Below are 115,343 nucleotides of genomic sequence, written 5' to 3'. Positions count from 1 at the left end.
GTGATATTTTGAGTATGAAATCTCATAAAACCACGCAGATGGGTTAGTAGTAATTAGTTTCTGAATATCAATTCAGAATAGTCTTGGAGGTATCTTTGTGATTGGGTGGCACAAGACCAAAAGCGAGTCCTAGATTTTTCTAGTGACTCGCTTTTTTATGAGAGTAATTATTAGAAAATAAAATAATAGTACTTGTTACTATAGTTGCCAGCTGACCGTAAAGATACTCCCGGATGGCTGGTTGTCGGTAATTTTAATGTTGGCCTGATTCAATGTGACTAACTGTTGAACGATTGCTAAGCCTAGGCCACTGCCTTCGATTGCTTGTGACCGAGATTGGTCAACGCGGTAAAAACGCTGAAAGACAGCCTGTTTTTGGTCGTCTGGAATTCCCTCACCATGGTCGGCTACAGCTAGTTCGACTGCTTGATCAGTCTGGTGCAAACTCAAGGTAATCGGTTGATCATGTGGCGAGTATTTATGGGCATTATCGAGTAAGACCACAACGATTTGTTGTAACATTTCCGCATTACCTTGAACGTGGATGTTCGGATCAATTGCGAGCGTCAATGGTTGATCAATTGATGGCTGGTAATGTTCAGCCAGTGACAACATTAATAGTGATAGGTCTTGGTCAGTTAAGACTAGCTTAGCGCGATCAGCTCGTGAAAGGTGAAGTAGGTTCTCAATCAGATGTTGCATTCTTAGTGATTCTTCATCAATAAACTGTAATGATTCTGGAATCACTTCGGGGTGGGCGTCACCCCGCCGCTTGATTAGACTGAGATTACCGCGAATCGCAGCAATCGGGGTTCGCAGTTCGTGCGAAGCATCAGAAATAAATTGACGCTCATGCTGCAATCGTTGATTTTGCGTGACCAACAGTTCATTAAAGGCCCGACCGAGGTCGTTGATCTCGCGGGGGCTAGCAGGCACGTCTAAGGTGGGCTGGTCGCTATCCGGATTGTTCGATGTGTACTTGGTTGCGTGTAACAGTTTAATGGTTGGGTCACTCAGTCGCAGTGCTAAACGATGGGCCCACCAAGTCCCCAATGCCAGGGCGGCACAAGTGACAGCCAGCATGAGCAGAATCAAAATAAGCAGACTGTTGAACAATCGCCTTAAGCTGACCCATAGTTGGTAAGTGTTATGCCCATCTTTTTCACTATAAGATAAGAAGAAACCAAATCCGCGAACGTAGACTAACGGCCCTACTAGCTTAGTCTGTTGCTTGGTGAAAAACGATTTGGACGATGGGGTAGTGATGATCGTCCGCTTCGTTTTAGTGGCGGTCGTCAAGGTTGCTTTCTTGGTGGTTACCCGGATAAATGCCGGTTGTTTCGTATTGCGTGTCGTCGTATTGTTCCATTGAATAAAACTGGGGACGTCTTTGATATTCGCCTGGTTAAGACTGCTCATCAAGTCACGGGCTTCCCTAGTCGTATTGATCGTTTGCTGAGTGCCGACCATCAGAAGGGTGATCAAGCTAACCAACAACGTAATTGTCAGCATTAGTCGGCGGATGGCCTTATTGATCAGCTGTTCATAGGTCGGAGTGGTGTTATTTTTGGGCATCAGACATCGGCTCCCTTAGTTTATACCCGACGCCGCGCACCGTTTGAATGAGTGGGGAGGCGCCGGTTGTCGTGATTTTATTACGTAAATAACCGACATAAACGTCAACGACATTTTGCTGACCGAGAAAGTCGGCGCCCCAGACTTGGTCAAGCAAGTCATCACGGGTAAAGACTTCGTCGGGATGAGCGAGGAAGAATTGCAGCAAATCATATTCACGGTGAGTTAAGGTAACTTCTTCCTGCCCGTTAGTAACGCGGTGAGCTTTAGTATCTAGCTGGACATCATCCAGTTGGTAGACTTGATTGGGTTCAACTTGATTTTCAATGCGTCGTTGGATAACCCGGATTCGGGCCAATAATTCTTCGATTTCAAATGGTTTGGTGATATAGTCGTCGGCACCATTATCTAACCCGGCGACTTTATCACCGACATAATCTCTAGCGGTCATAATAATGACTGGTACTTGATCGTGTTTGCGAATGCGGCGAAGAACTTCCATACCATCAAGTTTTGGCAACATCCAGTCTAGCAGGATGAGGAGCAACTCGTTTTGATGCGCTTGGTAGGTTTCCATAGCTGCCAAACCGTCAGCCGCTACCAAAACGTTGAAATCCTCAAATTGTAGTTCTTTAGTCAAGTAACCAGATAGGCTACCTTCATCCTCAACAATTAAAATCGTTTTTTTCAATGTTATGCTCCTCTCAATAACCCTGGTTTATGTCTAATTATAGCGAATAATTATGACGCTTTTCCGATATTTTGACTTATTTTTATGGATTTGTGTGAACTAAATGAAAGCGTCACCGGACTTATGCTAAAATTGGACTATGAAAATGGAAGGTAAGTGAGTGACATGGGACTTTTTCGTGACGCCATGCAGGCACTGTATCACAGTGGTCATTATGGTTACAACATCAATGTAAAGAAGTCGGCTCCCGCCGTTGATCCGAAGGAAGTACCAGCGATTGCGGCGTTAGGACGTATTAATCGAACGCCCAACTTTAAGACGTGGTCCGTTGATTCGCCATATAAAACGGCCGAATTTACGGCTAAATTAACTGACGCAGTAGCAACTTGTGATTTGGAAATGCAGGATCTTGAGATCAAACCGCAGATCGATGGTCGGTGGGGCGATCAATAAGCGGAATTTGTTCCCATAAATTCTAATGGTCATATTAATTTAATGATAGACCAATTAATCAATAGTGACGGGGTGAGTCAATGTTTTCGTACGATCAGGTCCAGCAGTTAAACCGCTTGGAAATTGAAATTTATAAGTATATTGTGGGTCATCCCGCTGAAGTAAGTACTATGACGATTCGACAATTGGCCGACCATAGTCACGTCTCAGCAACGACTATTTTGCGTTTTCTAAAGCACATGGGCTATGATGGCTACGCAGAATTTAAGTTCACATTAAAAGAACAGTTACGGCAAGATGCCACACAACCGTTAGCTCAGACAGTTGTACCGATGCGGACGTTTTTTGACCGCATGAACTTACCCGATATCACGGCTAAACTTCATCGGGTCGCAGAACTGGTTCATCAAGCTCGAATGGTCGTACTGATTGGGTCAGGGACGAGTGCTGGCCTGGCCGCGTATGGCAGCCATTTATTCGCTAACTTTGGTTTATATAGCTTGATGATTAGTGATACGAGTCAGCCCCATCCGGTTCAGCAACAGGATTTATCGGATACCGTCTTTTTCGCACTTTCAGTATCTGGAGAGTCTGAAGATATTATTGAACAAAGCGTTTATTATCGGCAGAGTGGCGCGAAGGTGGTCGCTATTACCGCTAGCAGTCATTCGACGTTAGCTGGGATTGCGGACGTGGTGTTAACTTACGATACCCCGGAAGTTCAAGCAATCAGTGGTGGTAGCACCTTGTCCCAGTTGCCCGTCGTTTATTATCTGGAACAATTAGCTATGATTATTCAGCCATTAACGTAAAGGTAATTCAAACCAATCTTTGGAACATGTTCTAAAAATAGAACAAATTCCGATGGATGGAACAACACCCATTTTAGAGTGAAAGGGTATACATTTTGAGAATGACAGGTATAATGAATTTTGTAGGAAGCGTATTCATGGGTACAAATGTCAGATGACAGGACTACTTTGTAACGGACGAACTCAATTTTATGTAAACGGTTAACTATTGATTGACCGTTAGCTTACTTAAATTATTCTGATTGTTTGAGAATGTTCGTTAAATGAATATGCACAACAAATTATTTTAGGGGGTCACGACATGAGCGAAAACAATAACAAGTCGAGCTTTGTTAATGACCGACTTGTCCCTTTCTTTGGCAAGATTGCTGGTTCTCGTCACTTAATTGCCTTACGTGATGGGATGACATTGGCAGTGCCAATGATTATTATCGGGTCGGTCTTCATGATCATTGCGCAATTCCCTATCAAGGGTTATCAGACCTTTATGGCCAATACCTTTGGTTCGAATTGGGCAACGATCGTCCAATATCCAACTAACGCCTCGTTCCATATCATGGGCTTGATTGCGGTTATTGGGATTTCTTATAACTTGGCAAAGAGTTATAAAGTCGATCCAATCTCTGCCTCAATTGTTTCGTTAGGCGCTTGGTTCTTAACGATTCCATTAAACACCGATAAGGCAGGAGCACTGTGGGTACCATTAACCCAACTTGATTCGGCGGGGTTATTCACGGCGCTACTGATTGGGTTGTTTATTACTGATTTTTACGTTTTCATGGTGCATCGCAATTGGACGATTAAGATGCCTGATAGCGTGCCACCGGCAGTTAGCAACTCGTTTGCAGCCTTAGTACCCGGTTTCGTCATCTTATTCTTGATGTGGTTACTGCGGTTGGCTGTTGAAGCATCACCAATGCAGAGTATTCCTAACGTGATTTCATTCGTCTTAGCTAAACCATTAGGCTTGTTGAGTAACACGTTACCAGGGGCCTTGGTTGCTGAATTCGTTGTATGTATTCTTTGGATTTTCGGGATTCACGGTGCCAACGTGGTTTCTGGGGTCATGCAACCAATCTGGTTAGCTGCGATGTCTCAAAATGCGGAAGCGCTTAAGGCTGGTAAGGCTTTACCAAACGTTGTGACACAACAATTCTTCGACAACTTTGTCCACATGGGTGGTTCCGGTGCGACCTTGGGACTGGCTTTCATGATTGCCTTTGTTGCCAAGAGTGCCGAATTCAAGACATTAGGTAAGCTGGTTATCGGACCCGCATTGTTCAATATCAATGAACCAATTGTCTTCGGGTTGCCAATCGTTATGAACTATCGGATTGCCGTTCCGTTTATCTTGGCACCGTTAGTTAATGTTACGACGACTTACATTGCAATGTCGACGGGCTTAGTTGCAAAGACGGTTGGGGTCATGGTTCCTTGGACGACGCCGCCAATTATCTCTGGTTACTTAGCAACGATGCACATCTCAGGTGCGGTATTACAAATTGTTAATATTGTGCTTGATGGTGCCATCTACTACTTCTTCTTCAAGGCCTTAGATCGTGATAAGGTTAAGGAAGAAAAGACCTTTGCTGCTAAAGAAGCTGCTGGCGAAACGGTCGAAGCTTAAGTTAAATCATTAATGTAGTAATCGTATAAATACCACCATTAGCGACTTGCTGAAAGTCTGTTGATGGTGGTGTTTTAATGTCGATTTTTGAGAAGCGCGTGCAGATTAAAGCGAACCGAGTGACTTGGAATTGTCACCGGGTTCGCCTTTTATTAACGGGTATGAAATTGTGGGTGCAACATTCGGGGGTGACCATGGTCAGTACCCTTGTACTGCAATAGCCAATAAGCGTTTTGCGGCAAAGCGCTACGGGCAATGACGTGTGCAACGGTGTAGCGAATCGTGTCGGCATTAGCGTCAGTCCATAAACGCCAAGTTGGTAACTTAGCTGCTTGAACCGGTTCCCAATCGCCCAATTCTTGTTCACTAGTAGTTAGTGCGGTGAGTAAATCAGGCCGTTCGGAACCAGTCAGTTCGATGTAGTAGCAATACGCTTGCGGATGCAGGGTGTTGGGCTGGCTCATGATGAGATTGCTCCTTTGGATGGTTTTAACGAGTTATCGTTGACTTAAATAACCTTATCATCAATCATAGTACAACCGTTTGACTAAATTGACTAGCTTTTTCGCTTACTGTTATTAAAATGTAATATTCAAACTTGCAATTAAAAATAATTGAGTGTTGCGCCTTGACCTGGAACGCGTTTCAGCACGTATATTAAGTGGTGAAAATAACGAGGGGGTGCAGCACGAATGGAAACGGGAATTTTAAAACAGATTGATTTAACAACGACAACGGAACGGTATTTCTTCGTGCAAGTACAACGACTGGCCGACTATGTCTGGATTCGCTCAGTTCAAAACTTTAAGCCTTTAGAATTAACGGTTCGGGTGAGTGATTTACAGGTGAACAAGCACCAGGCCGTTGCTGACCGGGGGAATATCAAATATGAGTTTAACGACGATACCGGGGGACTGGTGACGCAACTTGCTGGCTGGGTGCACTAAGACGGTGACAGACAAGCAGTAACTGTGATACTTTAGGCAATCAACAACCAATAATACTAATGGCAGCAATCAATTTTAACTAGGTTAGGACTAAATCAGGCGCGCCACTGAAGGCTATACTGCTTCAGTGGCACGCCTGATTATCATTAAAAGATCACTTGGTATTATCACTGTAAGTGATTTTATCTAAACCTTGGGTATCATAATTGAGATTGGTTTTGCCGTCATACACGGTATTCTTGGCATTTAGCTTGGTTTCCATGTTGGTAAGGGTCTCAGTACTGAGCCCCAGTTGGGTCCGAAGGCGGTCCGACGTTTGTTGCAAGGCCTTTGTACTTAAAATCTGATAGGAACTCGTATTGATCCAAGCGGGTGAGCCAATGACTTGAGTCGACTGGATGTGTTTCATATTGGCACGATCATGCGTCGCTAACCCAACAAGGTCGTTAAAGCTAAGGTCAGTTTGTAAATTACCCTTCAGTGAAGTGAGTAATTGATTGTAGCGACTATAGGTCTTAGTCTCGGCGAGTTTGGCGAGAACCGCCCGCATGACTTGTTGTTGCCGTAATTGACGGCCGTAGTCGCCCCGGGGGTCCTGATAACGCATCCGTGTATAAGATAGCGCCTGTTTACCATTGAGATGGTGTTTGCCCTTGGTTACTGTGATGTGGTCGAATGAAACGTTGAGTGGACTAGTGATCGTCACGCCTCCAACGGCATCCACGATTTGTTTGAGACCGCCCATATTGATAGTTGCATAGTAATCGATAGGCACGTTGAATAGCTTGCTAACACTAGCCTTGGCCATCTTGGAGCCACCAATACTGTAAGCGGCGTTGAGTTTTTGAACATTTGTGTCCTGATCACCGACCATTTCTGCTAATGAATCGCGTGGAATGCTGGTAATGAGCGTTTTCTTGGTCTGCGGATTGATCGTAACGACCATAATGGTGTCAGAATTTCCCTTATCAATACGACCGTCTGCCCCGGTGTCAACACCTAGTAGTAAGATGCTGAGTGGCTTAGTCGTATCGATTTTAGTACTGCTGTTTCCCGTATAGATCGTCGATTGGTAGCGCGCCTGTGCCTGGCGAATAATTAAGCCAATCGCTACGAATGCGATAACGATAATGATGCCGACCGCAATTAACACTGGCCGTAATTTTGAAGATGCTGAATGCCGCATGTTCAAATCCTCCCTTAATTAAAGGCGTTAAGATGGTTCCCGGATAACGTCTTTGTCTTGAAATCACTGTTTCTAGCATACCCGGTCAGTACGATCCCGGAAAATACTTATTTTGAGTGTACTTAATTTAAAAAATAGATACCACCTAAAAGAATTAGATTGGAAACTGAGCAAATTAGGAGCGGTCACTTACGGACAGTATTACGGCAGAAAACGGATTCTTGGCTTATACTGACAGTGAACTTAAATATATGAAGTGAGGTTTGGTAATTTGACAGTCTTTCGCGCATTTTCTAACCAAGAAGTTTTAGATTATTTAGCAACGCAAGTCACTGACGGGCAGGTCTTCACTGACGAGGAGACGCTGAAAAAATACTCTTTCAGTCCGCGGTTGACCGATGACGATAGTGGCCTTGCCTTAGCCTATGTTGAAGCACATACGACCAAGGACATTCAAGGAACGTTGAAAACGGCCCGTAAATACCACATCGCAGTGATTCCCCAAGACCAAACAACGAGCACTGTTATCGGTGCGGACGGGTTAACGGACAGTCTGATTCTTTCAACCGCCAAGATGAACCGAATCATCGAAATTAGCAAGGCTGATTCCATCGCCGTGGTTGAACCCGGCGTCGTTAACGGTGATCTGGATAAAGAAGCACGCAAGCAGGGTATGTTCTACGCGCCGGACCCTGGTTCTAAGCCCATCTCTGGGATTGGCGGTAATGTGGCGACAAACGCTGGCGGGATGAGTACGGTCAAGTATGGGGCTACTAAGGACAATGTCTTAGGCGTTAAGGTCGTTTTAGCCGATGGTCGCGAAGTTAAGTTAGGCGGTCGGACGCTAAAGCAGGCCTTTGGTTATGATTTAACGCAATTGATGATTGGCTCGGAAGGCACGTTAGGAATCATTACCGAAGTAATCGTTAAACTGTTGCCGATTCCGCTAGGGACCCCCGTGATGGGCGTCGCCTTTTTCGATAATATGACGGCCTTGGCTAAAGCAGTCACGGCGATTCGAATCTCCGGTGTTTATCCAACGATGCTAGAGGCATTGGATGGCAATACGGTTGCGGCACTCGATCGATACGAGAAGACGCACTATGCTAAGAATAGTGCGGCGATGTTGATTTTTAAGCTTGATAATGGTGGTCAGGATAGCATGGCAGTCGTTAAGAAGATACTGGCCGAACAGCAAGCCAACGATGTTAAGATTACGACCGAGCCTAAGGAACAGGCAGCGCTAGAACAATTACGGCGCGATATGCTGCCGGCAGTTTTTGCTGGTCAGAATCATATTATGGAAGATATGGCCGTGCCATTATCGCAATTAGCCCCATTAATGGACTATATTCAAGAACTATCCAAGCGGTTAGACGTCGAAATCTATACGGCTGGACATGCTGGCGATGGTAATGTGCACCCGACCTTAGTGTGGCCAACGTCGGTAACCGAAGTGCCTGAAAAAATCATTATTGCGCTACAAGAAATGTTTAAGAAGACGCTGGCACTTGGTGGGACGATTTCGGGTGAACACGCAGTCGGAATGTTGAAAAATCAATGGAACAATGCCGAATTAGGCGAAGATGTTGATATGTTGCAACATCAGATCAAAGCACTCTTTGACCCGATGAATATTTTGAACCCGAAACGTAAAATCAATTAACCCAACGATTACAAAGCGCTTAAGTTTTGATAGCAGTTGTTGGTCAGATATTGCGTAACTTGGTCATCGTGTCTTATTATTGAGATAGTCCCAAAAATGAGTTGTTGGTTAATGAGTCACTAAGAATGTGCAGTGTGGATTAACCGATGCGAAGGAGGCCCCAAGTGATACCTAAGAGTGCACGAATCCGAATTGAATTTGATGCCGAAGTACTCCGCAACGAGATTTTTGATGTGCATGATTTCGCCAGTTTTCAAAGCTTCTGGCAGCGATTTGAGAATTTCTTGGCCGATCGCATGGTCGTTGGTCACCTGAACGTGTTAGAGGGCCGCGGCCTGATTCCTAGTGATTTTGCAGATGTTGACGGACACTTAGCTTACCAAGTTGGTGAAGATGCGCACCAAATTGCGTATGACCAAATTGCGCGTGAGTGGACCATCACGATCCGTTAAGGTAGATTGAGAGAGAATAGAGTCTTATATTGGAGCGATATTGATTGAGCACAACAAATTCCCAAGCAAGTGCAGATAATGATCAGCTTTTGCCAGCACCCCCGGAACTTTTGCAAGCTGTTGATCAGTTGAAAGCTTATTCGTTACGTTATGAAGTTGCGATGAAGCTCGTTTTAGATAAGTTAGATTATATTAGTCGAGAGTATGAGCTTCGTTACGGCTACGCGTTAATTGATAGCAAGCAGTCCCGGATCAAGTCGCCTGAGAGCATTGTTGGTAAGATGCAACGTAAGCATTTACCGTTAACGTTAAATGCGGTGTTTAATAATTTGCATGATATTGCGGGTATCCGGTTGATTGTTCGTTTCCTAAGCGATGTCAAGACAGTCGAGAATTTATTGGCGACTCAGGCTGACATTAAAGTATTACGAGTGAAGGATTATATTCATCATCCTAAAGCTAATGGCTATCAGAGTTTGCATTTAATCCTCGGGGTGCCGGTCTACACTGTTGATGGGCCGAGCATCATTGAGGTCGAACTACAAGTACGGACGATTGCCATGAACTTTTGGGCGTCGTTGGAGCATGAATTAAATTATAAGAAGAACGTTCCGCATCAGGACGCATTGCGAGCGTCATTGACTAAGAAGGCGCAGTTAATTACGGAGCTGGATCAGGAAATGGACGATATCAAGCAACGGATGTATGAACCTAAGACGCCCCCAAAAGAAGTCTAAAAAATGCCCGATTATTAGCAGGTAATTGCTAATAATCGGGCATTTTGGGGTTTTCTTGACGCGAATCAAGTCCATCCATGCACATGACTGGTATCTTATATAGAAGAAAGTAATTAAGAAGTTAGATTGCTTTTGCAATTAAAGGGTTCATGTTACTTTTAATATGCAAGATAATTTCCAAGGCATATTGATAATAATTAATTTAATGGGAATAGCTAGATTAATTAAACTAACAATCGAATAGTGGGGTTAAATTCAGTGTTCAGCCAAATCTTTGACTGGTTTTCCTCGGTACCACCAGTCGTTGATAAAACTGGCCAGTTCTTCCGGTGATTCATGTAGTCCTGTTTTTAACCAATAACGGACAACACCAACGATACCATTGAGATAATACTCAAACATGTACTCTTTTTCGCGATTGCCAATACCAGTGATCTCAGCTTGGTTATGTGCTAAGATCTCACGCTTAGTTGTTGCGATAAAGCTCATCAGAAAATCCTGGTCGGTTGTTAAGATGAAGGAAGTAACGGCGTGGCGTTTCTTAACCACCTCAAAAATTCCCGTCAGAATGGCTTGTAAAGAGTCGGGATTAAGATGTTTATCAATAACAGCTAGCAGTTCTTCCGTGGCATCTTGTTCCATCTTCTGCATGCAATCTTTGACGTCTTCATAATGGGCGTAAAAGGTGCCCCGGTTGATATCTGCGGCCTTGCAGACAGCAGTGACCGTAATCTCATCTAGTGACTGATGTTGGAGTAAGTTGATTAGACTATCTTGAATTAGGCGTTCGGTCATTTGCGAACGACGGTTGTTTTTAGTACCTACCACTGAAGTTCACCTCATTATTTGAACAATATACTATTGTTTGTTTATTTAATGACGATTTTATGAAAATTGTTGGTTGAAATTACACCGGTTTTCATTTAACATGTTGTTATTATTTAAACACATTGTTGATTAAATGTCACGATGTCGTTTTAAGAATCTGAATTAGGGAAGGGATATAACGTGAAAGGGAGCCGTAGACGTTTTACAATCCAAGCGATTGTTTGGCTAGTTGTGATGGTAGCGGCCATCATCTTCCTGCCAAATATCAGCAGTCTGGTACGTGATAAGGGCCAGACCAAGTTGCCAAGTAGTGCCAAGAGTCAAGTCGCACAAGTCATTCAGAATCATTGGGGGCGTAATCAAAATAATACGCGCCAAGTGGTGGTGGTCTTCAATAATGGTGATTCACCGTTAACGAGTGACCAGAAGCAAGCAATCGATGGGACGATTCAACGCTTCAAAGTGCAGAAATCAAAATATCACGTGAAATCAATGACGGCTGCCAGTGATAATGCTGCTGCCAAAAAGCAATTGATTTCAAAAGACAAATCCACCCAATTACTACAATTAATGGTTGGTAAGAACCAGACCGTCGCGAACATGACCAAGAATATTACGGCCGGTGCTAAAACGGCTGGGGTTAAGACGTACGTGACGGGGAGTGACATCTTAAATGATGACTTCACTCAGGAAACGGAAGCAGGGATTCAGAAGACTGAAATTATTACCGTTATTTTCATTTTCATCGTGTTAACGTTAGTCTTCCGCTCGCCGATTACGCCGTTAGTTTCACTGTTGTCAGTTGGGGTGTCGTTCATTATCTCGCTGAGCGTTGTGATGAACCTCGTTAATAAATTTAACTTTCCATTGTCGAACTTTACCCAAGTCTTTATGGTCGTGGTCTTGTTCGGGATTGGGACCGACTACAATATTCTACTGTTCGATCAATTCAAAGAAGAACTCAGTCATGGCGATAGTCCGGTCGCCGCGACTGGGCGCGCGTTAAAGATTGCCGGACGAACGATTCTATACAGTGGATCGTCACTATTGATTGGGTTTAGTGCCCTCGGGTTAGCGAACTTCTCAATTTACAAGTCAGCGGTTGGGGTTGCCATTGCGGTTGCTATCCTATTGCTCGTCTTGTTAACGTTGAACCCATTCTTCATGGCGTTATTAGGACCACGGTTATTCTGGCCAACGAAGAAGTTTGCTGGTGGTAGTACGAGCAAGATGTGGCACGGCATTGCAGCGTCATCAGTTCGTTACCCAATCATCGCCCTGGTCGTTGTTTTAGGGGTTTCATTGCCATTTATCTTAACGTATAACAATGAGTTGAACTATGATACGTTGGCTGAATTAAACGACACGATTCCAGCGAAGAAGGGCTTCCAAGTTGTTCAGGATCACTTCTCCAAAGGGACGGCTGAACCGTCAACGTTATATATCAAGACGGATCATGCCTTAAACAATGAAAAAGATCTAAAAGTCATCGACAGCTTAACGAAACAGTTACAAAAAGTTAAGGGTGTTAAAACCGTGGCGTCTGTCACCCAACCCGGTGGCTCACAAATCGATCAATTATACGTTGGCAACCAATTAGGCACCGTCACTAGTGGAATGAAGTCTGCTAGCAAAGGGCTAACTAAGATTGGTAGCGGGTTAGATAGTGCCAATAGTAAATTGAAGAGTGCCGATATGGATGGTAGCGCGAAGTCGGCTAAGAAGTTAGCTGATGGGGCGGATGAAGTTTCATCAGGACTCAATACTTTAAATGGTAAGACTGGAACCCTTTCAAGTGGGGCTAGTCAGTTGGCAAGTGGTTCGAGCTCGTTAGCGAGTGGATTAGTTACTTATACTAATGGTGTCTACACGGTCAATAATGGTTTGAACCAGTTGAACAGTAAGACTGGAACGTTGGCTAGTGGAGTTAATCAGTTGACTACAGGTGCCAATAGTCTGTTTAGTGGGACGAGTACTTTGAGTTCTGGGTTAGATACCCTGAATGGGTATAAAACAAAGATCTCTAGTGGAACTGGAACTTTAACTTCTGGAGTTTCACAACTGCAAACTGGTGCATCTGCGTTAACAGCCGGTCTTCAAAAAATGCAGACCAGTGTTAACTCTAGTGTCTCAGATGCGACAAGTACTGCTAATACACAAAAATTAAATGATTTACAAAAAGGTTTAGAGCAATTAAATGAGGCAATGAAACCGTTGCTGTCTACTAGCTCGACTTCGCTACCAGATATTAGTGGAATGACAACAACTGCTTCGACTCTGGCGGACAACAGTAATGCTGTTCAAAACGATGCAGCTAATTTAAAAACAGCTCTGGGTGAATTGCAAAATTCTGCATCTGGAGTAAGCTCCGTTAGCTTAAGTGATAGTGATATTCAAACAATAGTTGATGCAGTCAATAAGAACGGTGGGACGGCATTAACAACACAGCAAACTGCTGCATTAACTGCTGCGTTAACTGCTGCCGGCAAACAAATTAGTCAAAAGGTTGAGAGCGCAAGTTCTTCGATGTCGTCAAGTATTAGCTCAACCCAGACAAGCGCACAGCAGTTGCAAACAGATCTAGCAGCAATGAGTAAGACAGGTGAAACCTTAACTAAGGAGTTGGATACACTCTCGACATTGAGTAGTGAATTGAAGCAGCTATCTAACTTGCAACAATTAGCTAAAAAATCAACGGAGGCTAATAATGGTTCTTTGGAAGTTATCTCAAAGCTGCAATCTGCGATTAGTGGGATGCAACAGATTCAATCTGGCTTAAACGGTACCAATGGATTGGTAGATGGCTCTCAACAAATTACTACTGGCTTGAACCAGCTTCAAAGTGGGGCAAGTTCCTTAGCATCACAATTAAATACGTATACCGATGGCGTCTCAACAGCTGCGACTGGTGCAACTAAAGTCAATAGCGGTGCATCACAAGTGTCAACTGGTTTGACAAGCTTACAAGGGCAAATTCCAACGCTAACGAGTGCCATCAGTGCGCTTGATTCTGGGACTAACCAATTAGCTGCCAACTCTTCAACGTTAAATAGTGGTGCTTCACAATTAGCCAGTGGGACTGCAAGTTTGAACTCGCAAGTACCAACCTTGGTAAGTGGTGTAAGTAAGCTTAACAGTGGTGCCTCGCAAGTGGCCTCTGGTAACGAACAAATGTACACCAGTATCCAGAGCTTAGTGGGTCAGATGAAGACGCTCCAAGATGGTTTGAAGACCGCCAGTGACGGGACTAAGACAATCAACAAGGGTGTTGGCTCAGCTAACAGTTACTTGACTGGTTTGAAGAATTCTGCAGCTTCTAAGACGTATTACGTGCCAAAGAGCACTTTGAAGGGTAAGACTTACAAGTCTGCTTTGAAGGCTTATATGTCTGGTAACAACCACGCAACGAAGTTAACAATCGTCTTGAATGAAAATCCAAGTTCGAAGTCAGCGATGGATAAAGTAACGGCAATTCAAAAGCAAGCGACGAATAGCTTGAAGGGAACTGCGTTAGATGGTGCCACCATTGCGATTGGTGGTCAAACGTCTGAAACGAACGATACCCAAGCAATTGCTTCTAGTGACTTCGTTCGGACCGCTGCAATTATGTTGGTCGGAATCCTGATTGCCTTGATGGTTATCACGCGTTCTGTCTTACAACCGTTCTACATCTTAGGGACTTTGTTATTGGCTTACATTATGTCCTTGAGTATTACACGGATCTTGAGCAACTGGTTCTTGGGTCAAAGCATGTTAACTTGGAACACACCGTTCTTCGGGTTCATCATGTTGATTGCGCTTGGGGTCGACTACAGTATCTTCTTGATGATGAAGTATCGTGAATTTGATAATTCGGCTGCGACACCAAGTACTCGAATTGTCAGAGCTTCCGCCGTCATTGGGGCCGTGGTCTTATCCGCTGCCTTGATCTTGAGTGGGACGTTCGCCGCCTTGATGCCATCCGGTGTCTTGACGTTGATTCAAGTGGCGATGGTTGTGATTATCGGGTTGATTATCCTGGTATTCGCCATCCCAACGATTATTCCAAGTTTGATTCGCTTAACTTATCCGTTGACGGATCGTATGGAAGACGAAACCACTGCTGAAAAGCAGACGAAACGAAATCGTCAATAAAATAAGTCAGTTATGCGATAATAAGTGTAACCAACTGGCGCCGTCTAACGATTCAAGTTGGACGGCGCTTTTTTAAGGGGCTGCACTTAGATTTTAAAACCAGTGTTAGTTTTAGTCTGGGAGTATGCGGCGAGTATGAGATAGCCGGGTTGAATAGCAGCAATAAGGAGATGGTTTTAATGCAACGATGTGCATGGGCGGATTCATCACCAGCAATGCAAGCGTATCATGACAACGAATGGGGGCGGCCGCAACATAATCAGCAACGACTTTTTGAACTGTTGTGCTTGGAGACTTATCAAGCAGGACTGAGCTGGCAGACCGTCCTGAATAAGCGGGCGGCTTTTAATGAAGATTTTGCGGATTACGATGTTGACCAGGTGGCCGCTATGACGACCGCCGATGTTGAGCGACTACTAACCGATGCTCGAATTATTCGGCATCGCCAGAAGTTAATGGCAACGATCAACAATGCTCGTGTGATCCGAGATTGGCCGGCCGGGGAAGATTTTGCCACTTGGTTATGGGCGTTTGTTGATAACCAGCCTATACGCCAGGCGTGGACGTCAATCGATGAGGTTCCGGCAACAAACGACTTGGCGCAACAAGTGTCTAAAGAGATGAAACGCCGCGGCTTCAAGTTTGTCGGGCCGACAACCATTTATTCTTATCTTCAAGCGACTGGTCTCATTAATGATCATGTGGCGGACTGCCCATTTGCTCCAGAAAATTTACCGGCCTAACGCGCTTAATTCCCGGCGCGGTGAGTAAGTGAGCCGTCAATTTAAAACCAGCGCGATGACAACTGTCAGGCGCTGGTTTTTATTAAAATCAATATGTTTTGGTATAAGTGCGATTGCTTAAATTTTATGTATAAATAAATACTTATTATAACCATAAAAATCATTGACATGATGTCGCTTAATTTGCTAAGATACGGCGTAAGAATAGCTGCGGAAGGCAAGTGATGGGAGCGACGTTAGGTGAAAGAAGTAAGGTTTTGGGGACTCTTGTTAGGACTGTTTGTCTGTTTAGGGGCAGTGATACCGTTAGTTAGTAAGGCTGACGTACTTGATACGGCACCCGCTGGACTGAATCTGGAAGGCTTATTTGAACCGGGAAAGTTTGACCGTAATTCGGCCACAATGCAGACTGTTTCAAAGAATGGCCATTCGCAGCATGTTATCGAATTAACAAATGACGATAATCAAGTTGGGGCAATGTGGTCGACCCCTGTTAATCGCTTTAACATGCGGATCGATAACCAAGTCTCAATGTGGGTGAACTTTGGGGACAAAGCCGTGAGTGAAGGACTGGCCGTTGTTTTACAGAATGATCCCCGCAAAATGAGTGCGATTAGTCGGTATGGAAAGAAAAGCATTATTGGTGAGAACTTGGGTGTTTATGGGACGGATACCTATACACGGCGAACGGCGCCGGCCACGATTGCTAAGACGGCGATTCAAAAAAGTTGGGCGTTGGAGCTGGATACCAAAGTGAATGACGGTGGTTTTTGGGGGTTGTATCCCCGGGGGAATTCTTTCGATGAAAAGCCTAAAAAAATGCATATGGCCGCGAGCTACCCTGCAAGTCCGGATACTTATACGCAACGGGGTGGTTTAACGTCCTCTTATCGTTTTGAACAGAACCATGGGAGTATCGCTGATAAATTACCACTCGCGGACGGTAACTGGCACCATCTTGTATTGAAGTGGGTCGCCAGTAAACAAATCATGAGCTATACCCTGGATCAGGGACCAACACGAATGACCACAATTGATACGACAGTTTTTGGAAAGGATATCCGGAATGTTACTTGGGGATTAACTAGTACGGCGACAACCGCTAATGCCAGAACACTAGTCGTCTTTGACCGGTTGCCACAACCGATTGAAATCGAGTCAGATTTAAACGTAACCAATCTGACTCAAGAGCGAACTGTCCATGAAGGAGACTGGGTTCATGGTGGGGATGAGTTGGAATATGAGTACGTTCTGAGTTATCTCAATGGTGACAATGAATGGCAACAGGTTAAGGCCAGCCTACCATTACCCGAACAAGTTCACTTTAGTCACGCGAAGATCCGCTATGCGGATGGTACCGAGGAAGAGATCAATTTACCAGCGGACGATAACGAATCGTCGGTGGCCCGCTTACAACACGATTTGCAGCGGACACTATCAATGAAAAATCCGCACGCTTATATTACGCTGATTGGTGAGGCTGCCAAGGTCGATCGGGATACTTTTGTTGATGATGACATGAGTTACTTTGAGGGTCACGAGATGAAGACCGCAACGGCCACACCGCACTTCACCATTACGACCAATAAGACCGTTAACCTGACGATTGAACCGTTGACACAAGTGAAGAAAGGCGAGCCCGTCATCATTAAGGGCCAAATTAGGCTAAATGATGGGTTAGACTTTGACAATGATGGCATGCGTATCGAGTACCGGGTCAATGGTGAAGCGGGAGAAGACTATCAGTTGAGCATGGACGATCCGGTTGGATATGTCGAATTTGAAGTGGATGCCGAAGAACTACAAATCGGTGAAAATCAGATTACGTTACGGGCTCATAGCAAAGATAACGCCTACTCAGAACCAGTGACAGTAACGGTCACGGTCATTGGTGGGGAGTTACAGCTGAAAAAAGTCAGTACTGAAAGTGTGTTTGCACCAATCAAGTTGACGGGAACGGCTCAAGTCAGTCGGCCCGAGGGACTTGAAGTAGTTGTCAATGATGATACGGGCTCGAAAGCCGCTTGGCGCTTAGAGGCGACCGCGACCCCTCTCGTGACTAATCAGGGCCGCACACTAGCGGGAAACTTGTATTATCAGGATGGGGCCAAGCTGACAATGTTGGGAAAGGATGCCGTGGAAATCGCGCGCCAAAAGACGGCCCCGGGGATCGACTATGACGTGACCGCCCACTGGTCATCGCAACAAGGTTTGGTGCTCAAAACAACGCCCGCCGCTGTTCCTGGAAGTTATCAGGGTACGATCACGTGGCACTTAAGTACCGTACCGGAAGCGTGAGTTTACGATTGTGTAAGTAACTCATTTAATCAATAAGTTCAGTAGTCGCGACAAGAATTAATTGTTAATTCTTGTCGCGACTATTTGGCGTTCAGCGAAAGTGCTGACTAACGCATTTAAACGGGCCTCCGATACGGTGCAATGCTAGTAGTAGCAAGCACAACCAGCCTTTCAGGGGCTTAGCTAGCAAATTGAAAAATCTTCGGTTTCAGACCCATAAATAAACCCAGCAAGTTCACAAATTAGTCAGATTTCCCGTGTAGGTTAAAAGCAGTGCAAAGCAATTGTCATACCAATACTTTATCTGAAGGAGGGTTTAAGCGTGAATTTTTTTAAACGCGCATGGCTCAATCTAACGGCAAAAAAAGGCCGTTCAATTCTATTAGTGCTTGTTACATCAGCAATCATGCTGTTTGTATTGGCCGGGTTATTGATTAGGAATGCTGCCGATACGGCAACTAGTAATGCCAAGAAAAGTGTCGGGGCGACCGTCACTTTATCTGCTAACCGGGAGGCGGCTTTTAAGAAGATGCGCAGCGCCACGTCGACGAGTAAAAGTAATCGGCCTAAGTTGACGACATCACCCGTTAAACTGAGTGATGCGAAGAAAATCGCCAAGCTTAGCAACGTTTCAAGTTACAATGCGACCGTCTCAACTTCCGCTAATGCGAAGGGCTTTGATACGATTTCAACATCAGGTAGTAGTACCGGTGGTGGGATGAAAGGTATGGGTGGCTCAAGTAGCAGTGGTACTGGTGATATCTCGATTACTGGGGTCACTAATACGAACAGCGTCTCAACCTTTGAAAGTAGCTCAAGTAAAATTACGAAGGGCCGCGGTATTACAGCTAGTGATGAAGGCACTAACAACGTTGTCATCGAAAGTGAATTGGCTAAGGAAGATAGCCTGAGCGTCGGTGATACGATTAAGTTAAAAGCAACGACCGGTGATAAGAAGACTTACACGATGAAGATCGTTGGGATCTATAAAGCGTCATCTAGTGCAAGTACGCAACAAGGTCCTGGTAGTACCGATGTCAGCAACAGTGTTTACACGTCATACACGTTCGCTAACACGGTCAAGGGTTCTAAGTACAAGAACACAGCTGATTCTGTGACTTTTGCAATCTCAGACCCCGCTAAAGTTAGCAGCGTCAAAACGTCTGGTAAACAGTTGATCAATACATCGAAGTATTCGTTGTCAACGGATGATAGCAGTTACCAAACGGTTAAGAGTTCGATGAATAACGTTAAATCATTTGCGGATAAGATTGTCTGGCTCGTTGCGATTGCTGGAACGATTATCTTAGCTTTAATCGTTATCTTGATGATTCGTGAACGCCGCTATGAAATTGGTGTCTTGTTATCATTAGGTGAGAGCCGTTGGAAGATTGTCGCTCAATTCTTTGCTGAAATGGTGATGGTCTTGATCGTCTCAGTTGTCTTAGCCGGATTCGGTGGTAAGTTTGTTGGTAATAAGCTGGGTGACCAGTTAGTTTCACAACAAACGACGACTGCAACGACTACGACGAGTTCAACTAGTCAGCAGGGTCAGCCTGGTGGCGGTGGCGGCGCCCCTAGTGGTAACACTGGTGGTAGCAAGCCAAGCGGCAATATGCCTAGTGGTGGCGGTCAGACTGGTAATGCCAGTGCCACGACCGACACGAACTTAGATATTAATGTCACGGTAATGGATTTAGTTGAACTCGGCGGCTTTGGCTTAGCCATCATGTTCCTGTCGATTATGCTGGCTTCTGGTGGCATACTACGACTACAGCCGAAGAAAGTTTTAATTGATTAGGAGGGGCGGCAATGTTAAAAGTAAATGATCTTGGTTACTGGTATGACCGCCAAGAAAATAGTCTATTTGAGAATGTAAACCTTGAATTTAAGTCGGGGACTTCGTATGCCATTGTTGGTCAAAGTGGTTCCGGTAAGACGACCTTCCTCTCACTGCTGGCGGGTCTAGATAAACCGCGGGCTGGGCAAATTGAACTCAATGGTGAACCAATCAATAAGATTGGTCTGACGAACTATCGGAAGTCCAAAGTGGCAATCGTTTTTCAATCATATAATTTGTTGACGTATATGTCACCATTGAATAATCTGATGACTGCCATGGCAATTACGAACTCGGAACACCGTGGTGACAAGGATTATGCGATGAAGATGTTACGACGGTTAGGTATTACAGATGATCAGATGAAGAAGAATGTTCAACGCTTATCTGGTGGTCAGCAGCAACGGGTGGCGATTGCACGGACCATGGTGTGCGATGCTAAACTAGTGGTTGCGGATGAACCAACCGGTAATTTGGATGAAGAAAATACGAAATATGTGATTGACCAATTTCAAAAAATTGCGCATGAACAAAAGAAGTGCGTCATTATTGTCACGCATGAACCGGATGTTGCGGACGTTTGTGACCACTCCTACCGATTAGAAAAGCACAAATTTGTGGCGGAAACCTAGGGTGATCTTACGATTGAATCAGACGTGAGTTGACGCGTACAATCGCATTTTTGTCAAGATAAGTCACTAAAAATGAGTTCTCAGAATGATTTGATTCTGGGGACTCATTTTTTGATTACTGTGAATTGCTAACGAGACAACAATCGTTTTTGAGGGCGAACTTGCCAGCGAACGATAAAGGCGATGATGATAAACAAGACGAGATAGAGCACCGAGATGCCAATCGCGTAAGCAACCGGAATACTCAACTTGGCCGCGGTGTGGGTATGCGTGGCCAAACTAACGACGACGGATACGTCCGATAAGGCGTGCAAGAAAATCGGCCAGACTAAGTTATTGGTTCGTAGATAAAGGCCGCAAAAAATCAGGCCACCCGCTGCAGCATAAAAGACTTGTGGGATGACATAGCTGAGGGTCAGCTGGCTGCTGTTAATGAGTAGGTGGGTAAGACCAAATAGTAAACTGTTGATACAAATGGCTAGCATGAGTCGGTGAGGGAAGCATTGTCGTAGTAGTGGCAGGAGCATGCCCCGATAGATATATTCCTCAGTGATCCCGATAACTAGGGCGTAGCCAATATAGAGAATTAACGTTGGGGTCCAAGCAAGATGACATAGCTTGATGAAGTTGCTCGTCATTGGTAGTAATAAAATAATAATTCCCGGGATGAGCTGCAAGCATTGTCGTACGAGTGATTGCGATTGCCACCACTGAATCGATATTTTAAACCAAAAATGATTTAATAGCAGGAAAATAAGTAATACAAGCAAGTCTTGGACCAGCCCACTGTATAAAGTTGGTACTGGTAGCCAGGCAATTAATTTAAAAAGAATTGGTACTAAAATGAAAATACTAATAGCGGCTCCCCAGCCGCGTTTGGTTGATGACATCGAAATCCCCTCCAGAAGTTAATGCTAACTTTAGTATAGGTCACATTGAAGGTGTTGGTTATATTAATTACGGATCGATTAGTTGCCGGTGGTCATTACGACAGCCACTGGTGATTTTGGCGTAGAATCGGCAGAATTAATAGGATAATGACCGCGATTTCGATGATTTGAAAACTAGTCGTCGTTATACCGGGCAGATTGATTGGAGGTGCCATCATGCTAAAGAAGTCATTGACGGCGTGAATCAACAATGGCCATAGTAGCGATGTAGTCTGCGCCGTGATTAGACATAAAAGTAGCCCTAGTACGAAGGTAAAGCCCAATTGCAATAAGGTTAAACCAAGTGTTTGGTGACCGAGATTGATCAGATGGGTCAAACTGAAGAGGATGCTAGTGAAGATGGCGGCTTTCACCACACCCAATGTTGACTGGCAGGCCTGAAATAGCATTCCGCGAAAAAATGTCTCTTCGAAGAGGCTGATCAATATGGCAACGAATAACAGGGTCAGGGTGTTTGTTAGTTGTTGGGCGGTTGCTAACGTATATAGGCCAATTAGTGCGGCCACGATTAAGGTTGGAATGACGGGCCGGATTTGCCGACGCCAAGTTGCCGATACCCCGAATTTTAAGGTTTGCCGTAGCCAGTCACGATTTAATATGAGTGCAATTGCTAAAAAGAACAGCTCTTCGACCCCAGTTGTTAATGAGGATGGGAGTTGGGTTAAGCGTGGTAGCTGGAAAATCAGGCCAATCAACAACATACTGCCTAACATGCCACCCCATAGTGTGATGACTAATTTGGTTTCGTGGCGCATCTCCTCAGATCCTTCCTCGTATTCTCGCTACTAAGCATACGCCTTTTAAATGAATCTGAGCATAAAAAAACAGCGTAACGACAATTAATGTCATTACGCTGTTCGTTAGTAATCAGTTATTTTATAAAGCCCAAGCAGCCATGCCTTGTGCGTTGTATAAGCTAACGGCAGCGTTAACTTGGTCTTCAACAGAGCCACTGCTGATGTGCATGTTTTGGAATAAACCATAGGCACCAGAAGTACTGTTCTTGACCGTTGAGTTCCAGTTTGATTCACGCGTGATGATCGTGTTCCAAGTTGAAGCTGAAACGCCAGTCCGTGATTGCATTTGGCTTAATACGTAGCTCTTTAAGTTACTACCAGTGTAGCTTGAAGTCGTTGAGGTTGTTGAAGCTGTTGATGATGCAGCTGAGCTAGTAGCACTTGATGAAGCTTGACTAGTGGTTGCAGCAGAACTTGAAGCTTGGCTAGCAGCTGATTGCGTTGAGCTTGCTGAAGAAGCAGCACTCGTTGCAACACTTGAAGTAGCTTGGCTAGCAGCCGAAGAAGTAGCAGCAGAACTAGTAGCTTGGCTAGCAACTGATTGTGAAGAAGCACTAGTAGCACTGGCACTCGTTGCAGTTGAAGCAGCTGAAGAAGTAGCTTGGCTAGTTGCTGATTGTGGTGCAGCACTTGTAGCAGCAGAAGTCGTGGTTGTTGTAGTAGTACCATTGACTTCAAGCTTATCACCAATGAAGATTAAGTTAACATTAGCTAACTTGTTTGCCTTTTCAATGGCTGAAACTGAAGTGTTGTGAGCTTGGGCAATTGCTGAAACAGTATCGCCGGCCTTAACAGTATAAGTATCAGCGTTGGCAACCGTTGTTGAGATAGCGAATAAAGCTAATGCAGCAGTTGATGATAATACAAGGTTTTTGATCTTCATAATAATTAATACACTCTCCTATAATTTGCGTGTGTTCGATTATTTACATATATTTTCTATTGGTCGAGCAGTTGATGTCTCAACCAATCAACAGTGACTAGTATAACTAGTGAGTGTTGCAGTGCAATAATCAGAACATTACGTTTTTAGGGGGTGCTTGTAATATAAGGCCGTTTTTGTAATGAATTGTAATATTTGAGCCGGATTTCATGTAAAATAGCGCTACCAATCCCGGTTAACTAGCTAGAAAATCAATAACGACAATGATTAAGCGGGAAAACTAATGATGAAAATTAGCCGCTTTATCCGATAAAAGTGATCACTTTTGGTCGATTTATGAAAAGTCAACGAGGATTATCGATAATTTTAAGTACTTAACTAGTGAATTTTGACGGGTTAATTTGTCGGGAAGTCTGATTACAGTGACACTTAACTAGTCATTTTATTGCTTGGAGACGTGGCACTGACTAATTATTTTTCGGTAAAGCAGATAATTGATAGAAGTTGCGCATCGTGTAGTCACTTGTGGTCGGTTAACGAAGGCGTCGATTAATTAAGTATTATTATAGTAGGTTTATGCCAAAAGTAGCCCATGACGATCGCTACTAAAACGTTACTAGGTTAGTATTACGCCATAGCTGAATGGTATGTGGTTGTCGTTGTGGACTAGTCGTCAAACTGTCGGGGGTTCGGGACTGTACTTAGTCAGGAAATTAGTTGGATTTTCTCCGTTAAGGTTGGTGAATTGTTAAATAAAAACATGTGGTATTTTGGTTGGGAGAGTGGGTCGTCATTGGGGGGGACAACTAGCAGGTCTGGATCGTGTCCGTATTAAAGCGGTTGCCAGAATAAGCATATCGCATATCTAAATAACGGGTTGTCAGCATGCTCTAAGGCCCATTATAAAGTCACTTAGCAACTGAGTAACTTTATAATGGGTATTGGTGGGGGACACACGTGCTTCAGCACGGATTTAATAGTAGAAAAAAAGATTGCGAATCAGAAATGATCCGCAATCTTTGCATTTGTTTATTAATTTAGAGTGGCTTTTTAGTACCAGCCATTAGCAAGCCAGTGACTCTTGGCGTTGCTCCATGAACCATAACGTGAAGCAACATAACTGTTAGCAACACGTTCTTGGTTGGCAGCGGAGTAGTCACCGTTTAAGTATGAAGCACTTAATTGGTACTTACCGATGTATTGACCGTTACGAGCAGAATATGAACCACCAGATTCTTTACCAGCAATCCAAGCCTTAGCAGCACTATCAGAACCATTGTTGCTATAGTTTGAGGTTGAACTAGACGTTTGAGTCGTCTGAGCAGCAGGTTTGCTAGTTTGTGTTTGACTTGATTGGGTCTGGCTAGCTTGGCTCGGTTGAGCTTGAGTTTGACTAGTCTGAGCTGATGATTGTGTCGTGGTCGTTTGTTGAGTCGTCTGTGTTGAAGTTGAAGTCGTGGTAGTGCTATCACCATTTACTTCAAGTTGTTGACCAACTAAGATCAAGTTAACGTCTTTTAAGTGGTTAGCTTGTTGGATTGCATCAATCGTCGTGTTATGATCAGCAGCAATGGCAGAAACCGTGTCACCGGCTTTAACAGTTACCGTAGCAGCTTGAGCGGTAGCACCAATGGCAAAGAGACTAGCAGTAGCGGCAGCAGTTGATAATAAAGCATTCTTAATCTTCATTTGTAATGTACACTCCTATTTTTTAGTCCGAATTTGGCTTGGCCCCGCGAATCTTCCAAGCACTCAATGGTACCTAGTATAACTGGCGATTGTGACAGGGAAATAGCAGGAGTTTTACGAATTACCCTAATTCTTGTAATAAACGGCGTGTTTTGTAATCTTTTGTAATATAACGCGCGGCGCAATTGTTTCTGAGCGGGTCAATCAAGGCTGTTTACAAATGAAGACGGTGTCTGTTGGTTAACATAACCAAATGTTGTGATTAAAGTTCGAAGCGTGATATCACTGGGACTGGCAACCGCTGATGTCGTGACTAAGCTTAGTTAAGCCAATTTACGAGTTCTTTTAGTGGAAATGTAAGCGTTTGTTTGAATGTCAGCCAACTTACTTTTGGTAACTCGAAATTAGTCGGCCTTTAATTGGACCAGCCAGTTGTCGGTTTGTTTATTGTTAATGAGCGATTGGGGTGCCGCTTGTAGGTCTTTGTTAAGCTTCTGAACGGTGCCACTAAAGGGTGTTGACACCAGATGCGCCCCTTGATCGTCCGTAATCGTGACGAGCGGATCACCTGCCACGAGGTGCTGGCCCTTAGTTGGTAAATCGAGTTGATGAACGACACCCAGATTGTGTTGTCCTTGGTCACTTAACCCCAGTAGAAGCCGGTCATGTGATTTGGTCTTCAGCCAAACGTCGCCGTATAACATCGGAGCATGCTGTTCTTCGTAATCATGACGATAGAAATGGATCATTTGTTTCCAAGCAGATTCTTGTTTTGCCATCATTTCTCCTCAATTCAGTGCTAGTAGTCGGTGCATCAATTGAAAGTGGTGCATGATTGCTAATTTCTTAATTATTCCTAACCCTGGGAATTTATCGCCCTCAGCGTAGGCTAATAGGGTGGCAAGCGCGGGGGTGCGATTGAGTCCCGTCAGGTGTGCGGGTGCCCAGTCGGTGAGCTTTGTTAATGCTTCAAAAAACTTTTGCTTTTGACCACGCATATTGGCATTGCTGTCCGAAACAAAATGATGGATGCGCAGGTCACCGTTAACCGTAACATAAATAAGATGTAATGCAATTGCGCGTGATGGCATACCGTGGTCAAAATAGGGTCGGCCCATGAGTGAGTAATCGCCAAAACCATCAAAGCCAACCGGTGTTTGGTGCCAGTTAGCGGGGGCAAAATAGGCGTCAGTTATTTCTTGATAGTCCGCAACGTGCGCTGGGGTTGCCACGGGATCAGTCAATAAGACCGCGTGTTGTGGTAATAGTTGGTGCAAACGCGCTTCATCAGGGATTAGGACATGACCAGCATGCTGTAAAGTGGTCGTATGCTGATAGGCCTTAAGCAACGGATAGTTAGGCGCGATGAGCAAGCTTGTTTGACCAGGACTGGTTGTCAGAAAGTCGCGACTAAAATCGGCCGCAAGAATTGCGCCCGGCCAGTAAAATGGGTAGGGACGCAGATCCGGAAGTGGATGGAGCTTAACGGTATTAAGACCATAGACACTCACTTGGGGATTCGCAATAATGCTAAATGGTTGTTGGGCTTCAATAAAAGTCGTGACTGTTTGTTGTAATTCTTTGGAGTCACGGACTGGTTCAATTACTGGGATGATGTGTGGGCCAAGTTGGTGTTGCTCGCACAATGTTTTTAAGGCTAACAAATCATACATCCGTCCACGTAGATAGGGGTAGTAAGTGCTCATAACTGGTCACGCAAATCTGGTGCCGTTAGCGCCTGATATTTTAGTTTGAGTGCCTGATATTCGGCATTGCGGGCATCTAATTCTGTTTGTAGCGCAGTCACCGCGTCATTCTGGGTGTCATCGATGAAGCGATCGTACAAGTTTTGTTCAGGATCATAAACGTCGTAGCCGGTGCGGGCCCGTTTGCGTAATTCTTTGAAGAGTTGGTCATCAGAGTAGAGCTGTAGTCCTTTCTTCACACGCTTGGCTTTATCGACCTCACGAAAGAGCGACGTGATGAAGTGACTGATAAGGGGCGTTTGCTCGACTTGTAAGTCTTGGCGTTGGGCTTTCTTAGCGACAGTTAGGAAACCAGGCGTTCGCAACGGTTGGGGTGCGAGCTCTAGGGCCCGCTGATCAAAAGCACGGTAGATCAATACACCAATATGGTCTGGAATTTCCGATTGAACTTCTAGGTAAAGTTGTTGCGGCAAGACAAAGTAATTGTAATGACCGATAAATGAAAGTTTGGCCTTTGAATGAAAATCTGCTTTGGTGACTTTCAATTCGTAGCAACGCCATTCAATCTGACCATCGGGGAGTTGTTGATAGCTTAATGTATCAACGATCCCTTTATCAGCGGGCATCGCAACTTCTTCAACCACGTAGGCGCCCTGTTCTAGACAGTACTGATAGAGAGTACTTTCAAGTTGTTTAGTTAATTTAGTCTTCATTAATGAGTCACCTCCATTTGGTGCCAAAAGTTGGCAATCGTTGCTTCGAGCTGCGGGACTGATTGGATCGTCTGATAGTACTGCCAATGTGCTGGAAATAAATCTGTGTAGCGCCGACTAGCGAAGCGTTGGTCTAACAAGAGAACGATTCCGGTGTCCTTGGCACTGCGGATCAGGCGTCCAGCAGCTTGTAAGACGTTGTTCATGCCTGGCAGTTGGTAAGCGTAGGCGAATCCTAAGCCGTTTTGATGGTCGTAGTAGTCACGAATCAAGTTCGTTTCAGGGTTGATACCCGGCAGACCGACACTGACGATAGCGACTCCAATCAAACGGTCGCCACGTAAGTCAATGCCTTCGGAGAAGATACCACCCAGTACGCAGAAACCGAGTAAGGTTTGCGAGGGTGCTGACTGAAACTGGTTCAAAAAGGTCTGCCGGGCAGTTGCATCCATCGTCGAGGCTTGGGCGGTAGTTGCCACATCAGGGTAGGCGGCTTCAAAGGCAGTTTTGATCTGCAGCAGATAGCCATACGACGGAAAGAACACGAGGTAGTTGCCATGTTTAGCCGTCAACATGGCGTGCAAGCTGGCAATAATCCGGGGCACGTTATGTTCGCGTTCGTGATACGTTGTCTGGACGTACTGGGTGACGAGAATGGCCTGATGTTTTGGTGGAAATGGTGATGGAAGCTGGTAGGCCAAACTGTTGGCTTCACCGCCAAGCACCCGCTGGTAGTAAGCCATCGGGGTCAGCGTCGCAGAGAATAGGACAGCACCACTGCCGAGCTCTAATGACCGATTAAGAAAGTCACTGGGATCTAGGCAGAGTTCCTTGATCGTTAAGTGATGACCGTCAAGGACGAAGCGCGTCTGGTAGCTGCCATCATATAGGTCGCCAATTTTAACAAAGGTCAGACAGGCGAAGAAATAGTCACGGACGGCGTCGAGCAGTGGCCCCGGCTTTTGTTGCGCCAACCAGTCAGTCACAAATTCATTAAATGTTCTGAGGGTGCGTAATAATTTGTCCGGGGGATCAGGTAGCACCTGTTCCGTTACTTGGTCATCAATCAAGGTTTTACGGATGCGCGTAAAACTACGCCGGACTTTCTTGAGTTCGCGTTGTAAGTCGTCACTTGGCTGACTTTTATCGGGCTTGGCTAATTTTAGCAACGCACTGATTGGCTGGTCACTAACGGCTGCAGAGTACATATCACGGGAGCGACTAACAAGGTTGTGGACTTCATCGATAAGGAAAAAGTTGTCGTCATCACGTTCGCTAAAGAATCGTTGTAAATAGACTAATGGGTCAAAAAGATAGTTGTAGTCACAAATAATCACATCACAGAAGAGCGACGTGTCGAGTGAAAATTCAAACGGATCGACAGTATGCTTGCGAGCATACTGTTCAATCACGGAACGGGTAATCTGGTCTTCATGGGTCAACAGATCCTTGAGTGCTGGTTTAAGTCGGTCGTAGTAGCCAATCATATAAGGATTATCTTCCGGAAGTACATCTTGTTCCTCGGGAAACCGAATCTGATCCTTGGCAGTTAGCGTAATGCTTTTCAGTTTGAGTCCGTCATGACTCATTAGCGTGACCGCTTCTTCAGCAACGTGGCGCGTACTTTGCTTAGCGGTCAGGTAAAAGAGGCGCTCAATCACGTCTTCGCCCATTGCTTTGATGGCCGGAAATAGCGTTGAGATCGTTTTCCCCGTCCCAGTTGGTGCTTCGACAAAGAGGCGTTTTTGCAACCGAATTGTCTTATAAACAGCGCCAGCCAATTCATGTTGGCCCGGCCGAAAAGCTGGAAACGGAAATGGCAAGTCTTCAATAGAAGCGTTTCGTTGTCGTCGTAAATCGGCTCGTAATGTCAACCAGTATTCATATTCTGTAATTAAGTCGTGGAAGAATGCGTCTAGTTCACCCCGGTGAAGGATTTGCTGGGTCTTCGTGATTTTTTCATTGATGACTTGAAAGTAAGTCAGCTGCAACGTGACCTGCTCAAGATCGGGATGTTCTTGCAGTAACAGGTAACCGTAGACTTTGATCTGCCCCCAGTAAAGTGTCAACGTGTTGGTACTTAAGTCCTCGAAGACTTGATCGGATGTTTTGATTTCTTCAATCAACGCCCCATCATCATTTAACTGAATCCCGTCTGCCCGACCCGCGATAATGTAATCAGTATCGTTCATCGTCACAATTTTTTTCAGGTAAACTTCGCTATCATAGTCTTCACCACGACTACTCTGGAGCTGACGATGAATCTTAGCACCGTTCAATGCAGTGTTCTGGCTATTCTTTACTTCATTTAAATCGCCTTGTCGCAAGACGAATTCTACCAATTGTCGAATTCCAATCTTAGTTGCCATCGGAGAATCCCTTCTGAATTTAGTCGCTTCCTATTATAAAACATCTGTTCGTGTTTGTCTGCTGTTGATTGATGATGCCGGGCGGGGCTCTGTGATGTGGCCTTAAATGATGGTTAAGCTGCGGCAGACCAATATTTAAGACGCGGGCTTCGGCGGCTTGAATCTGGGCTCGTCGTGTTCCAGCAATTGGCGAAAATGCCTGGGAGTCAATGTAGGACGAACTAGCCAGACGGGTGCATGCTATTCCGAATTTTTTCCAGCGAATCTTAGCTGGTCACTTTTGCCTTTGAAAAACTGATACGGGTTAACAATCTGGATTGAAAGCTAAATAAAAAAGCATCGCGATAAGGGCGCCGATGCCTGTTGCGATGTTTAGATTGACGATTTTGATTTAGAAGAAAATGAATCAGACTAGGAAGTTAATCGTACCAATGGCTGTGGTGTTGGCGAATGCTCTTGCGGAGACTAAAACCGTAGCTGATGATGCCGGCTGTGATAATGGTCGCTAAAATCGCAAGCAACCATGAACCGGACGTGCTAAAGTAGGTGGCGTAACCAAGGCTGAGACTGACTAATGTGATGACGGGAATTAGAATTCTCACAGGGGCTGGATGTAAGAAGACGACACCGGCTAGCCACAGAGCCGCTGCTGTGACCATGGCGTCGACACTGATTGGTGAACCAAAGCTAATACCAAGAGTGATGATAGCAAGAATTGTTCCCACGGTCAGGAGGAGGACAGCAAAGCCGTTGCTGACGGACCAAGTAAACGTTTTTTTCATCATGATCGCCTCGCTTTCTATTAACTATATTATAGGCTAATTTCGCCTTATGAAAGAAATAATATGCCGACAATTAAGTTTGCAATGTTATGAAAATTGAAAGTTTGTGAACAAATCCTTGAAAGCGTATCCACTATTAGTTAAACTGGCATTAGGCACACTTGATGATGGATGGAGGAAAAATAGTCATGGCAAAAATTTTAGCAATTAACGCCGGCAGTTCAACTTTAAAATGGAAGCTTTTCAGTGTTCCCGAAGAAACGGTAATCGCATCGGGAATGGTTGATCGGCTGGGATTGCCAGATTCCGTTTTCACAATTAAGAAGGCGGATGGTAGTAAATATTCTGAAACTAAGGACCAAATTGATGCAAAAGAAGCCGCTGCAATGGTCTTAACACGGCTGAAGAGCGATAATATTGTGACTCATCTTAGTGAAATCACTGGGGTTGGTCATCGGGTTGTTGCGGGTGGCGAAGATTTCAAAGACTCTGTCGTTATTACCTCGCAAACCTTGAAAAAAATCAAAGATTTATCTGAGTATGCGCCGCTACATAATCCAACGCAGGCTTATTATATTGAAGTATTCCGTGATTTATTACCAAAAGCGACTCAAGTAGCCGTGTTTGACACTTCGCTGTATGCGGATATGCCTAAAGTTAATTACCTATATAGTATTCCTTACGATTATTATGAGAAATTTGGCGCGCGGAAGTATGGGGCACATGGCACAAGTCATCGTTACGTTGCTAATCGGACGGCCCAACTATTGGGGAAACCATTGGATTCGCTTAAATTAGTGACATTACATTTAGGGTCGGGTGCTTCGATCACGGCTTTTGATCATGGTAAAGCCGTCGACACTTCAATGGGCTTTACGCCGCTAGCTGGGATTACCATGAGTACCCGTTCCGGTGATATTGATGCCTCAATTATTCCATTCTTGATGCGCCATTTAGGGATCTCTGATGTGGAAGACTTTGTTGACATTCTGAATCATAAGTCAGGGTTACTTGGTATTTCAGGTTTGTCACCTGATATGCGTGATCTTGATAAGACGCAAGATACCCGTGAACGGTCAAAATTAGCAATTGATATTTTTGTTAACCGGGTTGTGAAGTATGTCGGCAGCTATATTGCTGAAATGAACGGGATTGATGCCCTTGTCTTCACGGCTGGTGTGGGTGAAAACTCATGGATGATCCGCGAACGTGTCACTAAAGCCTTAGGATACTTTGGCGTGACAGTGGATGATGAAAAGAATCATATGCACGGTAAGGAACAAATTATTAGCAAAGATGACGAACCGGTAACGGTCATGGTTGTCCCAACTAATGAAGAGCTGATGATTGTGCGTGACGTTGAACGGTTATCTAAAGCTGAATAAATGAGTCAATTAAAAACGCGTGATTCGGATTGTGGTCCGAGTCACGCGTTTTGAGTTTTGGATTCTAATCAGCATAGCGCTAAGTCAGCTCTTGTCCCCGCATATGTGCCGATGTGATGTGCTCAGCTATTGGCGTTGTCGCGCAGGTTTAGTCATTTTGATGTGGGGCGTGTGGTTGAATAGAAAAGGGGTACCGCTCGAAGTGAAGCCGAAATGCTGGTAAAATCCTTGTACTGGCACTTGGGCTTCAATTTGAATTGGCAAATCAGCATAGTGTTCCTGTACGACCTGTTCGATATGGGCCATTAAATCAGCGCCCAAGTGTTGTCCGCGTTGGTTTTTGTCCACCACGACCCGGCCGAAGGAGAGATGGTCATCTTCTGTAAAGATTCGTGCGTATGCAATAATATTTTGATTGACGGTTTTAAAGACATGATAAGCTTTTAAATCAGTATCGTCGACTTCCTGATAGATGCGTTGTTGTTCAACAACAAACGTTTTGACGCGCAATTCATAAATAGCGTATAATTCAGTTGTTGTTAGTTCTGAGAATGTTTTAATCGACCACATGGTGATGCCTCCTTAGCATAGTGCTAAGTTTATCATCAAATGATTGCATATGCAATAATAAAAAGGAGCTTCTATGATACCAACATTAAGATTGATGGGCACGCTGTCGCGAATCGTCACGAACGAGGGTAATCAACGTTTTGCGAAATACGGCCTCAATAACAATCAGTTTATTTATTTAATTCGAATTTGTGAGCAGCCTGGCCTATTTTTTAGTCAATTGGCTGACCAAATGAAGATGGATCGAACCACGAATTATCGCGCCGTTCAGAACTTAATAAAAAAAGGTTACGTGATTAAGCAGACACATCCAGAGAATAAAAAGGTCCGGTGTTTGTACCCAACGAGCGCTGGGCAAGCGTTGTACCCGGAATTGCATGCTTATGAGCAGTGGTGTGCAGACTTGGTTGGTGAGCAGTTAACGCCGGGCCAACAACAAGTTTTGTTTGAAAGTCTGTCGTTAGTCACGGCTAATGTCACCCAGCATATTGAGTAAGTTTAATCACTAAACTAGATTAATTGTGAACAATTAAAATGGCGTGGCGTTTTAGCTGAATTTTAGGCGTGAAGAGTGTACCATGTAGTTATCAAGTTATAACTGGATTAATGTGATCAACGCAGGTTAGCACAATTGCTGGACAGGCGGCATTAGTCAACAGGGATAATGAAAGGGGTTAATAAATCATGGCAACAACTTTGGTGTTAGGTGGGGGTTACGCAGGGATGCGAGCCGTCAAGTTTTTACAGAAGAGTCTACCAACTGAGGATGAAATCATTCTTGTTGATCAGACACCGACGCATACGGAGAAGACTAATTTACACGAAGTCGCAGCGGGGACGATCGCACCTGATCGAATTACTTATCAGATTCCAGATATTATCGGTAAGCGGGTCCAGTTCGTTCAAGCAACGGTCAAGAGCGTTGATATTGAACAAAAACAAGTGACCTTTGAAGATCATCCTGAAATGACCTATGACTACTTAGTATTAGCATTGGGCTTCCAGTCAGAAACATTTGGGGTAGCTGGCGCCGATGAAAATGCCTTGCCAATGGATGATTTGGCAACTTCACAGGCTGTTTATGAACATTTGGAAGAACGGTTTAAAGCCTACCGTACCAGTAAGGACAAAAATGATTTGAAGATTGCGGTCTGTGGTGCTGGGTTCACTGGAATCGAATTATTAGGTGAACTGACCCAGACGTTACCAAGATTGCAGGCGAAGTATCAAACACCTGCTGCTAAGTTAGTTTGTTTGGAACGGATGCCATCAATTTTACCGATGTTTACGCAGGAATTGCGGGACTACGCTTTGAAGTTTATGGAAAAGAATAATGTCGAAATGCGGTTAGGTGCCGTTATTGAGGCCATCAAACCGGGTGCTGTGGTTTACAGTGACGCGGACAAGAACGAACATGAATTTACGGCTAACACGATTATTTGGACGGTTGGTGTCAGTGGTTCACACGTTATTGCTGATTCCGGTTTTGATCAGCGCCGTAACCGGGTCGTAGTTAAGCCCGACTTATCGCTGGAAGGGCATCCCGAAGTATTCATTGTTGGGGATGTCGCTGCAGTGATGGATCCCGAAAGCAATCGGCCATATCCAACCACAGCTCAAATTGCACTGGCAGCTGGCGAACAGGCTGCCAAGAATATTGGCGCTTTGCGTCATAACCAAGCAACGGCGACGTTCCACTATGAATCTAGTGGGACCGTGGCCTCATTGAGCGATCGTGACGGTATTGGTGAAATCTTCAGTAGTAACAAACCGGTTCATGGCTACGCGGCATCAGCATTGAAGAAAATTATTACTGACCGCTCACTTTTGGAAAGTGCGCATTTAGGAACGGTCTTCAGTAAAGGGCGTTTTGACTTATATCATTAATCATTAAATTAATTCCAGTAGTATGATAAATAGCCACCACAGAAATCGAATTTCTGTGGTGGCTATTTTGGACTAGTTCACTGTCGAATGGCTCAGCTGGTTGCTAATTCGGGCAATTAAGTAACCAGCTGTTGGGACTAACGATACTTTACGGGCACCCCTTACAATTAAGGCATGATAAGGGGGCGGTCAAAATGACGACTAAATCAATACGAACACCAATTCAACCGTGGTTTACCCTAGTGGTAGCGGGCAGCTTACTGATAACCTTGTTTTCTAATGCACTTTGGTGGTTGGCTAGCAGTGCGTTTTGCGCGCTACTCGTTTTAAACTTACAATTTATCGTCTTTCCCACCACCGCGGATTGTTATTGGCTAAATCGGCTCAGTTTAGGATTAGTGCTAGCGCTAGTAGTGATAGCGAATATTAAATTTTTACTCATTAGTGGTCTGACATGGCGGTAAGCGCCTAGACATTAAAGGACCTGACTTGAAGCACTCTGTTTGGGTCTATAATCTTTAGTGTTGATGGATAAAATTCATCAACACTATTTTTGTGTCGTATAAAGTACGATTTATCTATCAAAATTAGAAACTATAATGGCTGTTGTTGTTAATTCAAGCAAAAGTGCAATGTGTTTCCCACGGGAAACACATTGTGATATAGTTATTACAAGTGAAAATTCGATTGTGAGTTGGTTTTGAATGTCCCAAGAGGAAGACGTCAAAGCGATTGTTGCTTTGATAAAGTTGAAAAGAAATAATTGGCAAATTAGTCATCGTGCAAAGAATTATTCAGCAGCAGTAACGTTAGGTATGGATTTAGATGGAATTTTAGATAATATATATCAAAAAATTACATGGCGCGATTATGTTAATGGTCCAATGGCAGATAATCACCACCCCAGAATCCCAGGAGATGTGTGGCTCTTTGGACTAGACATCGAAAATATTGAATGTTATCTAAAATTTCAAATTAAAGGCGGCAATATAATATTTTGGATTTCAACTCATCCAGCTGAATACTCGTTGGAATATCCTTTTAAATAATAGACTATTTTTACTTTACGTTCTTGGAGGTACTCATTATGACCAAAAAAACTTTTTACAATGAAGAATTAAATACCACTGAAGAATATTCGGAGGTGTGGAAATACGAACTCATGCGAGTCAAAGACATATCTGACTTGATAGTCCATAATCATTACTGGAAAGATTCTCGAGGAGAACTTTGGTTGGATTTTGATGACCCCAATGAGAATTTTAGAAAGGCCTTTAATGCTTATAGAAATCGAAAAGGATTCATGCAACCAAATGAAATAAAAAAGTTACGAGAAAATTTGCACTTAAGTCAGCGCGTCTTTTCTGAACGATTAGGTATTAGCTATGCAAAAGTATCACAGATAGAGAACAATAAACGAGTTCAAACGCTTTCACAAGAAGTCTCTTTTAGAAAAGCACAACAAGATTACGAAAAACAGGGATTCTTGACTTCTTATGATTCAGATACGAGTGATAGTGCCGAATTAACTAAGGTTTTAACTGAAACAGAATATGTAGATACGGCCAAATATTTCTATAAAACTAATGATTCTTCAGAAACCACAATCTTTAAAGTTCAAGAATTTGTTGGAGGTGTTGCATAATGGCAGTTTTAGAATTTAAAAGCTATACAGTTAATGAGTTGAGTTATAGAAAAAACGATTTATATAAGGAAACTAACCAGAATATTAGTATAAATCCCAAAATTGAAATTAAAAATACGCCAAAGCAAGACAAAATTATTGTAACAGTTGATGTGCATATCGGATCGCTGGCGGAGAAGAAAAATCCATTTATAGTTACGGCGAGCGTCAGTGGCGAATTTGTCTATCATGAGAAAGAAGATCATAATCAAGTTGGTATTGATACTTTAATCAAGAAAAATGCTGTTGCCATTCTCTACCCTTATGTTCGGTCGCTAGTATCCGGTATAACTAATGCATCAAACCAATTTCCAGCACTTATTTTGCCGACTATAAACGTGGCACAATTACTTGATGAACAAAGTAATCGTCAAGAAGCTGCTGACTAAGGTTTATAATACAAATAAATCGTATCATATGATAAATATGCAGAAAGTGTATCTAACTATAGGATAGATATGGTTAGTTGCAGTATTCATAATCAAAATATCTAGACAGGAAAACATCTTTGCCACTATTAGTAATTTAGTGACAAAGATGTTTTCTCTTATATATTCCTAAAGGTTAAAAGATTATGACAATTTTGAAAAGAGCGATTATCAATCCTTTAAAGTAGGCCCAGGTAATGTAGGAAATACCACTCCTCAGCTAATGACTAATATTAAAATGTTTATCAATAACCGGTAAAAAATTATTGATTGAATTCGGATTGCATTCAAGACGAGAATCGAAAAAGGATCCAATTCGTAGATGAATTGAATCCTAAATATAACTTCATCGTCTCTGATCAACAGAGTTTCCTTTGTTTCAAATCAAGCCCTTTTAGCTTATAATCGACCGTTCTTTGATGCCAGTCATTTGAATCAAGTAGGCTGATCCGATTAGTGATGCATCTTAAATTCCAAATAACGGTCATTATACAAGCCGACTTTGGCTGGTGATAAATCTTGATAGATTTGAAGATGCTTGATTGTGTTATTGTCTGGGTAAAATTGGCGATCGTTGCGAATGGCCTTAGGTAATAGCGCCTTGGCTTTCCGATTAGGTGTTGCGTAACCGATATATTCCGCATTTTGGGCGGCGTTCTTGGGTTCACTCATAAAGTTCAAGAAGGCGTAAATCGCCTTAAAGTGTTTGGCCGTTTTAGGAATGACCAAGTTATCAAACCACAAGTTACTCCCTTCGGATGGGACAACGTAATGCAAGTGTGAATTGCCAGCCAACATTTCACTAGCCTCACCGGACCAATCGACCGCGATTGCGGCTTCGTTTTGGATCATGTACATTTTAATTTCATCCGCCACGACGGCCTTGACGTTTGGTGATAGCCGGTTAAGCTTGTTTCGCGCAGCCAATAGAGTGGCTGGATCGGTCGTGTTCATAGACTGATTCATTGATGCGAGGGCGAACCCCATTACGTCGCGGGCGCTATCAATCAGCATGATTTTGTTATGGTATTTTCGTTGCCACAAATCATTCCAGTGTTGAATACTGCCCGGCTGAACGTACTTGTCGTTATAAATGATACCAAGCGTTCCCCAGAAATATGGGACTGAGTAACGATTGTGTTGATCAAAGGCCAAGTTCATGAAGCGCGGATCGTAATTCTTCATTCCAGTCAGTTTACTTTTATCGAGCGGTAAGAGTAAGTGCGCTTTTTTCATTTTTTCAATCATGTAATCACTAGGTACGGTCAGATCGTAACTGGTGCCGCCTTGCTTGATTTTCGTATACATAGCTTCGTTGCTATCGAAAGTTTCGACGTTAACGTGATAGCCAGTCTGCTTTTGAAACTTAGTGAGCAGGCTGGGGTCGATGTAGTCACCCCAAGTATATAGGTTCAAAACCTTTTTGCCAGTACTACCAGAGCTCGTCTGCAAGCGTTGCGCGCCAAAGGCCAGTAAGCCACAGACGACTAGTAAGCTAACGATGATGCTTAATAATTTTTTCACTTTCGCCGCCCCCTAACTGCTGGCCGCCGGTGCCGACTACTGTATTGGTTAATGAAGTAGTAGCCAATCACTAACACCAGTGCCATCAGGAACATTAGACCGGACAGGGCGTTGATTTCCAGGTTGATGCCTTGACGGGCCCGTGAGTAGATTTCAACCGACAGCGTGCTAAAGCCGTTTCCAGTCACGAAGAAAGTGACGGCGAAGTCATCGAGTGAGTAGGTCAGGGCCATGAAGAAGCCAGAAAAGATCCCGGGCATGATGTAGGGCACGATGACTTGGCTGAGTAATTGCCAATTGTTGGCACCTAAGTCAGCCGCGGCATCCAGTAAACTGGTGCTCATTTCTTGAATTTTTGGTAGCACCATCAAGACCACGATTGGAATTGAAAAAGCAATATGGCTTAACAAGACTGAGCCAAAACCGAGCGGAATTTTAAGGGCAGTAAAGAAAATCAAGAAACTGGCCCCGATGATGACGTCGGGTGAAACCATCAAGATATTGTTCAACGATAACAAAGTGTTGCGGGTAATCGGTTTGGTCATACTATTGATTCCGAGTGCCCCCAGCGTGCCAATGACAGTTGCTAATAATGATGATAAGAGCGCAATCAAAATGGTGTCGAGAAAAATGGCAATTAAACGGCTATCCGCGAATAAGTCTTGGTAATGTTGCCAGGTAAAACCATGAAAGTTGTTCATAGTCGTACCTTGGCTGAAGGAGTAAACGACCAGAAAAATAATTGGCGCATACAGCACGATGAAAACAAGCCACAGGTATAAGTTGCGCCACTTGAAGTTACGTAAGGTCATTATTTCGTCAACCCCTTTCGCGCGCGCTTTTTACTGCTGCCAGTTAGCCACATGATGATGACCATCGCAATAATCAGGACGACCCCGATCGTCGAACCCATGCCCCAGTTCATTGTTGTCAAGAAGTGTTCCTCAATCGCAGTCCCGAGTGTAATCACCTTATTGCCGCCAATTAAACGGGTCAACATGAAGAGTGACAGTGAGGGAATGAAGATGGCTTGAATGCCAGCCTTCACACCGGGGAGTGTCAGTGGGAAAATTACCCGATTGAAGGTCTGCCAATTTGTGGCACCGAGATCCCGACTAGCATTGACGTAAGATGGGTTCAGTTCGCTAATCGAGTTGTAAATGGGCAGGACCATGAACGGAATCTGAATATAGGCCGCGACAAAGATGAAGCTGAAATTAGTAAAGAGCAATTGCTTGGGCCCGATTCCGATGAAACTTAAAAACTGGTTGGCGATGCCGGCTTGACTAAAAATGCCGATGAAAGCGTACGCCTTAAGTAATAAGTTGATCCATGTTGGCATAATGATTAAGAGCAGCCACAGCTGCGGATGCTTCGTTTCGTTGAGTAAATAAGCCGTCGGATAACTGATCAATAATGTTGCGAGTGTGATCAAGAAGGCGTACCAGACAGAGTTGAGCGTCATCATCAAGTAGGTATTTGATGAAAAATACGTTTGGTAGTTGCCCAGTGTAAATTGCCCGTTAATGTTGAAGAATGATTGATAGATCAACAATAGGACTGGGGCAATGACGAAGAGGATGATCCACAACATGTACGGGATAAAGTAGGCGGTGTTACGACTTAATCGTTGTTTTGGTTGCATGTTGACACCTCCTAATCATCTTCGTATTGTTCAAGACGAGCATCAAAAGCAGCTTCGCTCTCGTTTAACCGCATGACGTGAATGTCTTGTGGGTCAAAGGTCAGGCCGATCGGTTCGCCTTCTGCGGCAGGGTTAGTTGAATGAACGAGCCATTCGTTATGATCGGTATCGTAAGCGACGATTTCGAAATAATTGCCTCGAAATAGTTGGGAGTCGACAGTGACGACTAACTTGCCTTGATCTGCGGCCACAATGTCGAGATCTTCAGGCCGAAGAACGACTTCGACAACTTCATTAGGCTGCATTCCCGCATCGGCGCATTCGAATTGTTTGCCGACAAACTCTACTTCAAAATCTTTGAGCATTTTACCCGGAATAATGTTACTTTCACCGATGAAGTTCGCCACGAAATGGTTGATCGGTTCATCGTAAATATCAACTGGGGACCCACCTTGTAAAATCTCGCCAGCGTTCATGACAAAGATTTCATCACTCATGGCCAAGGCTTCTTCCTGATCGTGGGTGACAAAGAGAAAAGTGATGCCCAGGCGTTGTTGAAGGTCCCGCAACTCATATTGCATATCCTTACGCAGTTTGGCATCGAGAGCCGATAACGGTTCGTCGAGTAAGAGGACCTTAGGCTGCATAACGAGTGCCCGGGCAATGGCAACTCGTTGTTGTTGTCCACCAGAGATTTCACTGATTTCACGTTCTCCAAGATCGGCTAGTTGGACCATCGCGAGTGCTTTTTGGACCCGCGTCTCGATTTCATCCTTGGGAACTTTGTGTAATTTCAAGCCAAATGCCACGTTTTCCGCGACATTCATGTGTGGAAAAAGGGCGTAATCTTGAAAGACCGTGTTGACTTGCCGCTGATTAGCCGGCAGGGTGTTGATGACCTGACCGTCAAAGTAAACTTGACCGGAAGTGGCATCCGTAAACCCCGCAATGGTACGCAGAATGGTTGTTTTACCACACCCAGACGGACCGAGTAACGTATAGAATTTGCCCGCTTCAAGATCTAAGTTGATGTTTTTTAAAACTTGATGTTCCCCGTAACTTTTAGTGACATTTGTCAATCGAATGATTGGTTGTGTATTAACCGCCAAAGTAAAGACCTCCTTAAAACGTGTACCAAGCTAGTGTAACCTAATACCAGCTCGATTGGTTGTGACATGATTATAAGTAGGACGCGGTCGTAACCAAGGTGAACGTGCAGGACGTGGTGCCAAGATTACGAATCTGATGCGTCTTAGTCGCATGGAAGTACAGCGTATCTCCCGCCGTGGCAGCATATTGCTGAGCTCCGAGCTGTAAGCTTAAAGTGCCGGTTTGAACCATAATAAAGGTCTCTGCCGGCGACGGCTCAAAAGATTTGAAGCGACCACTAGGTGCCAGTGTGACGGTGACCGGTTCTAACTGATTTTCGTTAGACGCGGGTACGAGCCATTTCACACGGTATCCTAAGGCTTCATCGTCATACGTGGTCTGATCTGCTGGATGGTAGACCACTTTGTGAGTGGGCTGCTCAGCCGCAAAAAAATCAGCGGGGGCACAACCGAGTACTTCAAGAATCGCGAAGAACGTCTCCATTGAAGGCGATGACTGATTGTGCTCTAACTGTGATATGTACCCCTTGCTAAGGTCAGTTCGTTCGCCTAATTCTTCTTGCGTGAGTTGCTTTTGAATCCGTAAGTTGCGGATGCGTTGACCAATGTCCATGACATTCACCTCGAATCGGTAGTTTTGTTAAACTAAACAATAAGTTTAGTACGAGCTTTAATTATAATGAAAAATGACGTGGTGACAAGCATTTTTTACAATTGGCAGCTTCTTTTTTTAAGTCTGCCAGCTTGTCTGGTCAAATCGCCCAGAAACAGTGGTGTTGAGGGGTTGGAACTGTCGTTTGGTTAGTGAATAAATTAGGTGCGTTGTGGACGGACTTTTCGTGGCGTGCCGCTGAAGCCTGCGCTGGCTAGGCAATGCTCAGCCTCAACCCGCGGCCCCTCACACTCTAATAAAAAAGCCCAAGACATCCGTCTTAGGCCGTTAGCGTTGTTGATTAATCCGCGCGGTAAACGACTTCAAAAACTTCACTGACCATCGGTGTGTCCGATGAGAGGTTTTTGCCGTGTTCTTCTAACGTCGGGGTGAATTCTGCCGTCTTACGCTTGCGCCAATCACCAATTGTGCGATCACCATCGCCTTCATGGTAAGCGTGTTCCGCCGAGATGCGATAAAACGGAATGAGTTCAGACACCACCGTTTTCAGAATCGCGACCGGTTTCATGTCACCATTTAGCAAGACGTTGTAGTCGCCAACTTGTGGAATGGCAATTTGTTCCGCGGTATAACTGTCCAGCGGCGTGGTTGTCGCTGTCTTCGTCCCAGCCAGAATTGCGTCGGCTAAAGCAGTCACTTCGGCAGGGTTATTTTGTTGACCGAACCAACGTGTTTGATAAGAAGCCCCGTTTGTGTCGGTGCTTTCGTTATAAGCATGCCATAATTGTTCTGCTGATTGAGCGGGCATAAAGGTCACCTAATTTCGATTAGAATTATTGAATTCGAATGCATGTAACCGAATTCACAATTCAAGTATAGCATGACATTTCTGAAAACGACACGTTCGACACTGGTTTTTCGGGGAAAATTAAGTTAGTCAACTATTGACCGACATTTGCTATAATATACGTACGAATTGGAGGGCGAAAATCAATGGAAATTACACCTGTTAAAATGCTGGATTTACCACAAATCATGGCGATCGAAAAATCTGGTTTTTCAGAAGCAGAGGCTGGCAGCGAGGCTGCTTATCGCGAACGCATTGAGAAATTAGCGGATACTTTTCTGGTCGCCCGCGATGGTGCAGTCGTACTTGGCTTTATCGTGGGACCAGCTGTCGGTGCCCGCTATATTGAAGATGAGATGTTTGTAGAGACACCGACTAACTTGCCACGTGGCGGCCATCAGCTGGTTTTCACGTTGGCAGTTTCGCCACTAGCACGTCACCAACAGATCGGTAGTCAATTATTGACCGCGCTAGCTGAGAAGGCTCAAGCAGACGGGCGGACAAGCATGGCGTTGACTTGTTTGGAACGACTAATTCCGTTTTATGAACGTAATGGTTTTATTAATCAAGGTGTGGCGAACTCCGAACATGCTGGTGAAACTTGGTATAATTTAGAGAAAGTCTGGGATTGAATCATGAAATTAGCAACATTACAAGCACAATTACCGGATTTTGAGATCCGATTACTAACTTTAGCTGACCAGGAAGCATTGCTAGAGCTGGAACAAAGTAATCCGCGCTATCATCAATATTTCTCACCGGAACCACTAACGATGACTGAGGTACAACATGATTTGACGGCCCACCCGGACGAGCTAGCGGCGGCACAAAAACAGGTTTTTGGTTTTTACTTAGCACACCGTTTAGTAGCCGTTTTAGATGTACTCAATCAGTATCCACAAGAACAATTTTTATTCGTTGGATTACTCATGGTCAATAAGGCTTACCAACGTAAATCAGTGGGCCGAGTTATTGTAACCGGACTGATGCAAGCGGCACTTCAAGCGAATATAACGGCGATCCAACTAACGCGCGTTACTGCTGATGAAGGGGTCGCAAGATTCTGGCAGAAACTCGGGTTTGAAGATGGTAACCAGTTGTTCTTACCTTTAAAAGCCGGTGGCCGGTTAGCGGTGACGACGATGACACGGCTACTCCAATAGAATTCTCATGGAACTCTTAGCAATAAGGCCTAGTAAGCGATATCAGACATGTTAAACTCGTGATGACTAATAAATAGAAATGAGGTTAACACGATGATTAAGCATTGGGGAAAAGCCGAAACTGGCATGTTGATTGCAGCCGTATTGTTATTAATGGTAATTTTTACCTTCTTTGAAATTACGGCTAGTTTAACAGTTAGTGTCATTGCTTTTCCGATTAGTTTGATTGTGTTGATGGCGATTATGGAATTCGCCGCAACGGAATTACGGCGCAAGTAAGTGACTCGCAAATAGATCGTAACCTAATATCGTGCTTGTTTAGCAGGAGCACGTATATATAGAAGCCCGTATTTACCACGATTGGCAGATACGGGCTTTTTTCGTGACGGCTGAGGACTATTCCTACTAGGTCTAAAGGACACTGTTTGGACTGTACAAGTGGCCTGATTTTAACGTTTTCTTAGCTTGTTTATAACTGTACTATACTGTACTATTTAACGTAAGCGAAGTAACGACTGTGTATTAAATGGAGGTGGGCCATGCAAATTGATCATGGAAGCCGACAACCGTATTACGCTCAGATAGTAACCGGTATTGAACAAGATATTGCTCATGGTGTGTTACAAAGTGGTGAACAACTGCCGTCGGTGCGTGAAATGGCTCGTCAACACTTGCTGAATCCGAATACGGTCAGTAAAGCCTATAAGCGACTGGAGACACAGCAAATTATCGAGACGGTTCCGGGAAAAGGCACGTACGTTAAAGTGGTGGATTCAACGCTGTTCCGACAAGAATTACGGGAACAGTTTACACAAATTGTCAGGCTAGCGGGTCAAAGAGGCGTCAGTATTGCTGAATTGCATGGCTGGCTTGATCAAATGGGGGAAAAATAATGAGTTTAGTGATTAATCAGTTAAGTAAGCGCATTGACCATCACCAGACGTTAGATGGCATTAGTTTTGAGATTGGACTTGGTCAAATCGTCGGTGTTGTTGGCCGTAACGGGGTTGGGAAAACAACCCTTTTTCGGACAATCAATGGGCAGTACCTCACGGATCATGGTCAGGTCCTGGTTGATGGGCAAGAGGTTGTTGATCAACCGGAAATGCGGACGCAACTGTGTTTTATTGATCCACTGGCAAATTTTTTTAAAGGCGCGACGATTGCGCAAATCCAGTGGTATTATCAAGCTGCTTACCCGGACTTTGATAATGCCAAATTTGCGCAATTGTTAGACCGTTATCATCTGACGTCCAAACAAAAATTACGCCATTTCTCTAAGGGAATGTTTGGTTTGTTTACAATCATTCTCAGTGTTGCGACGCAAGCGCCGTATCTCTTTTTGGATGAGCCGCTAGATGGTTTGGATGTCCTAATTCGAAAAAACATTCTTGGTATTCTAATTGATGAAGTGGCTACGGGAAACCGTTCAATCGTGATTGCGTCACATAATTTGGCTGAATTAGAGGGGGTTATTGACCGCGCGTTGATGCTTAAACACGGTCGCATTGTCAATGACTATCAATTAGAAGCCATGCGACGAAGTGCACGAAAAGTTCAATTAGTGTATCGTGACAAGCAGATTCCAGCCGTTGTTAAACAATTAGGCCATATTGTACACGTTTCTGGTCGGGTTATCGTGGTAGTGTTTGAAGATTATAATGCTGAGGTCCAGGCGCAATTAGCGACAACTAACCCGGTATTTCAAGAAGATTTACCACTCTCATTAGCAGACTTGTTTATGGCTAATCTGACGGATGAAGCTGACTTTGAATTATTATCTTAGGGGGACGATAAAATGACGAAACGAAAGTTATGGCAGTTGTTATGGCGCCACTATCGCACGTTGTTATTAACGGCGGGCGGTGTCTTACTACTAGTAGGCATAAAGGAAGGCTACAGTATTGCCCATAATCCGTCACGGTATGTTGCACAAAATGTCAGTAGTTTTGCGTTGATGGAAGCCACTCATCTTCGGATGGAAACGGTGGTCGCCATCATCGTTAGTCTGGTGCTAGGAGTCGCACTATTCTTAAGCGATAATTTCACGAATTTTAATCAATATTTATTTAGTTTGCCGGTCGCTCGAAAGCAAATTTATCGGCGTAAGATCGGGTTACTTATTGGGATGTTGGTCAGCGCATACATGTTGGCGGAAGCTGTTTTTGGACTGATTGCTTGGCGCGTGTTGGCTAAACAGCAGGTGCGGATTGATTGGCTTACGACATTGTATGAAGAACTTGGAATCCTGGCAGTAATGTTAGTGTTTGGATTATTAGCCGCTACGTTCGGGTTATGGGTTGGCCATATCTTTGCGAGTGCGCTTGCGACATTTGTCTTCGTTTGTAGCTTGCCCTTTGCATATGATGGCTTGATCAATCTTGCTGCAGGATTAACGAAGCTTAAATATGAGCAGGTGGATGTTTTAGGTCAGCTGCCGAGCTGGAAACCCGGGGGCTTACTAACCACTTGGGTGATTTGTGGTGTTATCGGTGGCGGCCTGTATTTGCTTAACCGCTGGGCGTTTGAGCATTTATCTTTGGAAAATAGTGGGGATTTTTTCCGCTTTCCGCAGTGGCGCGGAGCCGTCCTGGGCTTTTCAATTATTTATCTAATTGTTGCAATTTGCTGTTCACAATTTGGTAACGGTGTTTTAGGGTTGCTAACGGATAACTATCATGCGCATATGCCATTATCGACTGGGATTATAATGGCGCTGGTCGTTGCCTATCTAACTTGGAGTTTGGGGCGGTGGTTTCTGTACCGACCGGATCGTTTTCGCGATGCGTGGACGGTTAAGAAGTTGGCTTAACTTGGTCATAAATCTAAAATGCGCCCGTTGAAGTTAAGCAGACTGACTTCAGCAGGCGCATTTGTTAGCGGCAATTTTAAATTTATTATCCTGATTGATGAAACTTTAGCGAATCTTAGTTAAGCGTTTTGCAACGGTCTTAATATTTAGTAGATCCCAATCTTCCAAGTTGTGTGAAATCGAGTTATGCCCCCATGTTCCACAACCGAGTGTTAAGGATGGTGCGACGTTATCATATTTATAACCAATGGCACCTTGTGAAGACGGCACGTTGATCAATGCTCGACAAGCAGTCATTTCTAAGGCAAACTTGTTCATAACAGCTTCGTCAGTCGTATGCAAGGCGGCCGTATGTCCCAGTCCGCCAAGTGCTAGGCTGCGTTTCATCAGGTTGAAGCCGGCCTCAGTATCCTTGGCATGAACGACGGCGAGGACTGGTGATAACTTTTCTCGTGATAAGACTTGGTCACCACCGATGCTAGGCAACTCAACTGCTAATACTTTGGTATCGGATGGGACATCAAAGCCAGCCCACTGAGCGATTTGCCATGGCGTTTGCCCAGCTACTTTCGGGTCAACAGCCTGTTTATCCAGGTTCATGACAGTTGCTTCTAAGGCCTTGAAGTTCTCGGTACCGACAAAGTACACACCGTTGTGACTTAATTCACGTTTAACTTGATCATAGATTTGATCAGCAACGATTAAGTTTGATTCGGAAGCACAGATCATGCCGTTGTCGAATGACTTGGAAGTGACGACATCACTGACTGCCTGTTGAATGTCTGCGGTTTGCTCGATGAAGCATGGCACGTTACCAGGGCCAACACCGAGTGCCGGTTTACCAGTTGAATACGCGGTCTTGACCATGCCGGCACCGCCAGTTGCAATAATGGTAGCGACGCCCGGATGGTTCATCAAGGTGTTGGTTGCTTCAAGGCTAGGCGTCTTGATCCACTGAATCCAATCCTTAGGAGCGCCAGCGGCAATAGCAGCATCGCGGATGATTCGGCCAGTTTCAACACAAGATTTTTGTGCAAAGGGATGGAAACCAAAAATAATGGGATTGCGAGTCTTTAATGCTAACATGGCATTGAAAATGACGGTTGATGTTGGGTTGGTAACTGGGGTGACCCCCGCAATAATTCCAACTGGTTCAGCAACTTTCATCACGCCACTGACTGGATCGTCATTAATGATACCGACCGTCTTGTCATCCTTGATGTAGTTATAAACGTTTTTGGCTGCAAAGTCGTTCTTCGCAACTTTATCACGATAATTTCCGCGACCCGTTTCTTCGACGGCCATAGCGGCCAGCATGCCACGAGCAGCGTGGGCAGCGCGGGCCATGGCAGCGACAGCCTGATCAACTTGACTTTGGTCCATGACTTCAAGACGGTTGGCAGCTAACGAAGCATTTAAGACTAACCGATCGATTGAACGTGATACGGTTGTTTCTTCCATTTCTTTCAGCATTCACGGTTCCTCCTATGCAAAATCAACTTGTTTCTTATTTCACAATCACTATTATAAATACTTTTTCACAAATGTAAATAGCTAATATTTAATTTCATAAATTGCTTTTGAAACACTATAATTATTGATTTAATAGCGTATATAAATGTAAATAAACTGTTCGCTTACATTTTCACCGAACGGATTGCTGTTATAATATTCACAATTAATTATTGATTAAATTCGAAGCAACTTTTGGCTTGATCTGTAACTGATTTTATATAAATGGAAGGGTTTACAAACGGGCGGTTGTCAAATAAGCAAGAATTGACGGGGAATCGTTGGTTAATAAATATGACAAATCGGTTATCACTCCTATGTAAAATGTGCTAAAATGAATGTGATTCAAAAATCGTATCTCTTAATTAACCTAGGAGGGTTATTTTATGTCATTTGTAAATGCTGTTGATATGACACAAGACGCATACAAGAACCATTATGCTATTGGTGCGTTCAACACAAACAACCTTGAATGGACTCGTTGCATCTTGAAGGGTGCTCAAGACACTAACACCCCAGTTATTATCCAAGTTTCAATGGGTGCTGCTAAGTACATGGGCGGCTACAAGCTCGTTATGGACTTAGTTGCTGATGAAATGGAAAGCATGAACATCACTGTTCCTGTTGTTATGCACTTAGACCACGGTAACTACGAAGCTGCCAAGGAATGTATCGAAGTTGGTTACTCATCAGTTATGTTTGATGGCCATGACCTACCATTTGCCGAAAACTTAGAAAAGACTAAGGAAATCGTCAAATTAGCTCATGCTAAGGGCATCTCTGTTGAAGCCGAAGTTGGTTCAATTGGTGGTGAAGAAGACGGTATCATCGGTGAAGGTGAATTAGCTGATGTTGAAGAAGCTAAGACTTTAGCTGCTACTGGTATCGACATCTTAGCCGCTGGGATTGGTAACATCCACGGCAAGTACCCAGAAAACTGGACTGGCTTACACTTCGATCGTCTTCAAGAAATCTCAGAAGCCGTTAAGATGCCATTGGTACTTCACGGTGGTTCTGGTATTCCTAAGGACCAAATCGTTAAGGCTGTTGAATTGGGTATTAGCAAGGTTAACGTTAACACCGAAAACCAAGTTGCTTTTGCCAATGCAACTCGTGCTTACATCGAATCTGGCGCAGACCAAATCGGTAAGGGCTACGACCCTCGTAAGTTATTGGCACCTGGTAAGAAGGCCATCGTTGATGTTGTTACATCACGGATTGGCTGGTTCAAGACTCCAGCTGTTAAATAATTGGATTTTTGATTCAGAAAAAGTCGACTCTTCGGGGTCGGCTTTTTTCCTGCGCTTTTTTGGGGAACTTGGTACTGACTTACCACCTGGGAGTGCCAGTGTCAGTGTACCCTTTTCTGGTTGCTATTATCGGGGAACCAATTGTAGCGTGATTTTTAATTTTGCGGTTTGTTAAAATAATCGTAACTTAATGGGATGCTGTTGGTATCCAATTGAATGAAGGAAAAAGTGAGGTCAGTGATTCTCGAATGCCGAGGGTCACTGACCTCATTTTGGTGTTAAGAACGGATAACTAAACATTAATCGCGTCTTGCAATTGCTGCTCATTGTAAAAAATTAATACGATAAACATCACCACGTAAAGTAATAATGGTAACCACGCATAGTTCAGGGTAATCATATGCTGAGTGGCGATATTTTGCGCATGATTGGCCGTGTAGCCGCTTAGATGAAAGAGTCCGGCGGTGACTAGGCCACCAAGTCCTAAGCCGACATTGACGCCGAAGTCATCAGTAGAGGCTAAAATACCTTCTGCTTGAATGCCAAGCGCCGTGCCATAACGGATCGTATCAGCAATCATGATTGAGACCAAACCAATGATGAGACCGTTACCGACAGCATTGATCAACGTACCACCGAAGACGAAGGCCAGTTGATTGATGGCTGTCCCGAGACCGAGGATCAGTTGCCCCACAGCGGCGATTGCGATACCCGCCAACATGGTATTCTTTTTCCCGTGGTGGTTGGCTAGCCGGACAATTAAGATGACCCCGATCAGTGACGCAAACGTAAAGCCGTTAACGACTGGCACTAAGTCCTCACGCTGAATCAAGTATTTAAAGTAGTAGATGGTCGTTTGATTCTTGATGGCAGTTGTTAACCAATACAGTAAAATCACGCTGGATAAAATAAACCACGGCTGGTTTTGCTTGAGCATGCCCCACACCGCACTGAGTGATTGGTGCGGACGCTCAGGTTGACTAAAGCGTTCCTTGACTTGGAAGAAGGTGTTGAGGATCAGGACCAACGAAATAATGCCAAATAGAACGATTGTCAGTAAAAAACCTCGTTGCTGATCACCCTGACCAAATAAAGCAACTAGTGGCAAGGTGAAGACAGCGACGATAATTTGAACGCTACTACCGAAGAATTGACGAATCACGCCTAGTAAGGTTAATTCACGTTCATTCTGGGAGAGTGCTGGTAAAATCGATGTGATTGGTAGGTTGACGGCGGTATAGAAGAATCCTAACCCTAAATAGGTCACATAAGCCCAGACGAGTTTACCAGTTGCTCCGAAATTCGGGGTCACAAAGGTCAAAACGGCGAACAAGACGTAGGGTAACGCGTACCATAAGAAAAACGGGCGGCTTTTACCGAAGCGCGAATGGGTATGGTCAATCATGACGCCGATAATCAGACTTTCAACGACATCGGCTAAGCGCGCAACGACAAATAAAATCGCCGCTGCACTCGTGGATAGGCCGTAAACATCGGTATAGAAGAATAATAAGTATGTGGTCATCATCTGAAAGACTAAGTTATCCGCGGCATCACTGAGCCCATAACTAATTCGTTCCGGCCAAGCTGTTTGCCAAGGTTGTTTCAATATTAACACCTCTAAGTATGGTTTTGCACAATCTAATTCTAACCTAGTTGCACGCTTAAACCTAACGGAAAGGTTTACAAAATTGATTAGGTCTTAGATTGATCAGAAAAAAGCCTGCAGGTGGCGTTCGTCAACCTGCAGGCTGTGCATTGTTTGTCCTGATTAAAAGCTACTTAGTTGTTAATTTGCTGACCTTGGTGAGTGCTGGGATTAAGCCCAAGCTATCTAACGTTTGGTTTGGTAAAACAACGGTGTTGGCATTGCCGTCCGCTAAGGCTTTGACAGCTTCCGTGTTTTGGAAGATAAAGTAGTTTTCGGATGATTGTGACAAGGCTTCGTTTAAGATCCGCGTCCGGTAAGCATCAGCATCTGCTTCAGTTTGAACGGCTGTTGCTTTCGCCTTTGCACTATTCACTAAAGCTTCGTTTTGGGCTTTGTTGGTGGCTAATAAGGCCCGGTTATTGGCTTCATTTTCCAGTGTGATTGACTTACTCTTACCTTCAGCAGTTGCGATGGTGGCATCCCGTTCCCGCGTAGCTTGCAGGAGTTTATTCATGGAAGCCTGAATATCTGCCGAAGGGTTAACGGAATCAATATTGACCCGGTCAACATTTAAACCGTAGCCCGCCGTAACGGAGGAGATCTCCTTGAAGAGGGCGGCATTGATTTCTTGCGTCCCATTCAGGACTTCGTTTAATTCTTTGTTCCCAATGATACCACGCAGTGCCGCGCGGGTATCTTGAATCATACTACGAACGGAGTCTTCGTTTTTAAAAACGAAGTCTTCAATATTAGTGACGTGGTACTTAAGCGAAATCTTAACTGAGATTTCAGCGTTATCTTTGGTGATAACGACTTGTTGATTAAGATCAACGGGTGTCTGAGCCGTGTTAACGGTGATGACACGTGAGATGAACGGTTTAATAAAGTGAAAGCCGGAACTAATGACGCGCTCGAACTTTCCAAATGTTAAGACGACACCTTGGTTCGGTTGGGTGATGATGCGGATGGAAGCGATTAGGACTAAAACGACCAGTAGAATGACAATAATTGCAACGATGATACCTACCATAATAATTTCCCCCTATTGTTGTGGTGCGATAATCGTTACCGTTAGACCATGAGCACTGACGGCCGTGATTTCAACGGTATCGCCGATGTGCAGTGGTGTTGCGGCGTGCAAATGGTACAAGATGCCATAGAATGCGACGCCGTCAGTTAGATCGGTCGGTTTGATAATGAAACGCTGACCGATTAAGCGCTGATCTAAGTATCCCTCTTGCATAGATGACCCACCTTTAATGTGATAATAATTAAATTATATGCTGTTTTTGGTTAGATTGATAGGGCCGTTATAAAATAGTGGGTGAGTTTTGGATTGTTGATAAAGTATGGCGATAAATGGTGAATTCATGCTGCATATCGCCCAGTAGCTATTGAATAAGCTCGTTTTAGAGGGCGGTTCAGTAATACGGGATTGGCGAGTTAAAGGGGTGCTTGAAGTATTTAAGCCGACAAAAAAACCTTCGTACGGGAATACGAAGGTCAAAAGGAGTAGGTCAGCATATGACGGGGAATCATATGCTGATAACTTGATGAGCGTTTATTCATATAAGCGGGGGGACGTTCACATGCCGCTCATCAAGCTGTCAAAGTTGTTACGCTTTGACGGATTTCATTACTTTGGAGGAGTAAATGAAAAGAATGTTAATTATTATAGTAGCAATCTTGGAGGGGGATCCTTAATTGCTATAGATACATATTAACAACGAATTGTGAAGAAAATGTGACGATGATTTTTCAAATTTAAGAATTATTGATTAGATTACGAAAAGATTTATGACTATTGATAAATTTATCGGCAATTAAAATTGCGTAAGAATTATCTGTCAGCGCTTTCGCAATGGTGGCTTTTTAAATTAGAGCGTGTATCATTAATAATGATCACGGAAATTAAAGACAGGAGATGCTTGCATGTACGAACAAGCTTGTACCACAATTTTAGTTGGGAAGAAGGCGACCGTTGATGGTTCAACGATGATTGCCCGCAATGATGATACGTTTATGCCGATTACACCGCAAAAATTTATCGTCCATCCCGCCGTTCATGGTCGCAACGAAACGTTAACTTCTGGGAAGAATGGCTTTACCGCACCACTTCCAGCGGATGGCTACCGTTACCAAGCTGTACCAAACATTGAAGTCGCTGAAAAGGGTGTTTTTGAAGAAAATGGCTTTAACGAAAAAAACGTTGGTGTTTCTTCAACTGAAAGTGTTTATGGTAATGAACATACGCTGACTTTTGACCCATTCGTGTCTAATGGTCTCGCAGAAGATTCATTGCCAACCATGCTCACGCCGTTCATTGATTCTGCTCGTGGTGGGGTTGAATACTTGGGCCAGTTGATCGCTAAATATGGTTCGCCAGAAGGTAACGGTGTTTTGTTCAATGATAAAGATGATGTGTGGTACATGGAGATCGTCACTGGTCACCACTGGGTTGCACAACGGATTCCGGATGATGCTTACGCGGTGGCTGCCAACCAAGTTGCGATTCAATGGGTTGATTTTGATGATCCCGATAACTTTATGTGGTCTGATGGTATTCAAGAATTTGTTGCGGAACACCATTTGAACCCTGACAAGGAAGGTTTTAACTTCCGTCATATCTTCGGTACTGATAATGAAAAAGACCGGCATTATAATACTCCCCGGGTCTGGTACGGCCAACGTTATTTCAATCCAGAGATCGAACAAGATCCACAGTCGAGTGAGCTACCGTTCATTTGTCACGCAGCCAAGAAGATTTCAGTTGCCGACGTTGAATTTGTACTGGGTTCTCATTATAACGAAACGAAGTACGATCCCTTCTTGAATACACCAGAAGCTAAAAAGTTTCGGCCAATTTCAATGAATCGGACGCAGAATTCACACGTTATGCAAGTGCGGAATGACGTACCAGCAGAACAAAGCGCGATTATGTGGATGACATTTGGGGTACCAGCTTTTGCGCCATACCTCCCATTCCATGCGAACGTTTCTGAAACTGATCCTAGTTTTGCGAACACACCACTAAAACATGATATGAATAGTGCTTACTGGCTCTACCGGACACTATCAATGATTGTTGAATCACACTATGCTGATTTCGTTCAGGATGATATTGATTATTTGAAAGAATGTCGAATCGAACTGGGTCAATTTGTGGCTGCGACCGATGAACAAGCGGCGAAGTTATCTGGTGACGAGTTAACGGCTTTCTTGACTGAACAAGATAAAGTAATGGTCGCAAAGATGCGTGATAAAGCCCAAGCTTTGATTGGTCAATTAGTCACCAAAGGTTTAACGCTCTCGAAACTAACCTATAATGTTGATATCAATCTTTAAACTTTCGTTATGACGGTATCAGCGTGTATAATTAGGTTATTAAGAGGACAAGGAGCTGATGGCAAATGGATGAAAATGTCTTATTTAATCCTGGTGACGCAATTTCAGAATCGCATGACTACAATGAAGCGCTCCGTAGTGCGGATATTTATAATGCGCGTCACGGACGTAAGCGCGGACTCATGATTGCGCGGCCGCTAGAACAGGATCACGGTTATTCGGTTTTTTACGCGGATGACTTACTGACAGCCGATACGCCAAGACCAGAAGCACGTCAATATCACGTTGAAAAGCGTATTCCAAAAGAATAGTTCAATCATCCCATGATCAGTAAAAAGGGTCATGGGATTTTTTATTTTCTAAACAGTAACCCATGATGTTGATATTGGGTTACTGTTGTTTTATAATAGCGTTTAAATTGATTAACAGGGGTGCGATGATGACGAATCGACAGACGATTAAACACCTGACCCAGACGGCGATGGTGACCGCTTTGATTATTGTATTAGGTTTCTTTCCGGGAATTCCAGTGGGCTTTATTCCCGTCCCGATTGTGTTGCAGAATATGGGCATCTTTTTAGCCGCCGAGTTACTTGGCCGCAAATATGGGACGATCGCAGTTGGATTGTTCTTAGGATTAGTGGCACTGGGACTACCCCTATTATCTGGGGGGCGTGGGGGTGCCGCGATTTTTCTCGGGCCAACGGGTGGCTATCTCGTTGCTTGGTTGCTGGCACCAATGCTGATTGGAACGTTGATCAAAATAACTCGGGCGATGACAAGTGGTTATTGGTGGCTAGAAGTTGGCATTGTCTGGTTGGCTGGTATCTTATTTGTTGATGTAATCGGTGCTAGTTGGCTAGCTGTTCAGTCTCATATGACTTTGACGGCCGCCTTGCTGTCGAACGTGGCCTTTCTTCCTGGTGACATCATTAAAGGGACTTTGGCCGTATTTATTGCCCGGCGTGTGCGGGCCATCGTTGATTTTGGATTGCCAGCTTAGTAAATAGCTAATGTGATTGGCAGGTCAGGAGGTCATAATGACAACTAAAGAACAAGTCTTAACAATTTTATTGCGTCATCATGGTGAGTGGCAATCGGGGGACCAGCTTGCCCAATCAGTTGGCTGTAGTCGTGAGAGCATTTGGAAGGCAATCAATGCTTTGAGAAAGCAAGGACACCAGATTGAGAGTCGTAAAAACCGGGGCTACTGTTATCTGGGAAGTCGTAATTTGGATGCCAAAGCCATTCAAATCTATGGGCAACGTCAATTTACGGGGTCCCTTGAAGTGGTCGCCCAGACGCCGTCCACTCAGATTCTAGCTAAGAGCTTTTTAAGTCATCATCAGCCACAGTTTGCCGCCTTCTTCGCGGACGAACAGACGGCTGGCTATGGCCGTTTGGGCCGGGACTTCTATTCACCGGCCAAAACTGGACTGTATTTTAGCTTGGTTGTTCCTAATCCCACGAATGCATTGGTCAATGTGGGTTTACTGACAACTGGTGTCGCGGTGAGTGTCTTGAATGTTTTACAGCAATTTTATCCTAATAAGAACTTTGGGTTGAAATGGGTCAATGATATTTATCTTGATCAGTATAAGGTCGGGGGCATTATCACGGAAGCAAGTTTGGAATTAGAATCGACTTCTGCAACGGCCTTTATTGTCGGTGTGGGGCTCAATTTAACGACCACCGATTTTCCACGGGAATTGCAAGCCCGTGCCCAAGCGGTCGACCCGAGCATGTCAGTGGATCGCAATCGGTTAGCAGCGGCCTTATTATCAGCACTAGTAGCGCTATCAAAACGCTACGCTACGGCCGACTTTTTGCCAGCATATCGGGCTAAATCATTAGTGTTGGGTCAACAAGTGACACTTCAAGTGGGCGATTCCGTGGTGAATGGGGTGGCTGAAGATATCGATGAACATGGTGGCTTAGTGGTCCGCATGTTGACCGGGGAGCGGCGGACATTTACGAGTGGTGAAGTGATCAGGGTAGGGTTACCAGTATGACTGAGTGGGTACCAGTGATTTACGGCATCGGTTTAGACGCTGCCGGTCGGTGCCAACATTATCACCTTGAAACTGATATCGCGGCATTGTGGTGTCGGCGATGTCAACACTATTACGCGTGTTACCGGTGCCATGATACGTTGTGCCAGCATACTTTTGTGGCCAGCGCTCCGACGGATTTAGCCGTGATGTGTGGTGCTTGTCGTTATCGAATGACGGTTGATCGGTATCATGAGGGGCAATGCCCGCACTGTCACCGGCCATTTAACCCGCGGTGTCGGTTGCATGACAAGGTTTACTTTCTAATCGATGAGAGAGAAGTACAGTCCAAGTGTCAGTAAAAGTGAGGATGGTGCTAGTTTATTCAATCTAATTTAATATTAATAAAAGTCTTGACATAATCTAACCAAAAACTCATAATGTGAAATATCATGAGAGATGAGTATCAATGGTGAGCTGGTAACAGAGAGTCGTCAAGTGCTGAAAGATGACCCAGCAAGCGTTGAGAAGATGGTCTTTCCTAATGAACGATCGGTGAGCAGTGATGTTAAGTGGTCGCGGTTAATGCCCGTTAGCGCAGCAGTTAGTTCTGCATGAGTTGGTGTCCAAATGGGTGCTATTAAGGTGGTACCGCGGCGAAAGTCGTCCTTGTTATAAGTTATAACAGGGACGACTTTTTGTCATGTAAAAAAGTGAGAAACGGGGTATGGAAGATGAGAAGAAATACAAAGTGGTTGTTAGCTTTAGGTGGCATTATTGTTGTTTTGGTGGCTATCGTGGGGTTCAGCCGTGCCAGTAGTTCACAAGCAAGTCAGGGTAAGTTGACAACGGTCAAGATTGGGGTTGCTCCGGGGCCTTATGGTGATATGGCGACTAAAGTTATCGGCCCATTACTTGAGAAAAAGGGGTATAAAGTTGTTACAAAGGAATTCAACGACTACGTTCAACCGAATAAGGCACTGAATTCTGGGGAAATTGATGCTAATTTATTTCAACATACGTTGTATCTGAAGACCTTCGCTAAAGCTAATCACTTGAAGTTATCGGCCATTGGCGAGACGCCCACGCTGGGGATGGGGATTTACTCGAAGAAGATCACGGCACTATCAGATTTGAAGTCCGGTGATACAGTCTCGCTACCGAATGATCCGTCCAACTTAGCTCGAGCACTACAACTCTTAGCGGCGCAAAAACTAATTACTTTGAAGAAAAATATCAACGTCGCAACGGCTAGTACGGCGGATATTGTGACTAATCCGCACCAGTTGAAGATCAAGACCTTGGATGCAGCCCAGTTACCACAGTCGATGAGTAACGTGACGATTGCTTTGATTCCCGGTAATTATTCCTGGAATGCTAAGTTGAAACCATCGAAAGCGCTGGCACTTGAAAAGCTCAAGGAAGATTACAAAGAAGTCTTTGTTGTCAAGACGAGTCAACGCAATTCTAAGTTCGGCAAAGCTGTCAAAGCGGTTCTCAAAAGTGCTGCTTTTAAGCAGGCGATTGCAAAGTCGGAATTTAAGGATTTCGATAAACCAGCTTCATGGCAATAGGAGGTCAAGGGCATGAGTCAGATTGAATTAAAACATATTGATGTGACGTTTCAGCAGAAGAAGCGGACGGTGCACGCTGTTAAGGATGTCTCACTAACCATCGAGAAAGGTGAAATCTTTGGAATCGTGGGGTTGTCGGGGGCAGGTAAGTCAACTTTAGTCCGAACAATCAATTATTTGCAGGCACCGAGTCAGGGACAAGTGATCGTAGATGGTCATGATTTGACCAAAGCTAATGCGCGTCAGATTGCGTCCGTGCGGCGTAAAATTGGCTTCATCTTTCAAAATTTCAACCTGATCGGTAATCGAACGGTTGCACAGAACCTGGCGTTTGCCCTGACAGCGGGCGGCTATCCTGAAAAAGCGCAGCCTGCGCGTATTCAAGATTTGCTAACGTTAGTGGGACTTGCAGATCGTCAAGACAATTACCCGGCACAGTTGTCTGGCGGTCAAAAACAACGCGTTGGTATTGCACGGGCGCTCGCCAATGATCCGGATGTCTTATTGTGTGATGAAGCGACCAGTGCGTTAGATGTTGAAACAGCCGAAGAAATCATTCAGATTCTGAAAGACATCAACCGGCGACTTCATATTACGATCGTCTTTATTACCCATCAATTGGAAGTGGCCAGAAGCTTGTTTGACCGGGTCGCTGTCATGGAGGCGGGCCAATTAGTGGAGCAATCGAGCACGTATGACCTGTTCGCAGCGCCCCAGTCCGATATGGGGCAACGGCTTGTCAACCGGTTCCTAGATACACAACTGCCGACAAGAGTCGCTGCACAGCTCGCACGCGCAGATGGTCAGTTATTAGCATTACGTTATCGTGGTAGTGATTCACTAACCCCGATTATTACTGAAATCGCCAAGGCAACGGATATTGATATTAACATTATTCAGGGACGGATCGAGTTTATTCAAGAACGGGCCATTGGGGTATTAGCCGTTTATTTGACGGGTACCACTCAGGCCGTTAAGCAAGCGATTGCGCTATTTCAGCGACGCGTCGATTATGTGGAGGAGGTGCAAGTAAATGAATGAAACTTGGACTATATTACAGCAAAATCTCGGAACAGCATTGTGGGACACGGCTAAAATGGTCTTTATCTCAGGCTTTATCGGAATCGTCTTTGGTACCATTATTGGATTAGGACTGTATTACTATTCTAATCCGCTATTTGCCTCGCACCCGCTTATCAACAGTGTGGCCGGTTTTATTATTAACGCGATCCGCTCGCTGCCATTTTTGATTTTAATGGTTGTCTTGATTCCGTTCGCCAAATTAGTGGCTGGTGATCCCTATACACCACTTGGTGGCGCAGTATCATTGTCGGTAGCCGCTATTCCATTCTTTGCCCGGCTAGCCGAAGGGGCCTTTGCCGAAATCGATGCGGGCGTTGTTGAAGCAGCACGCTCAACTGGTGCGAGCTTCTGGCTGACTTTTCAGGAAGTCCTATTTCCCGAAGCATTGCCGGCACTCATCCGTGGCGTTGTTTTGACCTTGATCAGTTTGCTAGGCTATTCGGCCATGGTCGGAACGATTGGTGCTGGTGGAATTGGGGACTTAGCGATTCAATACGGCTATAACCGTTATAATACCGGTGTATTAGTCAGTGTGATTGTCATTTTAATTGTGATTGTGCAAATTGTTCAGTGGTGCGGTGATCGACTTGCGGATCATTACACGCGTTCATAGTCAGGAAAGGAAGCATAAACATGAAGTATACGGTATTAGGTGCGGGAGCCATGGGATTACGTTATGGTGTTTTATTACAAGCAGCTGGCTATCAAGTTGATTTTGTCGATACTTGGGATCAGCAGGTCCAAACAATTCAACAGCAGGGTGGTGTCTATGTTGCTCGTGATGGTCAAAACCGCCACTTGGTTCCGATTCGAATCAGCACTCCTGAGAATTACCATGGTCAACCGGATGTTCTGATTATTTTCACCAAACAAATGGGGTTGACAGAGATTTTGTCACGATCAGCACACTTCTTCAATGACCAGCAATACGTGGTTACCGCTATGAATGGTATGGGCCACATTGAAAAAATCAATCAATACTTCAAGCCTGAGAAGGTGTTGGGCGGGACGGCCTTGATTGGGACGGTCTTAAAGCAAGCTGGTGATGTCGACTTTATCGGGGCGGCAAACGCTGGTTCAATGAATATTGCAAATCAAACGGAACAACCTGACGAAATGACCCATCAAATCGTTGCCGAATTTACTAAAGCACACCTGAATCCGACTTTGACGACGAACTTTTTAGGTACCTTATTGGCAAAGGTGATTTTTAATTCCGTTATCAACACGTTGTGCACGATGTTCCAGATTCAAATGGGCGAGTTTATTCAGTCGCCAGTAGCTCAAAAGTTAGGCCGGCAACTGATTGATGAAGCGTTTGACGTTTGTGAACGGGCCGGGATCACGTTACTGAATACTCGAGAAGAAGAGTGGCAGACGATTGAATACGTTAGTCGAGAGACGAATCCGTTGCACTTTCCGTCAATGTATCAAGATATAACAAAACACCGACTCACTGAAGTTGATTATATCAATGGTTATCTCTATGATTTAGGGGTGCAATACCACTATGAAGCTAAGACCCATGATTTTTTGCGGAATCTTGTTCACTTAGCCGAATTTGCTGGGACGTTTGATATTACGAGCCTGAAACCATTGACAGAAGGGAAGCACTAATTTTGAAATTTGAAGAGTCCAAAATTTTGCAGCAATTACCAAAACAGTTTTTTGCGAATCTGGTCAAAAAGGTCAATGCCAAAGCGGCGGCCGGTGCGGATGTGATTAATTTAGGTCAAGGCAATCCTGACCAACCAACCCCTGAGTTTGTTGTTAAAGCAATGCAGACTGCAACTGCCAATCCCGCGGATCACAAGTATTCGTTGTTTCGAGGTTTGCCGCGATTCAAACAAGCCGCGGCTGATTTTTACGAACGCGAGTACGGTGTGAAATTAGACCCGGAGACTGAGATTGCGGTTTTGGGTGGCAGTAAGATTGGGTTGGTCGAGTTACCCTTTGCCTTACTAAATCCGGGCGATACAATGATTTTACCTGACCCCGGTTACCCAGACTATTTATCTGGTATTACGTTGGCACAGGTGAAGTTGGCTTTACTACGGTTAACAGCGGACAATCATTTCTTACCGGATTATCAGCAGGTTGATCCACAAGTGGCTGCGGCGGCCAAGCTGTTGTACCTGAATTACCCGAATAATCCCACTGGTGCTGTTGCAACGTCGCAGTTTTTTCAAGACACGGTGGATTTTGCAAATGAACATCAGATTGGTATCGTTCATGACTTTGCTTATGGTGCAATTGGGTTCGATGGTCAGCGACCAGTGAGCTTCCTACAGACACCGGGGGCTAAAGACGTTGGAATTGAGATGTACACGTTATCTAAGTCCTTTAACATGGCAGGTTGGCGCGTTGGTTTTGCCGCTGGTAATGCTGACATGATTGAAGCCTTAAATTTGATTCAGGATCATCTGTTTGTCAGCGTCTTTCCGGCCATTCAAGATGCAGCGATTGCAGCCTTGAACAGTGACCAACAGACGGTCCACGAACTGGTTAGACTGTATGAACGACGCCGTAATCAGTTCTTTACGGCAGCCCGCAAGATTGGGTGGGAGCCCTACCCATCAGGGGGCTCATTTTACGCTTGGATGCCAGTCCCTGAAGGGTATACCAGTGAAGCATTTGCCGATTTGCTGTTGGATAAAGCGGCGGTTGCGGTGGCGCCAGGCAACGGCTTTGGCGCGGGTGGCGAAGGCTATGTGCGCGTTGGCCTCTTGATTGATGAACCCCGCTTCACGGAAGCCTGTCAGCGAATTGCAAAACTGCACTTATTCGATCGTTAGGATGACCTCTTAGCATTAATGATGACAGTCAGTTACTTGCTTAGCATAATTCATGCAACGGGGGCGCAACTCGTTCTTGATTGCTTGGAAATATTGAGCTGTAATAACGGTATCAAAATAACGCAACTGGCATGTGAATGCCAGTTGCGTTATTTTGATTCGAGGTATTGAATTATTATAAATTACCGGTGCTCTTTAACCGCTTCTCTAACAGGTACGCGTCCATGTACCCAAAGGATAATTCAACGACCTGATCGAGTTCGATCATCGTGCCAACATGATTAATTTGATTATCATCATCCACGTTATAGAAGATGAAGTGCCCGTTCGTTAACGTTCCCGGATAGCCAGTCATTGCTGGCAACATGGGGTTTTCTGTCGTGATGTGAACGAGGTTATTGAAAGTTGCGGCTTGTCGCAAAATTGAATCAAAAAGATCAGTTGTGGCGTCAAATAACCGTTCGTCGTTTAAGACGGGTTGAACATTTAACTCATACTGGCGATTTAATTCAATAAAGCCACGCATCGTTTGTAAATAGTCGGACTGGGTTGTCACCGATTCAATTAGTGAACGGCGACAAAGAGTGTAGCCCCCAAATTGGCCCGTCATATCGATCAGATTGAGCAGGACACTATCAGCGTTCAATGCGTTAATGAAGCCAACAAAGAACATGTCAGACCCGTCCGCTGACCGAATTGCAATCAGTTGGTGCTCATTTAAGGCGTTGTTTAAATTATGATCAACGTCGTCAAACTCGCTAACTTTGATGGTTGCTCGATGCGTATGGATGGTCTTGACAAAGGCGCTTTCCAATAAGAGCTCATTGCCGCAGAACTCTAAGATCTGAATAGCAGCCAATGGAATTTCCTGTTGCCCGTTGTTTTTAAAGTTAAATTTGTCAAAAGTTTTAAAGGTAATCGTTTGGTCAGTGACTTGTTGGACCTGACCTTCTAAATAATTTTCGTTGTCTTCGAGGACTAGTAGCACAACTTGATGATCGGTTTGGGCTTGGGTGACTAACTGTGTTAGGACTGGCCGTTGATCGTCTAAAGCTACGGTTGGTTGTGGCACACTGTTCAAACCTTCAGTAGTTGCATTTTCAAGGCGAAAGGCCATGTTATCAAGGTCTTCACTCATCATTTCAACTTCATCAATGACGTCGTAGCGCATGAAGACGGCGCCGTCCTGGAGCCCAGCATCATCGTAAGTATTCACGACAACGCCATCAGGTGCCAGACGGTCGATGTAGCCGGTGTAAACCACTTCGCTATTGGCTTGATATAGGTTGATGAGGTGAACCTGTTGTGCGGCTAATTGTAAATTCTCAATAATTGAACTCATCGTGTCTAACCCCCTTAGTTAATGTTCCCTCATCATAGCACTTTTTGAGGTGAAGACGCCATTATAAGTCATTATTCAGCTGGTTTGGTAAGTGTGTTATGACTAGGTAAGTAAACGGATGCTCACGTGCTATTCAGGTCGCTCATCTCATTAGAAGGGCCTTGTTCTGCAAATTTAAAACCGTTTTCGCTTGCACCCGGACGCTGTCACCGGCATTGAGTGCGGCTGTTTGGTATGTGTGCAACACAACACGGTGCTGGTCATCGCTACATAAAAAATAGTGTTCCGATGATGCGTTCACAGCTAGTGATCTTAAAGTGCAATTCGATATTCAAATGATGATTGCCAAAATAAACGCATACGGTTTTTTTAAAACACAACAAATGTAAGGGCTTTCTTTACTTGTGAAATAGGAGTATCGGTCAATAAGTATCTATTGATAATAGGTAAATATTTAATAAAAAATGTTATTTTCGGTGCTATTAACGAGGTTTATCGTTATAATGTAGTCTGCGGTTTATCTTGACCGTAAATCTGTCATGACCTTTCAAGAGGCGCTTGATCGTGTTGCGACATACATTTAAGGAGTGCACTATGTTTACGATGTTTAAGACGATTGGCGATCAGTTCGCCAATTTCAAGATTATTCGGCGAATGGCGAAGTATGATGATCGGGCCACATACCAAAGCCATTACCTTGGGTTAGCGTGGGAATTTCTAAACCCACTGATTCAAATCGGAATTTATTACTTAGTATTCGGGGTCGCGTTAAAACGTGGCGATCCGATGCCAGGAATCCCGTATTTACCATGGATGGTTGTCGGGATTGCACCATGGTTATACATGAACAAAACGACGCTGGACGCGTCTTCTAGCATTTATCGTCAGGTTGGGTTAGTTTCAAAGATGAAATTCCCAGTCAACGTATTACCGTCAATTAAAATTTATGGTAACTTATATAGTTTCTGGACGATGATTGCTTTTGGAATCTTCCTGATGTTCGTTAATGGCATTTGGCCCTCAGTTTCTTGGATTCAATTTATCTACTACTTTGGTTGTATGATCGTATTAATGTATTCACTTGGGATTTTTAATGCCACGGTCAGTGTTCTGATTCGTGACTGGCATATCACGCTTCAATCCGTATTGCGGATGCTGTTCTATATGAGTGGGGTGCTATTTAACTTTACAACGTCTAACTTCCCCGCAGTTTTTGTGCGCCTACTAGAACTAAATCCGTTCTACTACGTGCTCAACGGAATGCGGGAATCGTTGCTTAATCGTGGTTGGATCTGGCAACAGCCTAATATCACGTTGACGATTGTCTTTTGGCTCTTCAATCTCGTTGTGATTCTGACTGGAACGTATCTCTATAACAAGTTCCGTTCGAACTTTGTGGATTTGATTTAGGAGGCGGAACTGATGGAAAATCAATATAAGGTTGAATTGCATAATGTCACTAAAGAATATGATTTATATCGTAGTAACAACGATAAGTTAAAACACTTTTTTAACATTGGTAATGTTGATGTCCCGCGGTTTTGGTCGCTAAAAGGGGTCAGCTTAAACGTTAAACCAGGTGAAGCGTTGGGTATTATCGGAATCAACGGTTCTGGTAAGTCAACGATTTCGAATATCATTTCGGGAATCATTCCTCAAACGACTGGGACAGTGGATGTGCACGGTGATACGTCCATTATTTCAATCGGAGCCGGCTTAAAGTGGAATTTGACCGGTGATGAAAACATTCGGTTGAAAGGACTCATGCAAGGGTTGAGTATTAAAGAGATCCAAGCGGTTCGTGATGATATTGTTGATTTCGCGGATATTGGTGATTTTATTGGTCAACCAGTTAAGGACTATTCGACCGGGATGCGGTCACGATTGGGATTTGCGATTGCGGTGCATATCAATCCCGACATCATGATTATTGATGAAGCACTATCGGTTGGTGATGACACCTTCTATCAAAAATGTGTGGATAAGATTATGGAATTCAAGAAGCAAGGGAAGACTATTATCTTTGTCAGCCATAATTTACGGCAAGTAGAATTGCTTTGTGACCGGGTCGCTTGGATGCACTTTGGGGATCTTTTAGAAGTCGGCGAGACCAAGGAAACTGTTGATCATTACCGGAAATTTTCTAAGGATTTCAAAGCGCAAACGGCGGCTTATCGTAAGAAGTATCAGGTCGGTAAGAAGAAGGAACAAGCGGACTTTGACATTGTCGCTTATGAACGACAATTAGTCGAAGAAAAGGCTAAGGATAGCGATAAGAGTAAGCAGGCAGTTAGCCGTCAAGTTCATCGGACGCTATACAAGCAAATCTTGCCAGAAAAGATGACGATTGCCACCAAGCTCGTCATGTTAGTGGCAATTGTCCTGTTCGTCTTCTTTGCGTTAGTGAATGTTTCAGGTCACTCGGTTACTTCGGCGATTGAGAATCCGACAGTACTGTTACATCCAGTCAATCATTATATTAAAAGTCAGTCAGTCTTATTCAATAGTAAGTGACGGCGGCTGGTTAGTGGTTGCATTAAATTAACATTAATATCGATGGGTGATTGCGATGGCAATCACCCATTTTTTGTGTGCATTCAAGACGGCTTTGGTTGGAATAAAGTACAATACAACGTCGCACATTATTCGGACTGGGGGCCGCTGATGCTTTTATTCGAGGGGACGAGCTTGGGCTGACCGTACTACCGATTTGAAAGGAAAATGTCTAAACTTCAATGCACAATTTATGAGTTGGTTTCGGGTTAAATTAAGCTTGATTTTTTGTAATGCTTCAGCAATCTAGTTATATTCGTTATAAGCATTAGATTATTTTCCGCCTGGAATACCATTTGGTGGGTTATCTTAATACTAGAGCATAAAGGGGGTCATATCATGGATACGCCACTATTCTTAAATGTTGTCGCCTATGTGCTATTAATATTGGTATTACAATATATCAAATTCAAATTTCCAGACAGTACCTTTATCCGTTTCTTTCAAAAATACGGGTGGTGGTTAATTGGGCTATGTTTTGTCGCAATATTGGTGATTTTGGCCGCACCGCAATTTCAGAACCCCTTTAATGCGTTAGATGTACCGGCTATTGGGGTCATGTTAGTATTCGGGTACTTCTTTATTAAGGATAAAAAATCGAAACATAAGTGATGATTAAATGAGATAGCACCTCGAACGATGATGTCGTCCTGAGAGGTGCTATTTTTTTGCCTAAAAATCGATTTGAGAAGCACTGATGTTTAGCCGTTTTAATCTAGCATTAAACGTGAACTGGGTTATTCGGTAACGGAGGGGCATAATTAAAAAATCAGTTTGGAACCTTGCAATATATCTAAAAGATATATATACTTAACAGCGCGAAGGATTGGTGAATTTAATGTATGAATTGTTTATTTTAGGACAGTTGATGGATCATCCGATGACGGGCTACCAGTTGCGTAAAGCGCTGGTAAACGTAGTTGGTTCAGAATTAACCATTAGTTTTGGTGCGTTGTACCCGTTGCTAGATAAGTTAGCCGCGGCTGAAGAATTAACACTGGCGTTTAAGCGGACCACTAATAAACGGCCACAAAAGTTAGCCACGATAACAGCGGCTGGTCGCACGCAATTTTGGCAGTTAGTTATGACGCCAGTCGCGCTCAATAAGCAAACGCAGTTAACGTTTCAAATAAAGCTGAATTTTTTACATTTATTAAGTTGTGATCAGCAGCAAGTAATCTTGTTGGATTTTCAGCAATTTGCACGGGGACAGGTCGCACGCTTAACGGCGCAGCACAAACGGGTGATGACGAATACCCACATGCTTGCCGCTGATATTCAAGATGCGTTGATGGTCAATGAGTTACAACGGGTACGAGCCCAAGCACAATTAGACTGGCTTGACCGCCAGTTGCGCAATGGAGGGGAAGTTAAGGGATGAAAACAATGTCGTTTGCGACTGATCCACAAATTCAAAAGCATCGCTGGTGGATACTGGTTGCGGTATGTTTATTTACGTTCATGTCAACGTTAGATGGGAGTATTGTGAACATTGCCTTGCCAGTCATGAGTAAGGATTTAGCGATTCCAATGAATCAGGCGGAATGGGTCGTCTCAATTTATTTGATTGTGATTTGTGCGTTATTGTTATTATTTGGTAAATTAGGTGATATTTACGGTAAGATTCGGGTGTTTAAAATCGGGTCCTTACTATTCATTATTGGCTCATTATTGTCAGGATTCAGTGTGGGGTTGCCATTTCTACTAATTGCACGCAGTATTCAAGCAGTCGGAGCGGCAATGACGATGAGTACGAACAACGGGATTATTACCGAAGTTTTCCCGTTTAAGGAACGGGGCCGGGCGCTAGGTATGATTGGCTCATTCGTTGCATTGGGGAGTATTGCTGGCCCCGGTATCGGTGGTTTGATCCTAGCTCATTTGAGCTGGGGCTATATTTTCTGGATCAACGTTCCGGTGGGAATCTTGGCGATGATTTTAGGTGCAATGATTTTGCCAAAAGACGTTACGACGACGCAACAACCATTGGATAAGACCGGGGCGGGGCTATTTGCCGTACTCATGGTTGCACTATTTGCAGGTGTGTTTATCGGGCAACAGATTGGGTTCTTGCAGCCGGTTATCTTAGCCTTGTTTGCAGTGGCAATTGTGACGCTGATTATTTTTGTTCGCGTCGAGTTGCGCCATGAAAATCCGCTGCTAGCGCTACAATTATTTAAGAATGCCCGTTTTAGCATTAGTGTCTTATGTGCGTTATTAATTTTTATTGCGAACTTTTTCTTTAACGTGATTGCCCCGTTTTATTTAGAAAATGCTCGGGGGCTAGCGGCAAACTATGCGGGCTACGCCTTGATGGTATTCCCAATCGTACAAGTGGTGGTCGCCCCGATTGCTGGGACGATTTCTGACAAGATCGGACCGGAATTGTTAACGTTCGTGGGATTGGTCCTGATTTCAATCAGTCAAGTGGGTTACATGGTTGTGGGGCTAGCAACACCACTTTGGTTCTTCTTATTATTCGTCGGATTAGTTGGATTTGGCAATGGTATCTTCATGGCACCTAATAATTCGATCGTGATGAGTTCAGTGGCGGTCAAGGACTTGGGCGTTGCTGGCGGGATTAACGCGTTGGCACGTGAATTAGGCATGATTGTTGGAATTTCGGTTGCCACGACCGTACTATATTCGGCAATGAGTCAATCAGCGGGGTATAAGGTTACGTCATACCTGCCAGCTCACCCGGAGATCTTTATTGATGGTATGCACATTGCGTTCATGGTCTCGTTAGGGATTTGTTTAGTTGCGACGGTCATTACTGGCGGGCGGTTACTAAAACATCGACGCACGGCACCTGCCAAGTAAACATTAGCAAATCAAAAAACGTGTTGCGAGAAATCTGAGATGATTTCTTGCGACACGTTTTTATATTCTTGCATCCTTGATGTTGCTGAAAGGGGGTCTGGTTAAATCAGACTTGTTTTAAAGATCCAGGGCATAAGCTCACTGAAAAAAACTCGGATTAGCGCCGTTATGACGCCAAACTCGTCGTTTAATTCCCTAGTTAGGCTAATCCTCAGTCTTCTCCCGTCTGATTTATGCCCGCTTGTGATACTGAGCATTGATAGAAATGTGCCATGCGACTGCTTTCTCGAACGCACTGAAACCTGTGCATATTACGCCCATGATTCCGATTATCGGAATCGTTGTTGCTTATCTAGCAGTTGCGCTAACTGACCACGAAATTCATCGCTATGGTGTTGAATGTTCGTCAAGTCGTGACTCATTTGAACGGTGTAGTCAGCGACTTCGCCGTGTTCGCCTTGATCGAGTCCGAGTTCTTCCTCTTGTTCGTCAACGCGCATTCTGATGACTCGTTTCAATAGTACGATAATGACGATGCAAACGATGGTAGTAAAGCCAATGGTAAAGATCGTTGCTAATAGCTGTAATCCGAATAATTTAAAGCCGCCACCATAGAAAAGACCGTTTAGAGAAATTGTGTTATTAACGGCTTTGCTAGCGAATAGCCCAGTCATGATACTGCCGACCATGCCGGAAACACCGTGGCATCCAAAGGCATCGAGTGCATCATCGATACCTAAGCGTGGTTTGATGAACGTAATGAAGCCGTAACTAGTTAATGTGGCGATAAGGCCAATCCAAAAGGCACCAGAAATGGTGACGTAGCCACAAGCAGGTGTAATCGCAACGAGACCACAAAGGGTACCGGTGCAGACACCGACTAGGGTTGGTTTGCCCTTGGTTAGCATATCAACGACCATCCACGTCATCATGGAAGTGGCGGTGGCAACGGTCGTGGTTAAGAAGGCTTGGATGGCGATGTCGTTCATGGCAAGCGCCGAACCGGCATTGAAACCGTACCAGCCGATCCATAAAATAGCGGTCCCCAGCAATACCCATAAGATGTTATAGTGCTGGGTCATATCCTTGCCATACTTGTGGCGGGCACCTAAGAATGCTGATAAGACTAAAGCGGTGATACCGGCATTGATGTGGACGACGGTACCACCAGCGAAATCGATGACGCCAAGTTTAGCTAATAAACCGTTATCCCAAACCATATGAACCATTGGATAGTAGATGAGGAGTGACCAGAAGATGATGAAGGTTAATAAGAATTTAAAACGGATACGGCCGACCACTGCGCCAACAAATAGTGCTGGCGTGATAATGGCAAACATCATTTGAAAGATGAGATATAAACCGTTGGGAATCTTTGTCGCGGTAAGCGCGGTCAAGTCCACACCATGCAACCAAGTGGCTTTGAGATTACCGACAAAGCCACCTAAATCACCGGAAAAAGATAGTGAATAACCGAATGCGAGCCATAACAAGATTGCTAAGCCACAAATCATGAAGACGGATAACATGGTGTTAACGACATTCCGTTTGGAAACTAAGCCACCGTAGAAAAATGCTAATCCGGGCGTCATGAATAATACCAATATACTAGATAACACTAAAAACGTTGAATTTGCAGCGTTCATACTCCCAACCCCTATCCATACCATTTGATGTTAGAAATTATAACATTGATTATTGAGTGACGCACTCTTTTTTTGTGTTTAGGTTAAATATTAAACTTACAAACGGGCTTTGGTGTCATTATGGAACTGCTGATGTCAGGTTTTGTGACGCAAAACTATTGAAAACATGAGTGGACTCCTTGTAAATTCTTAGCAAAATCCGGTCAAGGTTGCTTGTTGGCAGAAATGTAGGAAGTGACTTCCAAGAGTGGTCGCGATTAGTTCGGTAATGAAAATAATTAGGCAATGGGGGGCAAGTGATTAATTATCTTAAACTAATTAGGGGAATTGGTAACTATAGTGCGTGCTATTGCTTAAGAAAATGATGATATGAAAGGTGAGGCGCTTTCAGCAATTGACCATTACTAACTAGAGCAGTAAGGTTATCACCACATAAATTAAAAGACGATGAGATTATTACATAACGTCTTAATAATTAAAACGGGGGTTCAGCTTATGCGAAAATATGCGATTATTGGGGTCGGCCACGTTGGGGCGACCATTGCTTATACATTAGTTTGTAAAGGAATTGCGGATGAATTAGTCTTGATTGATACTAATGCGGCTAAAGCTCGCGCAGAGCAATTAGATTTACAAGACGCTCAAGCCCGTTTAGATAGTCGAACGATTATTAAAATCAATGACTATCATGAATTAGACGACACGGATATTTTATTTGTTACTAGTGGCAACATTCACGCGTTAGACCATGCTTCCGGTAACCGATGGGCTGAATTTGAATATACGAAGCAAATCGTTCAAGATATCGCTCCGAAAGTTAAAGCAACCAAATTTAATGGCGTGGTCATCGATACAATGAATCCGTGCGACGCAATTACTCACTATTTCCAACGCGCAACGGGATTATCACGCCAACAGGTCTTTGGGACTGGGACTTTCTTGGATACGGCGCGCATGCAAAAGGTTGTCGCAGAAGCCTTCGACTGTGATCCAAAAAACATTAGCGGGTATGTTTACGGTGAACACGGCGAATCACAATTCAGCGCGTGGTCAACGGTTCAGGTTAACGGTATTCCAATTACATCCTTAGTTGATAAGTATGATTTGGACTTAGATGCATTTGAGGCAGCTGCACGCCATGGTGGCTGGGCGGTTCATTCTGGTAAGGGGTATACCAGTTTTGCCATTGCTACTTGCGCGGTTAAATTAAGTGAAGCGGTCTTTGCAAATGCTCGCTTAGCATGCCCGGTCTCTGCGTATAGTGAGACCTTTGGGACGTATGTTGGTCAGCCAGCAATCATTGGCAAAGATGGGGTCGAGAGTGTGACGACGCTTGCTCTGACTGCTGATGAACAAGCTAAGTTCCGTAATTCAGCGGACACAATTATCGAGAAATTCCACGCCTTTGATGACGTCTTAAGCGATCAATCAGTAAAAAAACGTCAACAAGCCTAAAAAGTGACGGTTGTTAATTGTCTTGTTTGGCAAACTTCTACCAAAATGTTAAAATTTTACTAAGCAGAACGTTGACTGCATTAACTATATGGTGGGATGAATATGCGCCGACAATTAACAAACCGGCAACGGTGGTTCGTGATTGTAATCGCGACGATTCTGGGAGTAGGCTGTGCCTTGCTTGGTCAATGGGGCCAGTTCTTCGGAGTCATCGCAGCAACGTTTGCGCTAATGTTGTTAACCAGTGGCTGTTTGACTTTTTGTCATCGCCGCGGGTGGCAACCTGGAAGCGGCATGTTGCTAGCATTAGTCACGGCTACAGGGTATGTACTAGTTATTTTAGGAAGCTATGGTTATTTACTGCACAGCTAAGCGCAGCACTTTGATACGAGGAATTGACCGTATCAAAGTGCTTTTTGTCTGCAATCATTTTTAGCGTGCTAATTAAGTTATGTTTCAACAATGATTACGGCCATCGGTGCTCATACAAAAGGTCGCGACTCATCATCGCGGCCTTCCTGGGTGCGGTATTGATTGTAAACATCAAAGTGGGGTCACCGCACCCAAGGTATTAATGGCAGACCTAGTTGGATAGCTTTACCTAAAGCCTGCCAACAGGTAAGCGGTAACGCAGACGCACCGCCGCGCTATCGGCTGCACTAATACCGTTATAGCGATTATCAGCTAACATGACACTGTGGCGATCACGGCTGTGTTCCAAACCAATAGTATGTCCTAACTCGTGTTCAGCCACGTGGACTTGATCCGTATAAGAATAGTGGTAGCGTACAAAATTACGTGTTAACAAGTACACTTGCGCTTTTGTGTAATAACCATTGGTATAACCGGTCGAAAAAGTAATACCAGCTAAGCGATAATACTGCCCACTGGTGGCATTACTGGTCCCCAAAGTAATTTGATGATGAGCAGTGGTTCCCGGCACGAATTTAAAGTGACCAGTCGCATTCCAGGCTTGGATGGCCGCTTGATAGACGTGCCGCTCGTATGATGATGCTTGAATGACGTAGGTCACTTGAGCGTGTGGCCAACGACTCCGTGAATATGGTGTCGCAATCGATTTTGCGTTGGCAATTGGTGTCAGCCCAAGACCAAAAATCACGGTTAATGTGGTTAAACCTAACTTAGCACTGTACTTATTCTTCATTGTTGTAACCCTCTTTCCCCCAAAAACGAAGGTCGCCATCAATAATTGTATTTTAAAACGTTGTTGAGATAGGAGCCCCATCCTAGACTCAAATTTGACCTAGAATCGCATGGTTTGATCGCGATTAAAGTTAGTTAAATAGGTTATCGCGTGCTATGATGAGAATATCTTATGATGATGGAAGGAAATTGATATGACGATTAAACAGGCAATTGTTCAACAAGCCTTGACGTTAATAAAACCGCAAATGGTTGTTGGTTTTGGGGGTGGCTCGACGGTTGGTGAACTGGTCAAGGAGGCAGCCAATCATGTGAATGATATTACGGTCGTCACCCCATCACCGACGACCCGCCAACTTGCGACCGTTCTCGGGTATACCGTTGTAGATACTGCATATTGTGACCGCATCGATATTGCTTTTGACGGCTGCGATCAGTTAGATCATCACGGTAACGCGCTCAAAAGTGGCGGTGGAATCCATGCTAATGAGAAGATTATTGCCAGCTTGGCGGATGAATATTGGCTGTTAACGATGCAGGACCGGTTAGTCGATCAATTTGATATCAAGACGCCATTAGTCTTAGAAGTACTACCAGCGGCCTTATCGTTAGTCATGCGGACGGTGAGTGATCTTGGCGGTCAGGCAACCATTCGAACTGCTAATAATCGGGATGGCTTCACGTTAACCGATAGCGGCAATTTATTGATCGATTGTCATTTTCCAACGTATGCCAAACTTACGGACCTGAATGTTGAATTGGCAACTTTGGCTGGCGTTGTTGAAACGAGCTATTTTGATCATTTGGTGACGAATGCTTGGTTGGGCGATGCAACCACGAATACAGTCAACGCGCTATTTTAAGTGTTATCAGGGACGACAGCATGACCCTAATGATTAGCAATTGAGCACTGAAATTCGTTTGACACTTTTTTAAAATAATTCTAAACTGAAGGTGACGTATAAAAGCGCCACCATTTTTTGAATCTAAGTTATTTTAAATATCTAAGGGGATGTCAACATGGCAAAAAAAGTCTATACTGATTATTTTTTTGATGAACCTGCTTACAACACACATGACGGTGGCTATATTCCACTAGTTACACCGAAAGTCGAGCCACAACCGTTAGCGATTCCGCCGTTATTGAAGCCGGACCGCCAGACGGATACGGATGATTACTATACCGTCACGGCGCAAGAAAGCGAAACTCAGTTTTTACCTGGTAAGAAGACTAAAACGTGGGGCTATAATGCGGGCTTCCTAGGCCAAACTATCGTCTTTCGTAATGGTAAGCAGACCCATATTGACTTGGAAAATAAACTCCCAGAATTGACGACTTTCCATTGGCACGGCTTGAATGTCCCAGGGCCCATTACCGATGGTGGCTGCCACGCACCGGTCTATCCCGGTGAAACGAATCACATTGACTTTAAAGTACATCAACCAGCTGCGACTACGTGGTTACATGCTCATCCGTGCCCATCGACTGCGACGCAGGTCTGGAAAGGCCTAGCAACGATGGTGATTATTAAGGATGACGTTGAAGATCAGTTACCGTTACCACGTAATTATGGTGTGGATGATATTCCGTTGGTATTACAAGACCGTGAATTTCACGATGATAACCAATTTGATTACCGGGCGGACTACGATCCAGATGGTGTTCAAGGGCATACGGCGTTAGTTAACGGGACGGTCAACCCATATTTTGATGTGACGACGCAGCGGGTGCGGCTACGAATCTTGGATGGGTCGAACCGGCGCGAATGGCGTCTGCACTTCAATGACGATTTGGAATTTGCACAGGTCGCTTCCGATGGTGGCATTTTGCCGGCACCGGTTTATATGACCAAAGTGATGATGACCTGTGCGGAACGGGACGAAATTGTCGTTGATTTCGGTCAGTATCAGCCGGGCGATGAAGTCACGCTGATGACGGATGATACGCCGCTATGTCGCTTCCGAATCAAGTCGTTCGTACCGGATGACACCAAACTACCAGAACATTTAGTTGATATTCCTGATGAAACCCCAACACCTGACTTACCTGTTCGCACAATCACGATGGATGGGATGGATGATGAAGTCGCGCTTGATGGTAAGAAATTCGATATGAGTCGCATCGACGCTCGGCAAAAAGTTGGGGATGTCGCCATTTGGGAAATCCGCAACACCAACAGTACTGAAAACGGCATGGTTCATCCATTCCACGTTCATGGGACTCAGTTTAGAGTTTTGGCACGGAATGATGGTCCAGTTTATCCTAATGAACATGGGCTGAAGGATACGGTCGGTGTCAACCCTGGTGAAACGGTGCGGATCAAGGTCAAATTTGAGCTGACAGGAGTTTACATGTATCACTGCCATATCATCGAACATGAAGATGGTGGTATGATGGCCCAAATTGAATCATATGATCCCCAACACCCACAAACTTATCATTTAATGGATATGGACACCTTACGGAATGCTTTTGCGAAGGAACAAGGCATCAAGCCCGAAGATGTTTGGATGCCCGGTATGTAAGTGTAGATTAAGCTAATTTAGTGATGAGATGTGAATAAAGTCCGGTTGCAACCAGCAAGTTATCTGCTTGGTCGTAGCCGGGCTTTATCATTTAAAAGCACCTCGGGGTCAAAACGGTGGCGGTTTTGACCCCGGATTTACCATGTTTTAATCATGATTTGTGACGAATTAGCTCGTATAAAGACAAGTAAGTCTGTATTTCTACAGTTTAGGCGCAGTAACTGGTACAATTCAAGTAAGGACCGAAAAAAGGAGGGGATTAGGATGCACGTTGCAGCAATGATTATGGCGATCTTGGTTGCCGTTGAACATTTATTTATTTTGTGGCTGGAAATGTTTAATGCGGATAGTGAAATGGCCGCAAAAGCGTTTGGAATTCCACGGCAAACGCTACAGTCGCCGTCAGTGCAATTATTGTTTAAAAATCAAGGGTTATATAACGGTTTCTTGGCCGTCGGTATTTTATACAGCTTGTTTGTGATTCCGGCCGTCGCGAGCGCCGGTGCAACCCTGTTTTTCTTAGCCTGTGTGATGGTTGCCGCGGTTTATGGTAGTATTACTGTCAGTCGCGCGATCGTCGTGATTCAGGGGCTACCGGCATTAATTGCGTTTATTCTGATGTATTTTGCTTAGCCGGTTCTTTGAAGTAATGCCATTATATTAGTGTTAATAAAAAACGTTGCTACGTGATTCTGTAGCAACGTTTTTGGTTGTTTAAGCTATCCATATTATATGGCAGATTGGATTACACTTTGCCAATGACCGTCGTTTTAGCAGTTGCTAGCACGTGACCGGCAATGGCATCATGAAATTCGTTGAGCCAGTATCCAGGTTGGAGGTCTAACTCAGTATCAAGTGCAAATAGTTTAAATGAATAACGATGATCCTTGTCAGGCGGATACGGGCCGACGTAGTGTTGGCTAACTTTCGGATCAGTCTCGTGAACATAGGCGCCCGCTGTGGAATTATTACCTTGGACCATCGGAATAGCACCGGTCTGACTGGCATTTTCAGGGATGTGAGTCGTGGTTGCCGGTAAATTGGCGGCAATCCAATGAATCCAGGTGAAGCCACCTACTGGAATCGCATCGTGGTCAACGAAAGTGAACGCCAGTGAATGGGTGCCAGCTGGCACATCACTAATGTCAACGGGAAACGAGATGATGGGGTGGCCCTTATACGTTTGGGCAACGGCCGCTTGTTTGGAATAGGTGGCTGCAAGGGCGCCATTGATGGTCGGAATTGATAGTTGCATTGCAAATCCCTCCTCGTGTAATTAGTCTTATTATAACGCTAATAGTCGCTGGCGTAGTGCTGGGTCAACCGCATAAATATAAAGCCCATAACGACCACGTTTCATCAAGACGTTGATTGAGTTAAAGATAATCTGCTGTTTAAGGGGACGCAGATCGCCTAAGTCTGTCCGGTTTTTGAACGCTTCTTGATCTTCATAGCGTTCAGGGCGAACGACAATCCGATCATGGTCTTCATCATAGCCCACAGAAGGGCCGAGAATGACCCCCGCATAATTCAAATCAAACCCTTGAATGGTATAAATAGAACCAACTTCATTCAGTGTCTCAGGTCGTAAGGCCCAAGGATCATCAGTTAAGTTGACTTTATCCCACGGAAGCTTCAATTGTCCGGCCGTCACGTACCAAGTGCCATGATTAACGACGTACGGGAAGTCAGCGGTTGCCACCATCCGAGCGAGTCCATACTGCTGGTCGCGTTGTTTGATCAGGTCGTATAAGGGTTGCCCGTCATCAAAAAAGCGTAGATCAAAGTTATCGCTAACGGGTTTTGGTTGTAATTGCCCGCGGGTAAAACCATCGATCCAGTCGACAACATCGGCGCCGCCAGTGACCCGAAATTGCTCGTCTAAGTTGTAGCTCGCGTGCGGGTACTGGTCTAAAAATGGCTTGAGATCGTTGCTGTGCCAGTAGCTCTTTAACTTCAAGACTTGACGGGTGTCGAAGACGAGGACAACGACGCGACTATGATTGATCAGTTCCGTTAACTGGTTGTGACCTGTAAAGCGGTTATAGCGGTCTGGTTGCGTGAGTAATAGGTGCGCTTCGTCGATAAAAACAACGTCTGCTTGCCGGTGGTCTTTTGCCAACCGGTTGATCAACGGAGTGGGCTTTTGGAAGTCTTTTTTGCGCAAGACGGGATCTTCACCAGCTAAGCGCTTATAAATTTTGAGCATTTCATTGTGATTGACGACGAGATAGTTGTCAGTGGCCTGCAAATCGTTTGGTGTCAAGCTACGATTGAGGGCTTGTAGCCGAGCAAACGCGGCGGCTAATACGGCACTCTTGCCAGTTCCTGCATCACCATGAATAACAAAGAGGCTGGGCTGTTTTTGCTGGCGATGGGTACGGATAAAAGTTAATAGTTGGTGCTCTAATGATTGTTGTGCCGGTGACAACGCAGCTTGATCATTTAGCTTGAACGTTGCGGCACTGATTGTAGATGACATATTTTTTCACTCCCAAACACATTATACCTGCATATTGGGGCTAATTGAAATGAGAGTCATTACAGTTGGTGGTAGAATAGAATTATGACAAAGTGTGGGAGGAAGTAACATGAAACTTGATTTTTCGGTGGCGGTGCATAGTATCCTGTACCTTGATGCACACCGTGATAGTAAGGTCGCTAGTCGGGAACTCGCGCAGTCACTGCATCTTAACCCGGTGATGATTCGCAATATTTTATCAGTTCTACATAAGCATGGATATTTAACGGGGACGGTTGGTAAAAATGGGGGCTACCAATTAGACTTGGCGTTGGCCGATATGAACCTCGGCGATCTATATGATTTGACCATCCCCCCAACAATTAGCTATGCGCGCTTCATTACGGGACCATCCAAAACGGATGAACAGGCTGATCAATCCCCAATTGCGGCCAATATTAGTGAAACGTTGACGGATTTATTTACAGTAGCTGACCGTCAATATCGGGCTTACTATCATCAGTTTACAATGGCTGATTTACAAGCCGACCTGAACCACCACGGCACGTTTTTACGACACGAACAAGATTCAGAATCTTAAGTAAAAAGCGTCACTTGATTGAAAAATAAGGCGATTTTCGTTAATAACCTTAATTTGAAACGGGTTTGCCATTCAGGATTGTCAGGGCTAATTATCGGTGCTATCTTAGATGTCATTATGAAAGTGGCATTGAGATTGAAAGGGGCCTTGGCAATGACAGCACGGTTAGTGTTAATTCATGAAGTTGGTCGTTATCGAGAATTATCGGAACAACGGTACTGGTTAGAATCCGCCGATTTTTGGGGTGTCGATGGGCGTGGCGCGACGGTCAATGAGGCCGTCGGTAACTTTTTGACCAACCTCGTGCAATATTGCCGCGACTATTACCAACGCGGCTTGTGGCAACTTGATGATCGGTTGTTACAGCTAGACCACGTTGATACAGTGTTAGCGTACGCGCAGGCAGGTAAGTCACCAGCACCATTATTTTTGTTTAAATTAGTTCCGGCGGATCATGAGTTGGCGTCTGCTTAAACGAAATATTGACGAATTCTTAAAGAAGCGTTCATACTTCCACCACACTCCTGCGCTAAACTATGCGTTATAATCAAAGCGTAAATTAATTGGAGGGTGTTGTATGGAATTAGATAAGATTTATCAGTTAATGGACAAGTTTGAACAAAGCAGTTTAACTAGTTTTGAGTATCGGGACCAAGATTTTGAAATTCAAATGGGTAAGAAGGGACACGGCAAGACGACGGTGACCCCGCAGCCGGCGCCACTTCCCAATCAGCCGGTGATTGACCCAACGCCGGTCACACCGACACCGGTCTCAACAGTTAGTACCCCAGTTGTTGCGGAGGCGGAACCAACCCCAGTGGCGACCAGTACGGCTAGCAATCCGACGAGCGTTGTAACACCTGATCCTGAACCAGAACCAGCGCCGATTGATCCTAAGGAATGCGTGACGGCACCGGTCGTCGGAATCTATTACCCAGCGCATTCTTCAGAAGAAGCGCCATACGTTAAGTTAGGCGACCACGTTAGCGTTGGTCAACAAGTCGGCCTCATTCAAGCGATGCAGATGATGCGGCCGGTGGTTGCTAAGCAAGCGGGGACGGTCAAAGCCTTCCTAGTGAAGAATGGTGAAGAAGTCAACTTCGGTCAACCATTGATTCAATTAATCCCAGATACGCCGGATGACATTTAATCAGGTACGGTCAGTGGTTGCTGAGCGTATTAAGCACTTTGAGTAGCACTACGTCTTGATAAAAGCGTGACGCAAACTAAAAATGAACCACTTCAAGCGCACATGATAATTGTGCAAGCTGAAGTGGTTCATTTTTTAGCTTAATTAATGACGATTGGTAGTGATTTATTTAGGTTGGTCGATGGCTGCCACGGTTTCTAGGAACCACTTGTTGAAAGCAGCCGCATCAATATCGACACAAACGGTCGCGTTGGTTTTGCCGTCATGGTAAGCACCACGAATATCGCCAACGGTCTCGCCATTAGCGGGGCCCTCCGTCTGGACATCAATCCACATCCTTTCAGTCGTAAAGGCTTCTGGATGTAGTAAGTAGAAGAGCGTATTGACATCATGCATCGCAACGCCAGTCTGGTTGCGGTCGTTGTAATGACCAAAGAGGGCGTGAAGCATTTCGCCAGTTTTTCCGAGGGTCGGTAACTGTTCAATCGATTCGCGCGTTAAAAGGGCCTTCATCGTCACGTCTAAGCCGACCATGGTAATTGGAACGCCGGATTGGTACATGATTTCAGCCGCGTGCGGATCGGTAAAGACGTTGAACTCTGCGGCGCTGGTCATATTACCCTTGCCTAAGGCCCCACCCATCGCAACGATTTCTTTAATGTGTGGCATTACTTCGGGGTAGGTCTTAAATAAGAGCGCGATGTTGGTATAGGCTCCCGTTGGCACTAACGTAATCGGTTGTTCAGCAGCCATGATGTAGTCACGGAGCGCTTCAACGGCTGTTTCTGGTAATGGTTCCGCAAGGTCAGTCGGGAAGTCGTAACCCGGCATTCCTGAAACACCGTGAATTCGGACGGCATCTTCAAACGGTTTGATCAGCGGTTGGGCAGCCCCACCCGCTACGGGAACGTCACTGTTAAAGAAGCGCGTTAGTTTGAGCGCATTCAGCGTCGTTTTGTCGACCGTCACATTGCCGGCGACCGTTGTAATTAATTGTAAGTCCAAGTCAGGATGATTTAATGCAAAGGTAATTGCGGCGGCATCATCAATACCAGGGTCAGTGTCCATGATAATCTTTGTTGACATGTTCATTCCTCCAATTAAATTGACGTGCTTGAAATTAGTTCTATTTTAGCATACTACGGGCAATGAATTCGATTGCAATTGTGAAGGGTTTGACGTAGCATGACAGTAAATACAGTTAACGATGGAGGAACGGATTATGAGTCAACCACAGGTCATCTTAATTACGGGCGCATCTTCGGGGATCGGTAAAGCAACTGCTTTGAAGTTACAAGCTCAGGGGAACATTGTGTACGGAGCCGCACGGCGGATTGAAAAAATGACGGATTTAGCAGCGGCTGGAGTGCACGTTTTAAAAGTCGACGTGACGGATGAAGCGACGTTAATCGCGGCTGTCAAGACGATTCAGGTCGAACAGGGGCGCATTGATGTCCTAATCAACAATGCGGGGTATGGCTCATACGGTTCCTTGGAAGACGTTCCGGTCGCAGAAGGCGAGTACCAATTCAAGGTCAATGTCTTTGGTGTGATGCGGTTGACACAATTAGTTTTACCGTTGATGCGGGCACAACATCGTGGTCGGATCATTAATGTTTCTTCAATTGGGGGTAAGATCTATCAGCCTTTAAGTGCTTGGTATATGGGGACCAAACACGCAATTGAAGGGATGAGCGATTCGTTACGGATGGAAGTCGCACCATTTGGTATAGATGTTGTCATCGTTGAACCTGGTGGAATCAAGACTGAATGGGCTGGTATTGCGGAAAAAAAGCTGTTGGCAGTTTCCGGTGAAACAGCCTATCATGAACAAGCCGTTAAGGTCGGTGCGATGCTGTCATTGTTCGATCAGTTTGCTTCCAATCCGGGAGTGATTGCTAAACTGATGGTTCGCGCTGTCAATGATGTGAAGCCCAAGACTCGCTATCACGCAGGTATGGGCGCGGGGGTCTCATTAACGGCTCGTCAGTGGTTGAGTGATCGTCAGTTTGACCGCATGATGAACTCAGCCGTCAATGGTGCGGCTAAGCTGTCAAAAGTTACGCGGCGTAAGGACCGGCGAACCGGGAGTCGGCATTATCGGCATGGAAAAATACCCGCTAATAATAATTAATCTGAATAATGATGCTAAGAAGCGAGCCCAACGATCACAGTTGTTATTGTGGTAGGGGTTCGCTTCTTTATTTCAAGTCTAAGCTTTAAGCTTCCCCCATGTAGCATGGGAGAGATAGGGTCTCGTTAGTTATTATTTTAGATGGTGCTTGGATGATGACAAGCAGGTGGATTCTTGTTCGGCAGCAATGATCGTCCTATTCCGACCTCCGGGGCTGGGTGACAATTGCCGGAACGTAAGCCGACATCGATTTGAGCCCGTGCACAAACCCGCCCGGTCTCAAATACGAGTCTTATTCTAAGCCGGAAGTAGCCCACTTCCGACTAAGAATAATTTGGCTACTGAGCATTGTCACCCAGCCCCTCCGGTCGGTAAGCCGCTCGAATGGCTGATGAACGGCCACTTAACTTGGTATAATTGGTCGCTGACTATTTTGATAATGGAGCCTTAAACGAGAGGTTAGGATTACATTAACCACTTTGTTGAAACGTTTGATTATTACTATGGTGATTCCGAAATAGTAAGCTATCACAATGTTACTTTCTGCCTGACAGTTGCTCGACAAAATTACTGTTTATGAAGAACAATGATGAGTCCAATAAAAGTTGGGTGCCTCACCGTCAGCCATTCGAATACTATCCCGACTGGAAGGCGTTTCTGACAATGCCCAGTGGTGAAATTTCACTTAGCAAGCGTCTTGTGCTTGGTTAGTGAAAGGCCAGTATTTGAGACGTGGTGTTTCGGCTTAAATCTGTGCCCACCACGTTCCGGCAATTGGCAGAAATGCCTGGAAGTCAGTGTAGGACGAACTAACCAAACATGTTTACGCTAACCCGAACTTTTCCAGCGGGCCTAAGCTGGCTGCTTTGGACTTAGGTTTGCACCGCCATTATAGCTTCGTCATCACCGCCGTTAGCGTAGTCGTTGCGGTGGTCATCACGGGATCGTCCACGGGGTGGTAGGTGATGGTGAGGTTGGGAAATTCTTCGATAATGGGAATCAGCGTTTGCCATTGGGGTAGGTCTGGTTGGTCGGCTTCGGGAACGTCCCAGTTGTTTTGCCGCCAGCTTAAATAACGTTGTTCGCTAATAACCGCCGCCACTTGTTCAGTTGTGGTGTGAATATGAACGGGTAAATCATGACGTTTCAACGTGGCGAGTGCGGTGGTCAGAGCACTCAAGGCCAGTGAAGTTTCGGTATGTCCGTAGCCACCGTCGTTTAGCGCCTTTTGATGGTCAGCGTATCGCAGAATGACGACCCAGGCAGCGGGGGTCGTTGCGGTGATGTTGGTCGATTGGTGGTTGGTACTTGCAAGGTAAAGATGAATCGTAGCCATTGTTGGGGCCTCCTTAGTTGTAATGATAATCCATTGAGTGGTTCATCTAATAGTTTCGTAAAAACTAGCCAGCTTCATTTTAAATTAATGAATAATTTTAACGTGAAACTACAATAGTTACAAAATTTGGTGAATTGCCGGTGCGTATTACTATGATTTTTGGCGGATTATGCTACGATTAAATACATGGATAATTAAGAAGTTATTAAGTAATAAAGGTGAGCACTGGAGGTTAGCATGCAGACATTAATACAGACGTTTATGGATCGACGCGGGGATTTGCTGACTGCGCTATGGCAACACTTGGGGATTTCATTAGCATCATTAGTCATCGCAATGGTAATTGCGATTCCGTTGGCTATTTGGGTCGTTCGACGACCACGGTGGGCCGAGGGATTGTTACAGCTCACGAGTGTCTTACAGACGATTCCGTCTTTGGCACTGTTAGGGTTATTGATTCCGTTAGTTGGGATTGGAACGGTGCCAGCAGTAATTGCGCTGGTGATCTATGCTTTACTGCCAATTTTTCAAAATACTTATTTGGGTATCTCAGAAATTGACGCCTCAATTGAAGAGGCCGCCGATGCCTTTGGGATGTCACGAATGCGTAAGTTGTTTAAAGTTGAACTACCCATTGCCCTACCACAGATCATTGCTGGGATTCGGACCGCGCTCGTCTTAATTATTGGGACGGCTACTTTGGCCGCTTTGATTGGTGCTGGGGGTCTCGGGACCTTTATCATGCTCGGTATTGACCGTAATGATACCTCGTTATTATTGATTGGGGCCATCTCATCAGCATTGTTAGCAATTCTGCTGAGTGCGCTCGTTCGGTGGTTTCAAACGGCTAAACCACGCCACGCCTTAATCGTCTTTGTCGGTATTTTAGCTTTACTTGGTGGTGGCGGGGCTTATAGTGTCTATGCCAATCGAGTTGAAACAATTACGATTGCAGGTAAACTTGGTTCCGAACCAGAAATCTTGATTAATATGTATAAGCAGCTGATTGAAGCTGAAGATGAGCATGTTCATGTGACGCTCAAGCCTAACTTTGGCAAGACCACGTTCTTATTCAGCGCGTTAAAGAATAATCAGGTTGATATTTATCCTGAATTTACTGGCTCGGTGCTGGAGACCTTAGTTAAGGGAAATAACCCAGCTGGTCAAACAGCTAACCAGACCTATCAGCTCGCCAAACAGCGCCTCGCTAAACAGGAACAAATGACTTACTTGAAGCCGATGCAGTATAACAATACGTACGCATTAGCAGTGACTAAGAAATTTCAACAAGAACATCATTTGAAGACAATCAGCGACTTAACGCAAGTTGAATCGATTCTGAAACCCGGAATGACCCTAGAGTTTATTGATCGTAATGATGGCTTAAAAGGAATCAAGAAGACTTATGGGTTAGACGTGACTGCCAAGTCGATGGAGCCGGCGCTACGTTATGAAGCCATCAGTAAGGGGAAAATCAACTTGGTAGATGCCTATGCGACGGATAGTGAATTACGGCAGTATCACTTGGCCTTATTGAAGGATAACAAGCACTTCTTCCCAACGTATCAAGGGGCACCGTTGATGAAGACGAGCTTTGCCAACAAACATCCTAAGGTCGTTAAAGCGTTAAATAAGTTAGCAGGAAAGATTTCAGAAACTGATATGCAAGAAATGAACTATGAAGTCAATGTTAAGAAGCAGTCCGCTTCGACGGTTGCACATCGCTATCTTGTGAAGCACGGTTTATTGAAGGAGGGACGTTAAATGACAACGGCAATTGAATTTCAACACGTCCAGAAAGACTTTAATGGGCAGACCGTGATTCCCGACCTTAATTTAACGATTGACCAGGGTGAGCTATTTGTTTTGGTAGGGACTTCTGGGAGTGGCAAAACGACGTCACTTAAAATGATCAACTGCTTAGAGCCATTGACGGCTGGTAAAATCCTAGTTAATGGTACTGATACAACCACGATACCAGTCCGAAGTCTACGGTGGCAAATGGGGTATGTCTTACAGCAAATTGCCTTGTTCCCAACGATGACGGTGGCGCAAAATATCGCCGTGATTCCAGAAATGAAAGGGACAGCTAAGAAGGAAATTAATCAAACGATTGATGAGCTATTGGCGGAAGTTGGCCTCGATCCAAAGGAATACCGTGACCGGATGCCGTCAGAATTATCCGGTGGTGAGCAGCAACGCATCGGTATCTTACGGGCGATTGCGGCGCAACCAGATATTGTTTTGATGGATGAACCATTTAGTGCGTTAGACCCCATCTCGCGGCAACAATTGCAAGACTTGGTCTTACGGCTACACGCCCGCTATCACAACACGATCGTCTTCGTGACGCATGATATGAATGAGGCGTTGAAGTTGGGTGATCGGATCGGTGTCATGCAACACGGTCAGTTAATACAAGTCGATACGCCGGCTGCTCTGGCTCAGCATCCAGTGAACGACTTTGTGCGGAACTTCTTTGGTGCGAGCCGAGCTAAAAATGTCTATGATGTCTACGTTGGGCGTGTAGGGCTTATTCAGGGTTATCTCACAGAAGAACCCAGTGTTGCGAGTGGTCGGATTCAATCGTTAGACGTTCAAGCCACGTTACGCACCGCCTTTACGGCATTGACAGATCACGATTATGTGGCGGTCACGGAAGAAAATCGAGTTGTTGGCTATTTGGATCGCCAACGAATCGTGGCTTACTTGAGTCAACATGAAGAAGTATCTTAATCGTCAATTAAGGATAAATCAGTTACACTAGGTTGTGATAATTGATGGTCGCTAATGAATTTAAGGAGGAATTTCGAATGGCGGAACAGTACGATGTTGTTGTGATTGGTGGCGGACCAGCCGGCAATGCCATGGCTAGCGGATTAAAGGCTCAGGGCAAGACAGTGTTGATCGTTGAAGCGGATCTGTGGGGCGGCACTTGTCCTAACCGCGGTTGTGACCCTAAGAAAATCCTGTTAAGCGCCGTCGAAGCGCGACAAGCGGCGCAACATTTACAAGGGCAGGGCCTGATTGGCGCGCCCAAAATTGATTGGCCAGCACTGATGGCGCATAAACGAGGCTATACGGATGGCATCAACGATGGGACGTTGAACGGACTAACGGGGCAAGATATTGCGACGTTACATGGCCAAGCACACTTTCAATCCGACAATCAGTTAGCGGTCGGGGATCGAGTAGTCAGTGCGACTGATTACGTGATTGCTACTGGTCAGCGTCCAGCGATTCTACCGATTACCGGGCACGAATACTTTAAGACGAGCACTGACTTCTTAGATTTGGACCAGATGCCTAAACGCGTGACATTCGTAGGTGGTGGCTACGTAGGATTTGAATTGGCGACGATTGCGAATGCCGCTGGCGCTGATGTGCACGTGATTCATCATAATGACCGCCCGTTAAAAGCTTTTGATGCAGATTTGGTTAAGGATTTGATGGCCGCAATGACGGCTGATGGAATCACGTTTGACTTGAATACGGATGTCCAAGCAATTACTAAAACGGCGACCGGTCTACAATTGACAGCTGATAATTTCGAGCTGACAACGGATCTGGTCATCAGCTCAGCGGGACGGATTCCGAACGCGGACCAGTTAGGTCTAGCCAACGTGGGCGTTACCTTTGATCGGCATGGGATTCAAGTCAATGATCATTTGCAGACGGCCAACCCGCACATTTATGCCATTGGGGATGTCAGCGATACACCGGTACCGAAGTTAACGCCAGTTGCAGGTTTTGAAGCGCGTTATCTGGTCGGTGAGTTGACGCATCCCGGCGCAGCCATAAAGTATCCCGTTGTGCCAACGCAGGTTTTTGCAGCGCCCAAGTTAGCGCAAGTCGGGATCAGCGCGGCCGCGGCGACTGAGCATCCAGATGAGTATCGTGTCAATACACTTGATATGACGAAGTGGTTCACTTATTACCGCTTTGGCGCACAACAAGCCCAAGCTAAAGTAGTGGTTGCTAAAGCGAGTGGGCAGGTTGTGGGTGCTACCCTTCTAAGTGATGTTGCCGACGAGATGATTAACTACTTCACGTTGTTAATTGAAAAACACGTGACTTTACCAGATTTACAACGGTTGGTATTGGCTTACCCAACGCCGGCTAGTGACTTACAATATTTGTATTAATGTGTGGTTGAATTAAATCAAAGTCCAGCTATTCAGCTTAACTGAATATGTCAGCACTAACGGAGTGACCAGGAATGACCGGCCACTCTTTTTTTGTTTGACCGGCGTTTGGAGTGGAATACGAAGGCCAAATGATGTCGCAAACAGACGGTCGTCATTTTCGTTGTGCGACTATCTTGGCGTGTAAGTACTGTGAAAAAATGTCAAAATTGTAGCTCGTCGCGGTGGCACTAATGTTAGTAAATTAATTATTTTATAGAACTAGAAGCGATTGCTTAAATGCTACGATGCTTGCTATGGCAGTATCGAACTGTGACATAGTACAAACTAGTTTTAAAGTAAATTCAATTGTGCAAAATTTAATTTATGCAAATCTATTCACAAAACGGTCGCGACATGGTATGATTCAATCATCAATTATGATAGCGTTTTCATAAAACTGTTATGACTAAGGAGTGACACACCATGACCGACAAGTACATTATGGCAATTGACGAAGGGACAACCAGTACCCGCGCCATTATCTTTGACCATGCGGGCCATAAAGTGGCCGACTCACAACGGGAATTTCCACAGTATTTCCCGCAGCCGGGCTGGGTCGAACATAATGCCAATGAAATCTGGAATGCTGTCTTGTCTACTATTGCGAATGCCTTCATTGAATCGGGAATCAAACCCGCTCAAATTAGTGGTATTGGAATTACGAATCAACGGGAAACAACCATCGTTTGGGACAAGCAAACTGGCTTGCCAATCTATAACGCAATCGTGTGGCAATCACGGCAAACCGCGCCGATTGCTGAGAAGCTGGTTAAAGATGGCTATGGTGATTTGATTCATCAACATACGGGACTCGTCACAGACGCTTACTTCTCGGCAACTAAAATTCGCTGGATCTTAGACCACGTGAAGGGGGCCCAAGAACGAGCCGAAAAGGGTGAATTACTCTTTGGAACGATCGATACGTGGCTCCTATGGAAACTTACCGGTGGGGCCACCCACGTGACGGATTATTCCAATGCCAGTCGGACGATGCTCTTCAATATTCATGATTTGAAGTGGGACGACCAGATTTTGCAATTATTAAATATTCCAGCGGCGATGTTGCCAGAAGTTCGCACTAATTCTGAAGTTTATGGCAAGACCAAGGACTATCATTTCTTTGGGTCGGAAGTTCCAATTAGTGGGATGGCTGGTGATCAACAAGCGGCCTTGTTTGGTCAACTGGCGTTTGAACCGGGAACCGTGAAGAATACTTACGGGACTGGGGCTTTTATCGTGATGAACACCGGTGAAAAACCCCAATTATCCGATAATAATCTATTGACCACGATCGGTTACGGCATCAACGGTAAAGTGTACTACGCCTTGGAAGGGTCAATTTTCGTTGCCGGTTCAGCGATTCAGTGGTTGCGTGATGGGATTCGCCTAGTTGAAAGCGCTCCCGATTCTGAACGGGCGTCGCGCGAATCGCATAATGAAAATGAAGTCTATGTGGTTCCGGCCTTTACTGGTTTAGGGGCACCATATTGGGACTCTGAAGCACGTGGCTCAGTCTTTGGCTTGACGCGTGGCACGACTCGTGAAGATTTTATTAAAGCAACCTTGCAAGCATTGGCTTACCAAACGCGGGACGTGGTTGAAACAATGAAGAAAGATTCCGGTATTGAGATTCCAGTATTAAAAGTTGACGGTGGCGCTGCTCGTAATGACTGGTTGATGCAATTTCAGGCGGATATCTTGGATACGCAAATTATGCGGGCTGCTAATCTGGAAACGACAGCGCTTGGTGCCGCCTTCTTGGCCGGGCTTAGCGTTGGTTATTGGCAGGATTTGGAAGAATTAAAAGCGTCATATAAGCCCGGCACGAGTTTTGACCCTGAGATGGGGCCAGCTGAACGGACGAACTTATACGAGGGATGGCAGGCAGCGGTTAAAGCGACCCAAGTCTTTAAGCACACCCCATACCACGCAGGAAAATAGAGGAGGACAACAACATGGCATTTTCAGCAACGACGCGTCAACAAAATATTGAACGCTTACAAAATGAAACGTTAGATTTACTCGTTATCGGTGGTGGGATTACCGGTGCCGGTGTCGCCATTCAATCAACCGCAATGAACATGAAGACCGGGTTGATCGATATGCAAGACTTTGCAGAAGGGACTTCATCACGGTCGACGAAACTGGTCCATGGGGGCATTCGCTACTTAAAGACATTTGACGTGGGGGTAGTCGCCGATACCGTTAAAGAACGGGCGGTCGTCCAGGGGATTGCGCCACACATTCCTAAGCCCGACCCAATGTTATTACCGATTTATGATGAGACGGGAGCGACCTTCGACCTCTTTTCTGTTAAAGTGGCGATGGATCTGTATGATAAGCTCGCCGAAGTTAAAGATCCTAAATTCACCAATTATACCCTTTCACGCGAGGAAGTCTTACAACGGGAACCACAGCTGAACCCTAAACATTTAGTTGGTGGCGGTGTTTACCTTGATTTTCGGAATAATGATGCGCGCCTAGTGATTGAAAACATTAAGAAGGCTCACGAAAATGGTGGGATTATGGCAAGCCATGTGAAGGCGACCGGCCTCTTACATGATGATGATGGCCGGATCAATGGTATCACCGCTGAAGACTTATTGACTGGTGCATCGTTCGAGATTCATGCCCGAATCGTCATCAATACGACCGGTCCATGGTCAGACACGATTCGTAAGATGGACCATACTGAAAAGTATCAATCCCAGATGCGGCCAACCAAGGGTGTACATTTAGTCGTTGATGCTGAGAAACTCCCAGTGCCACAACCAACCTATTTTGATTCTGGTGATCAAGATGGCCGGATGATTTTCGTGGTGCCACGTGAAAACAAGACGTATTTCGGAACGACTGATACGGATTATCATGGTGATCTGAAACACCCGACCGTTACGCAAGAAGATGTTGATTACTTGTTGGAAATCGTCAACCGTCGTTTTCCAACTGCCAAAATCACCTTAGATGATATTGAGGCTAGTTGGGCCGGATTGCGGCCACTGATCGCCGCTAACGGTAGTTCCGATTATAACGGTGGTAATTCAGGGAAAATCAGTGATAAGAGCTTCAAGGAAGTTATCAAGGTTGTTGATCAGTTTGAAAGTCAGGAAGCCAGTCGTGAAGATGTCGAAAGTGTCCTGAATGACTTGGAAACTTCCTTGGCAGAGGACAAACTCAGTCCGTCAGCGGTTTCACGCGGTAGTTCGTTGACTAGTAGTCCAGACGGGCTGTTGACCCTTGCTGGTGGGAAGATTACTGATTACCGTAAAATGGCTGCGGGTGCCATGGCGCTGATTGCCAAGATTTTAGCAGATAAGTATGACGCCCACTTTAATGAAATCAATTCGAAGAACCTCCCCGTTTCTGGTGGCGATATTGATCCGCACAACGTGGATGCAACGATTGCATTTTATGCTAAACAAGGGACGGATAATGGTTTGACGAATGATGAAGCGTTGCGGATTGCAAATATGTACGGTTCCAATGCTGCGCGGGTCTTTAGTTTGATTGGTAAAGTTGAACCGACGCATGGTCTGAGTTTAGCCGAAACGATTAGCTTACGTTATGCTTTGGATGAAGAAATGACCCTGACGCCAGTCGACTACTTGCTGCGGCGCACTAACCACTTGTTATTCATGCGAGATACGCTGGATAGCTTAAAGGATGGCGTCATAGCGACAATGGCCGATTACCTTGGTTGGGATACTGCAACGGTCAAAGCACAAACCGAATTATTGAATCAGACGATTGCTGAATCGGACTTAACAGCACTGAAGCAGGGCTAAGGAATGGGGTGGTCATGATGAAAGATCCATTAGCACTACAATTGTTGGGGGAATTTCTCGGGACCTTTATCTTGATTCTGTTAGGTGATGGGGTTGTAGCTGGGGTAACACTCAATAAATCCAAAGCGCAAAATGCGGGCTGGGTCGCGATTACCTTAGGTTGGGGATTTGCAGTCACGATGGGCGTCTATGCGTCCAGCTTTATGAGCCCCGCACATCTTAATCCGGCGGTCTCACTAGGAATGGCAGTGGCCGGTAAGTTCCCATGGGCCTACGTGATTCCATATAGTGCGGCTCAGATTGCTGGTGGGGTGATTGGTGGCCTCGTGGTTTGGTTGCACTACTACCCACACTGGCAAGCAACTAAGGATGCTGGCGCGATTCTCGGCATTTTTGCAACCGGTCCTGGTATCCGGCGGTATTTCTGGAACTTTATCAGTGAAGTGATTGGAACGTTCGTCCTAGTTTTTGGCTTGTTAGCCTTCACGAAAGGCCAATTTACGGCGGGATTGAACCCGATTGTTGTCGGAATTCTGATTATCGCTATCGGGCTGTCTCTGGGTGGAACGACCGGGTATGCAATTAACCCGGCCCGGGATTTAGGGCCCCGCATTGCGCACGCGGTATTGCCCATCGCCAATAAAGGAACTTCTGATTGGGCCTACAGTTGGGTGCCAATCGCTGGACCATTGGTTGGTGGTGCGTTAGGCGCACTGTTGTTTAATGTATTGCCATAATTTTATGACTGATTTGATATAAACCGTGAGGACTGTTGGAATTGACAACAGTCCTCACGGTTTTATTTGTGAGTAATGGGTGAAATGAATGCTTTCATTAACTGAGCAAAAGACATCTGCTAATTAAAATTTTATGGTTTGGCAACATATAAAATACCTTTCAGTTGGGTAGTCTTCGATTAGCAGAAAAAAGGCTTAATATTTGATAGACTAGGTGCTATTTTGCATTAATTATGATTAAAACGTACCAATTTAGTTGAATTACTGATTATCAGTAAATGCGGACCTTATTCTAAACCGGAAGAAAGCCATAGCTAAATAAGCAAGTTTATACAAAATTGTACTTTTCCAACTGATCTAAGCTGATTGCTCTTGTGCTTAGTATGGCAAGCTTTAACCATGGTTTAGGGTAGAAAAATCAGCATGATACGTAAAGAATTTATACAATTGAAAATGTCAATGTATATTGATATTAATATAAAAATATTTATTGTTTTTTAACAAAATACATGTTAACCTGCTATGAGTAGTTAGTTAGTTGGGTCGCTTTACTATATAAGTGATAGTTAGATAAAAGGGGTTAAACATGTATACGGAAAACACGGGGAAACATCATCGTAATGGCCTGCCAGTTTGGTTGTTGCCATTACTGGTCGTCATCTCTTTCTGGGGTGTGTCACAAAATATCATGGTGGTTGATGCTTCATCATCGGTCACGGTCTTACCAGGCAACGGGGGCACGCTCCCACTGGTCAATCAGCTAGTCATCAAGCAAAATGACACGGCCTTACAAGGAATCACGAATAATGCTGGAGATCGTGGCAGTCTAACACCTAAGAACGGTGCGCAACGTGTGCTCATACATAAGGTGAAAGACAGTGATACGATTACTTCAACCTATGGGACAGTGGGAACTTTCCATGGTCAGGAAGTCACTGCTAAAGTAACAATCTCACATATTAAAGTTCACGACGACAGCCACAAGGCACCGTCGGGAATGAAACAGACTGACGGGGCGTTTCAAATTGGTCCGGGCTTTTCTTCGGACACGACCATGTCAAATGTGGCCCAATTCAATGTGAGCTATGAATTTTATTACGCTGATACGCATGCCGCGGTCAATATTCAAAACGCGTTCATTACGCTATCTAGTCTGGATGGTCCGGTAGCGGGGACGTCAACCGGCTTTGAATATACGGCTTACTTAGGGGCTGGTAAGATTTATACTGTTGAAAACTCGATTGTTAAGCAAATTGCGAATCCCCTCGGTGGAGGACAACTCGTCATGGCTGGGCAAACAGCGCGTGATGCGAGCTGGCCATATACCTCGTCAACGGCTGCAACTTTTGGGGTCAGTGGGACGAAGCTGGAATTTATCTACGGGACGACCCGTGTTAATAGTGGTAATTCATGGTTACAACCAGTCTACAACGTTAGTACGATCACGCTGGGGACGCCCGCCATTGCGACGCCCACTTTGAGTGCCACACAAAGTGCCACTGACAAGCAAAACCGGACGTTAACGTATGACTTACAACAAAAAGTCAATGTTTTGGATCAGGATTTAATGACCAAGTATAAAGATTGGTCAGAAAATATTACGATTCCGGCTAACGCTAAGTACGCTAAAGGCGAAGTCGTTAATGATGCTGGCCAAGCATTACCTAGTACTGCCTACCAAGTCAGCTATGATGAAAAAACACATCAAGTGAAATGGCATCTGACGGACGCGGGCATTAAATCGCTACCGTTTAAAGGTGAGACCTATCACTTTAAGGCTCAAGTCCAGTTCAGTGATGATGTTGATGACCAGGCCAAAGTAACGGCAACTGGTCAAACGGCAATAGATAAGCAGATTAAGACGTCGAATACCGTCACCAATACCATTGACAATCAAGCGACCATCACGGTACATCATTACATGACCGATTCTACTGATAAGGTTGCTCCTGATGAAACAGTCAAAGTTGGTTACGGGAAAGCTTATGATGTTACTAAGCAGGTCAAAACGATAACTGGATATAAGCGTAATGCCACATTGGATGAACATACCCGTGGCACTGCTAGCAAGACTACCAAAGAAGCCGTGATGTATTATGATCCGTTGCCATACAACATTCATGTCAATTACTTGTTAACGGATGGGCAGAAGCTGGACGAATTGGATGTCACTGGTCTATATGGTGATACTTACACGACCGAGGCAACTGATTTCGAAGATTTGTACACAGTTGATACTGATCGCTTACCGACGAATGCCCAGGGAACGGTAACGGAAAAGCCAACAACGGTCAATTATTATTACCAACCAACGACTGGGCAGTGGGTTGACGTTGGTAATCAAAGTAGTGTTTTAGTACGACAAGATACGAAGCATAATGTCCGTTCTGTCTCGCAGATTTATGCCAACGATAGTGGTTTTACGGTCAAATATAATCAGGATGCGGCTCAAGTTGCGATTGCGGCTAGTGATACGAACGGTACCCAAGATAACAGCTTAGTCTTTGATTATAATTCGAAGTATACGTTTGAATTATCTAAGAATGAGACTGTCACTTTTAAGGTTGATGATCAAGGCCAAGTGACTGCGACTAGAGTGTTAGGCGCAGAGCAAACGGTCACGACTTTTGATAAAAGTGGTCAGCTCAAGACAGTGACCACGGTGACTAACGCGAATGGCACTAAGAGCCAGCAGACCAACACGGTTGACGGGTTGAAATCAATGGTGACTGGCGAACAATACGACTTAGGATTATTGAATGGGTTGAAAGTTACCGCACAAAAAGAAATTAATCCGAGTCAAGCAGCAACGACTGAGTCCAAGACAACGACTGATACTAGTCAGTCTGGTAGTAATCAGTCGACAAGTACGACAGCGACTGACCAAACTGGGACTAATGAATCAACTGCTGGTAGTTCGACCAACGCAACGAACGCGTCCAGTAGTGTCGATGCAAGTTCAGCGAATAGTCAAGGTGACACTGAGGCTACAAGCCAGTCGGGTACTAGTGCAAGTGCTGATTCAAAGACGGATAGTAGTGTGGCATCAAGCACTAGTCAAACTACTGACGGTGAAACAACCAATACCGGTGATACGACCACTGGAACAACTACTGGCAGTGGGCTGGGTTTCAAGTCACCATTTACTGAGGATCAAAACACAAGTAGTGCACTAGGCAGCGCTCAAACTTCGAGCAGTCTCAATAGTGATACGAGTGCAGCGGTACAAGCATTGATTGCAGAACCCAATTCGACGCCAGTTGTCTTGGATGAGGATGCTTCTTTTGAGGAAGGCGTGCCAGTCAATGATCCGGTATTCAGTAATGATGAAGGTGTTTCGCCGAACAATAATCCAAGCAGCGCGGCGACGCCCCTTGCGCAAGCCACGAATACCCGGGCGCGTCTGACTCAAAATGGCAAACTATTATATGAAGGAACGCTGAAGGCTGATCAAGGGGAACAAAATCTCTATGTGTCGCCAGATACAACTGTAGAAGTTGATGGTGGGGCCGATGGTGACGGTTTTTACCTAGATACTTATGATGGTGATAAAGGAATGGCCTATACATTGGGTTCAGGTTATGCGTGGGCAGCCGAAAACAATGATGTGACTGCGGCACCAGCAAGTAGTGCGACGACCAGCTCTGAGAGTGCTGCTAGTGAGCCGAGCGTTAATAGTAGTGATAGTAGCCGTACAGCATCAAGTGCAGTCGACCATTCGACTAGTTCGGCAAGTACCAGTGATGCGAGCCAATCAAGTCATTCAACTAGCTCGGGTGAAAGTAGTCATCCAGAAAGTTCATCAGGCTCAAGTACGACCAGTGATTCGGCTGACGTGGATAAACAGGCCGCAGCTCGTTCCAGCCAAACTCAGTCGAATAGTGTTAATGGTAGCAGTCAAGCAGTGAGCTCTAGCACGGTCACTAGTCAATCGTCAGTACCAACTAAAGCTAATACGAAGCAGGCTTCATCCACGCCAACGACCAAGGCTAACCGAGCAACTGTCGCAGCCGCTACCAGTTCTACAGCGCCACGGCAGTCGCGGGCTACGACGGCAAGTGCGTCAGTTCCAAGTGTAACCTCAGCAAGTGCTGCAGCGGCAAGTCGTGATAAGCAACGATCGGCGTTCAAGAAGCAACATCCAATCTTGAACCAAATTTTGCCTAAAACGAACTCCGCGGTCGCGACCTGGTTGGTCTGGCTAGGAGTGGGTTTGTTGCTACTCACTGTAGCGATTACGATGGTTATTAAGAAACGAGGGCGTGACTAATATGATAAAATTACGCCAGGTTCTTAAAAAAATCCTCATTGGCCTAATGGTGTTTGTTCTAGTTTTCACGGCTTTTTCCAGCTCGGTCGACACAGTCTCCGCACATCGCCGTGGTGTGACCCACACTCGGAAGCATAAGGTGCGACATAGCGCTAGTGGTCACGCCAAGAAGTCTCATCGTGCACATCGCAAAGCTAAGCGCAGAGTCGTCCACCGTAAAGCACCGCATCGGCGGAAAGTTGCGGTAAGGCATAAGAAAAAAACGCCAAAGCGTCATAAAAAGTCGCATAAGAAGAAGGCCGCTAAGAAACATAAGAAGGCCCATAAAAAGAAAGCGGTCAAGAAGCACAAAAAGTCACACAAGAAGAAAGCGGCCAAGAAACATAAGAAGTCGCACAAGAAGAAAGCGGCCAAGAAACATAAGAAGTCGCACAAGAAGAAAGCGGCCAAGAAACATAAGAAGCCGCACAAGAAGAAAGCGGCCAAGAAGCATGGCAAGTCGCACAAGAAGAAGTCTTCTAAGAAGCATGGCAAGTCCAATAAGAAGAAGTCTTCCAAGAAGCACGGCAAGTCCAATAAGAAGAAGTCTTCCAAGAAACACGGCAAGTCGCACAAGAAGAAGTCTTCTAAGAAGTATGGTAAGTCCAATAAGAAAAAGTCTTCCAAGAAACATGGCAAGTCGCACAAGAAGAAATCTTCCAAGAAGCACGGCAAGTCCAATAAGAAGAAATCTTCCAAGAAGCATGGTAAATCCAGTAAGAAGAAATCATCTAAGAAGCACGGCAAGTCTAACAAGAAAAAATCTTCGAAAAAGCATGCATCCAAAGGTAGTGCTGTAATTGCCACGCTTAGTCGTAAGACCGGTATCAGTAAAGGCATCATTTCGCTTTTGACGGATCTAGTTGGGTATAATGATATTTATACCATGATTACGGGAAAAGATGCCGCTACCGGTAAGAAGCGCTCGCGGTTAGTAGGAGCGGCTTGGACAGCCTTGAACTTTGTGCCTGTCTCGAAAGTCGCTAAGTTAGCAAAGGCCGCGAAGGTTCTGGCAACTGCTAAGAAGGCCGAGAAAGTTGCGAAGAATGGTGGCCGGATCAAACGGGCCGCTCGAGCAACTAAACTGGCGATGAAGCGGGCGGCTGAGAAGCTAGCTAAACGAAAGCCCGCCAAAAAGGCTGCGAAAAAGGCAGCTGAGAAGGCTCGTAAAACTAAAAAAGTCAAACATGCAAAAAATGTCCGAGCAACAGGTCAAGCAAAGCATGAGGCAACCCATCGCGCTGGCACACAGTTATCCAAAGCAAAAGCTAAGCTTGAGCGAGAGAAGGCAGCCAAGCATGTGAAAAATGTCCGAGCAACAGGTCAAGCAAAGCATGAGGCAACCCATCGTGCCGGTACAAAATTATCTAAAGCAAAAGCTAAGTTAAAAAATAGAATTGGAAAAGTTCACTTTGACAAAGACGATGAAAGTAAGACTATAAGGAACCATATTTACAAAAATACAGAGGGGCATTTTCCAAACTGGTCACAGGAACATGATGATACTTTGCTTAGGGTAGCGCAGCGTAAATCTAATTTTAAACGTATGGATATCCATGGTAATGACTGGTATGCAGAGACTATCAAAGATAATAAGCAAATTTGGGTTAGAGTCCGTGATGGTAAAATAACTGATGGTGGTATTAACAGCCGACCAGTTCCTGTTATGAAAGATGGAATGCATAAAGTTTCTTGGTATATCAAGAATGGAGTGAAATTACCTTGACAAAAAGATTGAGTGAACAGGAAAGTTACTTTTCAATGTCTGAGTTTTTGGACTCTTATTATTGGGCAAGCAAAGATGATGATCTTGGAAGTCTATTGGGGAGTGTCACACTTTGGAGTGACGATGGTGAATTGTTTGATCAAGCAATTGCGGAAGACTGGCACGCGTTCTTTAGCGACGTGAGCAACGAAAATCACACTGTGTTTGAGAGTTTTCAAGCTGTCAAGCAGTTTGTGAATGAGTATTTGCCGGATATCGCAGCAACGACACCAGTATCAGGAAGCTTGACGTATAACATTAGAATAATTTGTGAGATGACAGAATCTCAACGAAATCAGGAACCCGTGTGGCAAAATTGGGTCGCAGCTGTTAATTGGATTACGAATCCTAATGTTGTGCCAGTCAATGAATCGCCCTTTCTTAAAACGGGGCAATCATTGCCTAATCCAAAGGAAAAGGGTTTTCGGCAAAATCAATTTCCAATTGCCAAGGTTTTGCCAGCGCCACGACCAGAAATTCCGATGGGGCCCAGTCTGGAAAAGGTGGACTTGACACAGTCGTATTATGCGTTTGTGAAATTTTTACAGCATTATTATCAGGTTAGTGATGATAGTGAATTGGGTAATTTTTTGCAGCAAAATAGAGCTATCAGTGAAAATAATGAAGAATATCGCTATTGGAAGGGGAAGTTTTTGAGATGCTCTGGTAATAAAAAGCTATTAGATATTTTGAAGGCCTTCTTAATGGTAAGGGATTACTTTGAAATTGAATTTCCGGACAATGCACTGCATACGCATCCTGTACGTAAATTGAGTTGTAATCTCTGGAAGGCAGCGTATCTGCCACACAGCCAACGTGTTCAGACTGAGGTTTGGCAGAATTGGTTAACGGCAGTTCATCAAGTAATGGAGTAAGTATCAATGTCATTAAAAGACAATCATTTTGGAGGGTAAGTTAGTGCTAGTTATTGTGGTTATTGGATTATTTTTGTTGGCGGTTACCCTAGGTTTGGGATACTGGAGTTATTTACTGGGAAAAAGGAATCAATCTAATCTTGTTGGCACCATTATTCCAGTAGCTTATTTTGTCGTTCGAGCAATCTTAGCTTGGATGACACAAACTACAACACATGGCCTAGTATCGTCATTAGTCGGTAGCTTGTTATTCAGTTTGATTTACTATGGTTTATTTGTTTGGGGGAAGCACCGGGCTAATAAGTAACATAAATTAGTCAGATTGAGATGACCGATATTCGACAAGGATTAAATGCCGAGTATCGGTTATTTTATAGAAAATCTTAGACAAGTTGAGTTATGAGAGAGGAAATAATACATGCTGGTATTTATTGTAATTGGATTGATTACGGCGGTAATCACAATTGGCTTGGGTTATTGGAGCTATATTTTAGGGAAGCGTAACAAGTCGAATTTAGTTGGTAGTGTCATACCAGTTGGTTATTTTATCGTCCGGTTAGTTTTTGTGCTAGTACTGGGTGAAGGTGTTCGAGAACTGATAACTAGTTTAGTTGGTAATTTAGTGATTACCGTTATCTATGTCCTGTTGTTTGTTTGGGGACGACAACGACTCAATAGGCAAAAGCAAACAAAATAGTTCGGTTGAAGATCCAGAACGTTGATGAAGCATGCGTTCTGGACTTTTTAGACTGTTACCGGTATTAATAAAGGCATCATTTCGTTTTTGACGAATCTAGTTAGGTATAATGATATTTATACCATGATTACGGGGAAAGTTGCCGTTACCGGTAAGAAGTGTTTATGCTTAGCAGGTGTGGCTTGGACATCCCTGAACTCTGTGCCTGTCTCAGGAAAGCAAAGAAGTGAGGTAGAACATATGGATGTTGATGAGAATTGGTGGTATGAGAGCGTACTAAATAAAGTTCAATAAAGGTGGTAGTCTAGTTCAGATTTAATCCTAAAGCTGCTAAGAATACCCATATCCCTGTCGGTAAATAGAGAAAGAGTAGAGAAATATGAATATAGAAGAAATCAATTCAGAAATATTAAAGGTTAACAATTATTTAAAAAAATGTTTATGGATGGATTTTGAATTTGCTAGTGTGGATGGTGGAGATATTGTTGTAGCAGGTAGAATAGATACTTCATATGATGAGTTTGCCATTAACATTGATTTCGGGAAAACTTATTATCTGTCTAGTTTGCTGTATTGGAACTTAAATAATTCTAAGCCATTTATAGAGTTGGCGGCAGGTAAAGAAATGTGGGAAATTATCGATAAATACCAAGTAGAAGGAGGAAATTATATATTTAAGATTAATGCTGAAGATTTTGACACAGCACCAATAATTATTGCTAGTAAAGGTCTTAAAGTTGAAATAATAAATAAAGATCCATTTTAAAAACAGGAATCACTGAGTTATTAAATCAAGTACAATACTTTCAACTCGTTCTTAATCAGGATTTTAGCTGATTAGCCCATTCCAGATGGTTTTGGATAACTTGAAGACCAGTGATGGTTCAGGAGCGCATCGATTGGTCCTTGGGTATGAGTTTCTGGTTCAACTGTGGCTTTGGTTAGTCCCGTGTTTCACGATTAGTATGGTATACCATTGTGCTAATCACTTATGACAAGTCTGAAAATTCTTAGCTATTATCGAAATTTGCAGCTTTTAAATGTTCTGGACCATATCCATGATTTGCTGGATAAGACAGTGATGGGTATGGCAATGGAAAAGGTGATGTTGGACCTCGTAAAGGTATTCGAAAATAGTAAAAAATGACAATGATTATCATTTTTTGAGCAGTCATCATAGGAATTACGCTGGGATTAGGATTATGGAGTTATTGGTTGAGAAAAAGGACCCAAACTAATTTAGTAGATGTCATTATTCCAGTAGCTTACTTTGCCGTTCGAGCAATCTTAGCTGTGATGATACAAACTACGACACATGGCCTAGTATCGTCATTAGTTGGTAGCTTGTTATTCAGTTTGGCTTACTATGGTTTATCTGCTTGGGGGAAGTGCCTGGCTAATAAGTAATGTGGACTAAACCGATATTCGACGAGGACTAATTACCGAGTATCGGTTATTTTATAGAAAAGTTTAGATTGGTTGAGTTGTGTGGGAGAAAACAACACGTGTTGGTATTTTATCGTCCGGTTAGTCTTTGCACTGGTACTCGATGACGGCATTCGAGAACTGATAACCAGTTTAGTCGGTAATTTAGTGATTACCGTTATCTATGTCGGGGACGACTGGGACGCCTTCAGAAAAACTTTCTCTGAAACCTGGGACAGATACCTCTGTATATAGAGTAATTAAGAAAATTCCAAATGTTGAACGAGCAAAAGTTGTGCCTTGGTTTGGTATGCCAAGTGGGGGAATTTAAAGCAAACTTTCTATGTCTATTGAAGAACTTGTTAAGGGAGGATATATTGAGTTAATAACAAAATAGGAGTGGTGTAATGTTTAAACTATCAACGGAAGATTTGAAAATTTATATATTAGAAAGAGTTTCCAGGCTGGGAAATATTAATATTAAAGAATACAATTTCTTGGAAAACAAGCATGGAAGTGAAGATGGTTTTTATATTTATTCGGATGGTCAGCGATACCATTTTGTGTATAGTGAGCGAGGAACAGAAAATAAGCATAATGTGACCGATAATCTTTTTGAAATAACATATTGGGTTATTAGTTCTATTACAGATACGTTAGCAATAAGATATATGAGAACGCATATTTTACCAAATCAAAGTCAAAGAAAAATTATTTTTGATAAAAAATTAAGTCTGTTAAGTATAGTAGGTGAAAACTATAAGAAAGCTGGAGAAATAGAAATTAGTGAAATATTGAAAACATCCCCTTTATAGGTATTCTGAACTGCCAGATCAAGTACAACACTTTCAGACTAAGCAAGTAATCTAGTTAATCAAAGTCTGGTAGCAATCTTATTGCTAATTAGTAACTAAGAATTTGATGTAGCTACTGGCTCGAGGTGTTTAGGATAGCTTGAGAACTAATAATGGTCAGAAAACAACGAATAATCTTTGAGTATGAGCTCCCCAATTAATTGATTCTAGTTCTCGTTGGTACCATATTCTTGTGTTGAGTAAGAGCGCACAAAGTGGATGATTGCTGAATATTGGTTACTTCTTAAGTAAAGTCGCGAAAAATAAAATAATGGTAGAAGATTTAGTATGAATCCTCCAGAAGAAATTAAAGGAAGCTCAAGGTATATTCAATATCACCCTGGTGGTCACCATGGCGATTCACCTTATTATAAAGTTTCTTCTCCAGAACATGGAATTATTAGGATTTATACGAATGGGAAGGTTGTGAAATGATGACTGAAGACGTAGAAAAGTTGACAATGTTATATGACAGGGTTATCGAGAATCTTCAATAGTTTTCAATGTCTCCAGAGAATCAGATAAAACAATTAAAAGGTTTTTCGGTCGCTGATGAACTAGCTTCGGATTTTTCTGATATTACATTAAATTATGCAAAGAAATTATTTGAAAATGCTTGGATAACTACAAAACAGTATTAGCAGTTCCTGAGCATTGATGAAAAATTAGAGGATATGAGTAAGAATAAGGCGCTTTGGTGTGAAGAAGCACTTAAAGATGCTAGTGAATGGAACAAATGTAGGAAAGCTGGAACAAAACTGCTAGCATCTTTGGAGGGCGAACGCTCGACCTATTCTTAAACAATGATCGATTTAATCAAGACTTGGTAGAATATCTATGCCTGCTTGATAACCAGATATTTGCTGTGGTTGGTGATTCAAAGCATCTTGAATAGATTTATTAATAAGGAATAATCTTTTTATTGAAATTAAAATCAATTCAGTTAGTAGGAACATTGTAAATGTAACAGTTACTTCTATACAATGATATTCAAAACGGTGATTTTATTTTTATATGGAAGCATATCCAAAGCTAACCCTATTATTAACATATATGAGTTCGAATATGAGGCTGTCATTACTAGCAATAGTAGTTTTGAATTTTATATGGGGAGAAGAAAATATTCTTTATACTTGATAATGAAGAATAAAACAATCAAGAATCAGACAGTAGGTTCGGTTATTTTATAGAAAATCTTAGACAAGTTGAGTTATGAGAGAGGAAATAATACATGCTGGTATTTATTGTAATTGGATTGATTACGGCGGTAATCACAATTGGCTTGGGTTATTGGAGCTATATTTTAGGGAAGCGTAACAAGTCGAATATAGTCGGTAGTGTTATACCAGTTGGGTATTTTATCGTCCGATTAGTCTTTGTGTTAGTACTGGGTGAAGGCGTTCGAGAACTGATAACCAGTTTAGTTGGTAATTTGGTGATTACCGTTATCTATGTCCTGTTGTTTGTTTGGGGACGACAACGATTTAATAGGCAGAAAACAAAATAAGTTGGTTAAAGGTTCAGAACGCTGATGAAGCACGCGTTTTGGGCTTCTTAGGTACTTACAAGTGATGGGTACCAAAATCTATCTAATTAATGCAGCAATCAAGGCTTTTCAAAAAAACATCTAAGAGCAGTGCTGAAATTGCCACGAATGCCGGAAAACAGAGCGAGGCAGCGTAATGGCAGTTCTAAACTTAAGGCTATGTTGTTGAGGATAGCAGTTATCAAATGAATACCCAACTGTGGCGTTGCCAACGATCAACGTTGCTAAGGTGTTGGCAAAAAATGAACGAGAATTAATTATTTTGATGCATATTAAAAATCAGTCCGTCGTATTCTGCCGTGATAAAGGCAGAGAATGCGATGGACTGATTTTTTGAAACCACTAATTTAACAAGCTAGGATCAATCTGGCGGTCTTTAAAGTAGTACAGACGGTCGTGATCATTAATGTGTCGCAAGATATGGGCGGGATTCCCCACGGCGACGACGTTATCAGGTAAGTCTTTGGTCACGATGCTACCAGCGCCAACGACGACATTGTCGCCAATCGTAATACCGGGTAGTACGATGGCACCTGCGCCGAACCAACAGTTACGGCCGATATGAACTGGCATATTGTACTGATAAGCTTGTTCGCGCAATGATGGCAAAATCGGATGGCCCGCGGTTGCAATTGTCACGTTGGGGCCGAACATCGTATAGTCGCCAACGTAAATATGGGTATCATCTACCAGTGTTAGGTTAAAATTGGCGTAAACCCCCTTGCCAAAGTGGACATGGTGCCCACCAAAGTTACTGTGAAACGGTGGTTCGATGTAACACTTCGGGCCGATTTCTGCGAACATCTTGCTAAGTAGAATTTGGCGCTTGGTTAGTTCGCTGGGCCGAGTTTGGTTGAAATCATAGAGCTGATCGAGATAGCCAAATTGGCGTTTTTCAAGTTCAGGGTCGTTAGGTAAGTAGAGTTCGCCAGTATGAAGACGATCGTTATTATTGGTCATTAATTAAACTTCCTTTCGTGGATGATGGCTGCCGGTAATCAAGGCTAAGCCACCTAAAATGAGCATAATCCAAATGAGAACGTTGGCGGTGAGCGTCTGCGGCCCAAGTTGGCCGAGACTGTTCCAGACCAGTGGCGCAAAGAAAGCGCTGATAATGGTGGCAATCGTCAGGTAGCTACTCAGGACGTTGACTTGAATGGTATCCAGGCCAGTATTGCTAGTGAAGACCAAATATGGCCCGGTGTACGAGTAAATAAAGTTGAAAAATACGGCAGCGCCAATAGCCACAGTTGCATTGGATGCCAACCATAATACTAAGACTGAAATAGCTGCTCCGGCATAGCCTAAGGTTAAGGTGAACCGGTGTAAATAGCGGTATAGATAGCCAAAGGTGAGACCAGCCAGCAAGCCACCGATGTTCATGGCTGCTAAGGTTAAGTTGATAGTGGCAGCGTTACCAAAATGACGGGCGCTAAAGTAACTCGGCAGCTTTAATTGAACGCCCCAGATGAGTAGATAGGTGATAAAGGTAAGTCCTAGTAACGTCCACTGGTGCCGTGGTAGTTGTGTCTTTTCAGTGCGTGCGTGATTAGTCGTTGTTGATGGAACAGTGGGTTCCGGTACGAACCACGCCACGCCCCCAGCAACAATCACCAGTAGCCCGTATAGCCAAAAGACGGCATGCCAACTGAGACTGATCAGCAGGCCTGCTAATCCTAGCAATATCGCGTTACCTAGGGCTGAGAGGCCCGTCTGGTAACCTAACAGTCGGGCCCGTAAATCACCTGTAAAGCTGTGGGTCAACAAACTGATGGCATGTGGTGAAAAGAGGCCGACGCCTAATCCTAATCCGAGCCGACTGACCATGATTACGGTAAAGTTAGTCGTGATAGCGGGAATCAGTCCCATGATGGCGCTGATCAAGAGTCCACTAATCACGATTGGCCGTAATCCCCACCGGCTTGTTAATCGGGGGTTGAGTAACAAAGTAATCAATGCGCTACAGTTGGCGATGGTGACGAGCCATTCAATCAGCGTAGTCGGGACGGTGGGAAAGGTCCGTTTGAGCTGGGGAATGATTCCTGTAATAACGGTAGTGATGCCTGTTACAGTGGAGAGGCTAAGAATACTGATGGTGGTGGTCAACCGTGGCTGCATGGCTTACGCCTCCAACCAGTTTTTGATCCACTGTAAGACGCCTTGTTCTTGGTTTGTACCTGTCGTGGCGTTGGCTAAGGCTGTCACGGCTGGTTGAGCATTCGCCATGGCAACGCCGCAGCCGACCTCCCGGAGCATTTCTAGGTCATTGCCCCCATCGCCAAATGCAGCCATGTCTGCGAGGTCGATTCCGAGAACCTGTCCGAGTTGCGCTAAGCCAGCCGCCTTATTCATGCCGGGTTGGATAATGTCGATGTCGCCATGACCACTGCTGGTTGGTTCGGCGATACCCGTCAGTAACTCGCGTAGTTGCGTCACAATCGCTGTGGTGCGTTCTGGTGGACATGTGATGGCGAACTTCATAATGTCATCATCAAGCTGGTCGTAACTTTCAACGACGGCTAAGTGATGATAATAATGTCGCATTTGCGCCACGTGCTCAGGATTAGTGGTCGTTAGGGTGTAGGCACTTTTGGCACCGCAAACCAGTAGCTTTAAATCCGGGATGGTTTGAATCTTATTCAGAATCGTCTGGATTGCGTCTGGCTGAAAGGCGTTAAGTGCGTAAACGTGGTCGGCATCGCGGATATAAGCCCCATTTTCAGCAAGGTAGATCATCTCAGGATAGTCCTTGAAGAAGGACTTGAGTTGGAAATATTGATTGCCGCTTGCAATCACGAACCGTACGCCCCGTAGTTGTAATTGTTGATAAAGCAGTGCAAATTGAGCTTCGTCGTAAGTCATGTCGTCACGCAAAAAGCTGCCATCCATATCAGTTGCCATTAATTTAATCATGGTTAAAATCTCCCGTCGTTTAATTGATAGCCGTAGCTTACCACGAAATTCAGATCACGAAGGGACATTTTTAGAGGCAACTAGTATCAATTCGGTGATACCGGGCATAGGCTTGACGATAGTCAGTAGGCGTCATACCCTTCCAAGATTTAAAATTCCGATTGAACGTCTTACTATTCGGAAAGCCGCATTGCATGGCAATATATTCAATCTTATGGTCGGTCTCTAACAGGAGGCGACGGGCGTTCATCAATCGGATCAGTCGTAAGTATCGGTTAACGGATAGTTGAACGTTTGCATTGAATTGCTGATTCAAAGTGGTCAACGAAACGTGAAATTGCTCGGCAAGGGTATTACCATCGATGGGCTCAGCGTAATGTTGATTGATGGCAGTCATGACCGTATCCGTTAATGTCAAGTTAGGGCTGACCGTTGTTGCAGTCAGAGGAACGGTAAACGTTTGACCCAGAGTGACAAGTAACTGGTAAAAGTGGCTGAGAATTTGTAATCTCAGCAGATCGGTCGTGGGGGTCGTCAACAGGTCGTGAATCGTGACTAATTGTTGGCGGACATCGGCGTAGGCTTGTGGGTGAGTTTTCGATGAGGCCGCGCCGTTCAATGTCAATTGCCAGTTCGCACTTGCCGGAATTTGAGTTTGTAAGAAATCGTCGTCAATGATGATGCCGAACTCTACCCAGTCAACTTCGGTGGGCCCACTAGCGCTGTGAACCACGCGTCGATTAGTAGTCCAAAGGTCACCAGGCCGATATTCATTCGTCTGTCCATCGGTGACGAATTTTAAGGTCGTACCGCTGACGAGATAATTTAACTCAATCCCTTGGTGCCAGTGTGGGGCAACGTTGATATCAGTCAATGGATCATGTTCGTAATATTTAAAGGGGAGGCGGGGAATTGTCTGGACCGTCTCGTGTAAGATTTTCATCACTAAACCTCGCTTCAAGATTTTGTAAAATCGCACCGCTTCCTTTCAAAAATCAACCTTGATGGCTGACGCGCTATGCTATATTAGAATTATAGTTCGCGATGAGCGGTGGCATGACTTAATTGTAACCGTATTCGCAGTTGAAAGGAACGAAAACCCATGACAATTAAATTAATTGCGATTGATATTGATGACACGCTTCTGGATTCAAAGGGGCAATTATTACCAAGTACGATTGCGGCAGTTAAGGAAGCCCACGACCAAGGGATTAAGGTGGTTTTGTGTACCGGCCGGCCACTTGCTGGGGCGCAACATTATTTAGATGCGTTAGGCCTTGCTGGTGATGACCAGTACGTGATTACGTATAACGGTGCTGTAATCGAGAGCATTGCTGGCCGGATCGTCGCCAAACATTTAGTGGATAATGCGCACTATCGGCAATTAACCGCGTTTGGAAAACAACATCACGTGCCCTTTAACGTGCTCGATGCGGACAGTACGATCTATACAGCTGACCGCGATGTTAACTGGGTCACAGTTGTACAGGCGTGGGAAAACAAAGCTGGGCTGTTGATTCGAGACCCTGACGATTTACCAGCTGATTTTCAAATTGCCAAGGGGGTCTTTGTAGGTGAAGGCCCGCAACTCGATGCCGTAGAAGCGCAAGTTAAGACGACTTTTGGTCGGGACCTGTACGTGGTACGTGCGGCAACTAACTTCTTGGAACTGATGCATACTGGTGTCAACAAGGGGCAGGCAGTTCAGGATTTAGCGGCAGCTCTGGAAATACAACCGGACGAAGTGATGGCACTGGGAGACGAACAGAATGATCTGCCAATGTTTGCTTTCGCCGGAACAGCTGTCGCGATGGGCAATGGCAGTGATATTGCTAAGGCACACGCTGATCACGTGACGGCTACTAATGATGCGAACGGGGTCGCAGCTGCGATTCGGCAGTGGGCATTATCGGATTAACTCGGATGATTATTTTTAGCGAAACAGTTGACAAGACTACGCAATGAGTTTATGATTGCAAATATTAAAAATAAATGAGACTAAACGTGATGATCAGGAGAGTAAAGTCAGGGTAATCTTAAGCGAGCCGCTGGATGGTGTGAAGCGGTGGTGAGCCTGGCTGGAAAGTAGCCTGAGAACTGCTAATGCGACGAGCTGGAGTGTTAGCTGGGTGCCCCCATTAACGGGCCAACGTATCGTCAGTTAACATTACTGTTTGGGGAAACCCGTCATCGGTGTTGGTAATTGGCCGTACGCGCAAAGGTGACGAGCTGCGGTTCGTGACGAATTAAGGTGGTACCACGCGTTAGCGTCCTTACAAAATCAATTGATGATTTTGTAAGGACGCTTTTTTAGTCCCATGGCAGTTGAGAGGATGGAGACAATGCGCTTAACAAGTAGTGATGGTGGTTTGTATCGAGTGCTCTTACTAGTGATTGTTCAAACTGGTTGATGAGAACGACGCTTAACGGAGGAGAGACGACTATGCAAATAACGCGAAAATTAACAATCAAACATTACATCATTATTGGATCAATGCTCTTTGGGATGTTTTTTGGGGCTGGCAACTTGATTTTCCCAATTCACTTAGGGCAGCTAGCGGGGGCCAATTGGTTGACAGCTGGTTGGGGATTCTTGCTGACAGGGACACTATTGCCACTGTTAGGAATTATCGCCATCAGTGTGACGCACAGTAGTGGGATTTATGAGCTAGCGCGGCCAATTGGTAAACGCTACGCGACGATTTTTATGGTACTGACTTGTGCGACTTTGGGACCCTTGTTCGCGACGCCGCGGACAGCCACTACGCCGTTTCAAATTGGCATCGCTAGCCATGTGAGTTCGGCACAGGCACAGTGGTATTTATTAGCTTACTCATTGATTTTCTTCAGTATCACTTACTGGGCAGCTCGTAGGCCCACCCGGATCGTCGATACGATCGGTAAATTGTTAAACCCAGCTTTTCTGATTTTGCTCGCCTTAATTTTTGGGATTGCCTTCAGCCGGCCGTTAGGGACCACGAATGCGACACCGACCGCGGCCTACCAACACGGCGCGTTCTTGAACGGCTTTTTGCAAGGGTATAATACGATGGATGCGTTAGCTGCCTTGTTGTTCGGAATTGCAGTTGTCACCACGATTCGGGGCCTTGGTCAACGGGATGCCGGAGCGATTGCTAAGACGGCCGCCAAGTCTAGTTTGTTGAGTATTAGTTTAGAAGCAGTCATTTATCTTGGCCTGATCTGGATTGGCGCGACGTCGTTATCGCAATTTAAGTTGTCTGCGGATGGTGGCATTGCCTTTGGTCAGATTGCCAATGCTTTTATGGGCACGCCGGGTGCGATTGTTTTAGCGATTATGGCGACCTTGACGTGTCTGACAACGGCAGTGGGTTTGGCGACGTCGTTTGCGGAAGCCTTGCACGCTAAATTTCCTAAAATCAGTTATCGCGCTTGGAACCGCTTGGCCTGTGGGGCCTCATTTCTCATCGCTAATATTGGGTTGGATCAAATTATTGCATGGTCGACGCCGATGCTGATGTTCCTGTATCCGTTGGCGATTACACTGATTATCTTAGCGATTGCCTCACCGCTATTTCATCGTGATCCGCTCGTTTATCGATGGACGACGGCGTTAACTTTGATTCCAGCGTTCATTGATGGTCTAGGTGCTGCACCAGCCCTGATTACTCGGTTAGGATGGGTTCAAACGATTCTTGCATGGGATCAACGCTACTTACCATTAGCTAAACTAGGATTTGATTGGGCACTTCCCGCCATTATTGGTCTACTGATCGGCTTGGGCTGGCACTATGCGCGCCGCTTCCAGAACGCCCATGCTTACAAGATGAGCCAGGACTAAAGGTGTATGATAGATGGTAAGACTTTTGATGGATGGGTGAGCACATGGATTTTTTGGGAATACTTTGTTTGTTGATTTTGGCGACAACCCTCGCTGGGCACTTTGCTCACCGTGCGGGGATTCCTGCCGTGATTGGTGAGATTCTGGTCGGGGTGATATTAGGGCCGGCACTACTTAACTGGGTCCATTTAACGACTTTAGTTCAAACGTTCTCAGATATTGGGGTCGTGGTACTGATGTTTATCGGTGGACTGGAAAGCAACTTAGCACTTTTACGTAAGTATTTACGCCCTGCCATTATTGTGGCTATTATTGGAGTGATCTTTCCAGTCGTTATTATGGGGCTTGCGAGTCGCTTCTTTCAGTTTAGCTGGTTTGAATCACTGTTTATCGGTGTCATCTTTTCAGCCACGTCGGTTTCGATTTCCGTGGAGGTACTAAAGGAATTTAAAGTGTTGGATACTAAGGAAGGAGCCACGATTCTAGGGGCAGCGGTCGCTGACGACATTATCGGGGTGATTCTGTTGAGTATCATGATTGCAATGATGGGTGGTCAGAGTGGCGTTGCCCAGACTAATCTCGGTATCGTGCTCTTGGAACAGGTTGGCTTCTTCATAGGGGTCTTCATCGTGATTAAGTGGGTTGCCCCGTATCTGATGCGCTTGAGTGATCATCTGTTGATGGCTGCCAGTCCAACTATTATGGCGATTATTATTTGTTTAGCGTTGGCATGGTTGGCAGAACTAGTGGGCTTGAGTGGTGCTATAGGTGCTTTCTTCGCCGGAGTCGCAATTGCACAAACTGATTACCAACACGTGGTGGACGTTAGTATTGAACCAGTGGGCTACACGACGTTTATTCCATTATTCTTCGTCAGTGTGGGTTTAAATATGACGTTCAAAGGGGTCTGGCAATCGCTACCGTTCATCGTGGTCATGACGGTGCTCGGTGTGTTAACTAAGTTGTGGGGTTGTGGACTGGGCGCGAAGTTAAATGGGTTCAGTCGCCATAGTAATTACTTAGTCGGTGCCGGTATGATTTCGCGTGGTGAAATGGCATTGATAACGGCACAAATTGGGTTTTCAGCGCACTTACTATCAAACGATTACTATTCGGATATTATTTTGGTCATCATTGTGGTGACGATGATTGCCCCGTTCGTCTTAAAGAATGCCATTCATCGTGCCGGTCAGGTGACTGCAACACATAGCATCATAGAAGAGCATTAACCACATAGATTGGGCGGAAGTTAAGAGCCGCTTGGACGCCGTAGTATGGACTACGGCGTTTTTTTGAACCTGTGTGATTTAACGGAATGAGCGAGGGTGGTACATTAGTGAGTTGACTTACTGTCGTGGTGTTGGTGGTGGGTTGTACGAGAATAGCTAAAAATATGACGGTTGTAGAAATATCGTCCAATAAATCGGGTAGGCGTTATATTAAAAGTGTGGAAGGTAATTAAGAATTGACTGAAGAATCTTGGATTATGCTAAAATGAAAAAGGTAACGGATGGTAAGGATATGGTGGGGAGTAACTATTATAAAAAGAAGACGACGTTGGTTCCGAAAGCTATAATTGGTGGATAGGTGATATCAGAAGGAGCTTGATAAATATGGAAGAAATTATATCTTTTGAATTTTCTAATGGTTCGAAACTTTTAGATAGTAATGTCTATGAATATAAAGTAGGTAAAGAAGGGACTATTAAAATAGACTTTCCAGATAGTAATGGCTTTGTAGCTGTTCATAAAAATAATACTGAAACAGCATATATTAAGGCCCCTTATATGAAATTTTGCACAGGTAGACATGCCTAGAATAGGTTATGTTTAAATTTTTGAAAAACAAAATAATGGCAGATTTATTCGCCAAAATAGCCCAAAACCTCGTTAGGAGATTTTGGGCTATTTTTTCATAGGATGAAAAAGTAAACGTCAGTCTTACATCAACCCCGATTAAATCGACAGATGAATGATGCTTTTACCTTAAGGGGACTATAGCAAACTTACTCGTATTTTTCTTTCTAGCTTTGAATAATCATTTATAATCCGCTATCGCCCAGCAGCCCCATCACTAAGCCCTTGATTAAATGAGCTAATGATTGAAGGATCACTAATCACATAGATTGCGAAAACGACAATAAGCGCTACCAGCAAGCTTCTCACTGGGTATTTCTTAATTATGTTTATTGTTTTATTGAGCATTAACGTGTGCCTTACCTTTTATATTTAAATTAATGTGCCAATAATTAAAACGGCGTCTGAGATCCAATGGACATAGATGCCGCTCCGTAAAGTATTGGCAGATCGCCATGAAGCAGTTATTGGATAACGCGTAATACCGACGATTAAAGGATAAATCCAGTTGAAATGATAATGTGGAAGGTGCAGACACGCAAATACGATGCACCCCAATACATTGATAATCGGCCACGCATATTTTTTTAGTTGTGTTTGCGATAATAAGCGAATCAACGGAAGTGAAATAGAGGCCATTCCGACTTCCTCACCAACTAGTGATACTAGTAGCGTGAAGGCTATCCATACTCTTTCAATTAAAGGATAATCTCGCCCAGTTGAACTAGTTGTCAATGTTGTATTGTGAAATGACAATAAAGCATGCGAATTAATGATAGCTATAACCACAATCGCAGTGACTTCCAGAACAAGCAATAAAAGCACATACTTAACTACTATGCGCCACTTTGGCGAGGGTAACGGTTGAAAAAACAGTTTTAAGTTAGAAAAACCATATAGCATGACTAAACTAATTATTCCGGCTGTAAGCATTGCTAACCAATCAAAATAAATATTAAGAAAGATCGCACCCATATAACCAGCCACAAAGAGCACTAACACTAGCGGGTAATATTTTTCTTTGAAATCAATTTCTATCACTTATTATAATCCCTTGAACCACCAAGCACGGCCCGTTCAACCGCGCCAAACGCATAACCAATAGCGTATCCAATTCCATTTTTACGACTCCGACGGCCACCAGAAATATTCTTTTCAGCGTCAGCAGTTAATTCTTCAAATTCATTTAAAACAGTTAATTTAATTTTCATAATATACGCTCCTTAATTTAAGTCCATTTATTAACGACGGATTGCTCTGCCAGCTTCGCCATCATAAAATCCTTTTCTTAAACTAGACCAGAAATTTTTCCAAGCGCCTCCCCCAACAACCCCGTTCAACTTATTATTAGAAATAGGTGCAAATGCATCTACTACATCCAAATCCTTAATCATTTTGTTCACAGTCATACCTCTCCCTTTACTGTAGCAGTTAAAAATGGTTCTATGCGCTACGTATTTTTAATGCACTTATTAATATACGCTACAATTTAAAAAAAATTATTTTAAATTTGTTATCGTACTATTTAATCGATTTAACGTAACTTGAAAGTTGAATGTCTGACGATCCCATAACATTAATGGGATTATTTTTGCTATGACGAATTGTTAAATTAAGTGCAATATTTTACCAAAGAAAACTTCACTTGGCCTTTTTCATTTCAAGCTCTTACGTGGCGATTATTTAAATCTATGACTAATGTGATAATTCCTTGATTGTTGAGGTCGTTTAAAGTAGTTCTTTTTTGGAAATGTGTTCGCAAATCAAGTCGTTGGTATTTCGTTAGTTTTGCGGTGTGGTGGTCTGGGCGCGAAGTTAAATGGGCTCAGGCGTCATGGTAATTGCTTAGTCGGTTCTAACATGATCTCTCATACACCGGTTATAAAAAAGCTATTCATCTTGCCGGTCAGATGGGCACAACACATCGGACTGGAGAAGAAAATTCAACACCTAGATTTTGGCGGAAATTAATGGCCGCTTGGATACCATAATTTTGAGCCTAGGAGATTGAATGGCGAAGCTAGACTGGAATCTTTGCGTGTTGACTTTAATTGTTGGTTAAACGTCTATTTTCGTGGTATCGATGAATTATTGTACGATAATATCTAAAAATATTACGTTTATAAAAATATCGTACAATGATTCGACTAAGCGGTATATTAAAAGCGTAGAGAGAGTGATATCAAGCAGTTCGATTGAATTGAATGAAAGCGATTTCTTGTGTGTGAGTCTATATTAAAAATAATTGTTGTTTAGAAAGCAGTGGGAAGATGCTTGAAAGAATTACAGGATTTATTATTATATGTTTTGCTATTTGGCAAATTTATACTGCCTATTTAGCATTTAAACAGGTAAAGCAGGTTGGCAACAAAAGTACTTCACCCTTTATTGCGTTGGGTGTCTGGTCAGGATTATCTTTTGGTATTTTGATGGTTGCGTTTGGAATTGCATTGGCATTTAATGCGATTTGATGATATTCACTGAAGGGGGATGTTTGAAATGGAAAATTTAAAGTTGCATTTCAAATGTATATCGTGAAATGCAAACGGGACTTAGATGTTTATCAAAAGTTGAATGCTTTAAGGAGGAAATGCAATTATGAAAAGTTTAGATAAAATTGCCGGGTTAGGTATCGAAATGGCAGAAAAAGATTTGACTACCGTTGAAGGTGGAAAAAACTATTCTAAGACATGGTGGTACAAGAGCCTTACATTGCTGGGAAAGGTAGCAGAGGGAACTTCGAGTGCATGGCATGGTTTAGGTTAAAAATAACAGCTATTAGGAATTAGCAAAATAATGATGGACTAGTCAATAGTGAAATGATTGGTTCATCATTATTTGATTGTATTCAGAAAGAACAATTAGGTGGGACGGTGTTGTATCATGATTAAATTTAAAGAACGGGGAAATGTTTCATTTAGCAATTTCAGGCTGAAGGAGCATCAGTGTGATTATGAACCGATTATTGGATTAATAATGGTTAAAAATCAAGAAAGGCGGATACTGCAAACGCTAGAATCAATTGTGAACATCTGTGATCAAATAATAATGGTTGATACAGGCTCTAGCGATAACACTGTTGCAATTGTAGAAAGTAATTATAACAGTGTGTTAATAAAGCATGTAGACTGGAAAGAAGATTATGCAGCCATGAGAAATAAATGTCTAACCTTTGTTCCAAATGATACTTGGGTTTTGTTTGTAGATTCTGATGAAATATTTTCTAAAGAATATAATTCAGAAGAAATAAAATCCTTTTTATATGAAGTTGATAAAAGATTCCCAAATCAAGACAAAATTTGCACAGTAAAGCAGATGCAACCGGATCGCCCAACATATGTTCGTCCGGAACGTTTTGTAAAGAAAACGGAGACCCTTTATTATTTTGGATATGTGCATGAAGAACCTAGAACTAAAAGAACAGAAAAATTAGTGAAAATTGACACTGATTTAGAACTCATGAACAATGGATTAACAAAGGGAGAATATGCAAAGTTTAATAAGCAACAACGATATGCGATGCTCTTGAAAAAAAACATTGCTTTAGAACCTGATAATCCACGTTGGACAAGCTTAATTTCACCAATTGATATTCAATTAGGGCTGTTTGAACATGACAAGTATGTAGAGAAGCTGAAAAAAGAGATTCTTAAAGATATTCATGGTGATATCACTGAAAATAATGTGAAACAAGGTGAGTATCTTAATTACTTGTTGGAACGATACTGCATTGAGCTAGTGCATTCAGAAAACATGGAACTAGCCAGTAAGTACATTAAGTTTAGTAAAAAGAAATTTCCCTATGACGTAACTTTTATAGTTTTAGAAATGACTATTTTCTTTACGAGTTTAGAACAAGCAAGTTTGAGAGAGCTTAAAAAGATTATCGATTTTACTAACAATACGGATTTTAATATTATTGACAGTGAATCAGAGGGGTCCGAAGATGCACTTAGCGCTGTTGTAATCAAACTTTTACTGTTAGTCGAAAAGTTTGATCAGGCA

The 115,343-nt window shown here is 44.2% G+C and carries 114 protein-coding genes and 1 other annotated feature (2 of these 115 only partly in view); of the genes, 75 read left to right on the top strand and 39 right to left on the bottom strand.

Features of this window, described 5'->3' with window-relative positions:
* On the top strand, window positions 1-47 hold the final stretch of the coding sequence (locus E5260_RS14160; RefSeq protein ID WP_003641856.1) for a MerR family transcriptional regulator. It extends 346 nt beyond the left edge of the window; the window shows 47 of its 393 coding nt (coding positions 347-393); its start codon lies off the left edge, out of view; it ends in the stop codon at window positions 45-47.
* Between the two features lie 151 nt (window positions 48-198).
* Here E5260_RS14160 and E5260_RS14155 read toward each other — a convergent pair whose 3' ends face one another.
* Both E5260_RS14155 and E5260_RS14150 read right to left on the bottom strand, forming a co-directional pair.
* Window positions 199-1,575, bottom strand: a complete 1,377-nt coding sequence (locus E5260_RS14155) for a sensor histidine kinase (RefSeq protein ID WP_003641857.1) — start codon at window positions 1,573-1,575, stop codon at window positions 199-201.
* Window positions 1,562-2,266: a response regulator transcription factor gene (locus E5260_RS14150; protein WP_003641858.1), complete on the bottom strand. Its 705-nt coding sequence runs from the start codon at window positions 2,264-2,266 to the stop codon at window positions 1,562-1,564. The genes E5260_RS14155 and E5260_RS14150 overlap by 14 nt, the downstream gene beginning before the upstream one ends.
* Window positions 2,267-2,431: 165 nt before the next feature.
* On the opposite strand from E5260_RS14150, the gene E5260_RS14145 reads away from it, so the two are divergent.
* The 3 genes from E5260_RS14145 (at window position 2,432) to celB (ending at window position 5,158) form a co-directional block, all read left to right on the top strand.
* A complete protein-coding gene (locus E5260_RS14145; RefSeq protein ID WP_003641859.1) occupies window positions 2,432-2,719 on the top strand; it encodes a hypothetical protein in 288 nt (95 codons plus the stop codon).
* 80 nt (window positions 2,720-2,799) lie between these two features.
* Window positions 2,800-3,531: a MurR/RpiR family transcriptional regulator gene (locus E5260_RS14140; RefSeq protein ID WP_003641860.1), complete on the top strand. Its 732-nt coding sequence runs from the start codon at window positions 2,800-2,802 to the stop codon at window positions 3,529-3,531.
* Window positions 3,532-3,832: 301 nt separating this feature from the next.
* Window positions 3,833-5,158, top strand: coding sequence for a PTS cellobiose transporter subunit IIC (gene celB / locus E5260_RS14135; RefSeq protein WP_003641861.1), 1,326 nt, complete (start codon window positions 3,833-3,835; stop codon window positions 5,156-5,158).
* A gap of 152 nt (window positions 5,159-5,310) precedes the next feature.
* Here the strand turns inward: celB and E5260_RS14130 are convergent, their stop codons facing one another.
* Window positions 5,311-5,622 carry a hypothetical protein gene (locus tag E5260_RS14130; protein ID WP_003641862.1) on the bottom strand — a complete coding sequence of 104 codons (312 nt, stop codon included), beginning with the start codon at window positions 5,620-5,622 and terminating at the stop codon, window positions 5,311-5,313.
* A gap of 228 nt (window positions 5,623-5,850) precedes the next feature.
* Between E5260_RS14130 and E5260_RS14125 the strand changes: the two genes are divergently transcribed.
* The gene (locus E5260_RS14125) at window positions 5,851-6,105 is read left to right on the top strand and encodes a hypothetical protein (RefSeq protein ID WP_003641863.1); all 255 of its coding nucleotides are present in this window, start codon (window positions 5,851-5,853) and stop codon (window positions 6,103-6,105) included.
* Between the two features lie 154 nt (window positions 6,106-6,259).
* Here the strand turns inward: E5260_RS14125 and E5260_RS14120 are convergent, their stop codons facing one another.
* The gene (locus E5260_RS14120; protein ID WP_003641864.1) at window positions 6,260-7,291 is read right to left on the bottom strand and encodes an LCP family protein; all 1,032 of its coding nucleotides are present in this window, start codon (window positions 7,289-7,291) and stop codon (window positions 6,260-6,262) included.
* Between the two features lie 271 nt (window positions 7,292-7,562).
* Between E5260_RS14120 and E5260_RS14115 the strand changes: the two genes are divergently transcribed.
* The 3 genes from E5260_RS14115 (at window position 7,563) to E5260_RS14105 (ending at window position 10,146) form a co-directional block, all read left to right on the top strand.
* Window positions 7,563-8,957 (top strand): FAD-binding oxidoreductase, encoded by a 1,395-nt coding sequence (locus E5260_RS14115; RefSeq protein WP_011100951.1) that lies wholly within the window; start codon window positions 7,563-7,565, stop codon window positions 8,955-8,957.
* Between the two features lie 146 nt (window positions 8,958-9,103).
* Complete coding sequence (locus E5260_RS14110; protein WP_003641866.1) at window positions 9,104-9,409, top strand: hypothetical protein; 306 nt, start codon at window positions 9,104-9,106, stop codon at window positions 9,407-9,409.
* Between the two features lie 44 nt (window positions 9,410-9,453).
* Window positions 9,454-10,146 carry a GTP pyrophosphokinase gene (locus tag E5260_RS14105; protein ID WP_003641867.1) on the top strand — a complete coding sequence of 231 codons (693 nt, stop codon included), beginning with the start codon at window positions 9,454-9,456 and terminating at the stop codon, window positions 10,144-10,146.
* A gap of 255 nt (window positions 10,147-10,401) precedes the next feature.
* On the opposite strand, the gene E5260_RS14100 is transcribed toward E5260_RS14105, so the two are convergent.
* Window positions 10,402-10,941, bottom strand: a complete 540-nt coding sequence (locus E5260_RS14100) for a TetR/AcrR family transcriptional regulator (protein WP_187350755.1) — start codon at window positions 10,939-10,941, stop codon at window positions 10,402-10,404.
* Between the two features lie 213 nt (window positions 10,942-11,154).
* On the opposite strand from E5260_RS14100, the gene E5260_RS14095 reads away from it, so the two are divergent.
* The 5 genes from E5260_RS14095 to E5260_RS14075 all read left to right on the top strand — a co-directional run bounded on the left by E5260_RS14095 (window position 11,155) and on the right by E5260_RS14075 (window position 20,621).
* Window positions 11,155-15,108: an MMPL family transporter gene (locus E5260_RS14095; protein WP_024002185.1), complete on the top strand. Its 3,954-nt coding sequence runs from the start codon at window positions 11,155-11,157 to the stop codon at window positions 15,106-15,108.
* A gap of 179 nt (window positions 15,109-15,287) precedes the next feature.
* On the top strand, window positions 15,288-15,851 hold the full coding sequence (locus tag E5260_RS14090; protein WP_003646408.1) for a DNA-3-methyladenine glycosylase I: 564 nt from the start codon (window positions 15,288-15,290) through the stop codon (window positions 15,849-15,851).
* Window positions 15,852-16,091: 240 nt separating this feature from the next.
* Window positions 16,092-18,149 carry an L-type lectin family protein gene (locus E5260_RS14085; RefSeq protein ID WP_003641871.1) on the top strand — a complete coding sequence of 686 codons (2,058 nt, stop codon included), beginning with the start codon at window positions 16,092-16,094 and terminating at the stop codon, window positions 18,147-18,149.
* A gap of 322 nt (window positions 18,150-18,471) precedes the next feature.
* Window positions 18,472-19,950 (top strand): ABC transporter permease, encoded by a 1,479-nt coding sequence (locus E5260_RS14080; protein WP_003641872.1) that lies wholly within the window; start codon window positions 18,472-18,474, stop codon window positions 19,948-19,950.
* A gap of 11 nt (window positions 19,951-19,961) precedes the next feature.
* Window positions 19,962-20,621 carry an ABC transporter ATP-binding protein gene (locus E5260_RS14075; protein WP_003641873.1) on the top strand — a complete coding sequence of 220 codons (660 nt, stop codon included), beginning with the start codon at window positions 19,962-19,964 and terminating at the stop codon, window positions 20,619-20,621.
* A gap of 128 nt (window positions 20,622-20,749) precedes the next feature.
* Here the strand turns inward: E5260_RS14075 and E5260_RS14070 are convergent, their stop codons facing one another.
* The 9 genes from E5260_RS14070 to E5260_RS14030 form a co-directional block, all read right to left on the bottom strand.
* A complete protein-coding gene (locus E5260_RS14070) occupies window positions 20,750-21,511 on the bottom strand; it encodes a CPBP family intramembrane glutamic endopeptidase (protein ID WP_003641874.1) in 762 nt (253 codons plus the stop codon).
* 95 nt (window positions 21,512-21,606) lie between these two features.
* Window positions 21,607-22,326 carry a CPBP family intramembrane glutamic endopeptidase gene (locus E5260_RS14065; protein ID WP_003641875.1) on the bottom strand — a complete coding sequence of 240 codons (720 nt, stop codon included), beginning with the start codon at window positions 22,324-22,326 and terminating at the stop codon, window positions 21,607-21,609.
* 121 nt (window positions 22,327-22,447) lie between these two features.
* Entirely contained in the window at window positions 22,448-23,251 is an 804-nt protein-coding gene (locus tag E5260_RS14060) for a LysM peptidoglycan-binding domain-containing protein (RefSeq protein ID WP_003641876.1), read from the bottom strand.
* Window positions 23,252-24,301: 1,050 nt separating this feature from the next.
* Entirely contained in the window at window positions 24,302-24,940 is a 639-nt protein-coding gene (apf, locus tag E5260_RS14055; protein WP_003641877.1) for an aggregation-promoting factor, read from the bottom strand.
* Between the two features lie 404 nt (window positions 24,941-25,344).
* Window positions 25,345-25,719 carry a glycine cleavage system protein H gene (locus E5260_RS14050; RefSeq protein WP_011100958.1) on the bottom strand — a complete coding sequence of 125 codons (375 nt, stop codon included), beginning with the start codon at window positions 25,717-25,719 and terminating at the stop codon, window positions 25,345-25,347.
* Window positions 25,720-25,728: 9 nt separating this feature from the next.
* On the bottom strand, window positions 25,729-26,646 hold the full coding sequence (locus E5260_RS14045) for a sce7725 family protein (protein ID WP_024971457.1): 918 nt from the start codon (window positions 26,644-26,646) through the stop codon (window positions 25,729-25,731).
* Window positions 26,643-27,359: a hypothetical protein gene (locus tag E5260_RS14040; protein WP_003641880.1), complete on the bottom strand. Its 717-nt coding sequence runs from the start codon at window positions 27,357-27,359 to the stop codon at window positions 26,643-26,645. Before E5260_RS14040 ends, E5260_RS14045 begins: the two co-directional genes overlap by 4 nt.
* The gene (locus E5260_RS14035; RefSeq protein ID WP_003641881.1) at window positions 27,359-29,728 is read right to left on the bottom strand and encodes an ATP-dependent DNA helicase; all 2,370 of its coding nucleotides are present in this window, start codon (window positions 29,726-29,728) and stop codon (window positions 27,359-27,361) included. Before E5260_RS14035 ends, E5260_RS14040 begins: the two co-directional genes overlap by 1 nt.
* Window positions 29,729-30,147: 419 nt before the next feature.
* Window positions 30,148-30,510 (bottom strand): hypothetical protein, encoded by a 363-nt coding sequence (locus E5260_RS14030; protein WP_003646418.1) that lies wholly within the window; start codon window positions 30,508-30,510, stop codon window positions 30,148-30,150.
* A 188-nt stretch (window positions 30,511-30,698) separates the two neighbouring features.
* Between E5260_RS14030 and E5260_RS14025 the strand changes: the two genes are divergently transcribed.
* On the top strand, window positions 30,699-31,895 hold the full coding sequence (locus E5260_RS14025; protein WP_003643729.1) for an acetate/propionate family kinase: 1,197 nt from the start codon (window positions 30,699-30,701) through the stop codon (window positions 31,893-31,895).
* A gap of 126 nt (window positions 31,896-32,021) precedes the next feature.
* Here the strand turns inward: E5260_RS14025 and E5260_RS14020 are convergent, their stop codons facing one another.
* A complete protein-coding gene (locus tag E5260_RS14020) occupies window positions 32,022-32,465 on the bottom strand; it encodes a GNAT family N-acetyltransferase (protein ID WP_003641884.1) in 444 nt (147 codons plus the stop codon).
* A gap of 73 nt (window positions 32,466-32,538) precedes the next feature.
* Between E5260_RS14020 and E5260_RS14015 the strand changes: the two genes are divergently transcribed.
* The 6 genes from E5260_RS14015 (at window position 32,539) to E5260_RS13990 (ending at window position 36,425) form a co-directional block, all read left to right on the top strand.
* The gene (locus tag E5260_RS14015) at window positions 32,539-32,961 is read left to right on the top strand and encodes a MarR family winged helix-turn-helix transcriptional regulator (RefSeq protein ID WP_003641885.1); all 423 of its coding nucleotides are present in this window, start codon (window positions 32,539-32,541) and stop codon (window positions 32,959-32,961) included.
* A gap of 188 nt (window positions 32,962-33,149) precedes the next feature.
* Window positions 33,150-34,352, top strand: coding sequence for an NAD(P)/FAD-dependent oxidoreductase (locus E5260_RS14010; RefSeq protein ID WP_003641886.1), 1,203 nt, complete (start codon window positions 33,150-33,152; stop codon window positions 34,350-34,352).
* Between the two features lie 131 nt (window positions 34,353-34,483).
* Window positions 34,484-34,816 (top strand): hypothetical protein, encoded by a 333-nt coding sequence (locus tag E5260_RS14005; RefSeq protein WP_013355158.1) that lies wholly within the window; start codon window positions 34,484-34,486, stop codon window positions 34,814-34,816.
* A gap of 240 nt (window positions 34,817-35,056) precedes the next feature.
* Window positions 35,057-35,401, top strand: coding sequence for a hypothetical protein (locus E5260_RS14000; RefSeq protein WP_003641888.1), 345 nt, complete (start codon window positions 35,057-35,059; stop codon window positions 35,399-35,401).
* A gap of 38 nt (window positions 35,402-35,439) precedes the next feature.
* Complete coding sequence (locus E5260_RS13995; RefSeq protein WP_003641889.1) at window positions 35,440-35,997, top strand: helix-turn-helix domain-containing protein; 558 nt, start codon at window positions 35,440-35,442, stop codon at window positions 35,995-35,997.
* Window positions 35,997-36,425: a protein-export chaperone SecB gene (locus E5260_RS13990; protein ID WP_003641890.1), complete on the top strand. Its 429-nt coding sequence runs from the start codon at window positions 35,997-35,999 to the stop codon at window positions 36,423-36,425. Before E5260_RS13995 ends, E5260_RS13990 begins: the two co-directional genes overlap by 1 nt.
* Window positions 36,426-36,917: 492 nt before the next feature.
* Here E5260_RS13990 and E5260_RS13985 read toward each other — a convergent pair whose 3' ends face one another.
* The 6 genes from E5260_RS13985 to E5260_RS13960 form a co-directional block, all read right to left on the bottom strand.
* Window positions 36,918-37,988 carry an ABC transporter substrate-binding protein gene (locus tag E5260_RS13985; protein ID WP_003641891.1) on the bottom strand — a complete coding sequence of 357 codons (1,071 nt, stop codon included), beginning with the start codon at window positions 37,986-37,988 and terminating at the stop codon, window positions 36,918-36,920.
* Window positions 37,985-38,800: an ABC transporter permease gene (locus E5260_RS13980; protein ID WP_003641892.1), complete on the bottom strand. Its 816-nt coding sequence runs from the start codon at window positions 38,798-38,800 to the stop codon at window positions 37,985-37,987. Before E5260_RS13980 ends, E5260_RS13985 begins: the two co-directional genes overlap by 4 nt.
* Window positions 38,800-39,633: an ABC transporter permease gene (locus tag E5260_RS13975; RefSeq protein WP_003641893.1), complete on the bottom strand. Its 834-nt coding sequence runs from the start codon at window positions 39,631-39,633 to the stop codon at window positions 38,800-38,802. Before E5260_RS13975 ends, E5260_RS13980 begins: the two co-directional genes overlap by 1 nt.
* A gap of 11 nt (window positions 39,634-39,644) precedes the next feature.
* Window positions 39,645-40,742 (bottom strand): ABC transporter ATP-binding protein, encoded by a 1,098-nt coding sequence (locus E5260_RS13970; protein ID WP_003641894.1) that lies wholly within the window; start codon window positions 40,740-40,742, stop codon window positions 39,645-39,647.
* A 70-nt stretch (window positions 40,743-40,812) separates the two neighbouring features.
* The gene (locus E5260_RS13965; RefSeq protein WP_003641895.1) at window positions 40,813-41,355 is read right to left on the bottom strand and encodes a helix-turn-helix domain-containing protein; all 543 of its coding nucleotides are present in this window, start codon (window positions 41,353-41,355) and stop codon (window positions 40,813-40,815) included.
* A 340-nt stretch (window positions 41,356-41,695) separates the two neighbouring features.
* The gene (locus E5260_RS13960) at window positions 41,696-42,163 is read right to left on the bottom strand and encodes an ASCH domain-containing protein (RefSeq protein WP_003641896.1); all 468 of its coding nucleotides are present in this window, start codon (window positions 42,161-42,163) and stop codon (window positions 41,696-41,698) included.
* Between the two features lie 185 nt (window positions 42,164-42,348).
* On the opposite strand from E5260_RS13960, the gene E5260_RS13955 reads away from it, so the two are divergent.
* From E5260_RS13955 to E5260_RS13930, 6 genes are all read left to right on the top strand, one after another.
* A complete protein-coding gene (locus E5260_RS13955) occupies window positions 42,349-42,834 on the top strand; it encodes a GNAT family N-acetyltransferase (protein ID WP_003641897.1) in 486 nt (161 codons plus the stop codon).
* A gap of 3 nt (window positions 42,835-42,837) precedes the next feature.
* On the top strand, window positions 42,838-43,365 hold the full coding sequence (locus E5260_RS13950) for a GNAT family N-acetyltransferase (RefSeq protein WP_003641898.1): 528 nt from the start codon (window positions 42,838-42,840) through the stop codon (window positions 43,363-43,365).
* Window positions 43,366-43,458: 93 nt separating this feature from the next.
* Window positions 43,459-43,644, top strand: a complete 186-nt coding sequence (locus E5260_RS13945; RefSeq protein WP_003641899.1) for a hypothetical protein — start codon at window positions 43,459-43,461, stop codon at window positions 43,642-43,644.
* Window positions 43,645-43,904: 260 nt separating this feature from the next.
* Entirely contained in the window at window positions 43,905-44,258 is a 354-nt protein-coding gene (locus E5260_RS13940; protein WP_003641900.1) for a GntR family transcriptional regulator, read from the top strand.
* A complete protein-coding gene (locus E5260_RS13935; protein ID WP_003641901.1) occupies window positions 44,258-45,151 on the top strand; it encodes an ATP-binding cassette domain-containing protein in 894 nt (297 codons plus the stop codon). Before E5260_RS13940 ends, E5260_RS13935 begins: the two co-directional genes overlap by 1 nt.
* A gap of 12 nt (window positions 45,152-45,163) precedes the next feature.
* A complete protein-coding gene (locus E5260_RS13930) occupies window positions 45,164-46,177 on the top strand; it encodes an ABC-2 transporter permease (protein ID WP_003641902.1) in 1,014 nt (337 codons plus the stop codon).
* A 105-nt stretch (window positions 46,178-46,282) separates the two neighbouring features.
* On the opposite strand, the gene E5260_RS13925 is transcribed toward E5260_RS13930, so the two are convergent.
* Window positions 46,283-47,650, bottom strand: a complete 1,368-nt coding sequence (locus E5260_RS13925; RefSeq protein WP_003641903.1) for an aldehyde dehydrogenase family protein — start codon at window positions 47,648-47,650, stop codon at window positions 46,283-46,285.
* A 425-nt stretch (window positions 47,651-48,075) separates the two neighbouring features.
* On the opposite strand from E5260_RS13925, the gene fba reads away from it, so the two are divergent.
* Window positions 48,076-48,939: a class II fructose-1,6-bisphosphate aldolase gene (fba, locus tag E5260_RS13920; RefSeq protein WP_003641904.1), complete on the top strand. Its 864-nt coding sequence runs from the start codon at window positions 48,076-48,078 to the stop codon at window positions 48,937-48,939.
* 292 nt (window positions 48,940-49,231) lie between these two features.
* On the opposite strand, the gene E5260_RS13915 is transcribed toward fba, so the two are convergent.
* The 3 genes from E5260_RS13915 to E5260_RS13905 all read right to left on the bottom strand — a co-directional run bounded on the left by E5260_RS13915 (window position 49,232) and on the right by E5260_RS13905 (window position 51,833).
* Entirely contained in the window at window positions 49,232-50,548 is a 1,317-nt protein-coding gene (locus tag E5260_RS13915; RefSeq protein WP_003643745.1) for an MFS transporter, read from the bottom strand.
* Window positions 50,549-50,717: 169 nt separating this feature from the next.
* Complete coding sequence (locus E5260_RS13910) at window positions 50,718-51,620, bottom strand: SPFH domain-containing protein (protein ID WP_003641906.1); 903 nt, start codon at window positions 51,618-51,620, stop codon at window positions 50,718-50,720.
* Window positions 51,621-51,632: 12 nt separating this feature from the next.
* Complete coding sequence (locus tag E5260_RS13905; RefSeq protein ID WP_003641907.1) at window positions 51,633-51,833, bottom strand: hypothetical protein; 201 nt, start codon at window positions 51,831-51,833, stop codon at window positions 51,633-51,635.
* 689 nt (window positions 51,834-52,522) lie between these two features.
* Here E5260_RS13905 and E5260_RS13900 point away from each other — a divergent pair.
* From E5260_RS13900 to E5260_RS13850, 11 genes are all read left to right on the top strand, one after another.
* The gene (locus E5260_RS13900; protein ID WP_003641909.1) at window positions 52,523-53,935 is read left to right on the top strand and encodes a C69 family dipeptidase; all 1,413 of its coding nucleotides are present in this window, start codon (window positions 52,523-52,525) and stop codon (window positions 53,933-53,935) included.
* A gap of 65 nt (window positions 53,936-54,000) precedes the next feature.
* A complete protein-coding gene (locus tag E5260_RS13895; RefSeq protein ID WP_003641910.1) occupies window positions 54,001-54,246 on the top strand; it encodes a hypothetical protein in 246 nt (81 codons plus the stop codon).
* Between the two features lie 128 nt (window positions 54,247-54,374).
* The gene (locus E5260_RS13890) at window positions 54,375-54,938 is read left to right on the top strand and encodes a biotin transporter BioY (protein ID WP_003643749.1); all 564 of its coding nucleotides are present in this window, start codon (window positions 54,375-54,377) and stop codon (window positions 54,936-54,938) included.
* Window positions 54,939-54,975: 37 nt separating this feature from the next.
* Window positions 54,976-55,947 carry a biotin--[acetyl-CoA-carboxylase] ligase gene (locus E5260_RS13885; RefSeq protein ID WP_003641912.1) on the top strand — a complete coding sequence of 324 codons (972 nt, stop codon included), beginning with the start codon at window positions 54,976-54,978 and terminating at the stop codon, window positions 55,945-55,947.
* Window positions 55,944-56,288, top strand: coding sequence for a CHY zinc finger protein (locus E5260_RS15560; protein WP_003643751.1), 345 nt, complete (start codon window positions 55,944-55,946; stop codon window positions 56,286-56,288). Before E5260_RS13885 ends, E5260_RS15560 begins: the two co-directional genes overlap by 4 nt.
* A gap of 97 nt (window positions 56,289-56,385) precedes the next feature.
* Window positions 56,386-56,544, top strand: a complete 159-nt coding sequence (locus tag E5260_RS13875) for a hypothetical protein (RefSeq protein ID WP_154232148.1) — start codon at window positions 56,386-56,388, stop codon at window positions 56,542-56,544.
* A 116-nt stretch (window positions 56,545-56,660) separates the two neighbouring features.
* Window positions 56,661-57,500: a MetQ/NlpA family ABC transporter substrate-binding protein gene (locus E5260_RS13870; protein WP_003641914.1), complete on the top strand. Its 840-nt coding sequence runs from the start codon at window positions 56,661-56,663 to the stop codon at window positions 57,498-57,500.
* Window positions 57,501-57,512: 12 nt separating this feature from the next.
* The gene (locus tag E5260_RS13865; protein ID WP_003641915.1) at window positions 57,513-58,541 is read left to right on the top strand and encodes a methionine ABC transporter ATP-binding protein; all 1,029 of its coding nucleotides are present in this window, start codon (window positions 57,513-57,515) and stop codon (window positions 58,539-58,541) included.
* Complete coding sequence (locus E5260_RS13860; RefSeq protein ID WP_003641916.1) at window positions 58,534-59,196, top strand: methionine ABC transporter permease; 663 nt, start codon at window positions 58,534-58,536, stop codon at window positions 59,194-59,196. The genes E5260_RS13865 and E5260_RS13860 overlap by 8 nt, the downstream gene beginning before the upstream one ends.
* Before the next feature lie 20 nt (window positions 59,197-59,216).
* Window positions 59,217-60,200, top strand: coding sequence for a ketopantoate reductase family protein (locus E5260_RS13855; protein ID WP_003641917.1), 984 nt, complete (start codon window positions 59,217-59,219; stop codon window positions 60,198-60,200).
* Between the two features lie 2 nt (window positions 60,201-60,202).
* Window positions 60,203-61,378, top strand: a complete 1,176-nt coding sequence (locus E5260_RS13850; protein ID WP_003641918.1) for a pyridoxal phosphate-dependent aminotransferase — start codon at window positions 60,203-60,205, stop codon at window positions 61,376-61,378.
* A 175-nt stretch (window positions 61,379-61,553) separates the two neighbouring features.
* On the opposite strand, the gene E5260_RS13845 is transcribed toward E5260_RS13850, so the two are convergent.
* Window positions 61,554-62,720, bottom strand: coding sequence for a hypothetical protein (locus E5260_RS13845; protein ID WP_003641919.1), 1,167 nt, complete (start codon window positions 62,718-62,720; stop codon window positions 61,554-61,556).
* Between the two features lie 594 nt (window positions 62,721-63,314).
* On the opposite strand from E5260_RS13845, the gene E5260_RS13840 reads away from it, so the two are divergent.
* From E5260_RS13840 to E5260_RS13820, 5 genes are all read left to right on the top strand, one after another.
* Window positions 63,315-64,130: an ABC transporter permease gene (locus E5260_RS13840; RefSeq protein WP_003641920.1), complete on the top strand. Its 816-nt coding sequence runs from the start codon at window positions 63,315-63,317 to the stop codon at window positions 64,128-64,130.
* A gap of 12 nt (window positions 64,131-64,142) precedes the next feature.
* The gene (locus E5260_RS13835; RefSeq protein ID WP_003641921.1) at window positions 64,143-65,234 is read left to right on the top strand and encodes an ABC transporter ATP-binding protein; all 1,092 of its coding nucleotides are present in this window, start codon (window positions 64,143-64,145) and stop codon (window positions 65,232-65,234) included.
* A gap of 378 nt (window positions 65,235-65,612) precedes the next feature.
* Entirely contained in the window at window positions 65,613-65,885 is a 273-nt protein-coding gene (locus E5260_RS13830) for a hypothetical protein (protein ID WP_003641922.1), read from the top strand.
* Between the two features lie 226 nt (window positions 65,886-66,111).
* Window positions 66,112-66,654 carry a PadR family transcriptional regulator gene (locus E5260_RS13825; protein WP_003641923.1) on the top strand — a complete coding sequence of 181 codons (543 nt, stop codon included), beginning with the start codon at window positions 66,112-66,114 and terminating at the stop codon, window positions 66,652-66,654.
* Window positions 66,651-68,096, top strand: coding sequence for an MFS transporter (locus E5260_RS13820; RefSeq protein WP_003641924.1), 1,446 nt, complete (start codon window positions 66,651-66,653; stop codon window positions 68,094-68,096). Before E5260_RS13825 ends, E5260_RS13820 begins: the two co-directional genes overlap by 4 nt.
* 329 nt (window positions 68,097-68,425) lie before the next feature.
* Here E5260_RS13820 and E5260_RS13815 read toward each other — a convergent pair whose 3' ends face one another.
* Window positions 68,426-69,742: an ammonium transporter gene (locus E5260_RS13815; protein ID WP_003643760.1), complete on the bottom strand. Its 1,317-nt coding sequence runs from the start codon at window positions 69,740-69,742 to the stop codon at window positions 68,426-68,428.
* Window positions 69,743-70,237: 495 nt separating this feature from the next.
* Here E5260_RS13815 and E5260_RS13810 point away from each other — a divergent pair, with 495 nt between their 5' ends.
* Both E5260_RS13810 and E5260_RS13805 read left to right on the top strand, forming a co-directional pair.
* Window positions 70,238-71,197 (top strand): L-lactate dehydrogenase, encoded by a 960-nt coding sequence (locus tag E5260_RS13810; RefSeq protein WP_003643761.1) that lies wholly within the window; start codon window positions 70,238-70,240, stop codon window positions 71,195-71,197.
* Between the two features lie 102 nt (window positions 71,198-71,299).
* Window positions 71,300-71,569 (top strand): hypothetical protein, encoded by a 270-nt coding sequence (locus E5260_RS13805; RefSeq protein ID WP_003641927.1) that lies wholly within the window; start codon window positions 71,300-71,302, stop codon window positions 71,567-71,569.
* A gap of 229 nt (window positions 71,570-71,798) precedes the next feature.
* On the opposite strand, the gene E5260_RS13800 is transcribed toward E5260_RS13805, so the two are convergent.
* Window positions 71,799-72,362 carry a M57 family metalloprotease gene (locus tag E5260_RS13800; RefSeq protein WP_003643762.1) on the bottom strand — a complete coding sequence of 188 codons (564 nt, stop codon included), beginning with the start codon at window positions 72,360-72,362 and terminating at the stop codon, window positions 71,799-71,801.
* A 193-nt stretch (window positions 72,363-72,555) separates the two neighbouring features.
* Here E5260_RS13800 and rpiA point away from each other — a divergent pair, with 193 nt between their 5' ends.
* From rpiA to E5260_RS13785, 3 genes are all read left to right on the top strand, one after another.
* The gene (rpiA, locus tag E5260_RS13795) at window positions 72,556-73,224 is read left to right on the top strand and encodes a ribose 5-phosphate isomerase A (protein ID WP_003641929.1); all 669 of its coding nucleotides are present in this window, start codon (window positions 72,556-72,558) and stop codon (window positions 73,222-73,224) included.
* Window positions 73,225-73,381: 157 nt separating this feature from the next.
* On the top strand, window positions 73,382-74,887 hold the full coding sequence (locus E5260_RS13790; protein WP_003641930.1) for a multicopper oxidase family protein: 1,506 nt from the start codon (window positions 73,382-73,384) through the stop codon (window positions 74,885-74,887).
* A 264-nt stretch (window positions 74,888-75,151) separates the two neighbouring features.
* A complete protein-coding gene (locus tag E5260_RS13785) occupies window positions 75,152-75,520 on the top strand; it encodes a DUF1304 domain-containing protein (protein ID WP_003643763.1) in 369 nt (122 codons plus the stop codon).
* Between the two features lie 112 nt (window positions 75,521-75,632).
* Here E5260_RS13785 and E5260_RS13780 read toward each other — a convergent pair whose 3' ends face one another.
* Together E5260_RS13780 and E5260_RS13775 are read right to left on the bottom strand one after the other, a co-directional pair.
* Window positions 75,633-76,142, bottom strand: a complete 510-nt coding sequence (locus E5260_RS13780; protein WP_003641932.1) for a YbhB/YbcL family Raf kinase inhibitor-like protein — start codon at window positions 76,140-76,142, stop codon at window positions 75,633-75,635.
* A gap of 30 nt (window positions 76,143-76,172) precedes the next feature.
* The gene (locus E5260_RS13775; RefSeq protein WP_003641933.1) at window positions 76,173-77,369 is read right to left on the bottom strand and encodes a DUF2075 domain-containing protein; all 1,197 of its coding nucleotides are present in this window, start codon (window positions 77,367-77,369) and stop codon (window positions 76,173-76,175) included.
* 109 nt (window positions 77,370-77,478) lie between these two features.
* Between E5260_RS13775 and E5260_RS13770 the strand changes: the two genes are divergently transcribed.
* The 3 genes from E5260_RS13770 (at window position 77,479) to E5260_RS13760 (ending at window position 79,099) form a co-directional block, all read left to right on the top strand.
* Complete coding sequence (locus E5260_RS13770) at window positions 77,479-77,949, top strand: RrF2 family transcriptional regulator (protein ID WP_003641934.1); 471 nt, start codon at window positions 77,479-77,481, stop codon at window positions 77,947-77,949.
* A gap of 153 nt (window positions 77,950-78,102) precedes the next feature.
* A complete protein-coding gene (locus tag E5260_RS13765) occupies window positions 78,103-78,423 on the top strand; it encodes a hypothetical protein (RefSeq protein ID WP_225867872.1) in 321 nt (106 codons plus the stop codon).
* Between the two features lie 103 nt (window positions 78,424-78,526).
* Window positions 78,527-79,099, top strand: coding sequence for an acetyl-CoA carboxylase biotin carboxyl carrier protein (locus E5260_RS13760; protein ID WP_003641936.1), 573 nt, complete (start codon window positions 78,527-78,529; stop codon window positions 79,097-79,099).
* A 165-nt stretch (window positions 79,100-79,264) separates the two neighbouring features.
* On the opposite strand, the gene rihC is transcribed toward E5260_RS13760, so the two are convergent.
* Window positions 79,265-80,185: a ribonucleoside hydrolase RihC gene (rihC, locus tag E5260_RS13755; RefSeq protein WP_025015650.1), complete on the bottom strand. Its 921-nt coding sequence runs from the start codon at window positions 80,183-80,185 to the stop codon at window positions 79,265-79,267.
* Window positions 80,186-80,321: 136 nt separating this feature from the next.
* Here rihC and E5260_RS13750 point away from each other — a divergent pair, with 136 nt between their 5' ends.
* Complete coding sequence (locus E5260_RS13750; protein ID WP_024971424.1) at window positions 80,322-81,233, top strand: oxidoreductase; 912 nt, start codon at window positions 80,322-80,324, stop codon at window positions 81,231-81,233.
* Window positions 81,234-82,122: 889 nt separating this feature from the next.
* Here the strand turns inward: E5260_RS13750 and E5260_RS13745 are convergent.
* Entirely contained in the window at window positions 82,123-82,569 is a 447-nt protein-coding gene (locus tag E5260_RS13745; RefSeq protein WP_003641939.1) for a hypothetical protein, read from the bottom strand.
* A gap of 237 nt (window positions 82,570-82,806) precedes the next feature.
* Here E5260_RS13745 and E5260_RS13740 point away from each other — a divergent pair, with 237 nt between their 5' ends.
* The 16 genes from E5260_RS13740 to E5260_RS13660 all read left to right on the top strand — a co-directional run bounded on the left by E5260_RS13740 (window position 82,807) and on the right by E5260_RS13660 (window position 102,710).
* Window positions 82,807-84,333 (top strand): ABC transporter permease/substrate-binding protein, encoded by a 1,527-nt coding sequence (locus E5260_RS13740; protein WP_003641940.1) that lies wholly within the window; start codon window positions 82,807-82,809, stop codon window positions 84,331-84,333.
* A complete protein-coding gene (locus tag E5260_RS13735; RefSeq protein WP_003641941.1) occupies window positions 84,334-85,305 on the top strand; it encodes an ABC transporter ATP-binding protein in 972 nt (323 codons plus the stop codon).
* Window positions 85,306-85,382: 77 nt separating this feature from the next.
* The gene (locus E5260_RS13730) at window positions 85,383-86,714 is read left to right on the top strand and encodes a dihydrolipoyl dehydrogenase family protein (RefSeq protein WP_024971425.1); all 1,332 of its coding nucleotides are present in this window, start codon (window positions 85,383-85,385) and stop codon (window positions 86,712-86,714) included.
* A 465-nt stretch (window positions 86,715-87,179) separates the two neighbouring features.
* A complete protein-coding gene (gene glpK / locus E5260_RS13725; protein ID WP_003641943.1) occupies window positions 87,180-88,697 on the top strand; it encodes a glycerol kinase GlpK in 1,518 nt (505 codons plus the stop codon).
* 14 nt (window positions 88,698-88,711) lie between these two features.
* Window positions 88,712-90,541 (top strand): type 1 glycerol-3-phosphate oxidase, encoded by a 1,830-nt coding sequence (glpO, locus tag E5260_RS13720; RefSeq protein WP_003641944.1) that lies wholly within the window; start codon window positions 88,712-88,714, stop codon window positions 90,539-90,541.
* Window positions 90,542-90,555: 14 nt separating this feature from the next.
* Window positions 90,556-91,278, top strand: a complete 723-nt coding sequence (locus E5260_RS13715; protein ID WP_003641945.1) for an MIP/aquaporin family protein — start codon at window positions 90,556-90,558, stop codon at window positions 91,276-91,278.
* Between the two features lie 586 nt (window positions 91,279-91,864).
* Window positions 91,865-95,548, top strand: coding sequence for a MucBP domain-containing protein (locus E5260_RS13710; RefSeq protein ID WP_003641946.1), 3,684 nt, complete (start codon window positions 91,865-91,867; stop codon window positions 95,546-95,548).
* Between the two features lies 1 nt (window position 95,549).
* Complete coding sequence (locus tag E5260_RS13705; RefSeq protein ID WP_003641947.1) at window positions 95,550-97,313, top strand: pre-toxin TG domain-containing protein; 1,764 nt, start codon at window positions 95,550-95,552, stop codon at window positions 97,311-97,313.
* Complete coding sequence (locus tag E5260_RS13695; RefSeq protein WP_003641948.1) at window positions 97,310-98,227, top strand: hypothetical protein; 918 nt, start codon at window positions 97,310-97,312, stop codon at window positions 98,225-98,227. Before E5260_RS13705 ends, E5260_RS13695 begins: the two co-directional genes overlap by 4 nt.
* Window positions 98,228-98,270: 43 nt before the next feature.
* Entirely contained in the window at window positions 98,271-98,534 is a 264-nt protein-coding gene (locus tag E5260_RS13690) for a hypothetical protein (protein ID WP_003641949.1), read from the top strand.
* 111 nt (window positions 98,535-98,645) lie between these two features.
* The gene (locus tag E5260_RS13685) at window positions 98,646-98,924 is read left to right on the top strand and encodes a hypothetical protein (protein WP_003641950.1); all 279 of its coding nucleotides are present in this window, start codon (window positions 98,646-98,648) and stop codon (window positions 98,922-98,924) included.
* 379 nt (window positions 98,925-99,303) lie between these two features.
* Complete coding sequence (locus tag E5260_RS13680; protein ID WP_003641952.1) at window positions 99,304-99,690, top strand: hypothetical protein; 387 nt, start codon at window positions 99,304-99,306, stop codon at window positions 99,688-99,690.
* 407 nt (window positions 99,691-100,097) lie between these two features.
* Entirely contained in the window at window positions 100,098-100,331 is a 234-nt protein-coding gene (locus E5260_RS13675) for a hypothetical protein (protein ID WP_134795243.1), read from the top strand.
* 202 nt (window positions 100,332-100,533) lie between these two features.
* Window positions 100,534-100,680, top strand: a complete 147-nt coding sequence (locus E5260_RS15645; RefSeq protein WP_114071742.1) for a glycohydrolase toxin TNT-related protein — start codon at window positions 100,534-100,536, stop codon at window positions 100,678-100,680.
* Window positions 100,681-100,756: 76 nt separating this feature from the next.
* Window positions 100,757-101,164: an immunity 63 family protein gene (locus E5260_RS13665; protein WP_003641956.1), complete on the top strand. Its 408-nt coding sequence runs from the start codon at window positions 100,757-100,759 to the stop codon at window positions 101,162-101,164.
* A 1,270-nt stretch (window positions 101,165-102,434) separates the two neighbouring features.
* Window positions 102,435-102,710, top strand: a complete 276-nt coding sequence (locus E5260_RS13660; protein ID WP_003641960.1) for a hypothetical protein — start codon at window positions 102,435-102,437, stop codon at window positions 102,708-102,710.
* Window positions 102,711-103,091: 381 nt separating this feature from the next.
* On the opposite strand, the gene E5260_RS13655 is transcribed toward E5260_RS13660, so the two are convergent.
* The 4 genes from E5260_RS13655 to E5260_RS13640 all read right to left on the bottom strand — a co-directional run bounded on the left by E5260_RS13655 (window position 103,092) and on the right by E5260_RS13640 (window position 106,605).
* A complete protein-coding gene (locus E5260_RS13655) occupies window positions 103,092-103,709 on the bottom strand; it encodes a sugar O-acetyltransferase (protein WP_003641962.1) in 618 nt (205 codons plus the stop codon).
* Window positions 103,710-103,712: 3 nt separating this feature from the next.
* Window positions 103,713-104,867: an MFS transporter gene (locus tag E5260_RS13650; RefSeq protein ID WP_003641963.1), complete on the bottom strand. Its 1,155-nt coding sequence runs from the start codon at window positions 104,865-104,867 to the stop codon at window positions 103,713-103,715.
* 3 nt (window positions 104,868-104,870) lie between these two features.
* The gene (locus E5260_RS13645; protein ID WP_003641964.1) at window positions 104,871-105,662 is read right to left on the bottom strand and encodes a Cof-type HAD-IIB family hydrolase; all 792 of its coding nucleotides are present in this window, start codon (window positions 105,660-105,662) and stop codon (window positions 104,871-104,873) included.
* Between the two features lie 70 nt (window positions 105,663-105,732).
* Window positions 105,733-106,605: a helix-turn-helix domain-containing protein gene (locus tag E5260_RS13640; protein WP_003641965.1), complete on the bottom strand. Its 873-nt coding sequence runs from the start codon at window positions 106,603-106,605 to the stop codon at window positions 105,733-105,735.
* 159 nt (window positions 106,606-106,764) lie between these two features.
* Between E5260_RS13640 and E5260_RS13635 the strand changes: the two genes are divergently transcribed.
* The 4 genes from E5260_RS13635 to E5260_RS13620 all read left to right on the top strand — a co-directional run bounded on the left by E5260_RS13635 (window position 106,765) and on the right by E5260_RS13620 (window position 111,299).
* Window positions 106,765-107,580 (top strand): Cof-type HAD-IIB family hydrolase, encoded by an 816-nt coding sequence (locus tag E5260_RS13635; RefSeq protein ID WP_003641966.1) that lies wholly within the window; start codon window positions 106,765-106,767, stop codon window positions 107,578-107,580.
* 80 nt (window positions 107,581-107,660) lie between these two features.
* Window positions 107,661-107,940: a binding site (T-box leader), on the top strand.
* Between the two features lie 165 nt (window positions 107,941-108,105).
* Complete coding sequence (brnQ, locus tag E5260_RS13630; RefSeq protein ID WP_011100994.1) at window positions 108,106-109,482, top strand: branched-chain amino acid transport system II carrier protein; 1,377 nt, start codon at window positions 108,106-108,108, stop codon at window positions 109,480-109,482.
* A 44-nt stretch (window positions 109,483-109,526) separates the two neighbouring features.
* Entirely contained in the window at window positions 109,527-110,711 is a 1,185-nt protein-coding gene (locus E5260_RS13625; protein ID WP_011100995.1) for a cation:proton antiporter, read from the top strand.
* A 384-nt stretch (window positions 110,712-111,095) separates the two neighbouring features.
* Complete coding sequence (locus E5260_RS13620; RefSeq protein ID WP_003641969.1) at window positions 111,096-111,299, top strand: hypothetical protein; 204 nt, start codon at window positions 111,096-111,098, stop codon at window positions 111,297-111,299.
* A gap of 411 nt (window positions 111,300-111,710) precedes the next feature.
* Here the strand turns inward: E5260_RS13620 and E5260_RS13615 are convergent, their stop codons facing one another.
* From E5260_RS13615 to plnJ, 3 genes are read right to left on the bottom strand one after another with little or no spacing between them, the layout of a single operon-like run.
* A complete protein-coding gene (locus tag E5260_RS13615) occupies window positions 111,711-112,379 on the bottom strand; it encodes a bacteriocin immunity protein (RefSeq protein ID WP_003641971.1) in 669 nt (222 codons plus the stop codon).
* Window positions 112,376-112,549, bottom strand: coding sequence for a two-peptide bacteriocin plantaricin JK subunit PlnK (gene plnK / locus E5260_RS13610; protein ID WP_003641972.1), 174 nt, complete (start codon window positions 112,547-112,549; stop codon window positions 112,376-112,378). Before plnK ends, E5260_RS13615 begins: the two co-directional genes overlap by 4 nt.
* A gap of 30 nt (window positions 112,550-112,579) precedes the next feature.
* On the bottom strand, window positions 112,580-112,747 hold the full coding sequence (gene plnJ, locus E5260_RS13605; protein WP_003641973.1) for a two-peptide bacteriocin plantaricin JK subunit PlnJ: 168 nt from the start codon (window positions 112,745-112,747) through the stop codon (window positions 112,580-112,582).
* Between the two features lie 861 nt (window positions 112,748-113,608).
* Between plnJ and E5260_RS13600 the strand changes: the two genes are divergently transcribed.
* The 3 genes from E5260_RS13600 to E5260_RS13590 all read left to right on the top strand — a co-directional run.
* On the top strand, window positions 113,609-113,809 hold the full coding sequence (locus E5260_RS13600; RefSeq protein ID WP_003641974.1) for a bacteriocin immunity protein: 201 nt from the start codon (window positions 113,609-113,611) through the stop codon (window positions 113,807-113,809).
* Window positions 113,810-113,936: 127 nt separating this feature from the next.
* A complete protein-coding gene (locus E5260_RS13595; RefSeq protein ID WP_003641975.1) occupies window positions 113,937-114,104 on the top strand; it encodes a bacteriocin in 168 nt (55 codons plus the stop codon).
* Window positions 114,105-114,221: 117 nt separating this feature from the next.
* A protein-coding gene (locus E5260_RS13590; RefSeq protein WP_003641976.1) for a glycosyltransferase family 2 protein crosses the window boundary here: on the top strand, window positions 114,222-115,343 show its 5' portion. The gene runs 78 nt beyond the window's last position; 1,122 of the gene's 1,200 nt are visible here — the first part of the coding sequence; the start codon lies at window positions 114,222-114,224; its stop codon lies off the right edge, out of view.

The organism is Lactiplantibacillus plantarum, assembly GCF_014131735.1.
Taxonomy (GTDB): domain Bacteria; phylum Bacillota; class Bacilli; order Lactobacillales; family Lactobacillaceae; genus Lactiplantibacillus; species Lactiplantibacillus plantarum.
This window is presented reverse-complemented; position numbering and strand designations above follow the sequence as displayed.

What these genes read in the sequence shown, in the direction of transcription:
- E5260_RS14155 (WP_003641857.1), bottom strand. Translation starts at nt 1,575, where the DNA reads ATGCCCAAAAATAACACCACTCCGACCTATGAACAGCTGATCAATAAG.
- E5260_RS14145 (WP_003641859.1), top strand. Translation starts at nt 2,432, where the DNA reads ATGGGACTTTTTCGTGACGCCATGCAGGCACTGTATCACAGTGGTCAT.
- E5260_RS14140 (WP_003641860.1), top strand. Translation starts at nt 2,800, where the DNA reads ATGTTTTCGTACGATCAGGTCCAGCAGTTAAACCGCTTGGAAATTGAA.
- celB (WP_003641861.1), top strand. Translation starts at nt 3,833, where the DNA reads ATGAGCGAAAACAATAACAAGTCGAGCTTTGTTAATGACCGACTTGTC.
- E5260_RS14130 (WP_003641862.1), bottom strand. Translation starts at nt 5,622, where the DNA reads ATGAGCCAGCCCAACACCCTGCATCCGCAAGCGTATTGCTACTACATC.
- E5260_RS14125 (WP_003641863.1), top strand. Translation starts at nt 5,851, where the DNA reads ATGGAAACGGGAATTTTAAAACAGATTGATTTAACAACGACAACGGAA.
- E5260_RS14120 (WP_003641864.1), bottom strand. Translation starts at nt 7,291, where the DNA reads ATGCGGCATTCAGCATCTTCAAAATTACGGCCAGTGTTAATTGCGGTC.
- E5260_RS14110 (WP_003641866.1), top strand. Translation starts at nt 9,104, where the DNA reads ATGCGAAGGAGGCCCCAAGTGATACCTAAGAGTGCACGAATCCGAATT.
- E5260_RS14100 (WP_187350755.1), bottom strand. Translation starts at nt 10,941, where the DNA reads ATGACCGAACGCCTAATTCAAGATAGTCTAATCAACTTACTCCAACAT.
- E5260_RS14090 (WP_003646408.1), top strand. Translation starts at nt 15,288, where the DNA reads ATGCAACGATGTGCATGGGCGGATTCATCACCAGCAATGCAAGCGTAT.
- E5260_RS14075 (WP_003641873.1), top strand. Translation starts at nt 19,962, where the DNA reads ATGTTAAAAGTAAATGATCTTGGTTACTGGTATGACCGCCAAGAAAAT.
- E5260_RS14070 (WP_003641874.1), bottom strand. Translation starts at nt 21,511, where the DNA reads ATGTCATCAACCAAACGCGGCTGGGGAGCCGCTATTAGTATTTTCATT.
- E5260_RS14065 (WP_003641875.1), bottom strand. Translation starts at nt 22,326, where the DNA reads ATGCGCCACGAAACCAAATTAGTCATCACACTATGGGGTGGCATGTTA.
- E5260_RS14060 (WP_003641876.1), bottom strand. Translation starts at nt 23,251, where the DNA reads ATGAAGATCAAAAACCTTGTATTATCATCAACTGCTGCATTAGCTTTA.
- apf (WP_003641877.1), bottom strand. Translation starts at nt 24,940, where the DNA reads ATGAAGATTAAGAATGCTTTATTATCAACTGCTGCCGCTACTGCTAGT.
- E5260_RS14050 (WP_011100958.1), bottom strand. Translation starts at nt 25,719, where the DNA reads ATGGCAAAACAAGAATCTGCTTGGAAACAAATGATCCATTTCTATCGT.
- E5260_RS14045 (WP_024971457.1), bottom strand. Translation starts at nt 26,646, where the DNA reads ATGAGCACTTACTACCCCTATCTACGTGGACGGATGTATGATTTGTTA.
- E5260_RS14040 (WP_003641880.1), bottom strand. Translation starts at nt 27,359, where the DNA reads ATGAAGACTAAATTAACTAAACAACTTGAAAGTACTCTCTATCAGTAC.
- E5260_RS14035 (WP_003641881.1), bottom strand. Translation starts at nt 29,728, where the DNA reads ATGGCAACTAAGATTGGAATTCGACAATTGGTAGAATTCGTCTTGCGA.
- E5260_RS14030 (WP_003646418.1), bottom strand. Translation starts at nt 30,510, where the DNA reads ATGAAAAAAACGTTTACTTGGTCCGTCAGCAACGGCTTTGCTGTCCTC.
- E5260_RS14025 (WP_003643729.1), top strand. Translation starts at nt 30,699, where the DNA reads ATGGCAAAAATTTTAGCAATTAACGCCGGCAGTTCAACTTTAAAATGG.
- E5260_RS14020 (WP_003641884.1), bottom strand. Translation starts at nt 32,465, where the DNA reads ATGTGGTCGATTAAAACATTCTCAGAACTAACAACAACTGAATTATAC.
- E5260_RS14015 (WP_003641885.1), top strand. Translation starts at nt 32,539, where the DNA reads ATGATACCAACATTAAGATTGATGGGCACGCTGTCGCGAATCGTCACG.
- E5260_RS14010 (WP_003641886.1), top strand. Translation starts at nt 33,150, where the DNA reads ATGGCAACAACTTTGGTGTTAGGTGGGGGTTACGCAGGGATGCGAGCC.
- E5260_RS14000 (WP_003641888.1), top strand. Translation starts at nt 35,057, where the DNA reads ATGTCCCAAGAGGAAGACGTCAAAGCGATTGTTGCTTTGATAAAGTTG.
- E5260_RS13995 (WP_003641889.1), top strand. Translation starts at nt 35,440, where the DNA reads ATGACCAAAAAAACTTTTTACAATGAAGAATTAAATACCACTGAAGAA.
- E5260_RS13990 (WP_003641890.1), top strand. Translation starts at nt 35,997, where the DNA reads ATGGCAGTTTTAGAATTTAAAAGCTATACAGTTAATGAGTTGAGTTAT.
- E5260_RS13980 (WP_003641892.1), bottom strand. Translation starts at nt 38,800, where the DNA reads ATGACCTTACGTAACTTCAAGTGGCGCAACTTATACCTGTGGCTTGTT.
- E5260_RS13975 (WP_003641893.1), bottom strand. Translation starts at nt 39,633, where the DNA reads ATGCAACCAAAACAACGATTAAGTCGTAACACCGCCTACTTTATCCCG.
- E5260_RS13965 (WP_003641895.1), bottom strand. Translation starts at nt 41,355, where the DNA reads ATGGACATTGGTCAACGCATCCGCAACTTACGGATTCAAAAGCAACTC.
- E5260_RS13960 (WP_003641896.1), bottom strand. Translation starts at nt 42,163, where the DNA reads ATGCCCGCTCAATCAGCAGAACAATTATGGCATGCTTATAACGAAAGC.
- E5260_RS13955 (WP_003641897.1), top strand. Translation starts at nt 42,349, where the DNA reads ATGGAAATTACACCTGTTAAAATGCTGGATTTACCACAAATCATGGCG.
- E5260_RS13950 (WP_003641898.1), top strand. Translation starts at nt 42,838, where the DNA reads ATGAAATTAGCAACATTACAAGCACAATTACCGGATTTTGAGATCCGA.
- E5260_RS13945 (WP_003641899.1), top strand. Translation starts at nt 43,459, where the DNA reads ATGATTAAGCATTGGGGAAAAGCCGAAACTGGCATGTTGATTGCAGCC.
- E5260_RS13940 (WP_003641900.1), top strand. Translation starts at nt 43,905, where the DNA reads ATGCAAATTGATCATGGAAGCCGACAACCGTATTACGCTCAGATAGTA.
- E5260_RS13935 (WP_003641901.1), top strand. Translation starts at nt 44,258, where the DNA reads ATGAGTTTAGTGATTAATCAGTTAAGTAAGCGCATTGACCATCACCAG.
- E5260_RS13930 (WP_003641902.1), top strand. Translation starts at nt 45,164, where the DNA reads ATGACGAAACGAAAGTTATGGCAGTTGTTATGGCGCCACTATCGCACG.
- E5260_RS13925 (WP_003641903.1), bottom strand. Translation starts at nt 47,650, where the DNA reads ATGCTGAAAGAAATGGAAGAAACAACCGTATCACGTTCAATCGATCGG.
- fba (WP_003641904.1), top strand. Translation starts at nt 48,076, where the DNA reads ATGTCATTTGTAAATGCTGTTGATATGACACAAGACGCATACAAGAAC.
- E5260_RS13910 (WP_003641906.1), bottom strand. Translation starts at nt 51,620, where the DNA reads ATGGTAGGTATCATCGTTGCAATTATTGTCATTCTACTGGTCGTTTTA.
- E5260_RS13905 (WP_003641907.1), bottom strand. Translation starts at nt 51,833, where the DNA reads ATGCAAGAGGGATACTTAGATCAGCGCTTAATCGGTCAGCGTTTCATT.
- E5260_RS13900 (WP_003641909.1), top strand. Translation starts at nt 52,523, where the DNA reads ATGTACGAACAAGCTTGTACCACAATTTTAGTTGGGAAGAAGGCGACC.
- E5260_RS13895 (WP_003641910.1), top strand. Translation starts at nt 54,001, where the DNA reads ATGGATGAAAATGTCTTATTTAATCCTGGTGACGCAATTTCAGAATCG.
- E5260_RS13890 (WP_003643749.1), top strand. Translation starts at nt 54,375, where the DNA reads ATGACGAATCGACAGACGATTAAACACCTGACCCAGACGGCGATGGTG.
- E5260_RS13885 (WP_003641912.1), top strand. Translation starts at nt 54,976, where the DNA reads ATGACAACTAAAGAACAAGTCTTAACAATTTTATTGCGTCATCATGGT.
- E5260_RS15560 (WP_003643751.1), top strand. Translation starts at nt 55,944, where the DNA reads ATGACTGAGTGGGTACCAGTGATTTACGGCATCGGTTTAGACGCTGCC.
- E5260_RS13875 (WP_154232148.1), top strand. Translation starts at nt 56,386, where the DNA reads ATGAGTATCAATGGTGAGCTGGTAACAGAGAGTCGTCAAGTGCTGAAA.
- E5260_RS13870 (WP_003641914.1), top strand. Translation starts at nt 56,661, where the DNA reads ATGAGAAGAAATACAAAGTGGTTGTTAGCTTTAGGTGGCATTATTGTT.
- E5260_RS13865 (WP_003641915.1), top strand. Translation starts at nt 57,513, where the DNA reads ATGAGTCAGATTGAATTAAAACATATTGATGTGACGTTTCAGCAGAAG.
- E5260_RS13860 (WP_003641916.1), top strand. Translation starts at nt 58,534, where the DNA reads ATGAATGAAACTTGGACTATATTACAGCAAAATCTCGGAACAGCATTG.
- E5260_RS13855 (WP_003641917.1), top strand. Translation starts at nt 59,217, where the DNA reads ATGAAGTATACGGTATTAGGTGCGGGAGCCATGGGATTACGTTATGGT.
- E5260_RS13845 (WP_003641919.1), bottom strand. Translation starts at nt 62,720, where the DNA reads ATGAGTTCAATTATTGAGAATTTACAATTAGCCGCACAACAGGTTCAC.
- E5260_RS13840 (WP_003641920.1), top strand. Translation starts at nt 63,315, where the DNA reads ATGTTTACGATGTTTAAGACGATTGGCGATCAGTTCGCCAATTTCAAG.
- E5260_RS13835 (WP_003641921.1), top strand. Translation starts at nt 64,143, where the DNA reads ATGGAAAATCAATATAAGGTTGAATTGCATAATGTCACTAAAGAATAT.
- E5260_RS13830 (WP_003641922.1), top strand. Translation starts at nt 65,613, where the DNA reads ATGGATACGCCACTATTCTTAAATGTTGTCGCCTATGTGCTATTAATA.
- E5260_RS13825 (WP_003641923.1), top strand. Translation starts at nt 66,112, where the DNA reads ATGTATGAATTGTTTATTTTAGGACAGTTGATGGATCATCCGATGACG.
- E5260_RS13820 (WP_003641924.1), top strand. Translation starts at nt 66,651, where the DNA reads ATGAAAACAATGTCGTTTGCGACTGATCCACAAATTCAAAAGCATCGC.
- E5260_RS13815 (WP_003643760.1), bottom strand. Translation starts at nt 69,742, where the DNA reads ATGAACGCTGCAAATTCAACGTTTTTAGTGTTATCTAGTATATTGGTA.
- E5260_RS13810 (WP_003643761.1), top strand. Translation starts at nt 70,238, where the DNA reads ATGCGAAAATATGCGATTATTGGGGTCGGCCACGTTGGGGCGACCATT.
- E5260_RS13805 (WP_003641927.1), top strand. Translation starts at nt 71,300, where the DNA reads ATGCGCCGACAATTAACAAACCGGCAACGGTGGTTCGTGATTGTAATC.
- E5260_RS13800 (WP_003643762.1), bottom strand. Translation starts at nt 72,362, where the DNA reads ATGAAGAATAAGTACAGTGCTAAGTTAGGTTTAACCACATTAACCGTG.
- rpiA (WP_003641929.1), top strand. Translation starts at nt 72,556, where the DNA reads ATGACGATTAAACAGGCAATTGTTCAACAAGCCTTGACGTTAATAAAA.
- E5260_RS13790 (WP_003641930.1), top strand. Translation starts at nt 73,382, where the DNA reads ATGGCAAAAAAAGTCTATACTGATTATTTTTTTGATGAACCTGCTTAC.
- E5260_RS13785 (WP_003643763.1), top strand. Translation starts at nt 75,152, where the DNA reads ATGCACGTTGCAGCAATGATTATGGCGATCTTGGTTGCCGTTGAACAT.
- E5260_RS13780 (WP_003641932.1), bottom strand. Translation starts at nt 76,142, where the DNA reads ATGCAACTATCAATTCCGACCATCAATGGCGCCCTTGCAGCCACCTAT.
- E5260_RS13775 (WP_003641933.1), bottom strand. Translation starts at nt 77,369, where the DNA reads ATGTCATCTACAATCAGTGCCGCAACGTTCAAGCTAAATGATCAAGCT.
- E5260_RS13770 (WP_003641934.1), top strand. Translation starts at nt 77,479, where the DNA reads ATGAAACTTGATTTTTCGGTGGCGGTGCATAGTATCCTGTACCTTGAT.
- E5260_RS13765 (WP_225867872.1), top strand. Translation starts at nt 78,103, where the DNA reads ATGACAGCACGGTTAGTGTTAATTCATGAAGTTGGTCGTTATCGAGAA.
- E5260_RS13760 (WP_003641936.1), top strand. Translation starts at nt 78,527, where the DNA reads ATGGAATTAGATAAGATTTATCAGTTAATGGACAAGTTTGAACAAAGC.
- rihC (WP_025015650.1), bottom strand. Translation starts at nt 80,185, where the DNA reads ATGTCAACAAAGATTATCATGGACACTGACCCTGGTATTGATGATGCC.
- E5260_RS13750 (WP_024971424.1), top strand. Translation starts at nt 80,322, where the DNA reads ATGAGTCAACCACAGGTCATCTTAATTACGGGCGCATCTTCGGGGATC.
- E5260_RS13745 (WP_003641939.1), bottom strand. Translation starts at nt 82,569, where the DNA reads ATGGCTACGATTCATCTTTACCTTGCAAGTACCAACCACCAATCGACC.
- E5260_RS13740 (WP_003641940.1), top strand. Translation starts at nt 82,807, where the DNA reads ATGCAGACATTAATACAGACGTTTATGGATCGACGCGGGGATTTGCTG.
- E5260_RS13735 (WP_003641941.1), top strand. Translation starts at nt 84,334, where the DNA reads ATGACAACGGCAATTGAATTTCAACACGTCCAGAAAGACTTTAATGGG.
- E5260_RS13730 (WP_024971425.1), top strand. Translation starts at nt 85,383, where the DNA reads ATGGCGGAACAGTACGATGTTGTTGTGATTGGTGGCGGACCAGCCGGC.
- glpK (WP_003641943.1), top strand. Translation starts at nt 87,180, where the DNA reads ATGACCGACAAGTACATTATGGCAATTGACGAAGGGACAACCAGTACC.
- glpO (WP_003641944.1), top strand. Translation starts at nt 88,712, where the DNA reads ATGGCATTTTCAGCAACGACGCGTCAACAAAATATTGAACGCTTACAA.
- E5260_RS13715 (WP_003641945.1), top strand. Translation starts at nt 90,556, where the DNA reads ATGATGAAAGATCCATTAGCACTACAATTGTTGGGGGAATTTCTCGGG.
- E5260_RS13710 (WP_003641946.1), top strand. Translation starts at nt 91,865, where the DNA reads ATGTATACGGAAAACACGGGGAAACATCATCGTAATGGCCTGCCAGTT.
- E5260_RS13705 (WP_003641947.1), top strand. Translation starts at nt 95,550, where the DNA reads ATGATAAAATTACGCCAGGTTCTTAAAAAAATCCTCATTGGCCTAATG.
- E5260_RS13685 (WP_003641950.1), top strand. Translation starts at nt 98,646, where the DNA reads ATGCTGGTATTTATTGTAATTGGATTGATTACGGCGGTAATCACAATT.
- E5260_RS13680 (WP_003641952.1), top strand. Translation starts at nt 99,304, where the DNA reads ATGAATATAGAAGAAATCAATTCAGAAATATTAAAGGTTAACAATTAT.
- E5260_RS15645 (WP_114071742.1), top strand. Translation starts at nt 100,534, where the DNA reads ATGTCGGGGACGACTGGGACGCCTTCAGAAAAACTTTCTCTGAAACCT.
- E5260_RS13665 (WP_003641956.1), top strand. Translation starts at nt 100,757, where the DNA reads ATGTTTAAACTATCAACGGAAGATTTGAAAATTTATATATTAGAAAGA.
- E5260_RS13660 (WP_003641960.1), top strand. Translation starts at nt 102,435, where the DNA reads ATGCTGGTATTTATTGTAATTGGATTGATTACGGCGGTAATCACAATT.
- E5260_RS13655 (WP_003641962.1), bottom strand. Translation starts at nt 103,709, where the DNA reads ATGACCAATAATAACGATCGTCTTCATACTGGCGAACTCTACTTACCT.
- E5260_RS13650 (WP_003641963.1), bottom strand. Translation starts at nt 104,867, where the DNA reads ATGCAGCCACGGTTGACCACCACCATCAGTATTCTTAGCCTCTCCACT.
- E5260_RS13645 (WP_003641964.1), bottom strand. Translation starts at nt 105,662, where the DNA reads ATGATTAAATTAATGGCAACTGATATGGATGGCAGCTTTTTGCGTGAC.
- E5260_RS13640 (WP_003641965.1), bottom strand. Translation starts at nt 106,605, where the DNA reads ATGAAAATCTTACACGAGACGGTCCAGACAATTCCCCGCCTCCCCTTT.
- E5260_RS13635 (WP_003641966.1), top strand. Translation starts at nt 106,765, where the DNA reads ATGACAATTAAATTAATTGCGATTGATATTGATGACACGCTTCTGGAT.
- brnQ (WP_011100994.1), top strand. Translation starts at nt 108,106, where the DNA reads ATGCAAATAACGCGAAAATTAACAATCAAACATTACATCATTATTGGA.
- E5260_RS13625 (WP_011100995.1), top strand. Translation starts at nt 109,527, where the DNA reads ATGGATTTTTTGGGAATACTTTGTTTGTTGATTTTGGCGACAACCCTC.
- E5260_RS13620 (WP_003641969.1), top strand. Translation starts at nt 111,096, where the DNA reads ATGGAAGAAATTATATCTTTTGAATTTTCTAATGGTTCGAAACTTTTA.
- plnK (WP_003641972.1), bottom strand. Translation starts at nt 112,549, where the DNA reads ATGAAAATTAAATTAACTGTTTTAAATGAATTTGAAGAATTAACTGCT.
- plnJ (WP_003641973.1), bottom strand. Translation starts at nt 112,747, where the DNA reads ATGACTGTGAACAAAATGATTAAGGATTTGGATGTAGTAGATGCATTT.
- E5260_RS13600 (WP_003641974.1), top strand. Translation starts at nt 113,609, where the DNA reads ATGCTTGAAAGAATTACAGGATTTATTATTATATGTTTTGCTATTTGG.
- E5260_RS13595 (WP_003641975.1), top strand. Translation starts at nt 113,937, where the DNA reads ATGAAAAGTTTAGATAAAATTGCCGGGTTAGGTATCGAAATGGCAGAA.